At 55.9% G+C, this 114,814-nt stretch carries 105 protein-coding genes and 4 tRNA genes (1 of these 109 cut by a window edge); 38 read left to right on the top strand and 71 right to left on the bottom strand.

Going from position 1 to position 114,814, the window contains the following annotated elements:
• From OXR61_RS18505 to OXR61_RS18390, 24 genes are all read right to left on the bottom strand, one after another.
• Positions 1–460: the 5' end (the start) of a serine/threonine-protein kinase gene (locus OXR61_RS18505; RefSeq protein WP_021506799.1), read on the bottom strand. Its footprint begins 1,007 nt before the window's first position; 460 of the gene's 1,467 nt are visible here — the first part of the coding sequence; its start codon is at positions 458–460; its stop codon lies beyond the left edge, outside the window.
• Between the two features lie 29 nt (positions 461–489).
• Positions 490–3,099 (bottom strand): type VI secretion system ATPase TssH, encoded by a 2,610-nt coding sequence (gene tssH, locus OXR61_RS18500; protein ID WP_021506798.1) that lies wholly within the window; start codon positions 3,097–3,099, stop codon positions 490–492.
• Between the two features lie 54 nt (positions 3,100–3,153).
• Complete coding sequence (gene tssG, locus OXR61_RS18495; RefSeq protein WP_021506797.1) at positions 3,154–4,200, bottom strand: type VI secretion system baseplate subunit TssG; 1,047 nt, start codon at positions 4,198–4,200, stop codon at positions 3,154–3,156.
• Complete coding sequence (gene tssF, locus OXR61_RS18490; RefSeq protein WP_021506796.1) at positions 4,197–6,071, bottom strand: type VI secretion system baseplate subunit TssF; 1,875 nt, start codon at positions 6,069–6,071, stop codon at positions 4,197–4,199. Before tssF ends, tssG begins: the two co-directional genes overlap by 4 nt.
• A gap of 2 nt (positions 6,072–6,073) precedes the next feature.
• On the bottom strand, positions 6,074–6,649 hold the full coding sequence (gene tssE / locus OXR61_RS18485; RefSeq protein ID WP_021506795.1) for a type VI secretion system baseplate subunit TssE: 576 nt from the start codon (positions 6,647–6,649) through the stop codon (positions 6,074–6,076).
• Positions 6,639–7,463, bottom strand: coding sequence for a type VI secretion system accessory protein TagJ (locus OXR61_RS18480; RefSeq protein WP_021506794.1), 825 nt, complete (start codon positions 7,461–7,463; stop codon positions 6,639–6,641). Before OXR61_RS18480 ends, tssE begins: the two co-directional genes overlap by 11 nt.
• A gap of 16 nt (positions 7,464–7,479) precedes the next feature.
• The gene (locus tag OXR61_RS18475) at positions 7,480–8,457 is read right to left on the bottom strand and encodes a hypothetical protein (protein ID WP_021506793.1); all 978 of its coding nucleotides are present in this window, start codon (positions 8,455–8,457) and stop codon (positions 7,480–7,482) included.
• A gap of 10 nt (positions 8,458–8,467) precedes the next feature.
• A complete protein-coding gene (locus OXR61_RS18470) occupies positions 8,468–9,259 on the bottom strand; it encodes a protein phosphatase 2C domain-containing protein (protein WP_021506792.1) in 792 nt (263 codons plus the stop codon).
• Positions 9,256–11,076, bottom strand: a complete 1,821-nt coding sequence (tagH, locus tag OXR61_RS18465; protein WP_021506791.1) for a type VI secretion system-associated FHA domain protein TagH — start codon at positions 11,074–11,076, stop codon at positions 9,256–9,258. Before tagH ends, OXR61_RS18470 begins: the two co-directional genes overlap by 4 nt.
• Positions 11,077–11,911: 835 nt before the next feature.
• Positions 11,912–12,325 (bottom strand): hypothetical protein, encoded by a 414-nt coding sequence (locus tag OXR61_RS18460; protein WP_021506789.1) that lies wholly within the window; start codon positions 12,323–12,325, stop codon positions 11,912–11,914.
• The gene (locus tag OXR61_RS18455; RefSeq protein WP_021506788.1) at positions 12,322–13,314 is read right to left on the bottom strand and encodes a membrane protein; all 993 of its coding nucleotides are present in this window, start codon (positions 13,312–13,314) and stop codon (positions 12,322–12,324) included. The genes OXR61_RS18460 and OXR61_RS18455 overlap by 4 nt, the downstream gene beginning before the upstream one ends.
• Positions 13,315–13,463: 149 nt before the next feature.
• On the bottom strand, positions 13,464–13,946 hold the full coding sequence (locus OXR61_RS18450) for a type VI secretion system tube protein Hcp (protein WP_021313206.1): 483 nt from the start codon (positions 13,944–13,946) through the stop codon (positions 13,464–13,466).
• Between the two features lie 313 nt (positions 13,947–14,259).
• Positions 14,260–15,756, bottom strand: coding sequence for a type VI secretion system contractile sheath large subunit (gene tssC, locus OXR61_RS18445; protein ID WP_021506787.1), 1,497 nt, complete (start codon positions 15,754–15,756; stop codon positions 14,260–14,262).
• Between the two features lie 2 nt (positions 15,757–15,758).
• A complete protein-coding gene (gene tssB, locus OXR61_RS18440; protein ID WP_021506786.1) occupies positions 15,759–16,286 on the bottom strand; it encodes a type VI secretion system contractile sheath small subunit in 528 nt (175 codons plus the stop codon).
• Positions 16,287–16,365: 79 nt separating this feature from the next.
• Entirely contained in the window at positions 16,366–17,382 is a 1,017-nt protein-coding gene (gene tssA, locus OXR61_RS18435) for a type VI secretion system protein TssA (protein WP_021506785.1), read from the bottom strand.
• Positions 17,383–17,393: 11 nt separating this feature from the next.
• Positions 17,394–18,107, bottom strand: coding sequence for a type VI secretion system-associated protein TagF (gene tagF, locus OXR61_RS18430; RefSeq protein ID WP_021506784.1), 714 nt, complete (start codon positions 18,105–18,107; stop codon positions 17,394–17,396).
• Positions 18,108–18,121: 14 nt separating this feature from the next.
• Positions 18,122–21,751: a type VI secretion system membrane subunit TssM gene (gene tssM, locus OXR61_RS18425; RefSeq protein ID WP_267412515.1), complete on the bottom strand. Its 3,630-nt coding sequence runs from the start codon at positions 21,749–21,751 to the stop codon at positions 18,122–18,124.
• A gap of 3 nt (positions 21,752–21,754) precedes the next feature.
• A complete protein-coding gene (locus tag OXR61_RS18420) occupies positions 21,755–22,996 on the bottom strand; it encodes a DotU family type VI secretion system protein (protein WP_021506782.1) in 1,242 nt (413 codons plus the stop codon).
• Between the two features lie 19 nt (positions 22,997–23,015).
• Positions 23,016–24,356: a type VI secretion system baseplate subunit TssK gene (gene tssK / locus OXR61_RS18415; RefSeq protein ID WP_031279570.1), complete on the bottom strand. Its 1,341-nt coding sequence runs from the start codon at positions 24,354–24,356 to the stop codon at positions 23,016–23,018.
• 8 nt (positions 24,357–24,364) lie between these two features.
• Positions 24,365–24,862: a type VI secretion system lipoprotein TssJ gene (gene tssJ, locus OXR61_RS18410; protein ID WP_021506780.1), complete on the bottom strand. Its 498-nt coding sequence runs from the start codon at positions 24,860–24,862 to the stop codon at positions 24,365–24,367.
• Positions 24,863–24,884: 22 nt separating this feature from the next.
• Positions 24,885–25,481, bottom strand: coding sequence for an SH3 domain-containing protein (locus OXR61_RS18405; RefSeq protein WP_031279568.1), 597 nt, complete (start codon positions 25,479–25,481; stop codon positions 24,885–24,887).
• An 865-nt stretch (positions 25,482–26,346) separates the two neighbouring features.
• Complete coding sequence (yjjG, locus tag OXR61_RS18400) at positions 26,347–27,027, bottom strand: pyrimidine 5'-nucleotidase (protein WP_021506777.1); 681 nt, start codon at positions 27,025–27,027, stop codon at positions 26,347–26,349.
• Between the two features lie 20 nt (positions 27,028–27,047).
• The gene (rimI, locus tag OXR61_RS18395; RefSeq protein WP_021506776.1) at positions 27,048–27,488 is read right to left on the bottom strand and encodes a ribosomal protein S18-alanine N-acetyltransferase; all 441 of its coding nucleotides are present in this window, start codon (positions 27,486–27,488) and stop codon (positions 27,048–27,050) included.
• Entirely contained in the window at positions 27,460–27,870 is a 411-nt protein-coding gene (locus OXR61_RS18390; protein ID WP_031279565.1) for a DNA polymerase III subunit psi, read from the bottom strand. The genes rimI and OXR61_RS18390 overlap by 29 nt, the downstream gene beginning before the upstream one ends.
• Positions 27,871–27,976: 106 nt before the next feature.
• On the opposite strand from OXR61_RS18390, the gene rsmC reads away from it, so the two are divergent.
• From rsmC to OXR61_RS18370, 4 genes are all read left to right on the top strand, one after another.
• Positions 27,977–29,008 (top strand): 16S rRNA (guanine(1207)-N(2))-methyltransferase RsmC, encoded by a 1,032-nt coding sequence (gene rsmC / locus OXR61_RS18385; RefSeq protein WP_021506774.1) that lies wholly within the window; start codon positions 27,977–27,979, stop codon positions 29,006–29,008.
• A 144-nt stretch (positions 29,009–29,152) separates the two neighbouring features.
• A tRNA-Leu gene (locus OXR61_RS18380) sits at positions 29,153–29,239 on the top strand.
• Positions 29,240–29,270: 31 nt separating this feature from the next.
• A tRNA-Leu gene (locus OXR61_RS18375) sits at positions 29,271–29,357 on the top strand.
• Between the two features lie 28 nt (positions 29,358–29,385).
• Positions 29,386–29,472: transfer RNA gene (locus OXR61_RS18370), tRNA-Leu, on the top strand.
• 89 nt (positions 29,473–29,561) lie between these two features.
• On the opposite strand, the gene OXR61_RS18365 is transcribed toward OXR61_RS18370, so the two are convergent.
• Positions 29,562–29,846, bottom strand: a complete 285-nt coding sequence (locus tag OXR61_RS18365; protein WP_021506773.1) for a DUF1435 domain-containing protein — start codon at positions 29,844–29,846, stop codon at positions 29,562–29,564.
• A gap of 229 nt (positions 29,847–30,075) precedes the next feature.
• Between OXR61_RS18365 and OXR61_RS18360 the strand changes: the two genes are divergently transcribed.
• The 3 genes from OXR61_RS18360 to OXR61_RS18350 all read left to right on the top strand — a co-directional run bounded on the left by OXR61_RS18360 (position 30,076) and on the right by OXR61_RS18350 (position 32,669).
• Positions 30,076–31,170 (top strand): diguanylate cyclase, encoded by a 1,095-nt coding sequence (locus OXR61_RS18360; RefSeq protein WP_021506772.1) that lies wholly within the window; start codon positions 30,076–30,078, stop codon positions 31,168–31,170.
• A gap of 147 nt (positions 31,171–31,317) precedes the next feature.
• Positions 31,318–32,109: a siderophore-iron reductase FhuF gene (gene fhuF / locus OXR61_RS18355; protein ID WP_021506771.1), complete on the top strand. Its 792-nt coding sequence runs from the start codon at positions 31,318–31,320 to the stop codon at positions 32,107–32,109.
• Positions 32,110–32,204: 95 nt separating this feature from the next.
• Positions 32,205–32,669, top strand: coding sequence for a YbaK/EbsC family protein (locus OXR61_RS18350; protein WP_021506770.1), 465 nt, complete (start codon positions 32,205–32,207; stop codon positions 32,667–32,669).
• Here the strand turns inward: OXR61_RS18350 and OXR61_RS18345 are convergent.
• From OXR61_RS18345 to OXR61_RS18330, 4 genes are all read right to left on the bottom strand, one after another.
• Complete coding sequence (locus OXR61_RS18345; protein WP_021506769.1) at positions 32,666–33,886, bottom strand: MFS transporter; 1,221 nt, start codon at positions 33,884–33,886, stop codon at positions 32,666–32,668. The genes OXR61_RS18350 and OXR61_RS18345 overlap by 4 nt on opposite strands.
• Positions 33,887–34,115: 229 nt before the next feature.
• Positions 34,116–35,099: a nucleoside hydrolase gene (locus tag OXR61_RS18340; RefSeq protein WP_021506768.1), complete on the bottom strand. Its 984-nt coding sequence runs from the start codon at positions 35,097–35,099 to the stop codon at positions 34,116–34,118.
• Between the two features lie 12 nt (positions 35,100–35,111).
• Positions 35,112–36,134, bottom strand: a complete 1,023-nt coding sequence (locus OXR61_RS18335; RefSeq protein ID WP_031279563.1) for a LacI family DNA-binding transcriptional regulator — start codon at positions 36,132–36,134, stop codon at positions 35,112–35,114.
• 75 nt (positions 36,135–36,209) lie between these two features.
• Positions 36,210–37,598: an MFS transporter gene (locus OXR61_RS18330; RefSeq protein ID WP_021506766.1), complete on the bottom strand. Its 1,389-nt coding sequence runs from the start codon at positions 37,596–37,598 to the stop codon at positions 36,210–36,212.
• Between the two features lie 585 nt (positions 37,599–38,183).
• On the opposite strand from OXR61_RS18330, the gene OXR61_RS18325 reads away from it, so the two are divergent.
• On the top strand, positions 38,184–38,738 hold the full coding sequence (locus OXR61_RS18325; protein ID WP_021506764.1) for a histidine phosphatase family protein: 555 nt from the start codon (positions 38,184–38,186) through the stop codon (positions 38,736–38,738).
• Between the two features lie 15 nt (positions 38,739–38,753).
• Here OXR61_RS18325 and OXR61_RS18320 read toward each other — a convergent pair whose 3' ends face one another.
• A complete protein-coding gene (locus OXR61_RS18320) occupies positions 38,754–39,707 on the bottom strand; it encodes a WD40 repeat domain-containing protein (protein WP_267412514.1) in 954 nt (317 codons plus the stop codon).
• A 414-nt stretch (positions 39,708–40,121) separates the two neighbouring features.
• Here OXR61_RS18320 and OXR61_RS18315 point away from each other — a divergent pair, with 414 nt between their 5' ends.
• Positions 40,122–41,141, top strand: a complete 1,020-nt coding sequence (locus tag OXR61_RS18315; protein WP_021506762.1) for a capsular polysaccharide synthesis protein — start codon at positions 40,122–40,124, stop codon at positions 41,139–41,141.
• Here OXR61_RS18315 and OXR61_RS18310 read toward each other — a convergent pair.
• The gene (locus tag OXR61_RS18310; protein ID WP_021506761.1) at positions 41,115–42,038 is read right to left on the bottom strand and encodes a LysR family transcriptional regulator; all 924 of its coding nucleotides are present in this window, start codon (positions 42,036–42,038) and stop codon (positions 41,115–41,117) included. The two genes, OXR61_RS18315 and OXR61_RS18310, sit on opposite strands and share 27 nt — an antisense overlap.
• A gap of 120 nt (positions 42,039–42,158) precedes the next feature.
• On the opposite strand from OXR61_RS18310, the gene OXR61_RS18305 reads away from it, so the two are divergent.
• The 3 genes from OXR61_RS18305 (at position 42,159) to OXR61_RS18295 (ending at position 46,062) form a co-directional block, all read left to right on the top strand.
• Entirely contained in the window at positions 42,159–42,548 is a 390-nt protein-coding gene (locus OXR61_RS18305; RefSeq protein ID WP_021506760.1) for a tautomerase family protein, read from the top strand.
• A 210-nt stretch (positions 42,549–42,758) separates the two neighbouring features.
• Positions 42,759–45,059: a phosphatidylglycerol--membrane-oligosaccharide glycerophosphotransferase gene (gene opgB / locus OXR61_RS18300; RefSeq protein ID WP_031279560.1), complete on the top strand. Its 2,301-nt coding sequence runs from the start codon at positions 42,759–42,761 to the stop codon at positions 45,057–45,059.
• A 184-nt stretch (positions 45,060–45,243) separates the two neighbouring features.
• Positions 45,244–46,062, top strand: coding sequence for a hypothetical protein (locus OXR61_RS18295; protein ID WP_052022799.1), 819 nt, complete (start codon positions 45,244–45,246; stop codon positions 46,060–46,062).
• 25 nt (positions 46,063–46,087) lie between these two features.
• On the opposite strand, the gene OXR61_RS18290 is transcribed toward OXR61_RS18295, so the two are convergent.
• Complete coding sequence (locus OXR61_RS18290) at positions 46,088–46,798, bottom strand: GNAT family protein (RefSeq protein WP_021506757.1); 711 nt, start codon at positions 46,796–46,798, stop codon at positions 46,088–46,090.
• Positions 46,799–46,903: 105 nt separating this feature from the next.
• Between OXR61_RS18290 and OXR61_RS18285 the strand changes: the two genes are divergently transcribed.
• Positions 46,904–48,355, top strand: a complete 1,452-nt coding sequence (locus tag OXR61_RS18285; protein ID WP_021506756.1) for a PLP-dependent aminotransferase family protein — start codon at positions 46,904–46,906, stop codon at positions 48,353–48,355.
• Here OXR61_RS18285 and OXR61_RS18280 read toward each other — a convergent pair.
• The 4 genes from OXR61_RS18280 to OXR61_RS18265 all read right to left on the bottom strand — a co-directional run bounded on the left by OXR61_RS18280 (position 48,345) and on the right by OXR61_RS18265 (position 52,148).
• Positions 48,345–48,839 carry an RcnB family protein gene (locus tag OXR61_RS18280; RefSeq protein WP_031279558.1) on the bottom strand — a complete coding sequence of 165 codons (495 nt, stop codon included), beginning with the start codon at positions 48,837–48,839 and terminating at the stop codon, positions 48,345–48,347. The genes OXR61_RS18285 and OXR61_RS18280 overlap by 11 nt on opposite strands.
• Before the next feature lie 39 nt (positions 48,840–48,878).
• Positions 48,879–50,216, bottom strand: coding sequence for a serine hydrolase domain-containing protein (locus OXR61_RS18275; RefSeq protein WP_230857089.1), 1,338 nt, complete (start codon positions 50,214–50,216; stop codon positions 48,879–48,881).
• 111 nt (positions 50,217–50,327) lie between these two features.
• Positions 50,328–51,110: a MetQ/NlpA family ABC transporter substrate-binding protein gene (locus tag OXR61_RS18270; RefSeq protein ID WP_021506753.1), complete on the bottom strand. Its 783-nt coding sequence runs from the start codon at positions 51,108–51,110 to the stop codon at positions 50,328–50,330.
• An 18-nt stretch (positions 51,111–51,128) separates the two neighbouring features.
• Positions 51,129–52,148 carry an isopenicillin N synthase family oxygenase gene (locus OXR61_RS18265; RefSeq protein WP_031279556.1) on the bottom strand — a complete coding sequence of 340 codons (1,020 nt, stop codon included), beginning with the start codon at positions 52,146–52,148 and terminating at the stop codon, positions 51,129–51,131.
• A 206-nt stretch (positions 52,149–52,354) separates the two neighbouring features.
• Here OXR61_RS18265 and OXR61_RS18260 point away from each other — a divergent pair, with 206 nt between their 5' ends.
• Positions 52,355–53,038, top strand: a complete 684-nt coding sequence (locus OXR61_RS18260; RefSeq protein ID WP_021506751.1) for a YecA family protein — start codon at positions 52,355–52,357, stop codon at positions 53,036–53,038.
• 49 nt (positions 53,039–53,087) lie between these two features.
• Here the strand turns inward: OXR61_RS18260 and OXR61_RS18255 are convergent, their stop codons facing one another.
• Entirely contained in the window at positions 53,088–54,041 is a 954-nt protein-coding gene (locus tag OXR61_RS18255) for an alpha/beta hydrolase (protein WP_052022802.1), read from the bottom strand.
• 70 nt (positions 54,042–54,111) lie between these two features.
• A complete protein-coding gene (locus OXR61_RS18250) occupies positions 54,112–55,251 on the bottom strand; it encodes an MFS transporter (protein ID WP_230857090.1) in 1,140 nt (379 codons plus the stop codon).
• Between the two features lie 323 nt (positions 55,252–55,574).
• Between OXR61_RS18250 and OXR61_RS18245 the strand changes: the two genes are divergently transcribed.
• Positions 55,575–56,195: a TetR/AcrR family transcriptional regulator gene (locus tag OXR61_RS18245; RefSeq protein WP_021506748.1), complete on the top strand. Its 621-nt coding sequence runs from the start codon at positions 55,575–55,577 to the stop codon at positions 56,193–56,195.
• Between the two features lie 33 nt (positions 56,196–56,228).
• On the opposite strand, the gene OXR61_RS18240 is transcribed toward OXR61_RS18245, so the two are convergent.
• From OXR61_RS18240 to OXR61_RS18225, 4 genes are all read right to left on the bottom strand, one after another.
• Positions 56,229–57,275, bottom strand: coding sequence for a DUF1176 domain-containing protein (locus OXR61_RS18240; protein WP_031279553.1), 1,047 nt, complete (start codon positions 57,273–57,275; stop codon positions 56,229–56,231).
• 79 nt (positions 57,276–57,354) lie between these two features.
• Positions 57,355–58,533, bottom strand: a complete 1,179-nt coding sequence (locus OXR61_RS18235) for an arabinose transporter (RefSeq protein ID WP_021506746.1) — start codon at positions 58,531–58,533, stop codon at positions 57,355–57,357.
• 44 nt (positions 58,534–58,577) lie between these two features.
• A complete protein-coding gene (locus OXR61_RS18230) occupies positions 58,578–59,447 on the bottom strand; it encodes an SDR family oxidoreductase (RefSeq protein WP_021506745.1) in 870 nt (289 codons plus the stop codon).
• Positions 59,448–59,607: 160 nt separating this feature from the next.
• The gene (locus tag OXR61_RS18225) at positions 59,608–60,483 is read right to left on the bottom strand and encodes a LysR family transcriptional regulator (RefSeq protein WP_021506744.1); all 876 of its coding nucleotides are present in this window, start codon (positions 60,481–60,483) and stop codon (positions 59,608–59,610) included.
• A gap of 90 nt (positions 60,484–60,573) precedes the next feature.
• Here OXR61_RS18225 and OXR61_RS18220 point away from each other — a divergent pair, with 90 nt between their 5' ends.
• Positions 60,574–61,353, top strand: a complete 780-nt coding sequence (locus OXR61_RS18220) for an NAD(P)H-dependent oxidoreductase (protein ID WP_021506743.1) — start codon at positions 60,574–60,576, stop codon at positions 61,351–61,353.
• A 38-nt stretch (positions 61,354–61,391) separates the two neighbouring features.
• On the opposite strand, the gene OXR61_RS18215 is transcribed toward OXR61_RS18220, so the two are convergent.
• Positions 61,392–61,721, bottom strand: a complete 330-nt coding sequence (locus OXR61_RS18215; protein ID WP_031279551.1) for a DUF1493 family protein — start codon at positions 61,719–61,721, stop codon at positions 61,392–61,394.
• Between the two features lie 143 nt (positions 61,722–61,864).
• Positions 61,865–62,743: an AraC family transcriptional regulator gene (locus OXR61_RS18210; protein WP_021506741.1), complete on the bottom strand. Its 879-nt coding sequence runs from the start codon at positions 62,741–62,743 to the stop codon at positions 61,865–61,867.
• A gap of 186 nt (positions 62,744–62,929) precedes the next feature.
• On the opposite strand from OXR61_RS18210, the gene OXR61_RS18205 reads away from it, so the two are divergent.
• Both OXR61_RS18205 and OXR61_RS18200 read left to right on the top strand, forming a co-directional pair.
• A complete protein-coding gene (locus OXR61_RS18205; protein ID WP_021506740.1) occupies positions 62,930–63,703 on the top strand; it encodes a type IV toxin-antitoxin system AbiEi family antitoxin in 774 nt (257 codons plus the stop codon).
• Positions 63,696–64,613 (top strand): nucleotidyl transferase AbiEii/AbiGii toxin family protein, encoded by a 918-nt coding sequence (locus OXR61_RS18200; protein WP_021506739.1) that lies wholly within the window; start codon positions 63,696–63,698, stop codon positions 64,611–64,613. Before OXR61_RS18205 ends, OXR61_RS18200 begins: the two co-directional genes overlap by 8 nt.
• Positions 64,614–64,813: 200 nt before the next feature.
• Here the strand turns inward: OXR61_RS18200 and OXR61_RS18195 are convergent, their stop codons facing one another.
• From OXR61_RS18195 to hsdR, 6 genes are all read right to left on the bottom strand, one after another.
• A complete protein-coding gene (locus tag OXR61_RS18195) occupies positions 64,814–65,425 on the bottom strand; it encodes a hypothetical protein (protein WP_230857088.1) in 612 nt (203 codons plus the stop codon).
• 9 nt (positions 65,426–65,434) lie between these two features.
• A complete protein-coding gene (locus OXR61_RS18190) occupies positions 65,435–66,340 on the bottom strand; it encodes a DUF2235 domain-containing protein (protein ID WP_230857087.1) in 906 nt (301 codons plus the stop codon).
• Between the two features lie 138 nt (positions 66,341–66,478).
• Positions 66,479–66,811: an endoribonuclease SymE gene (symE, locus tag OXR61_RS18185; RefSeq protein WP_031279549.1), complete on the bottom strand. Its 333-nt coding sequence runs from the start codon at positions 66,809–66,811 to the stop codon at positions 66,479–66,481.
• A 235-nt stretch (positions 66,812–67,046) separates the two neighbouring features.
• A complete protein-coding gene (locus OXR61_RS18180) occupies positions 67,047–68,435 on the bottom strand; it encodes a restriction endonuclease subunit S (RefSeq protein ID WP_021506736.1) in 1,389 nt (462 codons plus the stop codon).
• Positions 68,432–70,021 carry an N-6 DNA methylase gene (locus tag OXR61_RS18175; RefSeq protein WP_021506735.1) on the bottom strand — a complete coding sequence of 530 codons (1,590 nt, stop codon included), beginning with the start codon at positions 70,019–70,021 and terminating at the stop codon, positions 68,432–68,434. The genes OXR61_RS18180 and OXR61_RS18175 overlap by 4 nt, the downstream gene beginning before the upstream one ends.
• 72 nt (positions 70,022–70,093) lie before the next feature.
• Entirely contained in the window at positions 70,094–73,606 is a 3,513-nt protein-coding gene (hsdR, locus tag OXR61_RS18170; protein WP_267412513.1) for a type I restriction-modification system endonuclease, read from the bottom strand.
• 499 nt (positions 73,607–74,105) lie between these two features.
• Between hsdR and OXR61_RS18165 the strand changes: the two genes are divergently transcribed.
• Positions 74,106–75,335, top strand: a complete 1,230-nt coding sequence (locus OXR61_RS18165) for a site-specific integrase (protein WP_267412512.1) — start codon at positions 74,106–74,108, stop codon at positions 75,333–75,335.
• 58 nt (positions 75,336–75,393) lie between these two features.
• On the opposite strand, the gene OXR61_RS18160 is transcribed toward OXR61_RS18165, so the two are convergent.
• The 12 genes from OXR61_RS18160 to OXR61_RS18105 all read right to left on the bottom strand — a co-directional run bounded on the left by OXR61_RS18160 (position 75,394) and on the right by OXR61_RS18105 (position 83,206).
• Positions 75,394–75,555 carry a hypothetical protein gene (locus tag OXR61_RS18160; protein WP_008925488.1) on the bottom strand — a complete coding sequence of 54 codons (162 nt, stop codon included), beginning with the start codon at positions 75,553–75,555 and terminating at the stop codon, positions 75,394–75,396.
• A gap of 3 nt (positions 75,556–75,558) precedes the next feature.
• Positions 75,559–77,457: a hypothetical protein gene (locus tag OXR61_RS18155; RefSeq protein ID WP_267412511.1), complete on the bottom strand. Its 1,899-nt coding sequence runs from the start codon at positions 77,455–77,457 to the stop codon at positions 75,559–75,561.
• Between the two features lie 331 nt (positions 77,458–77,788).
• Positions 77,789–78,844: a hypothetical protein gene (locus OXR61_RS18150; protein ID WP_267412510.1), complete on the bottom strand. Its 1,056-nt coding sequence runs from the start codon at positions 78,842–78,844 to the stop codon at positions 77,789–77,791.
• Positions 78,845–78,862: 18 nt separating this feature from the next.
• Positions 78,863–79,237, bottom strand: a complete 375-nt coding sequence (locus tag OXR61_RS18145) for a hypothetical protein (RefSeq protein ID WP_267412509.1) — start codon at positions 79,235–79,237, stop codon at positions 78,863–78,865.
• Between the two features lie 27 nt (positions 79,238–79,264).
• A complete protein-coding gene (locus OXR61_RS18140; protein ID WP_267412508.1) occupies positions 79,265–79,579 on the bottom strand; it encodes a hypothetical protein in 315 nt (104 codons plus the stop codon).
• Between the two features lie 541 nt (positions 79,580–80,120).
• Complete coding sequence (locus tag OXR61_RS18135) at positions 80,121–80,540, bottom strand: hypothetical protein (protein ID WP_267412507.1); 420 nt, start codon at positions 80,538–80,540, stop codon at positions 80,121–80,123.
• Entirely contained in the window at positions 80,524–80,898 is a 375-nt protein-coding gene (locus OXR61_RS18130) for a hypothetical protein (RefSeq protein ID WP_267412506.1), read from the bottom strand. The genes OXR61_RS18135 and OXR61_RS18130 overlap by 17 nt, the downstream gene beginning before the upstream one ends.
• A complete protein-coding gene (locus OXR61_RS18125; protein ID WP_267412505.1) occupies positions 80,891–81,394 on the bottom strand; it encodes a hypothetical protein in 504 nt (167 codons plus the stop codon). The genes OXR61_RS18130 and OXR61_RS18125 overlap by 8 nt, the downstream gene beginning before the upstream one ends.
• Positions 81,384–81,650 carry a hypothetical protein gene (locus OXR61_RS18120; RefSeq protein ID WP_267412504.1) on the bottom strand — a complete coding sequence of 89 codons (267 nt, stop codon included), beginning with the start codon at positions 81,648–81,650 and terminating at the stop codon, positions 81,384–81,386. Before OXR61_RS18120 ends, OXR61_RS18125 begins: the two co-directional genes overlap by 11 nt.
• A gap of 361 nt (positions 81,651–82,011) precedes the next feature.
• A complete protein-coding gene (locus OXR61_RS18115; RefSeq protein ID WP_267412503.1) occupies positions 82,012–82,317 on the bottom strand; it encodes a hypothetical protein in 306 nt (101 codons plus the stop codon).
• Positions 82,318–82,334: 17 nt separating this feature from the next.
• Positions 82,335–82,922, bottom strand: coding sequence for a helix-turn-helix domain-containing protein (locus OXR61_RS18110; protein WP_267412502.1), 588 nt, complete (start codon positions 82,920–82,922; stop codon positions 82,335–82,337).
• A 62-nt stretch (positions 82,923–82,984) separates the two neighbouring features.
• Complete coding sequence (locus OXR61_RS18105; protein WP_267412501.1) at positions 82,985–83,206, bottom strand: hypothetical protein; 222 nt, start codon at positions 83,204–83,206, stop codon at positions 82,985–82,987.
• A gap of 1,491 nt (positions 83,207–84,697) precedes the next feature.
• On the opposite strand from OXR61_RS18105, the gene OXR61_RS18100 reads away from it, so the two are divergent.
• From OXR61_RS18100 to OXR61_RS18080, 5 genes are all read left to right on the top strand, one after another.
• Entirely contained in the window at positions 84,698–85,054 is a 357-nt protein-coding gene (locus tag OXR61_RS18100) for a Rap1a/Tai family immunity protein (protein WP_267412500.1), read from the top strand.
• Between the two features lie 102 nt (positions 85,055–85,156).
• Positions 85,157–85,714, top strand: a complete 558-nt coding sequence (locus OXR61_RS18095) for a tyrosine-type recombinase/integrase (RefSeq protein ID WP_267412499.1) — start codon at positions 85,157–85,159, stop codon at positions 85,712–85,714.
• A gap of 145 nt (positions 85,715–85,859) precedes the next feature.
• Positions 85,860–86,240, top strand: coding sequence for a hypothetical protein (locus OXR61_RS18090; RefSeq protein ID WP_267412498.1), 381 nt, complete (start codon positions 85,860–85,862; stop codon positions 86,238–86,240).
• A 67-nt stretch (positions 86,241–86,307) separates the two neighbouring features.
• Positions 86,308–86,568 (top strand): hypothetical protein, encoded by a 261-nt coding sequence (locus OXR61_RS18085; protein WP_267412497.1) that lies wholly within the window; start codon positions 86,308–86,310, stop codon positions 86,566–86,568.
• 212 nt (positions 86,569–86,780) lie between these two features.
• Positions 86,781–86,987, top strand: coding sequence for a hypothetical protein (locus OXR61_RS18080; protein WP_008925479.1), 207 nt, complete (start codon positions 86,781–86,783; stop codon positions 86,985–86,987).
• Between the two features lie 63 nt (positions 86,988–87,050).
• Here OXR61_RS18080 and OXR61_RS18075 read toward each other — a convergent pair whose 3' ends face one another.
• Both OXR61_RS18075 and OXR61_RS18070 read right to left on the bottom strand, forming a co-directional pair.
• Positions 87,051–87,584, bottom strand: coding sequence for a hypothetical protein (locus OXR61_RS18075; RefSeq protein WP_267412496.1), 534 nt, complete (start codon positions 87,582–87,584; stop codon positions 87,051–87,053).
• Positions 87,585–88,071: 487 nt separating this feature from the next.
• Positions 88,072–88,156 (bottom strand) — tRNA-Leu (locus OXR61_RS18070).
• 249 nt (positions 88,157–88,405) lie between these two features.
• Between OXR61_RS18070 and OXR61_RS18065 the strand changes: the two genes are divergently transcribed.
• Complete coding sequence (locus OXR61_RS18065) at positions 88,406–88,921, top strand: DUF2501 domain-containing protein (RefSeq protein ID WP_021506733.1); 516 nt, start codon at positions 88,406–88,408, stop codon at positions 88,919–88,921.
• Positions 88,922–89,030: 109 nt separating this feature from the next.
• Here the strand turns inward: OXR61_RS18065 and OXR61_RS18060 are convergent, their stop codons facing one another.
• Positions 89,031–90,410, bottom strand: coding sequence for a PLP-dependent aminotransferase family protein (locus OXR61_RS18060; protein WP_021506732.1), 1,380 nt, complete (start codon positions 90,408–90,410; stop codon positions 89,031–89,033).
• 120 nt (positions 90,411–90,530) lie between these two features.
• Here OXR61_RS18060 and OXR61_RS18055 point away from each other — a divergent pair, with 120 nt between their 5' ends.
• From OXR61_RS18055 to OXR61_RS18035, 5 genes are all read left to right on the top strand, one after another.
• Positions 90,531–90,956, top strand: coding sequence for a GNAT family N-acetyltransferase (locus OXR61_RS18055; protein WP_021314487.1), 426 nt, complete (start codon positions 90,531–90,533; stop codon positions 90,954–90,956).
• 11 nt (positions 90,957–90,967) lie between these two features.
• Positions 90,968–91,573 (top strand): NAD(P)H-dependent oxidoreductase, encoded by a 606-nt coding sequence (locus OXR61_RS18050; RefSeq protein ID WP_021506731.1) that lies wholly within the window; start codon positions 90,968–90,970, stop codon positions 91,571–91,573.
• 12 nt (positions 91,574–91,585) lie between these two features.
• The gene (locus OXR61_RS18045) at positions 91,586–92,065 is read left to right on the top strand and encodes a carboxymuconolactone decarboxylase family protein (RefSeq protein WP_021506730.1); all 480 of its coding nucleotides are present in this window, start codon (positions 91,586–91,588) and stop codon (positions 92,063–92,065) included.
• A 95-nt stretch (positions 92,066–92,160) separates the two neighbouring features.
• On the top strand, positions 92,161–92,796 hold the full coding sequence (locus OXR61_RS18040) for a hypothetical protein (RefSeq protein ID WP_021506729.1): 636 nt from the start codon (positions 92,161–92,163) through the stop codon (positions 92,794–92,796).
• Between the two features lie 299 nt (positions 92,797–93,095).
• Complete coding sequence (locus OXR61_RS18035) at positions 93,096–93,773, top strand: MarC family NAAT transporter (protein WP_021506728.1); 678 nt, start codon at positions 93,096–93,098, stop codon at positions 93,771–93,773.
• 112 nt (positions 93,774–93,885) lie between these two features.
• Here the strand turns inward: OXR61_RS18035 and OXR61_RS18030 are convergent, their stop codons facing one another.
• Genes OXR61_RS18030 through OXR61_RS18020 form a run of 3 tightly spaced genes read right to left on the bottom strand, consistent with a single transcriptional unit; the run spans position 93,886 to position 97,674 of the window.
• Positions 93,886–95,136 carry a cytochrome c gene (locus OXR61_RS18030; protein ID WP_021506727.1) on the bottom strand — a complete coding sequence of 417 codons (1,251 nt, stop codon included), beginning with the start codon at positions 95,134–95,136 and terminating at the stop codon, positions 93,886–93,888.
• Positions 95,137–95,140: 4 nt separating this feature from the next.
• Positions 95,141–96,910, bottom strand: a complete 1,770-nt coding sequence (locus OXR61_RS18025; protein ID WP_021506726.1) for a GMC family oxidoreductase — start codon at positions 96,908–96,910, stop codon at positions 95,141–95,143.
• Positions 96,911–96,942: 32 nt separating this feature from the next.
• Positions 96,943–97,674: a gluconate 2-dehydrogenase subunit 3 family protein gene (locus tag OXR61_RS18020; RefSeq protein ID WP_031279537.1), complete on the bottom strand. Its 732-nt coding sequence runs from the start codon at positions 97,672–97,674 to the stop codon at positions 96,943–96,945.
• Positions 97,675–98,202: 528 nt separating this feature from the next.
• On the opposite strand from OXR61_RS18020, the gene OXR61_RS18015 reads away from it, so the two are divergent.
• The 3 genes from OXR61_RS18015 to OXR61_RS18005 all read left to right on the top strand — a co-directional run bounded on the left by OXR61_RS18015 (position 98,203) and on the right by OXR61_RS18005 (position 102,748).
• Positions 98,203–99,774 carry an ABC transporter substrate-binding protein gene (locus OXR61_RS18015; RefSeq protein WP_031279536.1) on the top strand — a complete coding sequence of 524 codons (1,572 nt, stop codon included), beginning with the start codon at positions 98,203–98,205 and terminating at the stop codon, positions 99,772–99,774.
• Positions 99,775–99,944: 170 nt separating this feature from the next.
• Entirely contained in the window at positions 99,945–101,447 is a 1,503-nt protein-coding gene (locus tag OXR61_RS18010; protein WP_021506723.1) for a helicase HerA-like C-terminal domain-containing protein, read from the top strand.
• A 23-nt stretch (positions 101,448–101,470) separates the two neighbouring features.
• Positions 101,471–102,748, top strand: a complete 1,278-nt coding sequence (locus OXR61_RS18005; protein ID WP_021506722.1) for a DUF445 domain-containing protein — start codon at positions 101,471–101,473, stop codon at positions 102,746–102,748.
• A 133-nt stretch (positions 102,749–102,881) separates the two neighbouring features.
• Here OXR61_RS18005 and lptG read toward each other — a convergent pair whose 3' ends face one another.
• Together lptG and lptF are read right to left on the bottom strand one after the other, a co-directional pair.
• Positions 102,882–103,958, bottom strand: coding sequence for an LPS export ABC transporter permease LptG (gene lptG / locus OXR61_RS18000; protein ID WP_021506721.1), 1,077 nt, complete (start codon positions 103,956–103,958; stop codon positions 102,882–102,884).
• The gene (gene lptF, locus OXR61_RS17995; RefSeq protein WP_031279533.1) at positions 103,958–105,058 is read right to left on the bottom strand and encodes an LPS export ABC transporter permease LptF; all 1,101 of its coding nucleotides are present in this window, start codon (positions 105,056–105,058) and stop codon (positions 103,958–103,960) included. The genes lptG and lptF overlap by 1 nt, the downstream gene beginning before the upstream one ends.
• Positions 105,059–105,325: 267 nt before the next feature.
• Here lptF and pepA point away from each other — a divergent pair, with 267 nt between their 5' ends.
• The 4 genes from pepA (at position 105,326) to OXR61_RS17975 (ending at position 110,988) form a co-directional block, all read left to right on the top strand.
• Complete coding sequence (pepA, locus tag OXR61_RS17990) at positions 105,326–106,837, top strand: leucyl aminopeptidase (protein WP_021506719.1); 1,512 nt, start codon at positions 105,326–105,328, stop codon at positions 106,835–106,837.
• Between the two features lie 261 nt (positions 106,838–107,098).
• Positions 107,099–107,557 carry a DNA polymerase III subunit chi gene (locus OXR61_RS17985; protein WP_021506718.1) on the top strand — a complete coding sequence of 153 codons (459 nt, stop codon included), beginning with the start codon at positions 107,099–107,101 and terminating at the stop codon, positions 107,555–107,557.
• A gap of 5 nt (positions 107,558–107,562) precedes the next feature.
• The gene (locus OXR61_RS17980) at positions 107,563–110,418 is read left to right on the top strand and encodes a valine--tRNA ligase (protein WP_021506717.1); all 2,856 of its coding nucleotides are present in this window, start codon (positions 107,563–107,565) and stop codon (positions 110,416–110,418) included.
• A gap of 66 nt (positions 110,419–110,484) precedes the next feature.
• Positions 110,485–110,988, top strand: a complete 504-nt coding sequence (locus OXR61_RS17975) for a GNAT family N-acetyltransferase (protein WP_031279531.1) — start codon at positions 110,485–110,487, stop codon at positions 110,986–110,988.
• A gap of 12 nt (positions 110,989–111,000) precedes the next feature.
• Here the strand turns inward: OXR61_RS17975 and OXR61_RS17970 are convergent, their stop codons facing one another.
• On the bottom strand, positions 111,001–112,431 hold the full coding sequence (locus OXR61_RS17970) for a PLP-dependent aminotransferase family protein (RefSeq protein WP_021506715.1): 1,431 nt from the start codon (positions 112,429–112,431) through the stop codon (positions 111,001–111,003).
• A gap of 207 nt (positions 112,432–112,638) precedes the next feature.
• Between OXR61_RS17970 and OXR61_RS17965 the strand changes: the two genes are divergently transcribed.
• A complete protein-coding gene (locus OXR61_RS17965; protein WP_021506714.1) occupies positions 112,639–114,726 on the top strand; it encodes an Ig-like domain-containing protein in 2,088 nt (695 codons plus the stop codon).
• The last annotated feature ends 88 nt before the right edge of the window (positions 114,727–114,814 follow it).

The raw sequence follows: 114,814 nt of genomic DNA, 5'->3' as shown, positions 1-114,814 counted from the left end.
TGATCGCACCCAGCAGCGGCGGCAGCAGGCGACGAATCCAGGCTTCATCCACCAGTTGCGGATTGCGCTCGCGCAGGTTCGATAAGGTGGTGCCGCTGTAAAACACCGTGCCCATGTAAGCGGTGTCGTTCTGCACCCAGAAACGCAGCACGTGCAGCAGATTTGGATGGTTGAAGCGGGCCAGCAGGCGCGCCTCCTGAATAAAGCTGTTCAGCCCGGCATGAAAGGTTTTGCTGAAGCGTTCGCTGCGCAGCACCAGATTCAGGTCATCGCTGCGCACCGCCAGCGAAGCCGGCATAAACTCTTTGATGGCGATATCACGCTCCAGCTGATGATCCCAGGCACGATAAACAATGCCAAAGCCGCCACCACCGATCACTTCTTTAATTTCAAACTCATTGAAACGGTAACCCACCGGCAGAGCGTTGGGTACGTTGAGGGGATTATCGTGTTCCGACATTTTCGAAAACTCTCTGATCACTAACGGCTTTAGACATCGAACTGGCAAACAAACTCGCCCTGCTCACAGCGTACCTGCACGCGACGATAGCGTTCATCGCGGGCGTGAGCGCTGAGCAGCATCTGGCTCATCTGCGGCAACAGGGTATTGGTAAGGATGGCGTCGACCATGCGGCCACCGGACTCCACTTCCGTGCAGCGCTGCACGATCTGGCTGATGACCGAATCGTCAATCTGCGCGCTGATGCCGTGGTTGTCGGCGAGACGCTGAACAATGCGGCCCAGCTGCAGCCGGACGATTTCCGCCAGCATCGCGTCGCTCAGCGGGTAATACGGCACCACCAGCAGACGACCCAGCAGCGCCGGCGGGAACACCTCCAGCAGCGGTTTGCGCAGCGCGGTGCTCAGCGCTTCCGGATCCGGCATCAGCTCCGGATCGGCACACATCGCACTGATCAGCTGCGTACCGACGTTGGAGGTCAGGATAATGATGGTGTTACGGAAGTCGATGTGGCGCCCTTCGCCATCCTCCATCCAGCCTTTATCGAACACCTGGAAGAACAGCTCGTGCACATCCGGATGCGCCTTCTCAATCTCATCCAGCAGCACCACGCTGTAGGGACGACGCCGCACCGCTTCGGTCAGCACGCCGCCTTCGCCATAGCCCACGTAGCCCGGCGGTGCGCCTTTCAGGGTGGAAACGGTGTGGGCTTCCTGAAACTCGCTCATGTTGATGGTGATGATGTTCTGCTCGCCGCCGTACAGCGACTCGGCCAGCGCCAGCGCGGTTTCGGTTTTGCCGACGCCGGAGGGACCGCACAGCATAAAGACGCCGACCGGTTTGTTCGGATTGTCGAGGCGCGCGCGTGAGGTGCGCACGCGTTTGGCGATCAGATCGAGACCGTGCCGCTGGCCAATCACGCGCTGGTTGAGCGTATCGGCGAGATTAAGCACCGCGTCGATTTCGTTTTTCACCATGCGCCCCAGCGGAATCCCGGTCCAGTCTGCCACCACGGCGGCCACCACGCTGGCATCCACGGCGGCAAACAGCAGCGGCGCTTCGCCCTGCACCTGCTGCAGCTGCTGTTGCGTTGCGTCCAGCTCATCGCGCAGCGCGGCTTCGCCCTCCGTCACGCAGCGCGCCCGCAGCGCAATCAGCTGATCGACCAGTTCACGCTCCTGCTGCCAGCGCTGCTGCAGCGCATCGCGCTCGGTTTCCAGCGTGGCGCGCTGCGCGGCAACCGCCTGCGAACGCGCCGCATCGCCCAGCCCGACTTTGCTTTCGCGCTCAATGATCTCCGCTTCAATCTCCAGCGCGGCCAGACGATGCAGGCAATCTTCCAGTGCCGCAGGCTGTGCGCCCTGGCTCACCGCCACGCGTGCGCAGGCGGTGTCCAGTAGCGCCACCGCTTTGTCCGGCAGCTGGCGCGCCGGAATGTAACGATGCGACAGCTTCACCGCCGCGCTGACTGCCTCATCCAGCAGCAGTACCTGATGGTGCTTCTCCAGCGCGCTGACGGTGCTGCGCAGCATCAGAATCGCTTTGGCTTCATCCGGCTCCTGCACCTGCACGGTCTGGAAACGACGCGTCAGTGCCGGATCTTTCTCAATGTACTTTTTGTATTCGGCCCAGGTGGTGGCACCGATGGTGCGCAGCTGGCCGCGCGCCAGCGCCGGTTTCAGCAGGTTGGCGGCATCGCCGGTGCCCTGCTGGCCGCCGGCACCGACCAGCGTGTGGATCTCGTCGACGAACAGCACAATCGGCGTCGGGCTGGACTGCACTTCATTAATCAGCGCCTGCAGGCGCGCTTCAAATTCGCCTTTCATGCCGGCACCGGCCTGCAGCATGCCGATATCCAGCAGCCACAGCTGCACATCGCGCAGCGGAGCCGGTACGTCGCCAGCGGCAATACGCAGCGCCAGGCCTTCAACCACCGCGGTTTTGCCAACGCCCGCCTCGCCGGTCAGCAGCGGGTTGTTCTGCCGGCGACGCATCAGAATATCCACCATCTGGCGGATCTCTTCATCACGGCCGGTGACCGGATCGATGCGTCCTTCGCGTGCGCGTGCGGTGAGATCCTGCGCGTACTGCGCCAGCGTGCTGGTGCTGGCTGCCGGTGCGGCACTCTCCGCGCCCGGCTGTGCCACCAGCGCCTGCTGTGCTTCTTTACTGCTGGCGAGCAGCGTGTCGAACTGCTCCAGCAGCGCATCAGCATTGATACGGCCAAACTGGCCGGAGATGCCTTTCAGCACGCTGGCGAGGTTGAAGGTTTTGAGCATGCCAATCAGCAGATGGCCGCCGCGAATGCGCGTCGCACCGTACTTCAGCGAGGCGTAGACCCAGGCGCGCTCGACGGCGCTGTCGATGTGTTCGGCGAGATCGGAAACCGCGCTCGCACCGCGCGGCAGGCGGTCGAGCGCCGCGACGATATCCCGCGTCAGCGCGTTTTCATCCAGTGAAAAATGGCTGATCACCCGCTGTAAGTCGCCATCCTGCTGCTGCATCAGCTGGTGCAGCCAGTGCACCAGCTCAACATAAGGATTACCGCGCAGTTTACAAAAGGCGGTGGCGCTTTCCAGCGAGGTAAATAACAGCGTATCCAGTTTGCCGAATAACACGGCACGGCTGATTTCTGACATATCGGGTCTCTTTAATGAAAGAAGCAGGCTGTGTAACAGGGAAAAGCGATTGGGCTAGCTTGCGGCTGCCTCAACCTCAAACATGAAATCTTCGCGATCCTGCGGCTGTGGCGCGTGTCCCAGCCAGCTGGTGTAGCCCAGCCGGGCATTGCCTCCCAGCGTGACGCTTTGCACCTCTTCCGCCGCCAGGATCAGGCTGAGGTCCCACTGCATCTCGATGCCGAGATAGTGACGCACCCAGTCGCGCACTTCGCGCGCGCCCGGCGCATCCGGCAGAAAGTGGGCATACTGCTGCGCGCTCAGCGGACCGAGCCGCAGGCGAAAACGGTGCTGCACATCGCGCACCGCCACACCGAGGAACGCCGATTCGCCCAGCCGCGGCATCTGGCGTCCGGCCCCCAGCCGCGCCTGATCGCGCGCGTCCAGCGTCAGCCACTGCGGCACGTTCTGTGCCAGCTGCACCGGTACGCCAAAGTAGTGACGCAGAATGCGTACCAGCCCTTCAGCGTCGTGACCGTGGCGGCTGAGATGGCCGACCAGCATCAGCCGCGCATGCAGGCTGAGCGAACTGGCCTGCTGCTGCGCCGGTAAACCGATGCCGGCCAGACAGGCAAGGTAATCGACAAAGCGGCGGTTATCGGCGCGATCCAGCGAGACGGCCGGCTGCGCATCGGCCCAGGCGCGATAAAACAGCAGCGTGGCGCGATGGTGAAAGATGTCGGCAAACGCCGCCAGGCTGTGATCCTGATGGTGCACGATGCGCTCGTGCACATATTCCGTCAGATGGGTCGGCAGCGGACCGTTGGGGCCAAACAGGCCAAAGCTGTAAATCGCCACGTCATGGCGCGCGTCCTCTGCGCGCGGCTGCACGCTGGCCAGCGTTGCCGGGGCAAACGCCAGCGACGGTTGCTGACCAATGCGCAGCGCTTCGAACTTCGGCAGCGGCGCGCGTCCCAGCGGATAGCGCTGGCCGCCCTGCGCATCCAGCCGGCGTAGCAGCTGAAACAGATCGTAGCGCCACGGTGCCGCCATCACTGCCTGCCAGAAATCGTCCGGCAGCCGCTGGGCGCGCTGCAGCAGAATGATCTGCGCCTCGCTCATAGCAGCGCCTTCCTGCCCATGCGCGGCGGCCAGTAGCCCACCTCGCCGCGCTGCTGGCTGTTGAGAGTGAATTCGGTAAAGCTATTCAGCGCCACCAGCCGGCTGCACACGCGTTCCAGCACGCTGCCGAGCAGCCACGGGCTGGCACCGGAAAACGCCTGTTCGTCGACCTCCAGCGTGATGCTGACGCCGCGCGCAAACACCACCGGGCCCGGTTCCGGCACCCGGCGATTGACCGCGCTAAGCTGGCAGTGGCGAATACCGTCAATCTGGCGCGCCACCGCCGCTTCGGCGAGATTAGCGTACAGACTCAGCAGCTGGCGCAGCGCGGCGGCGCCCTGGCCGTCGCTGCTGTCCATCAGGCTCAGGTAGTTCATCTGCAGGTGGCTGATCAGACGCCACGCGGAGAGCCCTTCGGCCAGCGCCGGACGCGGCGGCGTCGGGCCTTTACACAATTTCAGCTGACCGACCGGGATCGAATCCGGCATGACGAAATTGCCCTGCTCCTGCTGCAACAGCATCAGCGGCAGGTCGCGGCTGGTGCAGAGCACGTCTGCCGACAGGTAGCGCATGTCGTCGCGCCACGGCGTGTGATGCTCATCCACCAGCGACAAAAACACTTCCGAGCCGATATAGCCGGTGCGCGTGCCGTAACGCTGCGCCTGCTCAGACAGCGTGCGCTGCTCGCGGCGCAGCGAGAAATAGGCACCGTAATCGCCGTCGTCGCCGCTGAAGGTGCTCCAGAACGGGCGGAATAACTGCTCTTCGCGCTTGCCCTCAATGGTGGCGAACAACCGCTGCACCGAGTGCACTTCGTAGTCCAGCGGCCGGATGTTATCCACCACCAGATGATATTCGTGCTGGCTGTCGCTGACCTTCAGGCGCTCGGCCGTTTTGGGAAACAGGTTGATCACCGGCGTGCAGTGCAGCGCCAGATGGCTGCTGTCCACCACGCTTTCCAGCGCGCTGTCAGCCTTATCCAGCAGGATGATAATGTCGAATTCCTGCGCGTTATCGCAGCGGCGCAGAAACGGTGCCAGCTGGCTCAGGCTGATGAACTGGAAGCGCGCCGGAAAGGCAAAATACTCCTGCAGCAGCCGGTAGCCGTCGAAGTTACGCAGATCGTCCGGCAGCAGCGCCTGCTCAGGCGCAAAGCCTTCCTGCTGTAACGCTTCATCCGGCAGCACCTGGCGCAGCGGTTTCTGTTTGACCGATTGCAGCACGATGCCGACGCGGTGCTGCATCAGCAGCTCCAGCAGTTTCTGCGCCTGAATGTCCGGGCCGCTGAGATACAGCATTAAATCGGCGACATTCAGTTGGCTGAGCGACGAGATGCCTTCGCAGGCGATACGCACGCGCAGCGCGCTGGCGGCACCGCGACCGCTGAGCTTCAGTTCGCCCAGCGGCAGATCGCCCGGCACGCCGCCGAGTGAAACGTCGCTGATGCGCAGCGGATGCAGCGTGACATCGTGCGCCGTAGTGTAGCTGCAGGTTACGCCGCTTTTTTTCAGGTGCTGGCTCTCCATCATGGTGCCGCGCGGCACGTGGAAGCCATTGCTGATGTCGCCTTTGCGGCTGTCCGGCGTGAGCTGTGCAATCGCCATCGACGGCGTAGGTGACAGATAAGACGGCGCAATCATCTCCAGCAGCCGCTGTGAAAAGCGCGGGAACTCGGCGTCCATTTTGAGCTGCACGCGCGACGTGAGGAAAGCAAAGCCCTCCATCAGCCGCTCAACGTAAGGATCGGCGACTTCGATGCCGCGCATTCCCAGCCGCCCGGCGACTTTCGGATAGCGCGCAGCGAACTCCGCGCCCAGCTCACGCAGATAGGCCAGTTCGCGGTTGTAGTAGTCGAGCAGTTTGCTGTCCATGATTAACCTGCATCCAGTAGTTCAAAATGACCGCTTTCCAGATCAACCTGGGTGCGGAACAGAAACTCCAGCGGATAAGGCACGCACCACAGGCGGCCTTTGATCTCAATCGATAACACGTTGTGCAGGCTGAGCGACTTCAGATCGCTGACGCAGCGTACCTGCAGCCCCTGCGGCAGAATGCGCGGCTCAAAGTGCAGAATGGCATCGGTCATTTTGCGCTGCATATCCTGCCATTCGATGTCGGAGATGTTCTGTCCGGCCAGCGGCGCCACGCCAAAATTCCACACCGAGCGCTGCACTTCACCAAAGGCGCTGAGATCCTGCTGGGCTTCGTTGTTGATGGTGTTGAACAGCCACTGCAGATCGCGCAGCACGTGGCGGCGCAGCGTGCTGTGGGAAATCAGCGTGGTGTTGCTGGCTTCGCTCTGCTTGTCCGGCGCGTTGTCAGTCAGACGATCGAGTAACGAGGATTGCAGCTTGTCGCGCGCGGTTAGCGCATCGCGATTTTTACGCGCGCGGAAACCGCCATGCAGCTGGGCATAGCCGTCGTTGTGCGAGCTGTTATCACGGCTCATCGCTGCCGCCTGGCTGGAACGTCAGCTGCTGCAGCGTCAGCAGCGGATACTCGCCGCTGTCGCTCAGCCACAGCTTCTGGCCATGGCCGGTAAACTGGCTGTCATCGTGGCCCAGCGGCTGCCATTCCGTGACGCTGGCGCGCAGATAACGCTCATCCGCCCCCGGCAGCAGCGGATAGCGCACCGGGATCTGGCAAATCTGCTCGCTGCCATCCACCAGCTGCACGCGCGTATGGCGCCAGACCAAATCGGTCACGCTGGCGGGTGCCTGAAATTCCATCTCGCGGATCGCGGCGAACGGAATCCAGTAGTAGCGGCCGTTGGCAATGGCTTCGCACACCGGCCCGAAGCGGCTGTCGCCGTCCATCAGCCACGCGAAGTCTGCCGTCTGTTCCTGCTGCTGCAGCTGACCCGGATTGGCTTCGGCCTGCGCCAGCGCGGCGGCACGTTGCTCAGCCCCCTGCGCGAAGTCACCGCGGATGTCGGCGCTCAGCGCAGCCAGCAGGGTTTCACACCACGCCCACGCGCTGCCCGGCAGCTGCGGCTGCGCCGCGCCGCGCAGTACCGCTTCACGCTGCTGCTCACCGGCAATGGCCTGCTGCAGTAAGGTGACGGTCGGCTGCGCCTGGGGCGTCAGCGCCAGCCACGATTGCAGCTGGGTTTGCGCGCGCGTCCAGTTGCCCGCCAGGCACAGCAGCTGCACAAACGCCGCGCGCAGGTCGGCATTGGCCGGGCTGGCCTGAATCTGGCGGGTGATATCGGCGAGGTTATCGGCAAGTGAGGCTCTGGCCAGGCGCGATTGTAACGACTCCATGCAAGCTCCTTTTGCGTTAGTTGATGGTGCGGTAAACCGCGGCGGCGGGATCTTTCAGCTCCGGATGCAGCTGTTCTACCAGCTGGACTTTCAGCGGTGCGCTGGCGCTCAGCCACGGCGACCACACTTTGCGCACTTCCTGCAACCGTGCACGCAGCGCGCTCTCATCGGCGGCATCGCTGGCGGGCATCTGCACCACCACCTGATCCGGTGCCTGCCAGCCATTGAACTGGCTGCTGAACGGCAGCACCAGCCAGCTGTCTGGCGACTTCTCGTTGCTCAGCACCATGCGTTCGCTGTTGACGGTAGTGATGCTGAGCTCGGCGCTCTGCTGTTTGTTATTCAGGCCGGCAATCGGGAAGCCCTGCAGGAACGTCACCACCACGCTTTTCGCCGCACCGTTGCCCATCTGCGTCAGGCTGCTGCGGCCGCTCAGCCAGCCATCCTGACCGCAGCTCAGCCCCTGTTTGGACGGCACGAACAGCGCGCTGGTCTGCGCCGGATGCTGCCACCAGGTGCGGAAGTGACAGCCGTCGAGCAGGCTGAACTGCAGCCACGGCGTGGTATCGGCCTGCGGCGAGTTGAGCACCGGCGCGGCAGGTGCAGCCGTAGCGGTCTCTGGTTGCTGCACGGGCGCGGGCGGCGGCGTTACCACCGTTTGCCACTGCTGCGCTTTAGCAGCGCTGCCGCTGGCGATCGGGTTGCCGTCATCATCATTGAGCGCCCAGTTGAGCTGCTGCAGCGCTTTACACTGCGATGCCATCAGCCCGGCGACGCGCGGCAGAAAATCCTCCAGCGCCGCGACGTTTTTCGCGCCGTGGGTGACGATGCGCAGATCAACATTGCGCTTACACCAGCTCGCCAGCTGGTTATCTTTCACGTCATCAATCCAGACATCCAGTTTCTGTGCCGGGGACTGCACGATGCGATAGTTCTCAGCAAATGCGTGCGTGCTGAGCAGCAGCGCAGCCAGACCCAGTAATCCATGTTTCATGTTGGCGTTCTCAATCTCGAAGAGGGAAAAACTGCGCCGCTTCGGACAGCGAGTGCAGTAAGGTGGTGTCCTGCGGTGAGCCAATCCAGACGGCCAGCGCGCTGAAGTTATCCTGCTGACCGTTATCCGGCTGACCGTTGCGGATGATTTGCTGCATCAGCGTCAGCCACTCTTCCGGTGTATTGACCATGTGCAGCGACTGCTGCATCTGCTCCAGCGTCACGCCGTGCCAGAAGCCATCGGTGCACAGTAAAAAGGCGTCGCCGTCTTCTATTTCCACCACATCGCTGTAGCTGGCGTCGCGCTGCTCATCGCCCATGCCGAGGGCAAAATAGAGCAGGTTGCTGTTGATACCTTCGGTCTGGTGGCCGGCATCTTTCATCTGCTGCACCAGGCTATGGTCGGTAGTCACGTGATAGAGGTAGCCGCGGCGAAACAGATACAGCCGGCTGTCGCCCGCGTGCGCCCAGTAGGCCAGCTCGTAGTCACGGTCGACAAACAGGCTGACCAGCGTGGTGCCCATGCGGCTGTGCTCGCTGCTGGCTTTCTGCTGCTGGCGAATCGCGTGATTCGCGTGGTTGACGTAGTTGCGAATCGACTGCGCATCCAGGTGCGCATTACCGTCGAACGCTTCCATCAGGCTGCTGCGCGCGATGCGGGCGGCCACGTCGCCGCCGGGAAATCCTGCTACGCCGTCGCACACCACGAAGCAGGCTGAGCGTTCACCGATGACCTCACCGGTTTGATCCTGATTGCTGGCGCGGTCGCCCTGATTCGACGTGGAAGCAATGGTGATATTCATGCGTCATCCGTGTGGGTTTGTGAATCTTTGTACTGATTAACTTCCAGGTCGTAGGCATGCAGGAAAGCTTCGCCGAACAGGGTATGGAAATCGTCCTCAATCTCGCCCGCCGTCTCGCCGTAGCGCTCAACAAAATGCTCCCACAGCGCGGCTTTGCGGCTGCCAGGCAGGCCGAGGCGCGACAGCGATCCCGCCTGGCGTGCTTCCTCTTCCAGCTGATCCGGATTAAAGGATTGCAGCATCGAAGCGATAATGGCGCGGATCCCGGCGATCATGCCGAGCTGATGCGCCTGCAGATCGATCAGCGCATCACGCACCGCCTGACGCGGCGGCATGAAGCCCGGCATGCGGCTGCCAAACATCTGCATCAGCACGGTTTTGCCGGACGGCAGCAGTTTGAACGGGTTGTTGGCGTCATCGAGGATCACCGTCATATCCGCTTTGACGCCACGCTTAAGAATCGAGCGTGACGACAGCAGCGCAACGGTGCCCTGCGAGAACATGCTGAGCATCTGGCCAAACTGCAGCATCTGCTCGCGGTCGAACTGCGGCGTGGGCTGCAGATCGCGCAATCCCATGCCTTCCAGCAGTGCATCCAGCAGTTGGCCTTTCAGCGCGTCGCCGCTGTTGTGGCTGGCTGTCGCCTGGCTGGCGGGTGCCGCGTTCTGATGGCTGGAAGCCACCGGATCGATACGCAGCCGCCCTTTCGGCGTCGGCGACGGGACACGTTGCACCGCCTGCGGCGTGGGCAGCGTAATGCCGCCGTAATCCATCTGCGGCGCGACCGTCTCTGGCTGCTCCGCCTGCGGTTCGATCAGCGACGACGTGGCCTGGGTTTCGGTGTCATCAAACAGTGGCGAACTGCTGAGATCCGCCAGCCCGACCGGTGCCGTCTCCGGCGAGGGTTCACTGGGCGTTTCCGGCTGGGCGACGGGCTGCGGTTGAACCGTCTGTGCCGGCGCGATCTCCGGCTGCGCCAGCGGAACCGCATTGCCCATCATCAGGCCGAGCGGATCGTCGTGGTTGCGCACGTCGCTGCTGCTCTGGCTGCCAAACAGGCTGAGCGGATCGAGCTCGGTGGCACTCTCGACCTGCGGCTGCGCGGCGGCATTCTGCTGCGCCGACAGCGTGCTGGGGGTGCGATCGTCGAAGATACTTTCCTGCGCAAACAGCGCATCGCCTTCATCGAACAGGCTGGTGTTTTTCGGCTGCTGGCCAATATCCAGCGGCGCATCGTTCACCAGCTGAGCCAGCGGATCCTCCGGGTTGCGATCGAGGCTGGCCGGCGCGGTGAGCGGATTGGCCTCCGGCAGCACCTCGGCCGCTGCTTTGCGCTTCGACAGATCATCGGAGATCGAGAACTCTTTGGCGAGGCTGTCCCAGATCTCGCTGGGGATCGCGGCGGTGCTGGCATCCTTTTCCGCCGGTGGCGCATCAGCCATTACCGGCGCCTGCACCACCGGCTGCGGTGCCTGCGTGGCGGCCTGCGGCTGCTGCGCGCCGCTGAGATCGTTGACCAGCAACTGGTAATCATCGATGCCCAGCACGTCGCCATCCTGTAATTCCACCTGACGCCCGCGCTCCAGCGGGATGTCATTGAGCAGCACGCGCGTCACGTTGCCCCGGTTGGTGAGGCGGCATTCGCCAGCGGCGGTGATGTGCACAATCGCCTGCAGGCGAGAAATGGTGCGATCGTCATCCGGCAGCACCAGATTGTTGTCCACTCCGCGGCCAATGGTGCCGCCGGGCGGCATAAAGTCACAGCGGGTTTGCGGCGGCTGGTGGCCGGGTTTAGTCGTTATTATCGTAAAGCGCATAACGGGTTCCTGCGGTTAGCGGTTCGGCATCTATATTGCGCGGCTCTCGGGGAAAGACGCGGAATATAGGAAGCGGGTAATACGATGCTGTGTGCGATATAAGATGATTGAGGCTGTGCGTTAAAGCGCGATGCGTTGTGTCATATTTGCCATTTAGAATTTTCGTTGGCTTAGAAATGATTGCAATTTTGTAGCGTCACAATGTATTGCGCGATGAATCGCGCCGCTACAATATGTGCGTGGTGCTTTGTCAGTACACCGGTTCAAGACGATTAGCCGGGATGTAGCGACAACTGATTTATTCAATATAAACAATGAAAGCAGACATATATAATTCTGAAAACTTCATTCAGTATACTGAAGAAATCAGTGCATCCGCTTATAAATTAAAATAGTTACGGCACCTAAAAATAATAGCAGCGCACTGATTAAGTTTAGGTTATGCACTATGAGCAACCATTTTATCTTTTCAGATGGGAGATTTTGAACAAAATTATATGTTTCAGCACTAACCCGCTCATTTTTCTTATGATACATGGTCACACCTTTATAAAGCCGTGCGAAATATGAGACCTTGTTATGATGAAATAATGATGGAAAATGATTAGCAACCTGCGTGATAATATCGTTCTGCAGGTTAATACGCTGAAACTCACTCATTATAAAATCAAATTTCCGCTGATTACTCTTGAACAGGATAAATGCCCATACTTGCAAAATGCAACCCGAGCCTATCAAAGCAGCTGATATTGATAGTAATAGGTCCACAGTAGTTTTCCATAATCATGACTGTCCCAGCTTCAGGAGCTATGTCCATCACAGATGCTGCGACTGATTAACTATAATAGTGCCTCCAGATTATAAACCCCACGCCTCCGCCAATCATGAAAAAGGCAGTAACCAGATTTAAAGTATGCAGACGCAGCAACCAGTTTATTTTTTCTTTAGGCAGGGACTGAATGAAATCATAGGTTTCCTTGTTTACCCTTTCATTCCTTTTATGATAGAGCATGACACCTTTATAAAGATAAGCAAAATAAGCTATTTTAAGCGGATGAAAGGATGCGCTAAAGTAAGAGGAAATATTCGTCGTGATGTCTAGCTGAAGATTTCTCTGTCGAAATTCAGACAAAATAACTTCGAATTTCTTGATATTTCTTCTAAAAATCACATAGCCAGAAATTTGTAAAACGATCGATAAAAGAAAAGAAAATACAGATAGAAAAATTAAAGCATCAGGAAAATTCATAAAATTTTATCCATTGTAAATCCTGTCAGCCAACCACCTACCTCGCCAGCAACATATCCACCTACAGCAGCTCCAACCAGTGAACATGTAAGATAACCTATCGGTCCAGTACCTATTCCCAAAGCAACGCAAACAAACTGACCTGAGGCTGCACCAAATGTACCACCATAAACGCTTGCCATTGTACTCGCTGCAAATTTAGCGTATTCGGTTACGGCAACTTTAGCACACTCATTTTTCCGGTCCACCGTACAAGCCTGATAGACCTCATTCGTCGTATTTAAGGCACCAAATCCTACAGCTACCAACCCCCCGGCTTTCATAAACTTAGCTGCTTTCGCTGCACCATCTACGTAGGTTGAGTAGCCACGAATTGCTCCCACTCCAGCGGTTTGCCAGTCGTGCACAATGGATGAACTGGACAAATTCAATGCATGTTTAATTTTATCGTAGGGTCTCAAATTCAGAATCAATCGCGAAACGCGATTGAGCAGCTGTTCGAGTTCGCCAAACAGACGGCGACGCTCAATAAAAAACTGCTCACCAAATAGCGTGCCTGCCGTCAGGTACTGATTGCGATAGGCATTTTCAATTGCAGTAAGTTTATTTGCTATTTCTGAGAAGTATTTCTCGCCTGCATCACCGATCAGACCCGAAGCTTGATCCATATAATTGGTAATAGCAGCGATCGAAGCATAATGCCGGTTGAAAAAGTCAGCCTCATCCACGGATAGATGTGCCAGACTATTGTTGGTTGTCGCTTTTGCCGTTGCCAGGGCACTCATCGCCGCAGGATGATTGTTTCCTTCCGGATCAGCAACGATTAGGATTTGTCCCGGTTTAGCCCATGCGACATCAGCATTTAACTGCAAAAAGTAATTTGCCGCCGGCATGTTGCGCGTACCGTACAGCCACATCGCTTGCTCGGTGAGGCTTCCAGGGCGTTGCACTACACAAAATCCCGGTTCGATGGAAGTTTTACCTGTCATCACAATCTCCTTTTGCAGTTAAATATTTATTTAGTTAAAAGACAATCTTATTAACATCTCTTCTGTAAGTTGTATCCCGCTCAATTATATTTTCAGATAAGTATTCTGAAATATTTATAGCGGCCCCAAAGGGCCGCTTAATAAAGCAATTACGCTTCTTTATTTTCTTTGATGTTCCAGCCAGCGCTGCTTTCAGCGCCTTTACCACCTGAAGAGCTCTGCTCCCAGTATTGCTGCTTCACTTTGGCAGCCTGGAACGCGTAAGTCACGCTCAGGGTATCGCCATTAGCAGCACCGGTATAATCAACTTTTGACACCAGCACATCTTCCAGTGTGATACGTGCGTATTCAATCTGTGTGCCGCCTGCTTTGCATACGGACAGCTCTACTTTGCTGATATGCTTACCGCTGGCGCAATTTTTCAGGATTGCAGTGGTGGATTTGTCAATCAGTGCATTTACGCTCAGGTCAGCAAAATTTACTTTACCTGCACCACCGCCGCCGCCAACAGACATATTACCCGGCTGGTTAGCACCCCAGTTGAAAGAGGTAATATCAGTCCAGCCGGTGTGGTTGGAGTCTTTAGACTCGCCGGTCACACCATCAACTTTTAAAAACATATCAATAGCCATAATTATCTTCTCTTGCTTGATTTACGTTCTGCTTTGATAAAGCATCGTTATGGCAAACAGGAAAGCATGGGGCTGAATAAAACAGTCCATATTTTACCTCTGCCTCGTTTTCTGAATATCGCTACATGGTTTATTCAGAGAGTGTTTTTATTGTCCCACTGGATGGAGCAATAAAAAATAGTGAATCCTTTAGTTCCTCGATATTAATATCGAAACGTGGAGCCGGCTCGCAATAAGCGTTTTGCGTCTGCACGGTAACTGCAAAGCTTTGTGAGAATTCAGGCCGCCATACATGACGGCCTGATACAGTTAATCAATTCTCATTCGATTTGAGTGAAGGCAGTTTCGATACCAGACGCAGTGACACCGTCAGGCCTTCCAGCTGGTAGTGCGGACGGAGGAAGAATTTTGCGGCGTAGTAGCCCGGGTTATCTTCCTGCTCTTCCACGCTCACCTCGGCGGCAGCCAGCGGCTTGCGCGATTTGGTTTCCTGTGACGAGTTCGCCGGGTCACCGTCGACATAGCTCATCACCCAATCGTTCAGCCAGCGCTCCATTTCATCACGCTCGCGGAATGAACCGATCTTGTCGCGCACGATACACTTGAGGTAGTGCGCGAAGCGGCAGCAGGCAAACAGATACGGCAGGCGTGCAGCCAGACGTGCGTTGGCGGTTGCATCGGCATCATGGTATTCCGCAGGCTTTTGCAGCGACTGCGCACCAATAAAGGCAGCAAAGTCGGAGTTTTTGCGGTGCACCAGCGGCATAAAGCCGTTTTTCGCCAGCTCGGCTTCACGACGATCGCTGATGGCAATCTCCGTCGGGCACTTCATGTCTACGCCGCCGTCATCACTCGGGAAGGTGTGGCACGGCAGGTTTTCAACCGCACCGCCAGACTCGACGCCGCGAATCGCAGTGCACCAGCCGTACTCTTTGAACGAACGGTTGATGTTGGCTGCCATGGCGTAGGCGGCGTTGCTCCAGGTGTAGCCGTTGTGATTTGAGCCATCGGTCTGCTCTTCAAAATCAAAGCTATCCACCGGATTGGTGCGAATGCCATACGGCAGGCGCGCCAGGAAGCGCGGCATGACCAGGCCGAGATAACGGGCATCTTCCGATTCACGCAGGCTGCGCCAGGCGGCATATTCGGTGTTCTGGAAGATTTTGGTCAGATCGCGCGGGTTCGCCAGCTCCTGCCATGATTCCATCTGCATGACGGTTGGCGCGGTACCGGTGATGAACGGGCAGTGTGCCGCCGCGCTGATACGCGCCATTTCGCCCAGCAGCTCCACGTCCTGCGGGCTGTGATCGAAATAGTAATCGCCCACCAGGCAACCAAACGGTTCGCCACCGAACTGACCGTACTCCTGCTCATAAATCTTCTTAAACAGCGGACTCTGATCCCAGCCAGCGCCTTTAAAACGCTTCAGGCTGCGTCCCAGCTCCTGCTTGGAGATGCTCATGAAACGGATTTTCAGCATCTCGTCGGTTTCGGTGTTGTTCACCAGGTAGCTCAGACCGCGCCACGCGCTCTCCAGCTGCTGAAACTCTTCATGATGAATAATCTGGTTGATCTGCTGTGACAGCTTGTCGTCAATCTCAGCGATCAGCGCCTGAATGGTGCGATAGGTATCATTCGAGATGGTGACGGTGTTTTCCAGCGCCTGCTGCGCCAGCGTCTTCACAGCACTTTCGACGGCTGCACGCGCCTGATCGCTGGTTGGACGAAATTCTTTGTTCAGCAGGGCGCTGAGTTCATTCTCGCTGTAGTGCGAGGCGCCCTGTTGCTGCTGATGCGAAGACTGGGTCATGATTACTCCTCCTTACCTTCAGCGCTTTCATCCTGCTTCGGCAGATGGGTCAGCGCTTTCAACAGCGTTGGATCCTGCAGAATCTTACCGATCAGCTCTTCCGCACCGTTTTTGCCGTCCATGTAGGTCAGCAGATTCGAAAGCTGGGTACGCGCTTCCAGCAGGTTGCTCAGCGGTTCGACTTTGCGGGCAATCGCATCCGGTGAGAAATCGTCCATACTCTCAAAGGTCAGTTCGACGTTAAGCTTGCCTTCGCCGTTGAGCGTGTTATCCACCTGAAACGCCGCGCGCGGCTTCAGCGCTTTCATGCGCTCATCGAAGTTATCGATATCAATTTCCAGGAATTTACGCTCATCAAGGCTCGCCTGCGGCTCGAGTGGTTTACCGACCAGGTCCGCCATGACGCCCATCACAAACGGCAGCTGAATTTTGCGTTCCGCGCCATAAATTTCCACGTCATATTCAATCTGAACGCGAGGCGCGCGATTGCGGGCAATGAACTTCTGCCCACTGGATTTCGTTGGTGCCATGGTTTTCTCCATTAAGGGTGCGCGGGTAAAGTTTCGCAGGAGGCGCGCAGGTCTCGCTGCGTTGAGTTGTTACGCTCGCTTAGTCGCGGCGTCCAAAGATATTTTCCAGCTGATGCACGCCGTCTGGCGCCAGATCGCGGATGATGTCCATAAAATCGAGTTCAATCAGCCGCTGTACGCGGTCGATCATCAGCGGTGCCGGATGGCTGGGTTCGTGCTGAGCAAAGTAGTGCTTCACCTTCTCCAGCATCAGCTGCGCATCGGCGCGCGAACTGAGCTGCACGCTGCGCCAGTCAGCCGTGCGAACCGCTGCGGCGGGCGCGGCGACGCTCGGTTCTGGCGGCGGCTCTGTTACCACGGCCGGCTGCAGCGTGCTGAGGTCAGTGGCCTGACAGCGTTCGGCGATCATGGCGATCTGCCTGCGCAGCTGCGACAGCTCCGGTACCGCCGCTTCACCCAGCTGTTCGGTCAGGGTTTCGGTAATGGTTTGCAAACGCTCACTTATCTGTAGCACCGCTTCAATACCGGGCTGCTCGCCGCGCGCCAGCTCATCGGTCAGGCGCGGCAGACCGCCAGGATAGTCCGCGACTTCGGTCTTGCTGCCGTCGCACAGCGCTGCGGCATCGCGCAGCGTGATGCCATCCGAGGCGTAGCGCAGCAGCCAGCTCTGGCGTACTGCGCTGCTCAGCGCCGATTTATCGCCCAGCAGCGCCACCGCGTTGATGCGGTAAAACGGATCCTGTTCGCCGTACTCTTCCAGTCGCGGCCACAGCGGCTCCCAGTACAGCAGCAGCGCCTGCTCAATCAGCTTCAGCCCCTGCGCATAGCCCGGCAGCCCTTTCAGCTCGGTCCAGGCGTGAGTAAGCGCTAACATCACTCGCAGGTCTTTGCTGCGGCTGAGCAAGTCAATCGCCAGCTTTTCGACTTTATTCCAGTCCGCAGATTCAGCCGGGATAATGGTCTCGCCAAACTGCTGTTCGGCTTTACCGGTACTGGCCTGCTCCATCGCCTGGTAATCCGCGTGATACTCCAGGTTGTCGCCGCAGGGGTTATCACTGCTGACCGGCGCCAGCAGCGCGTCAATATTTATCGTCATAGCGGTTGGCCTCAGGATTCAAACATCGGAGGATAAAGTCCGTTTCGTCCGGGTTTTGCCCCGCCGGCCGGGTCGAACAGCAGTGAGAACAGCTGTGCGGTGAAATTGCCGCTGTGCACCTGAGTGTAAAGCGGGAAACCGTCGCTCTGGTTTGTCCACCAGAAGCTGGTGTAAAACTGCGGATCGAAGCTGTCACCCGGCAGTTTCCAGTTGAGCGTTGACGGCTCGCCGTCGCCAATCACCTGTAAAATGTCCGATTGTTCGCCGTCAGTTTGCGGCTGCTGGGGCTGCGGAATACTCAGCAGCGCCTGGTCGAGCTGCTCTGGCGTACCGCCGTTTTGCACCACGCGCAGCAGCATATTGCCGACCTGCTGATACCACTCGCCCGAGCGGGCCAGCAGCGCCGGTGACCACTCGGCAGGGGTAAAATGGCGCAGCGCGCACAGCGGATAGTTGCGGCCGACGCTGTCGCGGGCGGCAATCAGGCAGCCCATCTGGATCAGCTGACTGCCGAGCATTGGCGGCACGACAAAATTCCACACCGGCGCTTTGAGAAAGGCGCGCGACGGGGCGTTTTTACTCTCTTCACTGGTTTGCCAGTGATGCAGTCCGACCTGAAACCAGTTCGACCACTGCCGGTACAGCACATCGGGGAAGCGTCGCTTCACAAAGTCACCCGAGCTGGGCAATTTGCCGTACCAGCCGGGTGCTGCGTAATGAGTCATTATCAGGTCCTGTTTCAGGGGCAGCTAAAGCCGGGAAGCTGGAACGGGTTACGAATACTGCCAGGGGTGAACGACAACGTGACCTGATGGCCATCGACGTTAAAACTGGCCTCGCGGGTCAGGCCACCGACCGCGGTTAAGCGAGCGCGATCGAAGAAGCGGTTCAGCGCCCACGGACCGCTGGTCACCAGTGTTGAGGTGGTGCCGTTGGTCAGGCCAAGCTGCATGCGCACCTGACTGGTGCCGCCCGGTCCGGGCCAGCTCACCATCTGCACCGCCTGCGGGCCGTGGCTGTAACGCAGAATCTGGCCATCGACGTCGAGCGTCAGGTTGAGAATGTCGTTATCCATCTTCACCGTACGCAGCGTGACGCGGAACGACGGCGTGGTCGCCCCGTTAGCAAAGAAGGCATCACGAATCGACTGCGCCTGCTGGAACGGACGCAGCAGCGCCTCACCGCCCGGTAGCGTTTTGCCGTCGATACCTGGCGTGAAACGCCACGCCGTATTGGTGGTATCCACTTTGCTGGCCAGATTGTCGCGGAAGAAGCTGTCCATCAGCCCGCTGCCCGGCGCGAACATGCGCGCCAGATCGTCCGGCGTCACTTCGCTGCGCGCATTGCGCACCAGCGGATAACGGCCGGCAATCGCCTGGCGGCAGAAGCTGCCCACTTCCATGGTGATGCGCTTGCGCACGTTATCCATATCGCGGCGCTGTGCATCGCTGCTGGCGCCCACGGCCATGCTGGAAACCATATTCTGCAGCGAACCCGGTAAGCGACCGGCGCTGGCCTGCAGACGACTGATGGCATCGCCGGACGGCGGCGGCATGCCGCTGTTGGCGGCGTCCTGTACCGCCGTCAGATAGCGGTAGAGATCGTCGATCTGATGGAGAAAATCATCCACCGCCAGCACTTTACTGCCCTGCTGCAGCGGCTGTGCCAGCTCCAGCACAGGCGCGAAGTGCACCGCCACCGCCTGCTCCGGTGCCTGCTGGGCTGCGCCCTGGCCCGGCGCCGCGCTGGCTTTGGAGGAACTGAACAGCGCTTCTAAAGTGCGCGTGGCGCTGTTGCCCGTCGCCGGCTGTGCCTGGGCACTTTGCTCATCCGGCTGTGCACGGTTCAGCGTCAGCAGCTTACTGAGGTTAACCACCAGCTGGCGCAGCGGCGAGTGGTTGCCCGACAGCAGACGTGCGGTGTTGATGCGCTGCGACAAATCCGCGCTGCTGTTGAGCTGGATATCGCTGAGGAACTGCTCCCACTGGCGGATGTAATCCTGCACGTAGAGCTGGCGCACCGCGAGGTCGGTCTGCTGACTGTTCTCCGGCGACGCAACGCCGCCCAGCACCCAGACATCATCCTGAAACAGAGCCTGCGTGACCGGTGCGATTTGTTTATCAACGTGCTGCCAGTAACCGTCTGGCGTGAACAGGCCGGCCACGCCATCATTGACTGATTTGCCGCTTTTGCGTGAAAACACCAGCTCACTCTGCGGCCCGCCCAGCGCCGCGAGGGTGACCGGTTGCAGGCTGCCGTCACGCTGCAGCAGGCGCTTCAGACGTCCGTAGACGCGCTGCGACAGCGGCATTTGGTTAATCAGCGCCTGCTCGCGCTTTACCAGCGCATCATCCTTCGCGTACGGCGAGGACTGAATCTGTGTCTCCAGCAGCTGCTGCAGATGCCACGCCAGCTGTTTCACTTCCTGCTGCGTCACGTTTTGCGGCAGTTCGCGGCTAATATTCAGCATCAGCCAGGCATGCAGGAATTTGCCGTCATAATGTTTTGGCTGATACAGCATCTGGTAAGCTTTCAGCGCTTCGTAGCTGTAATCCGCATCGCTGCCGTTGTCGTTGCGCAGCCAGCGGGTGATGTTTTGCGCCACCTGCGGCAGCAGCAGCTGTTTCAGCGCTTTGTCATACAGGGTGCGCGTGGCGTCGCTGACTTCGGTACCGCGATACAGCCCCATACGGCGCGTCAGCGGGGGATCTTCCAGCGAGAAGTCGGCGCTTTTCGGCAGCTGCAGCAGCGTGTTGAGATACGGCACCAGCGCAAACAGATCGCCATTGCCCTGCCGTTCCAGCTGTTGTCCCAGCTGTTCCACCTGCGGCGTTTTACCCGCCATCTCCTGCAAATAGGCTTTGTTTTTACTGTAGCTGGTGAGCCACAGTGCTCCGGCAATCAGTACCAGCACCAGCAGCGCCAGATAGCCGGACCACAATCCGGCGCGATTGCGCAGCTCCCACCAGCGGTTACTGCCCGCCAGGCCCGACTCCTGGAAGATGACATTTTCCAGCACGCCTTTCAGGAAGAAGCTCTGGCCTTTGTTCGGCGGGATCGGTGACTCTTTGTCGACCTGGTCCCAGCTGCCGGACTCGCCGCTGCGCTGTCCCGGCAGATGCAGGGCGCGGCTCAGCTCGCCCATCACGCGGTCAAACGGCAGCCCTTCCTGAGTACCGCTGGCGAAATAGATACCACGCGGCGCGAACTGAGTTTCGAAATCAGAGCGGGCAAACAGCGTATCCAGCGCCTCCGCCAGCAGCGGACGCAGCGCGGCGAACTCCTGCGGAAACAGATAGCTCTCCGCCCGTGCCTGCGCATCGCTTTCCGCCAGCAGCGTATCGGCCAGACCGGCATCCAGACGCTGCTGCAGCAGTGAATACTCCTGCTGAAACTGACTGTTGAGCTCAAACTCTGCGGTCGACGCCTGCGCCCACGGGAAGGTAAAGCCCCAGATTTGCTCGCGCTGGGTTTTATCCAGCGCAGCGAAGTAGCTGCGGAAACCTTTGAGCAGGTCGGTTTTGGTGACCAGCACATAAACCGGGAAGCGAATGCCAAGGCGATCGTGCAGCTCCATCAGCCGCTGACGCAGTGCGATCGCCTGATTGCGCTGCGCTTCCGGCGATTGCGTCAGTAAATCGGAGACGCTGAGCGTAACAATCACGCCATTGACGGGCTGACGGCCGCGATATTTGCGCAGCAGGTCGAGAAAGTGATGCCACTCGCTGGCGTCGCGCTCCTGCTGACTCTCCTGGGTGGTATAGCGGCCAGCGGTATCCAGCAGCACCGCTTCGTTGGTGAACCACCAGTCGCAGTTGCGCGTGCCGCCGATGCCGCGCAGCGCCGCTTTGCCGAACTTGTCCGCCAGCGGGAACTGCAGCCCGGAGTTGACCAGCGCGGTGGTTTTACCGGCACCCGGTGCGCCAATGATCATGTACCACGGCAGCTGGTAGAGGTATTGATGGCTGAAGCGCTGCGCCCAGAAAGGCGCGCCCTTGCTGCTGGCGCGCTGGAAGTGCGCTTTTTTCAGCATGTCGGTGGCTTCGGAGAAACGGCTCGCCAGCACCTGTTCTTCATTGGTCAGGCGTTTGCGGTCCTGCTCCGGCGCATCGCTTTTGCTGGTTTCGAGGCTCGACATCAGTTTGTGGTTGAGCCAGAAGTTATACAGGCGCGGAATCGCCTGGCTCAGCCCCCACACCAGATAGAGCAGCGCAATACTGATAATGCGGTTCTGCTCTGGCTCCAGCGGCCGCGAGTCGACAATGGAAAACACCGGGCCAATCACCCAGATGATAAAGGAGAGCGCGGTAATGCCGACAAAACCCCAGGCGAGGCGGCTGGTCAGCACCGCAAAAAGCATATTCAGCATGGATTAGTTCCCTCTCGCCAGGCCGTTGAGTTCCGCTTGCGTCGCATCCGGCGCGACCAGCAGAGTAATTTCTACGCGACGGTTGCGGGCGCGATTCTCCGCGCTGGTGTTCGGCACCAGCGGATGGCTTTCGCCACGCCCTTCGGCTTTAACCCGCGACGGTTGTGCCAGCTGCTGCTGCAGCAGGGTTTGCACCGACTGCGCGCGCGCCAGCGAGAGTTCATAGTTGGAGGCGAAGCGGGCGCTGCGAATCGGCACGTTGTCGCTGTAGCCAATCACCAGAATCTTCCCGCTGACGTTATTCATCGCGGCGGCAATGCGCTGAATCACCGCATCGTAGCGGCCACGCACCTCGGTGGATGCCGAGGCGAACAGGCCATCGCCCTTGAGCGTGACCACGCTCTGGTCGGCTTCATCGCGCACCGCCACCAGGCCGGCATCAATTTCCGGCTTGAGGAACGCTTTCAGGTTCAGCGTGGCGGGCGGCGGCGGTGCCGGATTGCTGATTTTGACTTCCGGCAGCGCGGTCTGATAGATGCTGGCCAGCACCGGCGAGGTGTAATCGCCGAGACGCCAGTTCAGGACAATGTAGAACAGGCAGGCAGCAAAGCCGGCCACCGCCGCACAGGCCCACAGTGGAATCATCGGCCGCCACAGCTTGCGCAGCACCGGCTGATCGGTGGGATGCGGTGACAGCGCCGCCGGGTAACTGCCGCGCACGCTTTTGATCATCTGCAGCAGACGCTGTTTGATGGTTTCCAGCTGCGAACGCCCGTTATCCAGCACGCGGTAGCGCCCTTCAAAGCCGAGCAACAGGCAGAAATAGATCAGCTCCAGCAGCAGGATGTGCTGACGCGGATTTTGTGACAGCTTGGCCAGCAGCTGAAAGAACTTCTCACCGCCCCAGGTTTCATTGTGAAACGTCACCAGCAGGCCGTTGCTGGTCCACACGCCGCGGCTGCCCCACGGCGTCAGCGCCGCCGCTTCATCCAGCGCGGTGCACAGGCAGTAGCGCGCGCCGACGATCACTTCATAACTCAGCCCCGACTGCTGGCAGCTAAGCTCAAAGCGACGGATCTGATCGATCAGCTGCTGGCGCAGTCGCGCCGGATCGTCGTGCGAGACGGAGTGGCGAATCTGCGGGATCGCGTTAATCAGCGGATTCGCCGCGGCGACCAGCACATTCTGATGGCTGACATCCTGCTGTGTGACGTCACTGTTCGGTTTCTGTTGTTCCTGCATCATGCGGCGTGCTCAGTTTTGATTATTCTGACTGACTACGAATGGCCCAGAACTCCATGTTCAGGCCCGGAAACTCACCGGCCAGATGCAGCGCAAAGGCACCTGAGCGCTCCATCTCCTGCCACAGCTCGCTGTTCTTATCGAGCTCAAAATAGCTGTAGCCGGCATGCCACGGGATTTGCGGCGGCGCGCCCGGCATGGCTTTCAGCGCCAGTCCCGGCAGCTGCAGCTGCACCAGATCGCGGATTTTGGTGACGGGCGCGACTTTCATCTGCGCCGGGAAGTGGGTTTTCAGCGCCTCGGCTGGCACGCTGGCTTTGACCGCCAGCACAAAGCCAAACTCGCGCACCATGCTGCTTTCCGGCACCGTGGCCACGTTGAGGCCGTGCGAGCGCTGCGTCAGCGGCAGCTGGATGGCGCTCTCTTCCATCACCTGCGACAGTCCCTGGCGCAGCAGCAGCGTTAAGCGGGCAAAGCAGCTGTACAGATCGTCATGGTCATACAGCGGCAGCGCGTCCGGGGTGCGCGCCGGCATCCAGCTGCTCAATTCAGCGGCCAGCTGCAGCCAGTGACTGTAGAGCGTTTCTGGGTGCAGCAGCGGCAGATGCTGTAAGTGCGCGTGCAGGCCAAGCTGACGGTTGAGTAAGGTCAGCAGCATAAAATCGACCATGTCAGCACTGTTAAAACGGCCGGTACCCGGCGCGCGCTGGCTCAGCTGCTGGCTGCGCTGCTGAATCAGGCCGTGCAGGTCATTGAGCATGCTTTGCAGCGGCCGGCTGGCGTTGAGCGTCAGCATCGGCGGAATGTAATCGGTGTCGAGGCGTACGTGGTTATCGCTGCGTTTTTCAATCACCTGCGCCACGCCCATCGCCGTCCACTCCGCGGTGAGATCCTGTTCCAGCATCAGGCGCAGGCGCAATTTGCCGAACTGAACGGTGGCAGCGCCGACCGCCTGAGCGTTGTCATCTTCGACTTCGGCTTCCCACGCCAGATAGCGCGCCAGTGAATCCTGTGTCTCCTGAAACGCCACCGCTTCGCGCCCGTTGCGTCGGGCCGGGATCGCCAGCACCACTTTGCTGCGATCGACATTCGCCGGCAGATCCAGCGGGGCCGGACCGTGCTGTGGCTGGCTGAAAGAGAAGAAGGTGCCGTCAGGCAGACATCCGCTGGCGGCACTCAGCGCCAGTTTTCCCTGGCGCAGCAGCGCTTCATCAAATTCGAGATCAAAAAAACCCCAGGTGTAGGCGCGCTGCGACTGCCCCCACTCGCGCAGGGTGCTGTGTAGAAAATTTTCCGACTGCTGGAAATGGTGAGGGCGCAGGAACATCCCCTCGGTCCAGACAACCTTTTCGGCTCGGTTCATAGGCATCCTTACTGCTTAACCACGCGCAGGCCGTTGATATCCGCCACGACGCGGGCATTCAACTCACCATCGTTATTTTTCCAGAACTGCCAGAATGCGCTGTCGTCGCCATCCGGGAAGGGCAGCGCGAGGCGCCAGACTTTACCGTCCAGCGCCTGATATTCGGCCATGATGCCGATGAAGCGCGCTTCCGGCAGGCTTTTCGCGCTGAGGGTTTTACTCAGCTGACCTGACATCAGGAAGAACTGCTGATTGTTGAGCAGCGTGCTGCCCAACGCGGTGGCGGGCTGGTTCTGCAGGGAGTAGAAATCAGCGGACATGAATTCCGCATCGGAGGTCAGCAACATCACCCGGACTTTGAGCGGCGCACCCGCGTTGATCTGCGGATGCGCCTGAAAGTCGAGATTGTAGCGTGCAACCGGCGCCGGACTGTTGCTGCTGCAGGCGGCCAGCAGGCAAGCCAGCAGCAGTAATCCGGCGCGGCGGAGAGAAATCATCGTCATCATTCAGCCCTCCCTGCTTACCGTGTTAGTTGATGATCCAGGTGCCGCTGTTGCTGTTCTGGCACGCTTTGCTGTCGCCATCCACCGCGACGCAGGTCTTTTTCTTGCTGCTGGCGCGGGCGCGACGCTTCGGCTGGTCCGCTTTGATGGTCTGCTCATACAGCGCGCTTTTCACCACCGCGCGGAACGGGACATAACCGATCAGCTGTACCGCAGGCTGAGCCGCCGGCTGCTGCGCTTTTTTGTCATCGGCCGGTGCAGTCTCAGGCTGCGCTTCGTCTGCGGCCTGCGCCGACTCGCCAAGTGCCAGCCAGTTGTTTTCAACCTGGCCAATCACGGTGTAGGTTTCACCGCTTTTCAGCGTATCCACCACTTTGCCGCCGAAGCTCGGGCGGGTCATGATCGAAGCCGGATAGAGCGCGCGATAAGCCTCGTTCACCGGGCTGAACTGTGCCGGCGGCTGGACGGCATAACGGTGCGACAGCGTGACGCCGTCAACGGTGCTACTGACAATAGTGTCGTCTGTCATCTTTGGCGGTGCTTTACAGCCAGCCACTGCGAAAACAAACATCAGGCCCAACGCCATACGGAGATTCACCATTTTCTTCATGTTTAGTTCCATTAACGCCTAAAAAGTGGCCAGAGGCCGGTTAAGAGCAAAATGAACCGTGCACACGGCGGGAGCCGGCGTCGATTCAGTACCAGTTAAAAATTTGACCCTTTAATGAGTGTGGCTAACGCATCGCGCCAGCGAGGCAAAAATTGATCAGTCTGAATTAAGTATTAAAAATGCAACATTAGTGACAGGGATGATGTCGGAAGAATTCTGATCGTTTCACAAACGATCAGCAACATGATCAATTTTTGCTAAGCGAAGGGGTCGGCCACAGCCAAACCTCGGTTTCTCTTATGCCATCCCTGGTATAAAAACTATCACGTTCAATGAATCTGGTTAATCGGTAACGATTAAGAGGATAACAGCAACAACTTACGGCATTCGCTGACAGTAGTGCTATTTATTGAGATATATCAACAACATATAAAAGACTGGAAACATCATAGCTACCGCACGAGCCAGGTAAAACCTGCCCGTGAGCATGCAATCACAATCCATTTGTTAATGTCTGACGGAAGTTTACAGAAGCCTGACAAAATTTCAACGCGCCGCTAGCAGAGGAAATTAGTTCAGTAAAGGTTAACAAATATTTTTAATGCAAATTTGCGTCACTTTTGCCCGTAAACCTAAGACTATTCTTAGCAATCCATTAAAACTGTGAAAGATTGTAAATGAAAGATGAAAATTTGCTCGCGCGATCATTAAAAATTGTCATAAAAAAAATGGCGCTGAGCGGCACGCATTTTGTCTGCGCGCGATAAAACCCAGGCAGGCGATAAAAAAGGGGTGATAAAGACAAACTGGCAGTGAAAAAAACCAGCCAGGTGGACCAGGCTAGTTTAATTCGCTAAAATAGTGGGTATCGGGATTGTTAAGCAGTCAGAATAGATTGCAGCTCAGGCAAGGTTTTCACCTGCCAGGTGGGCGTGATGTGCGCCGGCAGCGGACGCGTGCCGTGATCGATCCAGCAGGTTTTCACGCCGGCATTCATACCACCGAGAATATCCGATTCCGGCGTGTCGCCGACCATTAATACCCGGCGGCGATCGGGATTGCCCAGCAGCTGCAGCGTATGGTCAAAAATCGCCGCGTCCGGCTTGGGTACGCCCACCTGTTCGGAGATCACCAGCGCGTCAAAGTAGTCACGGAAACCGGTGCGTTCAAGGCGCGCCTGCTGCAGCGCCGTAAAACCGTTGGTGATGATGGCGATTTTTACCTTGCCCTTGAGCGTATCCAGCAGGCGGGCTGCGCCATCCAGCGGCAGGCAGATCTCGGCCATCGCATTAAGAAAGTCGCTGTTAAGCACTTCCGGTGCCACGCGCAGTTTTTCGCCCCACAGCGTGAAGCGGCGCGTCTGAAGCTGTAACGCTGAAATGGTGCCGTTCTGGTAATCGACCCACAGCGGTTTGTTGACGGCCTGATAATCAGCGTAATCCTGATCGCTGAAGTGCACGTCGTAGCTGGCAAACATGCGTTGCAGGCCGGCGAAGGCGTCAAAGTGGAAAAGTGTGTCATCCGCATCGAACAGGATGCAGTCCCAGTCGTTTAACATAGTGCCCCTTTTGAATAACATCAGAGCGTGAGCGCCATGATGATGGCATCCTCGCGCCCGCTGGCGGTGGGATAGTAGTTTGGCCGCACGCTGACCTGATGAAAATCCAGCTGCTGATACAGCGCAATGGCGGGCTGATTGGAGGCGCGTACCTCCAGCCACAGCGTCATTACCGCACGCTGCTCCAGTTCGGTAATCAGCTGCTGTAGCAGCTGACGCGCATAGCCGCGGCGCTGGAACGCGGGATCGACCGCGATGTTGAACAGCGACGCTTCATCCAGCACCACCTGGGTGATGGCGAAGCCGGCCAGCTGGCCGTCCGCGTGCAGGCAAAGATTGACGTAACGTTCGCCCTGATTGCTGGCAAAGGTCTGCTCGCTCCACGGAAACGCATGCGCGCGGCGCTCGATCTCCAGCAGCCGCGGCTGTAAATCAGGGGTGATGAAAGAGATGGCTGTCATGGTTACACATCTGTTGCCACAGCGCGCGTTTGGCCGCGCCGCTGCTGATTAATTCATTGAAAACGGCGCTGGTGAACGTGATGCCGTTAAAAGGATGATCGCTGGTCACGCCCAGCAGCCAGCCGGCACAGTCGACCTGCTCCGGCAGCATCGGCAGCTGTTCTGGCGTCAGCGTCATTACCTGCCCCGGCTGAATGCTCAGCGTCCGCAGTACGTCACGCACCAGCGGCTCCTGCAGATCCGGCGCCTGCTCAGCGACCAGCACCAGCCGCGTGTCCGGCGTTAGCGTGACGGCAATTTCGCCTTGCAGCACGCGCGGACGTCGCAGCTGATACTGCGTAATCCCCATTTGCTGTAGAAGCCAGTCGCGCCTTGTGCTCATGCTGTTACCTGTAATCCTGCCAGAATGCGACGCTATGCTAGCAAACCCATCGAACATGCGCCAACAAAGCACTATAATCGCCGCTCTGATTTAACAGGAGCGTTCCATGTCTGCTTTTACCCCGGCCAGCGAAGTGATTCTGCGCCACAGTGATGAATTTACCGCCCGCCACGTACTGTTCGCCGGCGACCTGCAGGATGACCTGCCCGCCCAGCTGGAGACCGCGTCGAGCCGCGTGCACACTCAACAGTACCATCACTGGCAGAACCTCAGCCGTCGCCTCGGTGAACGGGCAGTGTACGGGCTGGTGGCCGGTGCGGCCGACGTAGCCGGTTGCGACACGCTGGTCTATTTCTGGCCGAAGAACAAACCGGAAGCGCAGTTCCAGCTGCAAAACCTGCTGTCGCTGCTGCCGCTGGGCTGCGATATTTTTGTCGTCGGTGAAAACCGCAGCGGCGTGCGCAGCGCCGAAGGCATGCTGGAGAACTGGGCGACGCTGGAGAAGATCGACAGCGCGCGCCGCTGCGGGCTGTATCACGGCCAGCTGACGCAGCAGGCCAGCTTTGACGCCAGCGCGTTCGGCAATCGCTATCAGCTGGACGATCTCACCATTCATACCCTGCCGGGCGTGTTCAGCCGCGACGGGCTGGATATCGGCAGCGATCTGCTGCTTTCCACGCTGACGCCGCACACCAAAGGCAAAGTGCTGGATATCGGCTGTGGCAGTGGCGTATTAGCCGCCGCGCTGGCGCAGCATTCGCCGAAAGTCCGGCTGTGGCTGTGCGATGTGCACGCCGCCGCCATCGAGGCGAGTAAAGCCACGCTGGCCGCTAACGGCCTGGAAGGCGAAGTGTTTGCCAGTAACGTGTTCTCAGACGTCAGCGGCCGTTTTGATCTGATCATCTCTAACCCGCCGTTCCATGACGGGCTGCAAACCAGCCTTGATGCCGCCCACACGCTGATTCGCGGTGCGGTGAAGCATCTCAACAGCGGCGGCGAGCTGCGCATCGTGGCCAACGCCTTCCTGCCTTATCCGCAGGTGCTGGATGAAACCTTCGGTAACCATGAAGTGCTGTCGCAGACCGGCCGCTTCAAAGTGTATCGCGCCGTATATGGCCGCGGCGCGAAAGCGCGCTAAGCGTAGTAAAATCCGCGATGCGACGGGGAAAACGTTGCTTTTTGCAGCAGTCGTTTCACCGTCGCAAAATATGTGTTGACGCAATGAGTAAAATCTCTAAAATGCGCCTCCGTGGTTAGCAATACTGTAATGTATTGCAGGTAGGCGAAGGTGGCGGAATTGGTAGACGCGCTAGCTTCAGGTGTTAGTGTCCTTACGGACGTGAGGGTTCAAGTCCCTCTCTTCGCACCAATAATCACAGAGTTTATATCGCGTGCACTGCGCGAAGGTGGCGGAATTGGTAGACGCGCTAGCTTCAGGTGTTAGTGTTCTTACGGACGTGAGGGTTCAAGTCCCTCTCTTCGCACCATGCGGTGGTATAAACAGACAACTACGATGCGAAGGTGGCGGAATTGGTAGACGCGCTAGCTTCAGGTGTTAGTGTTCTTACGGACGTGAGGGTTCAAGTCCCTCTCTTCGCACCAACGTTGTCACACTTGTTCTGCAGTACATCCCCATTGATTGTTACCGCTGCTATCACGCCTTTGCGTGATATTGTCGTTTCTGCTCGCCGTTAAATGACGTGAAAATTCACCGAGATAGCCGCCAGACCGCCCGCCAGCGCCAGGCAGGAAGGCAGCAGCAGATAATGACGCAGACGATGGTGGAACAGCATCATCACGGTGAGTAGCAGCGCGACGATCATCACTAAGCGCCACTGGCTGAAACTCGGCTCCCACAGTGCAAACACCGGCATGGCCGCACAGGGCAGCAATACGCCCCAGCCGCTATCCAGACGTTTTCCCATCACCCAGCTTACGCCCCACAAGCCGCAGGCGGCCATCATCGCCATGATCATCGCGCAACCCTTCAAATGATAAATATTCCCATTATCATATGACAATATTTCTCATCTTGCAGCGAATTTTTTGCCCTGCCCGCGCCGGATGACAGAATTACTGGAAAATGATAGATTGCCGCCGATAACTATTTTGATAACACAGCAAAAACGTGCTCACTATCCGCGTTGTGGGATTATTTCCTGCGGGTAGCGCTTTGATATTTCAGGGCTGTCACGAGTAATAATAATGAAATTACAATCTTATGATGAGTTGAAACACAGCAAGTATCGGCTGTCGCTGATGCTATTTTTGTTTTTGAATGTCGCCGTTTCGCTTTTTTGTCTGCTGCCGTTTTTCGGCACGGATAATCCCATCAATTCGCTGCCGGTAACACTGGTGGCGGGCTTTAGCACCACGCTGCTGGCGCTATGTTTAATCGCGCCAAATCTAAAATTCCCGTTATTAAATCCTGTCGCATTGCTATTAGGCGCGCTGTGGGCCTGGCATATCAATCATCGTTACCATCTGGTGTTTTATTTTGACGGTAGCTTTTTAATAATCAGTCTGCTGAGCGTATTTTTTATCAGCGCGATTGCCCTGAGTGATTATTTGCTTGCGTTCTGTTTACATATTACGCCACCGGTATTAACCGTACTGTTACTGGACGATGGTCAGCATTTAATGACCATTCTGTTCACCATTACGCTGCCGCTGATCGGCTTCTCGCTGCACCACTTGATGCGCCGCCGCTTCGACACCTTCACCCTGCGGCTGGTGCGTCAGCTGTATGAGGAGAAGCAAAGTTTCAGCGACCTGAGCATGCTCGATCCGCTCACCGGCCTGTATAACCGGCGCGGGCTGAAGAACCGGCTGGATACCATCATGGAAAATCATGCCGGCAGCCACTTTGTGCTGCTGCTGGATATCGATCACTTCAAGGCCTACAACGATAACTACGGTCATGCCATGGGCGATCAGGCGCTGGCGCGGGTGTCGGTTGCCATTCGCGATGCGGTGCGCTCGCGCGATGTGGTGACGCGCTACGGCGGCGAAGAGTTTCTGGTGCTGATGACCAATGTTAACGCCTCGATTGCCATGAAGCTGGCCGAACGCATCCGTCAGTACGTGGTTGATCTCGAAATTCCCCACCGCTTCAATGATAAAGTCTCGACCCACGTGACCATCAGCGCCGGTATCGCGCCGATTTTCGCAGAAGACTTCGACCAGGCGGTGGCCAACGCCGACCGCGCGCTGTATGTGGCGAAGAATCAGGGACGTAACACCATTCTGGCGTGGGAGGATTTACCGAAGCTTGCGCCGGTAAGCAGCGATCTGGTGTAAGCGGTGCGGCGACAACGCCGCGCCCGCTCCGGGGGATTTCACGCAAAATGCGCGGTGGCCAGGCAGTGGGCGCTGCTGGCATCTTGCTCAGTGAATCGGGAACGATTATCATTTGTTTTTCGCTTCCCGTTTTCACTCAGGAGCCGCATGGCCATCATCACGCGTCAGGATCATCGCTTTAGCGCGCATCCGCTGATCTTTATGCAGAGCGATCGCAGCTTAGCCAGCGCGCTGGAAGATCTGATGTGCGACCAGCGCAGCTACATGCGGGAAAACGTGAAGCTGGGCCAGCCGGCCCCCGCAGGAACCCTGACGCTGGCCGAATGGTCCACGCCGTTTCACTATCGCCGCCTGACGCAGCGCTACAGCGACTATCTCTATCGCCACCATCCCGATGTTCCGCAGGAAGCCAAACCGCTGCAGTCGCTGTGGGCCCAGTGGTATTTTGGCCTGCTGCTGCCGCCATTAATGCTGGCGTTGCTGCAGGAGCCGCGCGCGCTCGACTGCTCGCCGCAGCGTATCCACGTTGAGTTCCACGAAAACGGCCATCCCTGCGCCTTCTGGATTGATGTGCAGGAGGATGAGGATGCGCGCTATCTCAATCCGCAGCAGCGTATCGAACGCCTGATTCAGCACAGCCTGATCCCCGCCGTCAACGGCATGGCGCAGCACGGTGACATCAACGCGCGGCTAATCTGGAACAACTTAGGCTTCTCGTTTTACTGGTTCCTTGGCGAACTGCAGCAGCTGCCTGCGGCCACCCGGCATCAACTGGAACAGGCGCTGTTTTTCAGCAAATCCCTGTCCGACGGCAGTGATAATCCGCTGTATCGCACCATGATCCCGCGTAACGGCGCGATGGAACGCCGCAGCTGCTGCCAGCGCTATCGCATTCCGGACGTCGAACGCTGCGGTAACTGCACGTTAAATGCCGTGTAAGCGCGGCGTATTCTGTTACAGATTCTCCGTTTCTCCCGTTTACAGCTTTCCCGCCTTATGGCAGCTTTTACGCTCTGTTTTTACCGGAGAAAAAAATGAGCCTGGAGTCGGTACGGCACTTCTTTGCCGAACACGCACCGGATATCGACATCATCGAGATGCCGGAAAGCACTGCCACCGTAGAACTGGCCGCACGCGTACATGGCGTGGCGCCGGGGCAAATCGCCAAAACCCTGTCGCTGAAAGTGAAAGAGAGCGTGGTGCTGATTGTCACACGCGGCGACGCCCGGCTGGATAACCGCAAGCTGAAGGCAGCGCTCGGGGCAAAAGCGCGCATGCTGAGCGTGGATGAAGTGGTGAACTGGACCGGCCATCCGGTCGGCGGCGTGTGCCCGTTCGGGCTGGAAAATCCGCTGACCGTCTATTGCGATGTGTCGCTGCGCAGTTTCGATGAAGTGTTACCTGCGGCCGGTTCGATTCACAGCGCGGTGCGCATTTCGCCGCAGCGCATGGCTGAACTCACCGCGGCGAAATGGATTGACGTCTGCGAGGCGCGTTAACGCGTCTCTTTCGCCACCGCCCCGGATATTTCGATGCCGCGCGTCTCGCGGCCAAACGCCACGAACACGCAAATTAGTACCGCCACCGTGCCGGCGACAATCGCCATGCCCAGCCCGTAGTTACCGCCGTGGGCTTCGGCGATGCGTGACTGCAGCGTGGCGTTGACCGAAGCAATTAAATTCCCCAGCTGGTAAACGAAGCCCGGCAGTACCGCACGCGCATTGGCCGGCACCAGCTCGGTCAGGTAGGTCGGTACCACGCCCCATGCGCCCTGCACCATAAACTGCATCAGGAACGCGCCGATACCAATCGCCCAGGAACCGCTGGAGAATGCCCACAGCGGCAGCACCGGCAGCGCCAGAAACGACGCCAGCATAATGGCTTTTTTACGCCCGATACGCTCGGACAGCGAGCCGAACGTAATGCCGCCGAGCATCGCCGCGATGTTATAGCCGATGGCGATAATACTCACCGTGTGGGCGTCAAACTGGTGCTGCACTTTCAGGAACGTCGGGTAGAGATCCTGCGTGCCGTGGCTGAAGAAGTTAAAACAGGCCATCAGCAGCACCATGTAAATACAGATTTTCCAGTGCTGGCGGATGATGGGCAGCAGCGCGTGATTCTCTTTACGCTCGCGCGCCGCCAGCCATACCGGCGATTCCGGCACTTTAAAATAGATAAACGGCAGCAGCAGAATCGGCAACGCGCCAATCAGGAACATGCCACGCCAGCCCACCTGTTCGAAGAACAGGCCAAACACTATCGACGCCAGCAGATAGCCGCACGGATAACCGGCCTGGAAGATGCCGGACATCAGGCCGCGCGAACGGTCGGGAATGGTTTCCATCGCCAGCGAAGAGGCCACGCCCCAGATACCGCCCATCGCCACGCCGTAAATCACGCGGAAGGTCAGGAAGGCAGCAAAGTTGGGCGACCATGCCGACAGCAACTCAAACAGCGAAAACAGCACAATGTTGAGCATCAGGATCGGCCGGCGGCCATATTTTTCCGCCAGCCGGCCAAAGATCAATGCGCCTACCGGCCGTACGGCCAGCGTCAGCATAATGGCAATGGAAACATCGGAGACGCTGGTGTTGAAGTAGCGCGCAAGATCGCTGAGCACAAACACCAGAATAAAGAAGTCGAACGCATCCAGCGTCCAGCTGGCGAAACTGGCGAAAGCCACGTTGCGCTGGGTCGCAGTCCAGTTAAACATAAGGGTATCCTGTCTGATTGCTTCCGGCTCGCGGCCAGATTTTTATTGGAACGTTATCCAGCGAATGGTTGCACTGGTTATTATTGTGTTAACCATTTGTATATAGCATGTCAGAAAGGCGCCGCGCGGCGGGGAATTGTCAGCGAGTGATTCGCGATGTAAGGAAGCGTGTCGGCAGGAAAGCGGCGCGCGTTACTCCGGCCGGGAGACCGCGCGCCGCAGCAAAATCTCAGCGTTTCAAACCGTTGAACGTCTGCTCAATCACTTCCAGCAGCAGCGGATTGTTTACGTTCTGCATCACATGCACCAGCGCGCCCGCGTCCGCCGGCACGCCAACGTCCAGCCGCAGCGGCGTGCGGTAGCGCCAGGTCTTGCCGCGCGTGGCACCGGGACGCAGCTCGATATCGACGTGATAATCCACGCCGTCCGCCACGCGCTGGTTGAGCAGCCAGGCAATGACCAGCGCATCGTGGATCCAGCAGCCCGGCAGATGGCGGGTGCGGATGGAGTAATCAATCCACGGTCGCAGCGTTTCGCGCACAAACTGCGGCAGTGGATGATCGCAGGCGGTCAGGCGCGTCAGATCCTGATGGGTCAGCAGCGTCTGCGTGGTGGCATCCATCGGCACCAGCGTGATGGTGGCGCCGCTGTGCAGCACCTGATGCGCCGCTTCCGGATCGAGGCCAAAATTGGTGTCTTTGATGTAGTCATCCAGCGCGAACACGCCGCCCATGATGACGATCTCCGCTACGGAATCCGCCATCTGCGGATAGCGCTGCAGCGCCTGCGCCACATTGGTCAGCGGGCCGATCGCCACCAGCGTAAACTCGCCGGGATTGTCACAAATCAGCTGGCCCATCACGCCCGCCGCATCGTTGCCGTCCGCTGCCACCGTCTGCGGCTGACGCACACCGCGCCACAGTTCGCCCAGCGCCGGGTCGGCGACGTTATCCAGCCGCGCGCGCCACGGCGCCGGATCTTCGCGCAGCGCCTGCAGCGCGCCCTGCACTACCGGAATGTTCAGTCCGAGCCGCTGCAGCAGATCTTTAGCCACCCGCGCTCCCACCGCGCTCGGCGTGTTGCCGCTCACGGTGGTGATCAGCTCAACGGCCAGCGCGCGTGACGCCAGCGCTAAGGCCAGCGCCAGCCCGTCATCGGTGTTAGCGCCAGCAATACCATTCCCCGGATCACAATCAATAATTAGTCTTTTCATAATGTTATATATTTATTTTTGTTGAGGATGCGGGCAGCCACAGGACTCACCGATTTCCAGATGGTGAGGAAATTCGGCCAGCTGCGCCTCGCCATGACCGTTTTTCAGCATGGCGATGGCGCTGCGTGCCATTTCGCGCAGCGGCTGGCGCACGGTGGTGAGCGTGGGCACATGAAAGGCCGATTGCTCGGTACCGTTGAAACACACCAGCGCGACATCTTGCGGCACACGCAGACCGTGTTCGGACAGCGCGCGGATACAGCCAATCGCCTGCCCTTCGTTACTGGTAAACAGCGCGCGCGGCACCCGGCCGCTGGCAATCATGCGCTGCCCGGCGTCGTAACCGCCCTGGCGCGAATAGCCGGCCGGAAAAATCAGCGCTTCATCTACCGTCAGCCCGTGCTGCGCCATGGCATCGCGCCAGCCCTGAATACGATCCTGCGCGTTAAGCATCTCACGCGGACCGCTGATCATGCCGACCTGCTGATAGCCGTGGCTGAGCAGATGCGCCGTGACCTGACGCGCCGCTTCACGTTCGTTCACGCACAGCATGCTGACGCCGGGGCGCGGTTCGATGCGGTCCAGCATCACCAGCGGCGTTCCGCTCGCCTGGATGACATCAATATAGGGATGGCGATCGACGCTGGTGTAAAACAGGCCATCCACCTGACGATTCAGCAAACCCTGAATCAGCTCCAGCTCGCGCTGGCGATCGTCGCCGGCATCGCCCAGCAGCATTACGTGGCCGTGGTTCAGCGACTCCTGCAGCAGCACGTGCGCCATTGAGGCGACAAACGGGTTTGCGATATTCGGCACGATCAGGCCAAAGGTTTTGGTACTGCCGGAGGCCAGTGCGCGCGCCACCGCATTCGGGCGATAGCCGGTTTGCTGGATGGCGGCCAGCACGCGCTGACGCGTGGCTTCGGCCACCGGACGCGGTCCGTTGTTGATCACATAGCTGACCACCGCCACCGAGGTTCCGGCGGCTTTGGCGACGTCACTGCGTGTCACATTTCCGGTTGGGGATTTCGCCAATATTGCCTCTGCGTTAATGCCGCTGGCCGGGAGTACCGGCCAGCGTAATCAAAGAATGTTGCACGATCCTGCGCGTCAGATAGCATCCTCCGGCAGATTCAGATCGCGTCCGCGCGTTTCCGGTGCCACAAAGGTGGTGAGGAAACCGATGGTCGCCATGGCCGAGAAGTACACGGCAATCGGCCACCAGTGGCCGGTAAACGACAGCAGCGCCGCCGCCACCAGCGGTGCGGTGCCTCCTGAAAGAATAGACCCCAGCTCTTTGGCAACCGCCATTTTGGTGTAACGGTGTTTAACGCCAAACATCTCTACGCCCCATGCCGCCTGCACGCCAAAGATGCCCAGCGACGCCAGCGCCATCCCCACCACAATCACCGGAATCACGATGGCCGGCTCGCGGCTGTCCATCAGGCTAAAGGCGGGCCAGGCGTAAACCATCAGTAACAGGCAGAAGCCGCGATAGGTGATGCGTCGGCCAAAGCGGTCCGACAGCCAGCCGGCAAACGGGATGATCAGGAAACCGAGCAGCGAGGCGATGAATACCGCGGTGGTCGGCACCGATTTGTCCAGCATCAGCACTTTGGCGACGTAGCCGACGATAAAGCCCTGTGCCAGATAGGACGGGCCGTTCTCACCGATGCGCAGCCCCACCATGGTCCAGAAGGCGCGGCTGCGCTGCCAGAAGCTGCGGCTGTCGGGTTGCGTCGCGCTTTGCGCCAGCGTTTCATGGCGCTGCGCCTGCAGTTCCGCCTGCTGACGCTCAAACACCGGCGTTTCACGCAGATGACGGCGAATCCACAGCGCGACCGCAGCAATCAGCACGCTGCTGAGGAACGGAATACGCCAGCCCCAGTCGAGCAGCGTGGCTTTATCCATCTGAATCACCGCCAGCCACACCAGCGACGCAATCAGCGTGCCGCTGTTGGAACCAAGCGCAATCACCGACGACACCAGGCCACGGCGCTCAACCGGCGCGTATTCACCCAGCATCACCGTGCCGCCCGAGAGCTCAGCGCCGGCGCCCAGCCCCTGCGTGAAACGCAGCAGCACCAGGCAGGCCGGCGCCCACAGACCAATCGTTGCATAGGAAGGAATCAGGCCGATCAGCGTGGTCGAAGCGCCCATCAGAATGATGGTGCTGATCATCACTACCTTGCGGCCCTTGCGATCGCCAATCCAGCCAAACAGCAGCGCCCCGATCGGGCGTGCAATAAAGCCGACCGACCAGGTGGCAAAGCTGGAGAGCAGCGCCATTGCCGGGGTGGCTTCGGGAAAGAACACATCGCCAAAAATGATGCCGGCAGCGAGGCCATACAGGGCGAAATCCGCGTATTCCATCGCGGTGCCCAGCCAGCAGGAGAAGGTGGCGCGCCAGAAATCTTTGCGCCCGGAGGTGGTTTCCAGCCGCGCATCGGCGGCGGAAGCGGGTGAACCTTGTTGCGTAACGGAGTGATGTACCGTCATAACCATTTCCCTGAAAGAGGTGAAAACAGTAAACGCCCATCCGTGGGTCGGTTCCCTGGCAACAAGCGGAACTCCCCGGTGGCGACGTTCAGTAGGCAAACCTGGATGAAAGGTCAGTAAAGAATTCCCTGGTGTTGGAATTCATCTATTTGCCTGATTTCGCCGATGTTTTTTTCATCGATCGCATTAGCACGGCAAATGTAACTGGGTCATCTCAAGGCCAACTTCGTCTCTGGCACCGTGAGTTGTCACTGTGAAGACAGTCTATCTACGCGCGTAGATAAATCAAGTGACCAACAGGAAAATAATTAACTTATCTTCACAATGGTGCAGGAGAAAAAGATAAAAACGGCGTTAATTCATGACATTACATTACAGCCAGCGTCATTAAAAAATCCACGCACGCTGCGTGATTAACGACTATTGCTTATCATTGGCAAAAACGGCGACCAAACTTTCACCGCGCCGTTTTCGCACATTTCAGTTAAGTTTTGATGACACCCGGGCATTATTCTTAAAACCGCCCGGGCCGCGCGAAATCCTGCGCGCCTGCAGTAGACTGGATGACCTTCACTCAGGAGCATTATGACCATTATCCTCATGCGACACGGCAAGCCAGACCATCCGGTAAGCGGGCGCTTTACGGCGCGGGCGCTGGCGGACTGGTGTGAAGGCTACGACCAGGCGGTGATTTGTGATGCGCCGCCGCCGCGCAGTATGGCGATTGCGCGCATGGCCAGCGTGATTGCCTGCAGCCCGTTGCCGCGCGCGCGTTCGTCGCTGGCGCGGCTTGGCCTGCAGGCGCAGGACGTGGATGAGGTGTTCAGTGAAGTGGCGATGCCGCTACTGCCGTTTGCGCGCCTGCATCTGCCGCTGACGCTGTGGCTGGCACTGCTGCGCCTGCTGTGGCTGTGCGGTTACGCCGGACGCGTGGAATCAGTGCAGCATGCCCGGCAGCGCGCGCAGCGGGCGGCAGACAAACTGATTGCCCTGTCGCAACAGGGCACGGTGCTGCTGGTGGGCCACGGTATTATGAACAAACTGATTGCGCGCCAACTGCGCAAGCGCGGCTGGCAGGCAGAAAAACACGCCAGCAGCCGCCACTGGAGCAGCGCTATTTATCACCGGCCGTTTATTTGATGGCGGCCGTCGCACTCAGGACGACAGCTGAAAGTAGCTCAGGACTTCGCATCCGGTGCCAGCCTGCGGCGTGGCGATGACCTTCATCTGCGTCAGGTCGATCAGGCTAAGCGAACCGTCACCCTGATTAGCGATCAGCAGGCTGCGGTTATCGGCGCTAAAACAGCCATCCATCGGCTGATTGCCGACCGCAACGTCACCCAATGGATTAAGCAAGTCGTCAAACAGCGTCACCACTCCTTCCCCGTCGCCAATTGCCACCAGCCGCTCACCGCTGGCACTGAAGCGCACCACCTGGCATGGCTGCTGATGGCCGGGCAACGTAATGCGCTGGCGGATACGATGGCTCTGACGATCCACCACGTACAGCAGCGGCGCGTCTGCCGCGCTGGCCACCAGATAGGGGTGCTTTGGCGAGGCGGCAATGCCGGCAATCGGTCCTGGCAGCAGGATGTTATCAATGATGCGCCCTTCCGCCTCGCACAGATCCACCACCGTGATGCTGGCGTCCTCTTCGTTTTCAGTAAACAGCTTGCGGCCGCTGGGCGACAGCGTCAGCCGGTGCGCGTTGTGCGACGGCAGCCGGATGGTTTTCTCCAGCGTGTCGCTGTGCGGATCGATCACCGCCACCGCGGCACTGTGTTCACAGCATAGATACACTTTGCCATCGCGCCCCAGCTGGCCGCTGTGCGGCGCCTTGAGCGGTGACAGATCGATAAAGCCGCGAATCTGCCGCCGGCGCAAATCGATAATCGCCACCTTGTGCCCCGGATGCGGATTGTCGCCGTGGACGCCATCACCGTAGATCGGCACATACGCCTTCTCCAGCGCGGGCAGCATCACTAGCTCATGCGGTCGCGGCGGTAAGGCATTCAGCTCCTGCTCAACGGCGAAGCTGTCGGGATTGAGAAACAGCACGCGGTTGCCCTGCTTATCAACCGCCAGTAACCCACGCTTGTGTGGCTGCATAGTGCCTCCTTTTTTTCGTTGCCTGCTCTAAGCGTAGCTAACCTGCCTTCGCGTTGGGCAAGCGGCGGCGAGGCCAGAGGAAAATACAGCGCGGTTAACGGACCGCCGATCGCGCATTTTTATTCCGCGCCGCGGCCTGCGCCTGCAGAGGGTTATTTTATTAGGAATAGTCTTAATCGATAAAAATAAAAAACGCCGTCCCTCATCATTTTATTGATACCTCTTTTTATCCATCGCGGATCCCGGCGTTTCCGGTAAATCTGAAAGCGAAAAAAATTCGTAGCCTTGCCGCTGCGGATCGATTATTAAGCAAGGGTAGTCTTTTTACACACAGCCGTCAGGACACATAAGCGCGCTCAAGCCGCCAGCATCAGGGAATCCTTGCTCCCCATAATCACAATAATCAGGTGCATCATGACAAAAAAACGTCTCCAGCCAGCCCTTACGCTCTGGCAACACTGGCAGAGAATCGCCTTTACCGGCCAGACATTACTGCAGAAAAAACAGCATACTGCGCTCTGCGCGCCGGAATATGATCCCAGCGAAGAGGACAATATCGTGTTGCTTTCGGGTGAGAAAGCTCTGCCAGAAATACCCAAAAAAATCTGGATGTACTGGGACAATGAATATTTACCGAAATCGATGGCGTTAAATATCCAGCAGCTGCGTCAGGATAATCCCGACCATCAGGTGTATGTATTAAACCGTTTAACGCTTAAAGAAGTCCTGCCGGATTTTATTTTTACCTCGACACAATTAAGCGAGCAGCAAAAAAGTGAAGTCATTCGCCTCGAATTATTATTACGCTACGGCGGCATTGCGATTGACTGCAGCACGCTGTTATTTGAAGACCTGAGCTGGGTGCACCGTGCGCATCAGGAACGCCGCATGGATGTGATTGGCTATTACCGTGAAATTGCCACCGTCAACTATCTGGCACCGGTGATTGAAAACTGGTTTCTCGCCGCTGCGCCCAACAATCCTTTTATTCGCGAGTGGCAAAAACAGTACGCGCCGATCAAACATCTGGGGGCGCACAACTATTTTAATGAGCTGGCAAAGCGCGATGATTTTGCCCTGCTGACGCAGAAAATCGCCGAGCCGGCACAGCAGCTGGGTTCGCTGGCGCAGCAGGCGGCGATGCGCGAACATCGCCGCGTGAACCTGTATCTGCGTAAATGCGAGGCCAACGCGTATTACTATCAGCGGCTGAGCAACTGGCAAAGTGACGCCTTTGCGCACACGGTGCTATTCCATCAGCGCCCGCATACGCCGCCGCCGGTGATCAAGCTGAGCGGCATTGAGCAGCTGCATCTCGACTTCAATCTGCGTCTCGGTAACTATAACCGTCGCAGCCTGCTGGGGGCGATGATGCAGCCCACAGCACCGCTCAGCGCGCCGCTGGCCTCACCCATCAACAAAGCGCGTGCGTAGCCAGTGGATAAAGGTGGTGACGGCACGCGGTACCTGCGCTGCGTAAGGCCGCACCACCCACAGGCGGTCGGCAAAGGCATCGACCGCCTGCCACTCCGGCAGCACCTGCTGCAGCGTGCCGCTGGCCAGCGCCGCGCTGGCGCTGAAGTCCGGCAGCATGGCAATGCCCAACCCCTGCAGCGCAGCGTCACGAATCGACTCGCTGTTATTAGTGGCGAAATTACCCTGAATCTTCACCTGCACCGTTTCGCTGTCATCGCTGTGCAGACGAAAGCGCCACTGCGGCGACTCCAGCCCGCGCGGATAATAGAGGCAGTTATGCTGCTGCAGCGCCTGCGGCGTATCTGGCGTGCCGTGACGGGTCAGATAATCCGGCGCGGCCACCAGCAGCGTGCGCGTTTCACACAGCGGCAGCGCGACGTGCGTTTCCGGCAGCTGCTGGCTGTGGCGAATGGCAAGATCGAATCCTTCGCTGCCCAGCGACACCAGCCGATCGCTGACGTTGAGCTGCAACCGCACCTGCGGATAGTCGCGCAGAAAGTCGCCGATAATCGGCACCAGCTGCTGCCGGGCAAACGCTACCGGCGCGCTGATGCGCACCAGGCCGCGCACCGGCCCGGCTTCGTCACGCACGCTAAAGAAGCTCTGCGCGATGCGCGCAAACGGCTCGCGCAGGTCGTCCACCAGCTTTTCACCGGCCGACGTCAGCCGCACGCTGCGCGTGGTGCGCTGCACCAGCGCCACGCCCGCCATCTGCTCCAGTTCTTTGATTTTCTGGCTCATCGCCGCTTTACTGACATCCAGGCGTTCAGCCGCGCGGGTAAAACTGCCCTGTTCCGCCAGTACCGTCAGCCAGTGCAAATGCACCCAGAGTGCATCGGTTTTAATTTCTTTCATCAGGATTGTTCAAAATAATAAATAATCATTTTAATCAGCGCGCTTTTTCTTTCCGGCAGCAAGCGGCAGCATAGCGTTTCATCCTACTCTTTCCGCGTGGGCAAAAACGAGGATTTATTGATGCCGTTACTGACTTTTGATGTTATTCAGGGCCGTTCTGAAGCAGAGATTCGCACCTTACTCGACGCCGCGCATCGCGCAGTACTCACGGCATTTAAGGTTCCGGCGCGCGATCGTTACCAGATTGTTCATGAAAACAAGCGTTATCAGATGGTCTTTCAGGATACCGGGCTGGGCTTTGCGCGCAGCGACAATCTGGTGATGGTGCGCGTGTACACCAGCCCAAGAAGTGAAGAACAGAAAACGCACTTCATGGCAGAGTTAGCGCGCGAGCTGCGGGAAAATTGTGGCGTGCAGGGCAACGATCTGATGATCAGTTTTATCACCAACAGCAAAGGTGACTGGAGCTTTGCCGACGGCGAAGCGCAGTATCTCACCGGTAAGCTGTAACACCCGCGCCCGCCCTGGCTGGCAGCAGCGCGCCGGTTGCTGCCAGACTAAATCAGACTCCGCCTAAACCCGCCTTAAACGATTCGCAATGCATCGCACAAATCTGGTTGGATGTGTTGCAGCCCTGTGACAGCCAATATAGATTGACGCAAAACCCCCGCAGAGGGCCGCAGACGCAGGTAACGCGTTCTTTTTACTTAATGTGAGGATCTGCCGTTGGAGTTGCTTTCAATAGTGCTCTTTTTGGCTGCGATCGCAGTCTATTCGTATAAAGCCGGGCGAAATAAATTCTGGTTTATCCTGATCTTGCTGCTGCTCACCCTGTTCATCGTGCTCAACGCCACGCTGTATGCCAGCAACTATTTTACCGGCGATGGCATCAACGATGCGGTGCTCTACACCCTGACCAACAGCCTGACCGGCGCGGGCGTGAGCAAATATGTGGTACCGGCGCTTGGCTTGATCATCGGCCTGTTTTTACTGTTCTGTTTTCTCTCCTGGGTGCTGCGCCGGCATAAACGTCCGCATCATCTCGGCTGGAGCCTGCTGGCGATCGCCTGTGCTGCCGGCTCGGTGCAAACCACGCCGGCGTTTCGCCAGGTGAAAGAGCTGATCGCTTCTCACGCGCGCCAGGCTGACTCGGATTTCGAAACCTATTACAAAACGCCGAATAAGCAGATTAACGCGCCGAAGCTCAACCTGGTGTATATCTACGGCGAAAGCCTTGAGCGCACCTACTTCGATCAACAGGCTTTTCCTGGCCTGGCACCGGAGCTGAGCCGCGAAAAAGATCACAGCATTGACTTCAGCAACACCGAGCAACTGCCCGGCACCGATTACACCATCGCCGGCATGGTGGCGTCGCAGTGCGGTATTCCGCTGTTTGCGCCGTTCGACGGCAACGCCTCGGCTTCGCTTTCCAGCTTCTATCCGCAAAATATCTGCCTCGGCGATATCCTCAAACACTCCGGCTATGAGAACTGGTTTATTCAGGGCGCAGACCTGCGCTTTGCCGGCAAAGACACTTTTTTGCTGTCACACGGTTTTGACGCCGCCAACATGTACGGCTCGCAGGAGCTGAAGAGCCGCGTCGCCGACCCCAGCTACCGTAACAACTGGGGCTTTTACGACGATACGGTGATGGATGAAGTGTTTGAAAAGTATGAGGAGCTGTCGCGTCAGCAGAAACGCTTTGCGCTGTTTACGCTCACCGTGGACACTCACCATCCGGACGGCTTTATTTCGCGCAGCTGTCAGCGCAAAAGTTACAGCTATGATGGCAAACCCAACCAGTCGTTTAGCGCGGTGGCCTGTTCCCAGGAGCACGTGGCGCGCCTGATTGCCCGTATCAAAGCCTCGCCGTGGTTTAAAAACACCGTGATTGTGGTGAGTTCCGATCATCTGGCAATGAATAACACGGCGCATCAGTATCTGATCAAGCAGCCGCGCCGCGATCTGTTTATGGTGATCCGTGGCGATCAGCCGCAGGCCGAGGTGCTGGACGGCAAGCGCAGCACGCTGGATAACGGCGCCACGGTGCTGGATATTCTCGGCGGGGATAACGCGATTGGTCTTGGCCGCAGCGGGCTGTCTTCGGCCTCGCTCTCCAGCCAGTTCGATGACATGGCGAAGAAGGTCACGGCGTGGAAAGCCGATATCATTCAGCTGTGGAATTTCCCCAGCCAGATGAAGACGTTCACCATCGACCAGCCCAAAAATACCTTTAGCTTCTCGGGCGCGACGTTCAGGCTGCCGATCCTGTTCCGCGTATCCGATCATCAGGTAGAGCCGCTGCCGGAAGGCGAATACGCCGCGCCGCTGCGCTTCCAGCTGGCCGATTTTGCCGCCAGCGATAAGTTTGTCTGGGTCGATCGCTGCTTCAAAATGGGCCGGCTGTGGCAGCCGGCGCTGGCGCTGTCGACCGATCTCTGTCTGGCGATGGGCCAGACCGGCGGACAACCCACGGTGACGCGCATCGACCAGCCGGTGTGGCAGGGCAAAGCGCAGTTCCCGCAGGTGAAGGTCAGCGCGGCGACCTATCAGCTCAACGAGCAGCAAATGCGCATTGAGGACAATGCCATTCGCTACCAGGCGGACAGCTTCCTGCTGACCGTGCCGGGCGCGCCGGCCAGCGTGAAGCGCTTTAGCGGTATTTCGCGGCCGGAAAGCTGGGGGCGCTGGTCGAACGCCAACCTCGCGCCGGAGGTGAACATTGAATATGTCGATCCGCTGCCGGCGCGTTTTGACGTAGTGATCACCGCACGCGCCTATGGGGCTAACGCCCATCGACCGATTCCGGTGCGCGTCGGCGAGCAAGTGCAGCAGCTCAATCTGGGTGACGCGTTCTCCACGCAGACGCTGCATTTCACCAACCCCGACGCCAGCCGCAACCTGATCATCACGCCGCCAGAACCACAGCTGTCTAATCTCGGCAACATTACCGGTCAGGATCCACGCAAACTCGGTATCGGCATGGCGGAGATAAAAATAATTCCGCAGCCCGAAAAGTGATAAAAATGCGTGCCAGACCAGGGCCTGCCAGCGTGCAGGCCCTTTTTATTGCCGCTTAGCGTTACTCATTGTACGAATTGATATTTTTCGAGACGTCGCGCAAAATCCACATCATCACATGGTGCAACTATCACCACCTGGATAACCTTGCAGGCAACAGGAAAGGCGACCAGGAGCAACAGGGATGATACCGACGATGATGAACACCCATAAGGCATTCAAAGCGCTGCAGCAGGCGGGCGTGGCCGATCACCAGGCCGAAGTGATGGTCGACATTTTTGCCGAAATGCAGCAGGAAAACAGCCTGACCAAGACGTACCTTTCGCAGGCCATGGAAGGCGTGATGCGGGCAAATCACGCCACCGCGCAGCGTGTCGATAAACTGGCACAGAGCCTCAGGCATTTTGAAAATGAGGTCCGCCATACGTTTAAAGCCATTGAGCTGCGGTTTGACAACGTCGATGAGCAATTCCGGAAAATTGATCAACGCTTTGAACAAATCGATCAACGCTTCGAAAAGGTGGATGCGCAATTCAGATCAATCGATAAACGCTTTGAAAAAGTGGATGCGCAATTCAGAACAATCGATCAACGTTTTGAACAAATCGATGAACAATTCAGGAAAATTGATCAACGCTTTGAAAAGATGGATGAGCAATTCAGGAAAATCGATCAACGCTTTGAACAAATCGATGAGCAATTCAGGAAAATCGATCAACGCTTTGAACAAATCGATGAGCAATTCAGGAAAATCGATCAGCGTTTTGAACAAATCGATGAGCGATTCAGGCAAATTGATAAACGCTTTGAAAAGATGGATGAGCAATTCAGGCAAATTGATAAACGCTTTGAAAAAGTGGATGAGCGCCTGCTGGATCTCGACCATCGCATGCAGCTCGGTTTCAATGAGCTCAAACGCGATAATCTCTGGCATCGGCGGCTGATGATGGCGATGGCCAGCGCCTTTGTGTTGTCAGCCGCCAAATATATTTTTGCCGGTTAGCCGGGTAGCCAGCCCGGCACGCGCGTCAGGCCTGACGTAATGTCTCCAGCCTGGCGCGTTGTTGCCCACGGGCGTCGAAATTGTCTGCCGCCAGCCAGCGCTCAAAGCCCAGCTTCACCTGCGGCCATTCGCTGTCGATGATAGAGAACCAGGCGGTATCCCGGCTGCGATTTTTATACACCACCACCTGACGAAACGTGCCTTCATAACGGAAGCCCAGCCGCAGTGCGGCGTTGTACGACGGCTGGTTACAGCTGTCGCATTTCCACTCGTAGCGACGATAGCCGAGTTGTTCGAAGGCGTAACGCATCAGCAGATAGTGGGCTTCGGTGGCCATGCGGGTTTGCTTCAGCAGCGGAGAGAACACCACAAAGCCGACCTCCATCACGCCGTGCTGCGGTTCAATGCGCATCAGCGCCAGCGAGCCGACCGCCCGCCCGCTTTGCCGGTCAATAACCGCGAAGTGCAGGTAATCCGGACTCTGCTGGCACTGCTGCGCAAACGCCAGATAAGACGCTTCATCGTCAAAGCGCCCGACCGGCAGCCAGGTCCAGTCGCGGTCATCTTCCGCCAGCGCATAAGCCGCATACAGCTCGCGACCGTGACGTGCGGCATCCAGCGGCTCCAGCCGGCAATATTGTCCGGTGAAAATCTGCCCCTGCGGCAGCGGGCGCGGCTGCCACGCCTCCAGCGCCGGGCCGATGGGTTGTCCATAACGATTGGTCTGCGATGACATACGGCGATTCCTTCTGTGTGAGAGTGACAGCGTGCAGCGTGCCACTTTGCTGGTTCAGGAAAAAGCGCCACAATGTGATAAATCGATAGATCCACGGAGGCGCCGATGCGCACACTGAACCGGCATTCGCTGCTGCTGGCACCGCTAGAGGCCGACGGCAGCCTGACACTGCAACAGCAGCTGTATCAGCGGCTGCGCCAGGCGATACTGAATGGTCAGCTGGCGGCGGGCACGCGCCTGCCGGCGACCCGCCAGCTGGCGGCTGAACTGCAGGTGTCGCGCAATACGGTGATCGCCGTCTGGTCACAGCTGCAGGCGGAAGGATTTATCCTCAGCGACCGTCAGGGAAGCCGCGTCAGCCGGCTGGCGCACACGCCACTGCCCGCGCAGGCGTCCGACGACAGCACCGACTGGCCGGTTTCCGCGCGCGCTGCCGGGTTGCACTCGCTGCATCGCCTCTCCAGCCAGGAGCTGGCGCTGCGCCCGAGCACGCCGGCGCTGGCGCATTTCCCGCTGGCGCAGTGGCGTCGCGCGCTCAATCAAACCGCGCAGCAGGCACAGCTGCTGGGCTACGGCGATCCGCTGGGTGAGCTGGCGCTGCGTGAGGCACTGGCGCAGCATCTGGCGCTGGCGCGCGGCGTGCGCTGTGCGCCGCAGCAGATTGTGATTACCGAAGGCGCGCAGCAGGCGCTGACGCTGTGCGTCGCGCTGCTCACCAATCGTGGCGACACCGGCTGGGTGGAGGAGCCGGGCTATCGCGGCGCCAAAGCAGCGATGCGCCTCGGCGATCTGCAGATCGAGCCGATTGCGGTGGATGCGCAGGGACTGGCACCGACAGCGCAGGACTGGCAGCAGCGCCCGCCGCGGCTGATTTACACCACGCCGACGCATCAGTATCCCACCGGCGCGATCATGAGTGCCGCGCGCCGGCTGGCGCTGCTGGCGGCGGCACAGCGGCATCAGGCGTGGATTATCGAAGATGATTACGACAGCGATTTTCGCTACAGCGGCGAGCCCATCGCCGCGATGCAGGGCATGGCGCAGCCGACGCCGGTAATTTACATCGGCTCCTTCAGCAAAACCCTGTTTCCGGCGCTGCGCATCGGCTACATGGTGCTGCCCGCCCCGCTGCTGCCGCGGCTGCGGCCGGCCTTGCATGAGCTGTTACGCGGCGGTAACCGGCCGGAACAGCAGGCGCTGGCGCTGTTTTTACGCAGCGGGGATTTCAATCGCCACCTGAGCAAAATGCGCCGTCTGTATCGTCAGCGGCAGGCCACACTGCGGGCTGCGCTACAGGATACGTTTGGTACTCAGGTGCCGCTGCTGGGCGGTGAGTGCGGTATGCATCTGGTGTTGCCGCTGGCGGATACGGTGGATGATGTGGCGCTGACGGCGCAGCTGTTTCGCCATGGCTATGCGCCTGGCGCGCTGTCCGGCTTTTATCTGGGCGGGCAAAAACAGCAGGGACTGGTGCTGGGATACGGTAATACCAGCACCAGTCAGATAATGGCAGGCGTGGCGCAGTTAGCGCGCCTGCTGCCGGGCATTAACCCTTGAAGAAAATGTCGCCGGATTTGCCCATCACGATCTTGCCGCTGTCGTCGGTGATCAGGATGTAGTTGGCGTTGATGTAAGCCCAGTGCGTGCCTTCCTGCGGTGCAGGCAGGTGGCGCGGCTGCCACTCAACGATGGTGTACTGCTTTTTACGGTACTCATCCGGCACGACGTCACCGACTTTATACTCTTTGTAATCGATGATGATGGTGTGCAGATCGTAATTATTGGCGGCGGATGGCGCTTCACCCGGACCGTTTTGTGACGGGCGAATCGGCGCGACATCGCCACTGGATTCTGCCGGTTCACTGCTGGCGGGCGCATCGCTGGTGGCCGCTGGCGCTGAGGCGTCCGGTGCGGTTTGCTGCACCTGCGGCGGCATCGGTACGCTATCGGTTTGCTCACCTTCTGCCAGCGCTGCTGGCGTCAGGCTTAAAGCGCCCAGAAAAATTCCTGCTGAAAGAAGGGTGACGTGTGTCCTGCGCATTGGTGATTTCCACTCTGGTTAATTATTTAACTGTCCCATTTACTGACAAGCGCCACGTGCGGAAGGTTCCCGCGCCGCGCTTTGCGCGTCAAATTTCGCTCCACAGCATACCTCAGGCGGCGCGCTTTGCTGAGCAGCAAAATTGCAAGCAACCGTGTTCAGCACCCGGCGATCTTTACGCGCCAAATCACGCAGCAGCGCAATGCCGAGATAGTTGCTCCAGTTGAAGGCATTTTGCAGCACCACGATGGCATTGCCGTGGGCGCGATCGTAGCCAATAAAGCTGGCATAACCGCCAATATACCCCACCTGATAAGTGATCTGCTGCTGACCATAAGTATCGGTTACCCAGGCGATATTCTGCGCCTGGTTGCCATGCTGCTCATAAGGATAATTGACCTGCGCCAGCGCCTGACTGAGCGCGCCCTGTGCATCGCTGTGCAGATGCGCATCGAGGTAGCGAATCAGATCGCGCGCATTGCTGTACAGGCTGGCGGCCGCCACCATATTGCCCCGAAAGGCCCAGTCCGGCGTCAGCTGACCACGCGCGATCAGTTTCGGCTGATCGCCGGCGTGGCCCAGCGCGCGCCACGGATAGCCGCGCAGGGTTTGCGGATGGAAGCTGCTGCTGGTCATGCCGAGCGGACCAAACAGCTGATGCTGCGCCAGCGTTTCAATGTCCTGATGCAGGCGATGCTGCAGAATATAGCCCAGCAGCGCATAGCCGAGATTGGAGTACTGCGCCGCCGGGTGCGCGGGGGCGCTGAAATCGGCCAGATAACTCAGCACGGCATCGCTATCCAGATTGCCGTAAAAATTTTCGCCGCTGCGCAGGTAAGCCATAAATTTCAGGAACATCGGCAGATCCATATCCTGACGCGGCAGCCCCGAGGTGTGCGTGACCAGCTGCAGCAGCGTGATGCGTTTTGCATCCTCACTCAGCGGCACGCCGCGCGGCAGCAGCGTGGCCAGCGTGTCGTTCCAGTGCAGCTCGCCGCGATCCACCAGCCCGATAATGACCTCTGCGGTAACGCCTTTGCTCAGCGAGCCCAGCGCAAACAACGTATCCGGCGTGATGGGATAACGCTGGCGCGCATCGGTGACGCCATAACTGTAAAACTGCGGCGCGCCGCGCTGGTGAATGATGGCGATGCTAATGCCCGTCACCTGCTTTTGCTGCATGTAGTGGCGCACAATGTCATCGACGTTTTCATGGAAGGAGGCGTGGGAAAGATAGACGCGATCGCCCACCGGCGCGGACGTTTGCGACAGCGTGCCGCAGCCGCTGAGCAGCAGACACAGGGCTGACAGCCGCAGGTGCAACCAGGCGCGAGAAAGCGTCAGCCGCTGAAGTCTGACGAAGCGGGAAGTAGCCATCAATTGATAAGTTATTTTTTATGTTATGCAGCAGGTGCCACTGGTGTTGGTGGCGAAATATACCACAGAACAGCGGGTGCGCCACCTGTCAGCCGCAGGTGGCGCCGGGCATTATTGATTAACCGGGATAACCGATCCTTTGTAGTGCTGGTTGATAAATTCAGCAGTTTGCTTTGATTCGAGATCTTTCGCTAACGCGAGAATGCGCGGGTCGCTGGCCAGCTTTGGCGTGGTGACCAGCACGTTGGCATACGGATTATCCTTTGCCTGTTCCAGCGCCAGCGCGTCTTTTGACGGCACCAGCCCGGCCTGCAGGGCATAGTTACCGTTAATAATCGCCAGCTGCGCATCATCCAGCGCGCGCGGCAGCTGCGGCGCTTCAACTTCAATAATCTTCAGCTGGTGCGGGTTGTTACTGATGTCCGCCGTGGTCACCAGCGTACTGGCGCTGCGGCTTTTCAGCGTAATCAGGCCGTTGGCCTGCAGCAGATAGAGCGCGCGGCTCAGGTTAGTGACATTGTTGGGCACCGCCACCTGCGCGCCATCCGGCAGATCTTTCAGTGATTTTACTTTGTGCGAATAAATCCCGAGTGGCTCGATATGCACGGTCGCCACCACGGCAAATTTTTCGCCCAGCGCTTTTTCCTGATCGCGCAGATAAGGCACATGCTGGAAATAGTTGGCATCGACGTCGCCACGCGCCAGCAGCTCGTTGGCATTTAAATTGCCGTTAAGCTCGATGACCTTCAGGTCGAGCTGTTTGTCGGTTTGTTTGATGTAGTTGAGAATCTCACTGTGCGGCACCGGATCGGCGGCCACGCGCAGTGCCGCGGCGGACGCCACGCTGCTGAACAGGGCCATCAGGGCCAGTGACGCTATCATCGTTTTCTGCATGGGCTTTCCTTACGTTTCTTATGATTTCACTGTGCTTAATGCATCAGCGTAATAGCGCTGCGCCACATCGCGATGGGAACGCAGACGCCCTTTGAGGTAGTTCCAGCCCACTTCACGCAGCAGCGGATTGTCAGGATCGCTGGTCGGGCCGTGGGCTTCTGCCGCCAGCTGCGGCGGCAACTGATACAGTGGTACTTCGGCATCCAGCTGCGCACCGAGGAAAAAAGCGATCGACACGCGTTCACGATTAGCCGGCGGCGACACCACGCGGTGCACGGTGGCGCGCAGATACCCATTGCTGGCAATCTCCAGCAGTTCGCCGATGTTGACCACAAACGCGCCCGGCTTGGGCAGCGCATCCACCCAGTGACCGGGTGACACTTCCACCTGCAAACCGGGCTGATCGTCCTGCAGCAAAAAGGTGAGGAAGCCGGAGTCTTTGTGCGCGCCGACGCCCTGCTGGCTGGCTTCTGCCGCCTGGCCGGGATAACGAATCAGCTTGATGTGCTCATTGGGCTGGGTGCCATACAGCGCGTCGAACGCATCCGGCGGCAGCGCCAGCGCTTTAGCAAAGGCCCGCAGCAGGCGCAGCGCGATGGCGGTCATCGCCTGCTGCCAGGCGTGCATCACCGGACGCAATTGCGGTAACGCCTCCGGCCATAAGTTGGGGCCCTGCAGCCGTTTCCACGCCGGATCGCCCGGCTGCAGCGTCAGCGCCGCGCGTTCGGCACCGATATCAAACTGTTCACGCTGATCGCGCTGGTCGCGGGTGTATTCCACGCCGGCATTGTTGTAGCCGCGAAAATGCGGCGAGTGGATCATCGCCACGCGCTGCTTCTCCGCCTGCGGCAGGGCAAAAAACGCCCGCGTGATACTCTGCACGTTGTGCAGCAGTTGCGGGTTGATGCCGTGATTGACCAGATAGAAGAAACCGACGTCACGAGCGGTCTCCCGCAGCTGCGCCAGGTAAGCTGCCTGCTCTGCGTCCGGTAATTCCAGCAGGGCCAGATCCAGTACTGGCAGGGTATCCGCCATGATGTTGTCTCCTCGCTATCGGTAAATCCTGCGTTTACGCTGACATTCGCCGCCGTTTCCCGCCAATACTGTTGCGCGATAAGTTATGGCGATTCCTTTTTAGGCGCACTTCGGCTATCGATATGCAAAAAGCGGTAAATCAGGCGCGCTGCCGCTATAATCGCGCCCAGCAATTTTTGCCCACCAATGCACACCGCAGGAGACGCCGGATGAATCAGGGTCCGTTAACCGAAAAAGAGCTGAACTGGCTTGATGACATGCTGGAAAAATATGGCAACGAACACTCCGTGGTGGACACCGCCGAACTGGACGGCATGCTGACCGCCCTGCTCTCCGGCCCGAACGACATCGAACTGAGCGAATGGCTGGTGGCGATCTGGGGCGGTGAGAAGAAGATTCCTCAGTGGGCGAACGCGCGCGAAATGGACCGCTTCATGGCGCTGACTTTCCAGCACTTCAACGACATTGCCGAGCGGCTGGCGGAGTACCCGGAGCAGTTCGATCCGCTGTTCGGCGAGCAGGAGATGGAAGGCCAGCTGTTTACCGTGGTGGAAGACTGGTGCTACGGCTATATGCGTGGCGTGGCGCTGGATGCGGACTGGGCGCAGTTGCCGGCGGCACAGCAACCGGCGCTGCAGGCGATTGCGCTGCACGGCAGTGAAGAGCAGCTGGCGCAGCGTGAAGCCTTTACCCCGGACGCGTTTGAGTCCAGCATCGAGGCGATTCGCCCGGCGGCGCTGGAACTGCACGAGTACTGGCAGGAACAGCGCATGGCGCAGCCCGATCCGGCCCCGCAGCTGCCGCATTTTGCCGGTGAAAAAAACGGCCGCAATGATCCCTGTCCGTGCGGCAGCGGCAAAAAGTTTAAGCAGTGCTGCCTAAATAAAGCCTGAGACGCTCACGTCAACGCAGGCCAGCGCTAAAACTGGCCTGCGCACCGCGTTAATTCCCGGACGCGAGAAACGCCATCACCGCCGCATTCAGCGGCGCAGGGCACTCTTCAGGTAACCAGTGACCGCAGCCAGGTAACACTTTGCCGGTGACCTGCGAAGCGTAGCGGCTGACCACCTGCTGCTCATAGGCACCCAGTCCGCCGTGACCGCCACCGCCAATCGCCAGCATCGGCACAGCAATTTTCTCGCGGGAGAGCACTTTATTGTCCGCCACTCCCTGATTCAACACCCGGTAATATTCAAAGGCGGCATTCAGGCTGTGCGGTTTTGCATAGGATTTGCTGTAAAGATCGAGCAGCGCCGGGGTGAACACCGCTTTGTTGGCGGCATGTTCTTTGATGAAATGCTCAAAGAACAGGCGCTCTTTACCGGCGATCAGCTGCTCAGCGAGCTGTCCCTGCGCCGCAAAGAAGCTGAAGTGCCACACCAGGGATTCGCCTTCAGGCGTAAAGGCCGGGAACTGATAGATGCTTTCATCCGGGATCGGCGCTTCCATAAAGATGGCGCGGCGGATGCTGTCCTGATGTTTCACCAGCAGCGGATAGGTATTCCAGATGCCAATGTCGTGCGCCACCAGGTCGAACTTTTTGCCGCCAGCGAACTGTTGTGCCAGCTGATAAAGCAGCGGCGCGACGTCGGTGGCGCGATACGAATGCGGCACGTCAGACTGCCCCAGCCCCGGCAGATCCACCGCCACGACGGTGTGGTTTTTTGCCAGTTCCGGCATCAGCTGGTGCCACTCGTACCACGTCTGTCCGAAACCGTGCACCAGATATACCAGCGGTCCGCTGCCGCCCTTCACATAATGCAGGCGCACGCCATCCACAGTTTGATAGCTGCTGGTGAAACCGGCGGGCAGCGGGAATTCATCCGCGGCGGTCCCGGCGGCGGAAAACAGCGCGGCCGAGGCAAGCAGCAGGGTTAACAGTAATTTTTTGAACACGTGATTGATCTCCACTTTGTCATAATGCCATTTAAAACAGGGGGTTAAATTTTTAAGTCAGCCCGGCAGGTCAGTGACTTTGTACGCGCTGGTGCCGCGCGCCGGCCTGGAAACCGTGCTGACGCGCCTGCAGTGCGATGAGGAAGCCAATCGCCAGCAGCAACAGCAGCGCCAGCGGGAAAGACGCCACGCCCCAGTGGGTAAGCAACACGCCACCGGCCAGACCGCCGCCGGCAATCGCGCTGTTCCACACCACCACGTTCATCGACAGCGCCACATCCGCGCCCTCGCCCGCCGCATCCGCCAGTGCCGTTTGCAGCAGCGTGGCCGCCCCGCCAAACGTCAGCCCCCACAGCGCCACGCCGACATAAACCAGCAGCGGCAAGCGCGCCAGCCAGATGAACAGCAGCGAGACCAGCGCAAACAGCGCCAGACTGCCGAGCACGGCGACGCGCAGGTGGTGATCGACGAGGCGACCGGCCAGGCCGATAGCCGCCAGCGCCGCGATGCCAAACACCAGCAGCACGCTGTCCACCTGCCCGGCGAGACCCGCCTGGGTAACGAACGGCGCAATGTAGGTGTAGAGAATGTTGTGCGCCGTCATCCACGCCAGCACCACGCCCAGCACCGGGCGCACGCCTGGCGTCATGAACACCGTGCGCAGCGGCAGACGCTGATCGCTGCTTTGTCCCGGATAGTCAGGCACCCGCAGCAGCACCCAGCCGATCAGCAGCAGCGTCAGCGCTGACATGATGCCGAACGCCGTGCGCCAGCCCACCGCCGTGCCCAGCCAGGTGCCGACGGGAACGCCCAGCGCCAGCGCAATCGGTGTGCCGACCATCGCCACGGCGAGCGCTTTGCCCTGCTGATGGACCGGCACCATGCGCCGCGCATAGCCGGCCAGCAGGCTCCAGGCGAGTCCCGCCGCTGCGCCGGCGAAAAAGCGCGCCACCAGCGTCAGTGCGAAGTGGGTCGAAAACGTGGTGATGGAGTTGAAAATCAGAAAACCGACAATAGCCAGTAACAGCACGTTACGGCGGCGCCAGCCCTGAGTGGCGATGGTCAGTGGAATCGCCGCCAGCAGCGAGCCAAGCGCATAAACGGTTACGGTCTGCCCGGCCAGCGCGGTGGAAATGCCAAGGCCCGCCGCCATCTGCGGCAGCAGTCCAGCCGGTAAGGTTTCGGTGATGATGCAGATAAAACCGGTCATGGCCAGCGCCAGCAGCGCGCCCAGCGGTAGCGGCCGGGTTTTATCCGCGGCGGTATTCAAAGTCGTCACAATCAGCGTTCCCGATGTCATCAGCGTGCAGGTGAGGCGCGCGCCTGTCGTTGAAATTATATGTACCGATCAGTATATAAATTGGCGAAGTGCGATAACCCGTTACGGCTTAAGAACAAACTACCGCGGATGCGCTATCCGCCGCCCGCCGACACAAATATATACTGATTGATACATTAGTTGACGCGCGAGACCGTTGTCAACGACTTATGTATCGATTAGTATTTAAGCATTGAGCTTAACGGAGCACTGAGATGGCCACTATGGGACGGCCGCGTACGTTCGATCGTGATGCGGCCATTGAACAGGCGATGAAGATTTTCTGGCAGCACGGTTATGAGTCGACATCGTTAACGCAGCTGAAGGCGGGAATTGCCGGCGGTATTTCCGCACCGAGCTTTTACGCGGCCTTTGGCTCGAAGCAGGCGCTGTTTCAGGAGTGTGTGCAGCGCTATCTGTCGACTTACGCGCAGGTGGTGGAGCCGCTGTGGGATAACAGCCTGCCGCCCCGTACCGCAATGGAGACCGCGCTGCGGCGCTCTGCCAGCATGCAGTGTGAGTCCGGCCATCCGCTGGGTTGTATGGTCGGCCTGGGCGTGATGAGTGCGCCTTCCGCCGAACACGCGGATGTCACCCAGCCGCTGGCGCGCTCACGCGCCCGCACGCTGGCAGGCATGACGGCCTGCGTGCAACGCGGCATCGACAGCGGCGAACTGCGCGCCGACACCGATGCCGCCGCCCTCGCCATCGCCCTCGACGCTTTTCTGCTGGGCGTGTCGGTGCTGGTGCGCGATGGCGTCAACGGCGCGCAGATCGATACCGCCATCGCCCACGTCATGGCCGTCTGGGACGCGGCAAAATCCGTGACGGATTAAGCGCCCAAGCCGCCTGGCGACGCACGCTGAACATTACCCCGCCGGTTTGACTTCGGTGACCAGCGTTGGCAGTTGCCATGCGCCGCCGGCGCGGATGGCACGACACATGCCGGTGGTGGCCTCGCTGCTCTGCACAAACTGGCGGCCATTCCACACCCATGCAGCGGTGCTCCAGCAGTCACCAATGCCGCGCCCTTTCTGCGCTTCGCTGATCACGCCGTCGTGATAATCAGATCCGGAATCGGTGATCAGCTGCGGCGTGCCCTGCAGCGCGTTATCCAGCAGCCAGAAACCATAGCCTTCGTTGTAAGCCCCGCGCCAGCACAGCGCGGCAATCAGCACGTGCTGCGCATCCACCGGCGTCAGCGTAGGCGGTTCTGCGCCCTCTTCTGGCTGATCGTCGGACGGCGCGAGATTGTCACAGCTGTCGTCGTCAGTCAGCGAGGCAATCAGCTTTGGCTTGACCTGTGCCAGTTCATCTGGCGTCAGCGGGCGCGGCGCGGCTTTCAGCACGTGGACCTGCTGAATCACCGGCATCGCCACTGCCGCCGGCACGCCGGCTTCCGGCTGGTTGCCTTTACGCACCAGCGCGCCCGGCGTGTTCAGCCGTCCCTGCGCCTCATCCATTTTTAACAGCGTGGCAAAGGCCCCGTTGCCGGAGAGCTCAAACGGCTCGGCCGCACCGCGAAACTCCACTCTGGCGCTGCCTTTGATGGCGGCGATCAGCGCCTGGGTCTGCGCGTCGCTCAACGTCCACTCATCGTTCTCCGCTTTGCTGACCTCGCCCAGTGCACGATCGTCAATCCACAGCGCCAGCGCATTTACCTGCTGCGCATCATCGTCGCCGGTATCGGCCAGCACCACGCGCCCGTGCGTCAGGCTGTCTGGCCCGCCGGCGCGCGTCAGCAGCACCGATCCGCCCGCGCCTTCTTCGGCGCTGTAGCCGGCGGCGCGGCAGGTCAGCGTATTATCACAAGCCAACTCCCAGTCTTTATGGCTAAACGAGACGCCTTCGTCGGCCCACAACGGCGTGCTCAGGCTGGCGAACAGCGTCAGCGCCAGCAGCAATCGGCTTTTCATGCCATCTCTCCCTAATGGTAAAGGTGGCTAGTGTGATGATTTTTGCGGCGCGGGAGAAGTGAATTTTTTGCGGCGGGTCTTATTCCATCGCTGCCTGTGGTTGTGGCTGACGCGCCATCAGGCTCAGCGCCACCAGCATCGCCAGCGCCACGGCAATTGCGCCAGCGAGATACACCGAAGCCACGCCGCGGTGGGCGGCCAGCGCGCCCGCCAGCGGACTGGTGACTGCCAGCGCGATATCGAGAAACGCCACGTAAGCCCCCATCGCCAGGCTGCGGGTGTGCGGCGGCGCACGCCGCACCGCTTCCACGCCGAACGCCGGAAAGGCCAGCGAATAGCCAAAACCGGTCAGCGCCGCGCCGAGATAAACCAGCGTCGCGCTATCCGCGCCCCAAATCAGCAGCTGACCGCAGGTTTCAATCAGCACGCATACCAGCGCGACACGCGCGCCGCCCAGCTTATCCGGCAGATGGGCAAAGAACAGACGCGCCGCGATAAACGCCACGCCAAACGCGGTGAACGCCAGCGACGCGTTGCCCCAGGCCCTGGCCGCAAACAGCAGCGCGATAAATGCGGTGATCATGCCAAAACCGACGCTGGCGAGCGCCAGACCCAGTCCCGGCCGCCACACCGCGCCCATGACTTTGTAGAACGGCGTGCGTTTGGTCGAGGTCGGCGCGACGGCGCGCACCTGGGTGATAAACATCAGCGGCAGCAGCGGTACCACGATGATCGCCATGGCGATGCCGGTGAAGTGCCAGCCGTGATAAATCGCCACGCCCAGCGGCGCACCCAGCGCCCAGGCGCCGTAAATCGCGATACCGATCCACGCCATCACTTTACCGGCATTGGCCGGTCCCACCAGCCCGAGTCCCCAGCCGAGCGCGCCAGTGGCCAGCAGGCTCTCGCCCAGCGCCAGCACCACACGCCCCAGCAGCAGAATGGCCACCGAGCTGGCAGGCCGATCAATGAACAGCAGCGAAATCAGATAGATCACGCCGGAACTCGCCACCACTAACAGCCCGGTCAGCACCGCGCGTTTCGCGCCGCGCATATCGGCGAAGTTGCCCGCCCACGAACGCGTCAGCAGCGATGCGATAAACTGCGCGCCGATGACCGTGCCGATCGCCAGCGTATCCATGCCGAGGTTCTGCTGCAGATGCAGCGGCAGCACCGGCAGCTGCATCCCCATGGTGAGAAAAGCGATAAACACCGCCAGCGTCACCGGCAGCAAGGTGATAAATACATTATTTTTCATCGATATAATCCAGAAAAACTGCCGCGCGCAGCGGCAGCGTGATATCAGAGATGGGTGTAATAGGCAGGCGTATCGAGCTCGCTCAGCAGGTCCGGGCGGGTTGCAGACCAGTCCAGCAGCGTGCGCGTGCGCTGGCTGGAGACCGCCATGTTGCCCGCCGCCATGTTGGCGAACCAGCCAAAATGAGCCCGGTCGCGCTCGCCGCTGGGTAATCCGAGCTGGCGACCAATCGTCTCCGCGATTGCGCGGAACGGCACCGCCTCATCGGCCACCGCGTGATAAACGCGTTCGGTGACGCCCTGCTCCAGCGCCAGCCGATAGACGCGCGCCGCATCGCGACGGTGCACGCCGGACCAGCAGTTTTCACCGCTGCCGCACCAGGCGGAAATCCCGCTCTCACGCGCCAGCCGCACCAGAATCGGCACAAAACCGTGGTCGCCGAGGCCATGTACCGACGGCGCCAGCCGCACTGTCGCCACGTGCACGCCACGCTGCGACAGCGCCTGCGCCGCCGCTTCGGACTGACGCGGTGACACCGGCTGCGGCTGATCCAGTTCCGTCGCCCCGCGCGCCATACCGGACAGGCCGGACGTCACCAGCAGCATGCGATCCGATCCGGCAATCGCCTCGCCGAGCAGCTCGATCACCTGACGGTCCTGCTCGCAGTTCTGCACGAAGCGCGAGAAATCGTGGTTAAAGGCGGTGTGAATGATGGCGTCCGCAGAACGCGCGGCGTCACGCAGCACGTCAGCATCCTCCAGCGAACCGCGAATAACCTGTGCGCCAGTGACGGCCAGCGCCACGGCTTTTTCCGCCGAACGCGCCAGCCCTGTTACCTGATGGCCTGCCGCGATCAATTCTTCCACTACCGCTGAACCCACCCAGCCGGTGGCCCCGGTGACAAATATCTGCATGGTCTTCTCCCCTGCACGTTAAAACGCGAGTGTTTCGTCGTGTTGATATGATGCGTGCTGTGGAGCGGTGGCGCTAATCGCATCAGCAATGCAGGAGCAAGCCTTGACGGATAAGGCCTGAGGGCTTGAAGACCGCGACTTATTCGGCGAGAGTTCAGGTTTACAGCGCCGCCACAATCTGCTGGCGCAGCCATTGCTGGGCGGGATCGCGATGCAGGCGCTCGTGCCATAGCATCAGGATGTCAAACCCTTCAATCTCCAGCGGCGGTGCAAGCACGCGGAGCTGTGGCGCGTTTCGCACCAGGCGCTCCGGCAGCACGGCGACCAAATCACTGCTGGCCAGCGTGTCGAGCATAAACAGGAAATGCGGCACCGAGAGCGCGACGCGGCGCGTGCGGCCGAGCCTGGCCAGCGCGCGATCGGTGGCTGCACTGAAGCCGCCGCCATCTGGCGAAACCATCACAAACTCCAGCTGGCAAAAGCGATCCAGCGTCAGGGGCTGCTGCAGCTGCGGATGATCGCGCCGGCCGGCCAGCACGTAGCGCTCGCTGAACAAGCGGCGCTGATGCAGCGTCGGCGGCGCGTTATCGCCGGTGTGAAACACTATATCCAGCTCGCCCTTCTCCAGTTGCTGCGCCACCTGTGGCGGATTGAGCGCGAATACCGCCATGCGGCTGCGCGGTGCCGCTTCACGAATGAGTTTCAGCGCCGATGACATGTAATCGGTAGCGGCAATGCACCAGGTGAGCTCCGCGCGTGCCGGATCGAATGCTGCTGGCGGTGCCACCGCGCGCTCCAGCGCTTCCAGCGCCAGACGCAGCGGCTCGCGCAGGGCCTCGGCGCGGGCGGTAGGCAACATGCCGCGCGGACCGGGCAACAGCAGCGGATCGTCAAACAGCACCCGCAGGCGCGCCAGCTGGGCGCTCACCGACGGCTGCGACAGATTGAGGCGCTGCGCCGCGCGCGTCACGTTCTGCTCCACCAGCAGCACGTCTAAGGTTTGCAGCAGATTCAAATCCAGCGAGTGCATATTCATGCCAGCTATACCTGAGATATCAGTAATTGATTTCTACTATAGCCAGCGCTGGCTTAACCTGCAGCGGTTTTCATCTCACAGGATACCGCCATGAATGTTTTGATTGTGTATGCCCATCCGGAACCGCGCTCGCTGAACGGATCGCTGAAAGACTTTGCCGTGAATCATCTGCAGCAGGCGGGCCATCAGGTGCAGGTTTCAGATCTGTACGCCATGCAGTGGAAAGCGCCGCTGGATGCCGCCGATACGCTGGCGCCCCCGGTGGGCGCGCATTTTGATGCCACGCTGGATTCGCGTTTCGCCTACGACCACCAGTTGCAGGCAGCGGACATTGCCGCCGAGCAGGAGAAGCTGCACTGGGCCGACACGGTGATTTTTCAGTTTCCGCTGTGGTGGTTTTCGATGCCAGCAATCATGAAAGGCTGGTTTGACCGCGTGTATGCCAACGGTTTTGCCTATGGAGTCGGCGAGCATAACGATCATCACTGGGGCGATCGCTACGGCGAAGGCACCCTCGCCGGCAAGCGCGCCATGCTGGTGGTGACCACCGGCGGCTGGGAGTCGCACTACGCGCCGCGCGGCATCAACGGCCCGATTGAGGATCTGCTGTTTCCGATCCAGCACGGCATGCTGTTTTATCCCGGCTTCAGCGTGTTGCCACCGCTGGTGTTGTATCGCGTGCAGAAGTCGGCGCAGGAACGCTTTGCCAGTTGGTGCGCCGCGCTGGCGCAGCGGCTGGATCGCTTAGCGCAGGATCAACCGATTGCCTTCCGTCGCCAGAACGGCGGTGAATATGCGATTCCGGCGCTGACGCTGCGCGAGGATCTTGCGGAAGGTGAGCGCGGATTTGGCGTGCACGTGGCGCGCTGAGCCGCAGGCCGCCAAACCCGCAGCGGCGCGCTGCCGTATTATTCAAACAACCAGCGCCCCGCCTGCGCCGACGCAATCAGCATGCCCAGCGTGAAATCCGGCACCACCGGCACTTCACGCTTGTTGAACGGGTTAAGGATTTGCGCCAGCGACGGTTCGTCCGGGTAGTAAGTTTCAATAGCGAAATTCGCGCGATCGACCGCGAACTCGCTGAAAAACTCCTCCATCAGCGCGGCGGCTTCGTCGCGCTCGAAGTTGAGATCGGTGTCGATATCAATCTGCGGCGTGAGCGTTTTCTGCTTGAACAGATACACGCCGTCATAGCGCCGCACCAGTTCATAGATACGCTGTTCGAGTTGCTCTGTCATCGTCGCCTCTTCGCCTGTGCTGATTGGATCGCAGGGCATTTTGCCATGCCTTGCCGCGAGGCAGGAGGAAAAAAATGCCAGCCGTGAATACGTATCGCAATCCTGCATAAAAATCCCAGTAGCCATTGCTACCGGGACCCTTATCACTTAAGCGGCAGATAAATATCCGTCAGCAATTCGTGTTCCGCCACTTCATGCACGAAGTTGTGATAGTGGAAGAACAGCGGGAAATCGCGCAGCTCTTCGCCGCTGGCCGGCAGCCATTCGCTGTAGAGCGATCGCGCCAGTTCGGTCAACGCGCTGTGCGAGCCGTGATGACGCAGCACCGCGCAGCGTCCGCCGGGAATGGTGCTGTTGACGACGCCAAAGGCGTTGTCTTCGTTAACCGGCGCCGTCACCGAACCGCAAAGGTGATAATGAAAATCCCCGGCTGGCGTGCTGGCCGGATCGTGCGGCGCGACGCCGAACGTCTGGCTGCTGCGCACCGGCGATGCGCCGCTGCTTTTGCGCCAGGCAATAAACTGCGCCGCCGTTTCGTTGATGCGCTGCGGATCGCCGTGATGCGTGAGCATCGCCACCGGCGTGGTGGGAAACATTTTAATCTCGACTGACATACTCTCTCTCCGATTGACGGGTGGCTGAGGCATGCGCTGATGCCAGGTCATCCACACCGGCTGCTGACGAAACTCACTCGGCGTCACGTCAAATACCTGCTTAAAGGCGCGACTGAATGATTCGGCATGCTGAAAACCGGCATCGAGCGCAATCTCAATGATTTTCTCGTGCGGATTGAATGCCAGCCGGTACGACGCCCGTTTGAGCCGCATCAACTGGATGTAACGCCCCGGCGGCATGCCGCACCAGGCGCTGAACTGGCGGTGAAAGTGGTACGGCGAAAAGTGCGCCACTTCACTCAGTTGCTCCAGCAGCAGCGCTTCATCAAGATGGCGTTCGATGTAGTCGAACACCTTGTCAAAGCGCTTGCGGTAGGTCTCGCGGTGATCGTTTTTGTTTACTGGCATAGCATCCTCTCTGGGGAATGAGTATGCCCTTGTGGCTGGGAGTGGGCCTGATGGATCTTGCGGAGTTTTGAGGGAAAGTCTTTATTTTTTGTTGACGATGCTTAAGTTGCGATCAACACCGTACATTGACTTTTTACTCGCAGGGCGGTTTACTTTTTTAATCATAGTCACACCATTAGTGAATGTATGACCTCAAAAATAAACTGGCTGTTGCAGAACACCGCTCCAGGAAGCCTGGTTTTACAAAACTGGCTAACCCGAAACAACATATCGCCTTCACTGGCATTTAAATACGCGCAAAATGGCTGGCTGAAAAAACTGCGTGCTGGTGTTTATGTCCGCGCTGGCCGGGAACCTGACTGGAGCGATGCGCTATGGTGTCTGCAGAACCAGCTTGAAGCATCGGTCTATCTGGCTGGACTGAGTAGCCTCTCCTGGCAGGGACGATCCCATTACCTGCAGCTTAAACAGAGCCAATGCTGGATTAGTGTTGAAAATAAAACCATATTGCCCAAATGGTTTAAGGAATTTCCCCATGTTGAGTGGCTTACGTTATCGGCCTTAAAACTTCCTCAATTGGATGAGAAGTTCCGAACCCAGCTTGAGATCAAAGGGAAAAAAATAACTGCAAGCGTGCCAGAACTGGCCGCCTACGAGCTATTAAGCGCGGTGCCTAAAGAAATCTCATTTGAGCACGCTGCCGAGCTTTTTCAGGGGCTGGTCAATCTCAACCCACGTAAAGTGGAGAACCTTCTCACGCTCAGCCAGTCTGTGCGAACCAAGCGCTTGTATCTGTTTTTCGCCAGCTTCTATGAACATGCATGGTTCAAACGTGTGGATACCAGCAAAATCGACCTGGGATCGGGCAACCGACAAATCGTTGTTAATGGCAAACTGGACACGCAATACCAGATTACTGTGCCCGAAAATTTTATTAAGAAGGGAATAAGCCATGGATAAAACCTCACCTTACTACCGCCAGGTCGCGTTACTGGTACGGGCATTACCCTATGTCGCTAACGAGACCTGTTTTGCGCTGAAAGGTGGAACTGCGATCAATTTATTCATCCGTGATTTTCCCCGATTATCCGTTGATATCGATCTGGCTTATATCGCACGGGAAAGCAGAGAGGTTGCGTTACCCAACGTGCGGGAAGCGCTTGCCCGCATCACTGCCGAGCTGGAAGCGCAAGCCGGGATCAGCGCAGTGCTGCAAACCAATAACCCCGATGAGATGCGCATTATTGTCACCACGAATGAAGCGCAAATTAAAATTGAAGTTTCACCCGTTGCCCGTGGAACATTGTATCCACCGCAAGAACGCGATGTCGTGGAAGCAGTGGAGGAAGAATTTGGTTTTGCCGCGATCCCGGTTGTCTCGTTGCCTGACTTATACGGTGGCAAGCTATGTGCTGCGTTAGATCGCCAGCATCCCAGAGATTTTTACGACGTTAAAATGCTCCTTGATACCCAGGGAATCGACCGGGCGATTTTCAATGGCTTTATTACTTATTTGCTTAGCCATAAGCGTCCATTGTCCGAAGTGCTTAGCCCGCGCTGGAAGGATATTACCGCGCCCTTTCAAAATGAATTCAGCGGCATGACCTTTGAGGATGTCTCACTGGAAGCGCTGAGAGAGGTTCCGGAAAGCATGCTCAGGGCGCTGAAGGCGCATTTTACTCAGCAGGACTTCGATTTCCTGATGTCATTCAAACGCGGCGAGCCTGACTGGAATTTAGCACCAGAAACCCACATTCAAAATTTGCCAGCCGTTCAATGGAAGCTCAGCAACATCGTAAAAATGTCGGAGGAAAAGCGCGCGCAATCACTGGGTAAACTGGAAAAGGTCATGACTGAATGGCTAAGTTAGTTTATTAAAATTGCTATAGTGAAACTGATAGTGAAACTATCTGAGTTTTTATAAACCAGAGAAGCCCTTTCGGGGCCAAATACCTTCTTGAAATTAAAATATAAAATCGGTGTTGGCCTCACTAGAGATCAGGCTTGTTGAAACCTGCTGCCGCGGACTCCAGACTTCCATTCAAATTAATCATGCTCTCTCGCTGCTTTTTAGTTGGGGTTCAAAATCATAGCCCTGATAGGCGAGCGGAACGTGCCATCCAACTGTTTAACACAATTTTGATGTGGAGCTTTAGAAACAGCTTCTGAGCTAACTGTCATAGGAGTTAATTCGATAAGCCGATTATCTACCCAAGTAGCCATGTAACTGTCTGGCGGTGATTCCAAAAAGCCAAAAGCAATTTTAGAGCCTTCGAATTTTATACGCCTGGTAACTTTCGGTTTAAGAAGTAAACTATTTTCACTTTTCCCCATAGTTAATTTAAAACGGAGCCGTATAGCATTGCCTTCAGGTGATAGTGTTAATGATTCTGGTTTTATGTTATTCGATACACTGACAGGTACAATACCTTCTATTGATTTTCGTAATGTGATAGTTGCTAGCGACGTCTCAGACTGAGCGACATACATTCCCGCCATGCGCCTGAAATTGGCTACCCACATCTCATTCAGGCGGAGAGCGATATTTTTACGCTGTATAATTGTCAGCGGCTTAGTCTCTTTAATAACTGCAGGCCGATCAACAACCATCACAGTGTTTGGATTCTGACTACCAAATAAAATATCCAGCCCTCCTCGTGAATCATGTTTCCCTGCTAACAATGGATCATCCTAGTTTTCCCAACAATTTGTCTGAGCCAGGCCCATCATGTATAAAAACTGCTCAGTTAATGTAATATATAAATCCCCAATACCTTTAGAGTATGAAGCGCCTATATCAGAGTGAGATCCAGGCAAATAGATAGTATTAATACGATTTGTAGGGAAAAACTGCACACCTCGAAGTAACGGTGTTTTATCCTCATCAATAGTTGGAATAAAAAGCCAGTTTCTGGCCTCGTCTATTGCAACAAAGTGCACAAGATAATCAACGTCCTGAGGTATGTTCAGAATAAGGCGATCTTGCTGACCTGTTGCTACGGTATCGTAGAGCAGCGCATAAAATCGTGGACTATTAATATCCGAATTGAAATACTGGCCCCAATGATTACTGACTATATTAATAAAGTGCCTGGCAGTTGCCGCTCCCCGACTGAATCCGGTAACAAAAACACGAATATCAGTTTCAGGATTTTGCTTTAGCCAAATCCTGGCTTGAGCATAGAATTTTTTTTCCGCATCTGCTGCAATTGCCATACTACTTCTACCAGTAGCAGCGTCGAAATAATCGATACTACTGCCCTGCATTCCAGCTCCGGGATAGTAAATATCAGCTTGTATAAGCTCTGCTATCCTGGCAACAAGAGTCCCCCGCTCACCAGATGGTATCCTGGCATGATCGTTGAGCGTCCCATCAAAAGCAACTTTGTATATTCTCACAGGTCGATTTCCAATGGGGGCAGTGATCAATGGCGCGTCTAAGACTGTAGACGTAATCTTATGGATTTCTTCATAATCTGTCACTTTTACAGGTATAGAGCGGCTACCCGAAACTAATTCCGTACAAGCACTTAAAAAACCACTCATCAAAATACATACAAGAATAGTGCACAGTTGACGAACCCAATTTCCAGCCATCTTTCCCTCGCATGCCGTTCTAATATCACTGCCAATGATGCTAAAGTTTCCGAAGCTTACACATATTACTTAGAATAGCTCTGTACTGACCTCTGAAAGTTAACCGCTCCCGATGCGATGCCGGGAGCGGTTTATCATTCAGACGACTTTCTGTTTACCGACAATGACCCGAATAAATTCCTGCACCTGCTTTTGTTTCCGCGCCGACAGTTTGCACACCTGGCGCAGCGACTGCATCAATTCGCTCTCTTCATGCCGGGCGGTGAGCACAATGCAGCCTTTCATTACCTTCACTTCAACCGCCGTACCACTGGCAAAACCAGCCTCTTCCAGCCATTGTCCTTTCATAGTGATGGCAGGAGTCCGACGATAATCCGGATAGCGGCTCGCATAGCCAACGGTTATTTGGCGATTATTTGCCGCGAGGACTTCTGGTTCAGCAGGTTGTGCAATAGAATGCGTGTCAGTCATGATTACTATTCCTTCTAAATAGTAGTTGTGATTAGCGGCGCGGGTGTGTTGGCGCACATCCGCACCGCGCTAAATACCTGTATATATCATCAGGAAAGAGAGGAAAAGTCCAGCTTAAAACAGCCTTGAATAAGGTATTTATAAAATCATTTGAATATAACGCGTAAGTTTTAGCTGGCAGAAAATAATAATAAGCGCACCAGTAAGGTGCGCAATAAAATAAGGCTCAGGATTTTTAACGCGTGGCTTTTTTACCTGTACTGGCCGCACGCTGGGCTTTAATTTTTTCCAGTAATGCAGCAGCGCTGTTTTCACCGCTGATTAGTTCCGGGTTTTCTGCCCGCCACTGGGCGGTGAGTTCACCACGGAACGCTTTCGCCAGGATGGATTGAGTGAGGTTGTTAACGCGGGCCAGCGCGTTATTGACCTGTTTTTCAATGGTGTCTGCGTATGAGAAGAGTTGTTCGACACGGCGGACAATTTCGTGCTGTTCCGAGAGAGGAGGGACTGGTACTGGGATCTCACTCAAACCTTTCTGATTTATTTTCGGGAGTACGGTTCGGCTTTCTGCGTTCGATACCCAATCGGTAAAGGTTGTGGTTAGCATCCAGCGGAAAAGAAAATAAGTATCTATTTTGCTATTAATCGGATACATGTCAGCACTACACAGACCGTCAAAACTCGCAATAGCCACTTTACATAAATATGGTCGGATTTTAGAGTAAATTATTTGACCTTTGTAAAACTCATGCTTAGCGCTTGTTACACCATCTTCGGATATTGTCTGATAACCAAATACTTTACCAGTCCATGATTCAATATGATTTGGAGCTATATGAGTAGTATTAGGAAAATGAAGCGGTGATTTTAAGTTTGATGCAATTTCTGCAATCTGATCGAAACGCAGCCATTGCCAAATTTTAGGGATTTTTGGTAACTCAGCATTTCGAAAATATTTTATATTATCAAAGTTTTCAGAAAATTTTGGCACATTTAAATTTACACTTCGCCACTCTTCAGTTAATTTTCCGTTCATCGCTGCAGCTAATACAGCCTGACGAAAACGTTTCAGAATTTTTGGGATTTGTTCAAGACGTGCTTTGGTGCTGTCTACCTGCTCCACCAGCGTATCGAGTTTTTCAGCGATGATTTTTTGTTCGGCAAGTGGTGGAAGATCCATTGCAAGCGAATCTAATACCTCTAGCCGAATCCCTTTAACAGTTGTTCCCGTTCCTAAACTTTCAATTAGTTGAGCCTGTGCTCGGTACCAATGTAGGAAAAAATTACGCTCTATACCGTTGGCTAGAAATAATGCTTTTAAATCTTGATTTATTGCTGAATCAAAAGATGCAGTTACAACTTTGCCTAAACTCATACGGGTAGCTATGATTGGTATGCCCGCCGGTATAATGTTGGTACTACTGTTTTTAACTGCATCTGGAGTAATGTGATCGACAGTATCTATAAGGGTATGTTTATTCATATCCTTGACACTCATCCACGGAATATCACCCCGGTAATATTCGGGAATCGCTTTACTGGGCGTTCCCCCTCCTACAATTTTTAACAGGGTATCACCGAGTTTGCACGGTACCCACCCCTCCGGCAATTTCCCCTCACTCATTCCTTCACCTCACCAAACGCTTCCTGCAGCAACTGACGCTGCGCATCGGCTTCATCGCTCGCCCCCAGTTCACGCATCAGCGCATCCAGTTCACCCAGCGCCTGCACCAGTTCGCCCATGGCTTCTGCCGCTAAAATATCCGGCTCCGGCAGGCTGTCGGCATCAATGCTGTCTTTATCTTTCAGCCAGGCGATATCCAGTGAATCGGATTTCGCCGTGCGGATCCACTCGCGACTGAATTTGCGCCAGCGGCTGGTCGCCAGATGCTGATCGGTGTTTTTGTTCTCTTCGCTGTCGGCTACTTCCGTCTCTTCTGCGTTAAAGCTCCACTCACCTTCACTACGCGGGCTTAAGCCGTGCGGGTCTTCACCATACACGCGCTCAAACGGTTGTAAATGCTCGTCGGTAAACGGCGTGCGTTTACCAAAGCTCGGCATATTGGTTCGCAGATCGTACACCCACACGTCATCGGTGCAGTTCTTATCCTGAGTCGGCTTCGTCACGGTGCCTTTGGTGAAGAACAGCACGTTGGTCTTCACGCCCTGAGCGTAAAAAATACCGGTTGGCAGGCGCAGAATAGTATGTAGATGGCACTTGTCCATCAGGTCGCGACGAATGTCGGTCCCTTTGCCGCCTTCGAATAACACGTTATCCGGCACCACCACCGCCGCACGGCCGCCAGGGAGCAGAGTTTCAACGATATGCTGCATAAAGCAGAGCTGTTTATTGCTGGTCGGGTGAACGAAGGTACGGGTAATGTTGGTGCCTGCTGCGCTGCCAAACGGAGGGTTGGTCGCAACCACATGCGCCATCGGCAAGGTTTCACCATCGCTACCCAACGTATTACCCAGGCGGATCGCGCCACCGTGGTCGAGATTGCCTTCGATGTCGTGCAACAGGCAATTCATCAGCGCCAGACGACGGGTGCCCGGCACCAGTTCCAGGCCAACAAAGGCACGATGGATCTGGAAATCCTGAGTATCGTTATCCAGGTCATCGAGATCATTAGTCTGCGACTTCACATAACGGTCGGCTTCAATCAGAAAGCCCGCCGTCCCGGCTGCAGGATCCTGTACCACTTCACGCGGCTGCGGTTTCAGCAGGTGGATAATGGTTTTGATCAGCGGACGCGGGGTGAAGTACTGACCGGCACCTGACTTGGTTTCGTTGGCGTTTTTCTGCAACAGCCCTTCGTACATATCCCCGAAGTCATCGCGGGATTTGCCGTGCGTGCCGTTGTACCAGTCCAGCGCGTCCATATAGCTGACCAGTTCAGTCAGCTGTTTAGGGTGCTCAATGGTGGTGCTGACATTATGGAATATCGCCTGCACCAGTTTTTGACTGTCTGCTCCCAGATGCACCAGCAGATTCCGGTAGAACTGCATCTGATCCTGGCCGATGCGGGATTTCAGATCATCCCAGCGATAGCCTTCCGGCAGGTAGTCCGCTTCCTGACCGGTCTCTTTACACATTTTCAGAAACAGCAGCGAGGCGAGTTCGTTAACGTAGTTTTGATAGGAGACGCCGCCGTCGCGCAGGTTGTCACAGAGCTTCCACAGCTTCGCGACCAGATCGTTATTGTTCATTGCGTATTCCGTAAATAAACAGCGGCCCTGTTCAGGGCCGCAGAAGAAGACATTGCCGGGGATGATAACGCGTTAAGCAGGCTCGTCCCAGATGTAATCGCTGAACTTATCGAGCAGGTTGTCGAGGTCATCGTCGAACGTTTTTTGCAGCATCGCCTTTCCGCCACGCCGATGGAAATTGCCCGTTTTGAAAACGTCGTCGTCAAGCACCACCTTCTCTTTCAGCGCCGTAGCTAAACGGTCGAGCCAGGTGACCTGCTCGCTGCTCCAGTCATTTTCGCCTTTGATGCGCTCCAGCGCATGATCGACACGATCATCAAACGGCTTCAGCGCATCACCCACCGCCGCACGGCGGATATGGCCAATCAGCCGGGCTGCGATATCTTCGTTGCGCGTCTCTTTCCACGCTTTGCGCAGGGAAGATTCCTCAAAGTGCTGGCGATCAAACCACTCCTGCAATTCGACCAGTCCTTTACGGGTAAGGTCGCGCGGACGATTGATCACCGCCTGTAAGGCTGGCTGCGCATTCGGTGAACGTTGCACCAGCGAATCAAAGGCTTCAAGGAAATCCTGCGGCGTGTCGTACTCACCATAGAGCGACTTAACGCTTACCACTTCATCGTCAATATCGAGGAAGATTGGCGCATCATTCAGGCTATTGATATCGGCTTTCAGCTTCTCAAGACGGGCAATGAAGCCTGGCAGTTTATTGAAGACTTCGGCACTCCAGTGCGCTCCTTTATCCCGCAAACGCGAAGCGAAACCGTTAAAATTAACGCCCGCTGCGTCCTGACAGAGCTCATCAAGACGACGCACCTGCTTATCTACGGTTTCGCTGCGGTCACGGTTAAACGTGGCCAGGCCGATAATACGCTGGAGCTTAGCAATCAGCTGTTCATGGCTGTGCTCGGCAAAGCTGCGACCATCCGCCTCCATGGTTTTGTAAGTCTCGGAGTCGGTGATTTCATTGACCAGCGTTTGCAGTTCGACCTGAGGACGGACAACTACCGGGCGCATGGTATCGACACTCTCCAGCGAGCTATAAATATCGACACAGTCAAAAATCTTAAAGCTGGTTTTAGCCACCGCCGGACACAGACGCGTCGCACGGCCTTTCATTTGCTCATACAGAATGCGGCTGCGTACCTTACGCAGGAAAACGATGTTACAAATCGACGGGATATCCACGCCGGTGGTCAGCAGATCGACGGTGACGACGATATTCGGCAGCCGCTCTTTGTTAAAGCGGGTGATCATGGTCTGCACTTTACGCGCGTCTTTATCGGCATCACCGGTAATCTTGATGATCGCGTCGTGTTCCAGCTGCGGATACTTTTTCTTAAACGCGGCACGTAGCTCTTCCACCACCATATCGGCATGGGCGTTAGTGACGCAGAATACCAGCGTTTTTTGCAGCCCGGTCGGATCGAGATACTCAGTCAGTTCATTACAGACGGCGCGGTTAAACGCGGGAATAATCAGCTTGCGGTTAAAGTCGGCGACCTCAAAATCCTGCTCGTCTTCCAGGGTATCGTTAATCACTTCACCCTGCGAACTAATACGCTCTACCTGCTCACCCTGAGCAAGATAAACGCCATCCTGCGCGTTGCGGGTCGTGATCTGAATCGGCGGATCCTGATCGATCAGATAACCGTCGGTCACCGCAGTACGATAGGTGTAGCGGTAAACCGGATCGCCGAAAATCTGCACCGTATGCAGCGCAGGCGTCGCGGTTAGTGCAACCTTCACTGCATCAAAGTGATCGAGAATACGGCGATAGGCTGAGACGTAATCCAACTGGCTGCGGAATTGCAGTTCACCTTCGGTCTGCTCTTTATCAAGAATGTAACCGCGATGTGCTTCATCCACCACGATACAGTCGTAACGACCAACCGGCATGGGTTCGTCAGATTGCAGGGTGCGTTTAACCAGCGACTGAACCGTAGCAACGTGAATTTTAGTGCTGTCTTCCGGGAATTTATCCGTCAGCCCTTTAATATCGAAAATGCTATTAAAGGTGTCGCCATTAATACGCGTATCGTCAAACGCGCCCAGCGCCTGCTCACCCAGAGAACGTCGATCAACCAGGAAGAGAATGCGCTTAAAACGCTGAGACTGGATTAGGCGGAACATCAGAGCTATCGCGGTACGGGTTTTACCGGTACCGGTCGCCATCGCCAGCAGGATCTCCTGCTGCCCATTGACGATGGCATTTTCTACCGCCCGCACAGCATCTTCCTGGTAGTAGCGCAGTCCCAGTTCGCTCATCCCTGAATTATCAGCAAACCACTGATTTTGTCTCTGCGGATCGCTGCCGAGCATGTCCAGCAGCTCTTCCGGGCGATGCCACTCCGGCAAGGCTTTTGACATGTTGGTGGTGTAGCGGACGTCACGATACCAGATGCCGCTTTTGGTCTTCATCGCCGCGCGATATTCACGCCCGTTGGTGGAGTAGCAGAAGGGAATTTTAAAGCGCTGTTCGCCGCTGGTATCCTGCCAGCTGATTTCATAGAGCGGTACCGCTTCGTGCACATCTTCTGCCGCGTACTCTTCCAGCAACGTATCGCGTAAGAACGCATTATCGAAGTATTTACTGTAGCGATAGGACTCATTGAGCTTAGTGGGAACGTCGATGTTCTTACGCTTCGCTTCTACTACTGCGATAGGCTTAAGACCAACAAATAAAACGTAGTCCGCAAACCCCTGCTTGCCCGTTTCATCTTTACCGGTTGGCCATTCAGCAATAGCTTTGTTGACTCCCGGCTCCGGGCGCGCGCCTTCAGAGAAGCGCAACGCTTTGCTATCGGCCTGCCAGCCTGCTTTACGCAGCTGTGCATCAATCAGGAAGCGACTCTCTTCTTCACTCAGATCGAGTGTACGCTTGATGGCCTGATCGGTGATTTCATTCTGGTATGCCTTACGTTCCTGTTCAGTCTGCTTCGCCAGTTCTGCATTTTTCTCAGCTAACTGGGCTTCCAGCGCCGCAAGCCTTGCTTGTGTTTGCGCTTCAGTTTCCTGCTGCTTACCTTCCAGAATAGCGATATAGCCGTTCAGGCTTATCAGCTTCTGCTGCTGTAATGCCAGCTCAGACTGACTCTGCGCTTTTTCGCGTGACTGCTGCTCCAGCTGTTGTTTCAGCGTCAGCACCTCCTGGTAGTAGAGGTTTTCGCCACGTTCAGGCAACGCAAAAACAGGCACTGCGAAATCATAATTTTTCGTGACCAGACGGTAATACCAGACACCCAGACGGAAGCCGAGCCGAAGGCACATCTGGGCATCATCAAGATCGTTATGGTATTCATGCACCGCCTGGTTACCTACACGGCGCAATTTGTGGAATACAGAAAGAATAGTGTCATCAACAAAGGCAATTTTGCCTAACTCGCGGAGGAGATCATGTTGATTCTCGCAGGAAGGGACGCCCAGTAGCAGGCCAAGGTGTTTAGCCGTCGCCTCACCAAACATACGCATTTTAACCAGCGTGGTGTTGGGATCATCCGGATAATTGTTTTCCGCCGCACAGGCGATGGCATAAGTGAAATCGTTGACGCCCTTCAGGAACTCAAAATTAGATTTATTCATCATTAAGTTTTGATCTGTCGCTGTGCAGCCTATCCATATATTTATGGCCTATAAGCTTTTATCTTAGCTTCCTGCATCTTCACGGGCAACGAACAACGTCACATCAACTAATTAATTCTTAAGGATTCGTTGATTTTGATGTGCCGTACTAAGCACAAAAGCCCTAAACTTTTTCAGCAAAGACATTTTGATCGGCCGCAATGTCAGATAAAAAGATCATTAAACCGATTTAACTCAAACCAGATCGATTTAAGCCAAGAGAAAAATCAAAAAAACCTTGCAGCTACTGAATTTCAGGCACAAAAAAAGCCGCTCGTAAGCGACTTAAGTTGCATCAGATGGTGCCGAAGGCCGGAATCGAACCGGCACGCCTCGCGGCGGTGGTCGCTTATCCAGCAAGCTGATCTAAGCTATTGAATCAACAGCTACAATTTCGCCACTTCGACAATCTACACAAGCAATTCTACCGTGTAAAAGCACCTGCAAAATAACTGGGGTTTATATGCAGGTCAAGAAAGATCGTTATCTCGTCTTAGATTTATGCGGAAACTACTATGTAAGGATCACCATCCCTGCATATATGCGTCATCTGTTTGAACAGAAGCGCTATTTCGTAAAGAGCACAGGAACAAGTGACATAAGGCAAGCAAGGCTATTCAGAGACGCTATAGCCGTTGAATGGGCACGTTTACGGGAACAGGTTAAACCTAAAGAAGCCAGCAAGATTGAAAAGGCTATTGAAGAGCTAAAATCAGCCAGTATAAGTGCATTTGAAATGCCGATGCAGCAATTCAGTAGTGTGCAATCTGGCGGTGTCCCTACCCTACTTATGATGCGTGACATCTACATTTTGAAATTCAGTGAGAAGAGAAAGCTCACTACCCTATCGAAAACCAATAAAGCGGTTGAAGTGCTGTTATTGCACCTCAAAAAACGTGATGTGAAGTTGAAGGATGTGAACAGAACAACAGTAACAGCCTGGATAGATAGCCTTAAGGAAGATAAGGCCGCACAGACAATACAAAACTACATTAGCTCCCTTGCTCAGATTTGGGATCTGGCTAGGAACCGGTATCACGATGCACCACAGGATAACCCCTGGCGTGGTCACGCTTTGGAGGCAAAAAGCAGTAAGGTGAGTTATCAACCGTTCACAGTGTCAGAGTTAGCAAAAGTATTTGCTGCATTGGAAGGTGACGAAGAGATGCAAGCAGTTACATTAATTGGGATGTATAGCGGGATGCGACTCAATGAGATCTGTTCACTGAAATCAGAAAGTATCAAGACAATCGAGGGTGTATTGTGTTTTGAAATCAAGGAGGGGAAAACGAAATCAGCAGCAAGGATTGTCCCTGTGCATAGTCAATTAAAGGGGTTGGTTATTAGGCTGCAACAAAAGCCTTATGACGGCTTCCTTTTATACCGTGCATCAATCACAGACCGTGCAGACGGCAAGCGCTCTACGTGGCACACACAACGATTTACCAGGGCTAAGCGTAAGGCTTTGGGAGAAAATGGAAATGAATATAAAGTTTTCCATTCGTTAAGGGGAATGTTTATAAGCCAGTTGGATAGAGAAAAAATACCTGAAGACCGTATCGCTTTGCTTGCAGGACACGAGCGCGGCAATACGGAAAGTTTTAAAACATATTCGAAAAACTCCGCTTCGCCTGCTGAGTTATCAGAATATATTGAGAAAGTCGCTTTCGAAATAAAATCAGGCGATAACTGATAGATTTATCGGCGCGAGAGCATAAGAAGAACGTTCTGCGCCTTAGCCTTAGCCTTATTCATAGAAATACTGCTGCTAACACCTTGAAGATATCCCCTATTGAAAGCTGTTGGCTTGCTGGCAATGTGGATTCATACCAGACAAAAAGCACAGCGATAATGCACCAGGCAAAAGCCAGCTTACTCTCTGGCTCTTCTTCTTTCTTGTTACGTTGAAACATCGATCACCATCCAGCATATGAAGATTGTAGAGCTTGCGTCTGGCGCTGCTGTCCTGCTTCAAAGATTGCAGTAACGTTAGTGTTAATAACTCGGCTAAACTCACTATCATTAACGCCTGTTTCACTCCTAACGATAATGTCAGGAATGTTAACAATAACAGGCGGTGCAGACTGATAACCTACAGGCTGTGACATAGCCCCTTTAGGACTAAATGCGCTGATCATCTGTTGAGCGCTGCTATCAAGCTGGTTAGGCTTTTCACCCAGGACAGGGGCGAACATATTCGATGTGTTCTGTGCTGCTTCCTGAGATCTACCGCTAAAGCCTTTGATCCAGTTCCAGAGTGCATCTCCTGACGCATTAGCGTTAGCCATTGCAGCCGGATCAGCGCCAGCAATACCAGTATTAGGGTTAACAGGTGCAGGCTTGAAGCTGAGAGCGTTAGACACATCCTTGCGCTGTTCTGGCGTCACTTCGTTGCGATGGAAGAGATTAGACAGGCTTTCTTTTGTCTCTCGAATACTCTTAACCAGGCTTCCCAATTGAGTGATGAAATCGCCCACTTGTTGCCCCATCCACTTAGCAGCGGGAAGCAGATCGTGTAATGCTTCTTTCAACTGGTCACTACTGCCTACAGCATCCAATACACCGTTGCTAAACTCGTTGCTAAGCCCTTGTGAAGCCTGATCGAGTACAGCGCTAAACCGCGTAGCCTTCTCTGTGTTGTTGGCTGTCTCGTCTGTGAGGTTGGCCCCTGCATACGTCATCTGTTTAATAACGTCTACAAGCCCCTGTCCGTTGTTCTTAAGCGCTGGCAACAGGTATGTAAGCTGATCACCTAAACTTTCGATCAGGTTGGCTGTCTGTGCATCTGATAGCCCTTTCTGCTGTCCTGCATTCACTGTAGCTTGAATAAAATCAAGCGGGTTTTGCTGAAAGCTTTTGATCGTGTCTTTATCCCAGCCAAATTGGTTGGCAATATCGCCCACGGCCCCGCCGCCGCTCCATTCCCCTTGTTTATTCAGTGTGGCATTGTTTACGAAGTCACCGATCTTTTCCCTGGTATCTTTAATCTGATCGCCTGATTTCTCGTTGTTGGCGTCAAGGAAGCCAGCGGCTTTCTGTGCCTGAGTCATCGCTAGCAGACTGTTGGCATTGATCCCAAGAGATTTAGCAGTGTTGATTACTTCGCGGTTTGCTTCTGTCGTGTCGCGCACTGTATCGATTGCTTTGCTTAAGCCCAGCCCCACAGCACCCACACCCAAAGCACCTACGCCAGCAGCGCCCAAACCGCCTAACAAGCCCTCTGAAAGGCTCCCTTTCTTCACGAAGTCTCTAGCGGCTCCACCTGCGACACCTCCGGCAAATCCGTGACCGCCTCCAGCACCGCCAGCACCAGCGCCGCCGCCTTCCGCTTTACGTCTCTGTGCAGCAGCACGGCGCAACAGTGTGATCTGTTCCCTGATCTCTAAGTTGGTACGTGCAACGCTCTGGCGTCCGTGTTCCAGTTCCCGAGCCTGTCGGTGAATCTCACGACTCACATTGTTCTCTTCGTCTGCTGTGCGTCCTACAATGCCGTTAAGCTGTAGAAGCGCTGAGCGGCGTTTTAAGTCGGCTTGTTCTGCACGTCTTGCCCCTGCAAGGGCTTCCCTGTCTGCGGCCTTCTGTGCGCGTTCTGCGGCTTTCTGGTCGCTAAGTTGCTTACGTGCATTCTGTGCCTTCACTCGGGCTAGCTCACGCTCTGCTTTCTTCTGACTGTCATTAAACTTTTTAGCAGGTGCCTGGCGCACTTTGACAGATTCAGAATATTTCTTTAGTTGCTCAATAGATTTCTTTGCATCATTAAAAGACTTTCTATCAACTTTAAAATCTACAACGTTCGTTAGCTTCTGAACATTCATCCTAACGATTCCCCTTTAATATTTAAATGTAGTTTACATAATCGCTTTGATTATTTGCTTTGGTTGTCTACAGCTTTCTTTAGCGCTGCATCCAGTGATAATCCGTCTCTGTGAATGTAAGATTTAACTGTGCTGTATTTCACATCAAGTAGCTTACACATCCAGCTAACATTAATAGCGCTTTCGTGTTTGTTTAAATCAACTTCAATATGTGTTCCGGCACTCTTTAGGATCATTTGCATTATTAATTCACTCTCTCTTTATAAATAACAAAAGGGACGAAGCCTTTAAGCCCCGCCCCTTATGGCTTAGACCCTAAGATCTAAAGATGTTATATTTCGCCTGTAACGCCACCATAAACGATTGCTTGCGGCTGCTGGACAACAGGCAGGATGCTAACCTCTGTATGCACACCAGGGAAGCCCCAGCGCTGATCATAGGTGAGATAGCTACCGATTCCGTTATCATCTAATACGTGGCTTTCCATATGGCGTACAGCCTTCCCTACGTGCAGATCAAACAGCGATGCACCAATCAGGCGAGGAACAGCAACAAAGCCGTCTTTGTCTGCCAGGTATTTTTCATACTGAGGCAAGCCGCCGATATCCAAGAACACAACACCATTCAATTCCCATTTACGGGCCTTATTCAGGTTAGGTGCGATCTGTGTCAGTGGGTTGGCATCGTTGTTAAACGCCATAGTAAACTGTACGAAGTCTTTAATAGACTTGTGACGCTTGAAGGCTTTAGCAGACTTACCAGCACACAGCACGATCATAGATTCGCGGTAGCTTTCCAGACCTAACAGCTTAGTACCCATAATGCGGCTAATGTCGTCCAGTTGTTCGAAGATATCAACACCGGAAGTATTATCAACATTCAGAGTGAAGCGCGTGCGCTCTTGCTCGAACTCTGCGAAGAAGTCTAGATCCTTCTGTCCCGCATATGTAGAACGGGCTACACCAGTCATTACAGCCTGTGCTAAACGATCTTCAACAAAGTTGGTTGCCATTACAAGCTGGCGATCAGAATATGCCTGTAGCTGAGCCACGGCCTGATCAGTGCGGTCAAAGATACCGAAACGGAGTTGTGTCTCCAGGTCTTTGCTGCTCACGTCATTGGTGATTGCTGAGTGAATCAGTTGATAGTTGTACGCCTGCCATTTTTTAGACGGGGCTGAGTTCCAATCGCTTTGGGCGTATGGCATTGTCTCAGTACTAATAAAGTTTACGCCGTCTGCTTCCTGACGCTCGATCAGAATTTCGTTGCTTGCGTGGCGCTGAGTTTGGAATAGATTGCTGTCTAGCAGAATCTTATTCTGTACGTTTGGCACTTCAAAGGTGTTAGCGATAGAAACATTACTACCGAAAATTTCACGTAGATACATTATTATATTCCTTATTGATTAGGTAGTAGGTAGAGCAAATTCAGCCCACGATGCGAAACGGTATTTATCAGCGGCCATAGCTGCGATAATTACACTACGATCAGCACCTTCACCAAATACCAGAGCCTGGTCTTTAAGAATGGTATGCTCTTTAGCTGCAATAACGACAAATCGATCACCAGCGAAAGCAGGTTCAACAATAACGCCAGCAATAGATGTTTCTGCATCTGCAATCAGTGAGCCATTAGCGGCGATAACACTACCAACAACCAGATCAGCGCTAAGCGCTTCCGGTAGTTCCAGCTTGCGATCCTGTAGTACGCCGTCACCTGAATAGGCCACGACTGCGTGACGAAAGTCTACGCTTTTAAAAATACGACCAAAACGAGCCATAATTATTTTTCCTTAAGTTTAAATAGTTCAGACACGATATTTAATACCATTCACCAAATCTTGTAATGTTGGTTTAGGTGTTGCTGTATCTGATTTAGTGATTGTTGCTTCGAGCTTAGATTTTCGTGCCTGAATAACAATATTGTTTGCTTCTTCCAGGTCATCCACAAACAAAGTTACTGGAACTTTTTCACCTGTAAGAAACTCGGAAGCTTTTTTAACTTCCAGTGCAGTAGAGTTTGAGTGTTTAGCAATAAACTCTAAGTCACACTTATTAAATCCTGTGACGTTACAAGATTTTAATATACGTTGTTTCGCGTCTGGCGCGTTGAGTAATACCATTTGATTTTATACCTTGTGGGATGCGTATTATTTTACGCAGATAGATATAAAAAAAGTCCCCTCGGGTTAATCAGACCGTCAACAGGGATACTTTTGTATATAATTTAAAAGGATATCTAATAAGCTACATTTAGAGTTTCTCACGTTCTAACGTGTCTTAATTTTAAGTGCTTCTCAGCACTATTAACGGACGCTAATCAGCTAATGCTTTTAGAATGTAATATTCTTTAAAAAATCTACTCTCTAGGAAGAGTAGATAAACGTTTAAGGAGAAACGTAGATATGTCAGGACAAAACCCAATGATAGATTTTTGAAAGAATACTAAGACTAGAAAAGAAAAAGGGGGGAGAACCACGCCCCCACAATTTCTAACCACTGTCCAATAAGGAAAAGACAAACCACAGGGCAGGATCGGTGAACCGTGGTCTATCTAACTTCGTAGCCGTAAGTGCTTGAAGTAGAGGAAAGAACACTAATCTCCCCCCATACCTTTATAATACAACATCTTTAGATCTTTGTCAATAGTTTTTGCGTATTATTTTACGCAAATTCATCAACTTCTTTGATCCCTTCTTCCTCTGCTACCAGACGGGCTAAATCAAACTGGTGGTACACCTGATCATCAATAATGCTGGCTTCTGAGTTGAGCCATTCGAGCTGGTCATTTAGCAAGGCTTTAAGCGTTTCCGCTTCACCGTCACGCAATGCAAAGTCTTTGCTGTCTGCGGTGGCCGCGATAAACCGCACAATCGCTGTAAGCTTGTCTGAGGCGGTTTTTAGCAGTGCTGCCACTTCTGCTAGGCTTTTCTGTGAAAGCGTGTCAGAGAAGCGTAGAGACGCTTCAATGATTGGCATATAGTGGGCGTCTTCAAATTCCCACACAAGGGAACGGAAGTAAGTGAAAGCGCCTGAATGCTCTGTAGTTGGATCGATACGTTCGTTATTAGTGGATTTTGTCATCTAACATTTCCTCGTCTGTTACTTGTCTGTAGTTAAAATAATTCCATTCTTCGTAATCATCAGCCGATAGGAAGCCTAAAGCTTCCCATTTATGCGGCTCAATTCCGTTAGGTTTAGTTGTCTTGGTCTTGCGGGGTTTGTAGTAAACCCCTTTCACAGAGGTGATATCTGAAACAGCTTTATATTCTTCCTGTGAAAGAGGCTTGCTATCTTCTTCTATTACTACCATCGCATAACCAGATGGTAAACTTCTAATTTCCTTTGCTAGTCTTCTTTTCTGCTTATATTTCATAACAGAAAGATCTAATCTAGTTTCGTCCTTAGTTGGTAATTGATTATTGTTATAGGGTTTAGCCACGTCTTAAATCCCAATGTCTATTTTTATTATAAAGTCCCTGCAATCCATCAACGCTATTACAGTTATCTTTCACTCGGTGAATTTCACTGCGATCCACACCGCCGATCAGGACGTTATCGGATGCCTTAGCTTGCATAGGACAGCCAATCACCTGCATCTGTCCGTAGAAATACGCATCGTGTAATCTCTGCCAGGGGTTATCAGCATAAATATCGCTGTCGTTGAATTTCGTGCTTACTTCTACCTGTCCGACTCGCTCCGTTCGCTCAATAGCGCCACCTGTAGCGGCGGCTATGTCGATGTTCCAGCGTGCTGCCAGGTATTGAAGGGCGGATAGAATAGAGTTGTATAGGATAAGGCAACGTTTGTTATTCTGTTGCCCGATACTCTCAAAGTACTGGTTGATGATTTCTAATAGTTGCTCGTCTGTAATCTGTGTGGCATCTGCATAGATTGAGCGTCTAACAAATCCTAGTAACTGTGTATCAACTAACATAATAAGTATTCACCTCTCCGCTTTCGTTAAATAGGTTTCCAAAGTAATCCGGTAGAATGTTGCTTAGCTCTTTAAGAAGCATAAGGCGATCATAATCAAACTTGCTACCGCTGCTAACGTTCTTGAATAAGTCGGAGTATTTAAGGGCAAATCCGAATAACGCGCTTTCGTATGTTCCAAGGTTTCCAGATTCCTTAATCCGTTTCATTTCCAGTGCTGCTAGTAAGCAGTCGTAATGCTGTTCTTTATTGGTCATCGGTGTATCTCGTTTGGTAGTAGTAGGCTGCTTCGCCTTTAGTGTGTACAAATGAAGTGTATAGGATTCCATTTTCCTTATGGTTATACATAAGGAAATCACCTGGAATGTATTTTGTTTTGTGTACGTCTTTAGTTAACAGTCTATAATGTCGCTTTCTTGCTTGGGATTTAGTTATTAGCAAATCGGCGTCTCTCTCAGAAAGTTACCGTGATTAGGAGTTTTCAAGATAGTGCGCACTGTGTCTGGTGTATGATCAAAGAATAATTCACATTGTTCTAAGTCTTCGCCTAATTTCTCGGCATACTCTATAAAATCCTGTTCGTGTTTATCTTCGGTATACTTAATAAAAAACTTTCTATCAGTCGTAATCATTGCTTACCTCAAATAATGTAAATCCCTGGTTTGCTTTAGCGTAAGCTGGAAGGCTACCGCGTGGAATATGCTGGATTGCTCCAAAGTTTCTAAGCTTCTTTAATACGCCGTATGTATAAGCTTGCGTTGCATCGTGGCACTCTAGGTAATCTTTTACAGTAAACTCAAAATACCCCAGCGCGTTATCCAGTGATCTGGCGCGTTCTGTGTGGTTCTTAATGAATCTGTATAGTTCTGCTTGCTTAGGTGCAAGAATAATATGAGTGCTTAACTTGTCGTTCCTTAAAATCAATATCGTTACTCCTTATATTAAAATGGCTCTTCGCACTCTTGTTTAGTGTAGGTGCGTAGTGGTGTTTTATTATTGGCGATCCGGCGCTTGGCTTCTTCTAATGCATCATTCTGGCTTGATGAAGTGCGAAGCGGCGTTATAGCCTCACCTAGATGTAAAGATCTTACAGAGGCTTTATAACCGTGCATCAGTTCGGGGATAATGTCATCATCATCGCTGTAATCAATCGTAGGAGCTTCTGCGGCTGGCGCTGATGTTTGTACGTCTTGCACCTGTTCAGGCTCTTGCGTGGCTTCCTGTTGTCTCTGAGACGGTAACGGCAATGCTTCGTATAAGTGGCTGTTACCAGGGCGCTCTATAATAGACAGGAGGCCCATATTTACCAGGTTCTTAACTTCCCTTCGGATCACCTGTTCTGATCCTAGATTGAGTGTCTTAGACATTCCACCCATAGAAGGAAACGCCTGTTTATTGTTATTCTTAAATCCTGCGATGTAAGAATAAATGATCTTAGCGTTAGTGCTGATACTGTGAGATTGTCCGTTATGTTCGATCTCGTTTAGTCCTAAGATTTCGTAGCTTAGTTGAATATGTAAAACTGTCATTGTGATATATTCCGTTGTATAGGTAAATTTGCCTCTCCTCCTTGCGCATTACCTTCCTGTTATTATGCGTTAGCTTCTACGAGCTTTTTGGCACGATACAGGTTTACACCGTGACGAATCATTTTAGCGTATTCTACATTACCGCGCTGATTTGCAATCTTAGCAGTGCGGAGAATTTTCTTTGCTTCTGCTTCTGGTTCTCTCGCGTTAGAGATAAGAATGAATACGTGGTTACTGTCGATATATTTACGAGGCTTCCCGCCTTGAGTTAAACGTGTTGGCATTGGTCGGATGCTCCTTATTTTAGAAATAGAAAAGCACCGTCCAGCTACTTAGCTGACAGTGCATTGTAAAGTGTTTGTGTAAGTTGATAATTTCATTGTATCCCATAAGGGACACATTGTCAATACGTTTTTAAATCTTTTTTCAGGTGGACAATGTACCACAACTTAGCCCCTGAGTGCAAGCACTTTAGGTAATTATCTACAACGCTCTGTAATCGATTCTAAGCGCCTCTGACACACACTGAACAATTCACCCACTAACAACCCTTTAAGCGTCTCTGTGTGTCTCCTGTAAGTTATATGCAATAAGATCTTGTGCCGTGGAGTACTCCACCTTACAGGCGGCACATATTCCCCTGTAAAAAGCCTGCACTCACCAGACAGAGACAGACATACAAACTTTAGTTTGTTGTGGGTTGATGGTTGATATAGAGCAGGTTTGAACGTGTGAGCGTAGCGTGACAGGTTCTTACCTCACGGTGCATAGCTTCGCTATTGCCGCAGGCATTGCACGTATCAGATTGATCAGGAGTGTTTCAGCGGGTAGCTGAATAGATAGAACAACAGCCAACGGTAACAACCGCAGGCCCATTAGTTGACCTGGTACGCGCCAGCGTAAGATCATTAGGCGGGAGACGCCTATAAAACATAATAAAGATCTATTCTTATATATTAATCTTATATTTATTCTTATCGTCTATCACCCGTAATAGGGGTGGGCTATTACCGGTAATAGGGGTAGCCCTATCATACGTAATAGGGGTAGCATTAACACTAATCATTTTGCCCCACTGAAAGACACCTAAAACACCACTAAAACACCTGCTTTGTTATTCACTCAGTATTTTATCAATATATTGTCTATATTCACTCAATAACAAGCATTACTCTTGCCCCAATACTTGCCCAGGTGAATCACCTTACGTCTGACATAATTACACTGGATTGCAGGAAGCCGCACACAGCAAGGCTTAAGGCCAATCTATGAAAGTAGAATGAAAGTACTTTGCCCCACAATGTAGAGATTTACATAACAATGCTGAACGAGTTTTCGAAAGTTAATTTTTACCTGAAAAAAACCCTATTTTCAGCCTGGGTTGTGACCAATTCGTTATAGTTTCACAAGGACACTATTAATCACCTGACGTCACTACTATCACCCCTCCAGATAGGTGCAATTCTCTACTTAACACAATGTAGATTGTGTTAACTAGGCTCAACAAACCCAGCAATAGCAAGGCTTCCCGCTTGTTACGTGCAATGGGCCTACCTCACTAACCAACTTATGCAAGGTTTATGCAGTTTTTATGCATTTCTTCGGCAAAAATAATTTCAATTGAAATAATAATGTTATGATATTTGATCAGCTTGAAACGTCAGATCAGGGGGCGGGGAAAATTCGCGGTTAGGCAGTGAAGTAGAATAAATGTGGATCTATAATCCTGAAATCAAGATTTAGTCGTTCAGTTCATCAACAAATCAGGTAAGCCTATGCGGTCGAATTATGCTTGTAAGCTTTTTGCAGTTCTTAGTTTAACGATTTACTCTACACATTCTTTTGCTGCAATTGACGGTAAAAATTTATACCAACTGGCTGACGATTATAAAGAATTTTCTACTAAGCATAAAATGTCCAGCACTTCCGCAGGCACCTTTATCGGCTATGTTACAGGTATTGCAACCATACTAAACATTCAAGGTAAAATCTGCATCAGCGGAGATGTATCTACCGGAAAAGTAGTTGATAGTGTTCAAAACTACATCCAAGACAACCCCCAATTTAAAAGTATAAGCGAAGGTTCTATAGTTGTGATGCTCGCACTAAGTGAAACATACAAATGTAAGTAACCCTAAAACAACCCACTTAAAAACCACAAAAAAAAGATCTTTACATCTATCTTAAGCCAATGTAGCCTCCCACTTAACAAATCAACTCGGGAGTAAATAAGAATGAAAGCAGCAGCGATTTTAGAAGTGAGTGAGACAAAGGCAATCATTGAGGAACTGGAACAGCAAGGAAACGATTTAGTAGCTGACGTGTGCCGTGTTATGGCCGTGTGTTTGCTCCGCGTGACGGATGCAATCAATCTACGTTACAGCGACTTTGAGCGCGGTACGTTGAAGATCGTAGAGCAGAAGACAGGGAAGAAAAAAGAGATTGAAAACCTACCAGCCTCAATCCTGGCTATGGTGGCTAATCGTCGTGCGGCCTACCCCAAAGACACGTTTATCTTTGCTGGCAAGGGCAACCGCTGCAAAAAGGACACGCCAGTAAGCCGCGTATACGTCTCAACGTCGATCAAGAAGGTGGCAACAAAGTTAGATATTGAAGGAACAATCAGCGCTCACAGCTTCCGCAAGTATGGCGCTACACAGGTGCTAGATAAAACAAGAGACTTAGCACAGGTTAGCGATCTTCTGAATCACACTAACTTCCAGAGTACCAAAGCTTATCTAAAGCTAAGTGCTAAAAGTGCAGGCATTGCAGTGTCACACATTGAAATCTAAGGGGTTTACATAAGAGAAGTTGCAATAACGCTAGAAATATCTGGAGATACCCTCCAAACAACAATGAGGATGATAACTGCATTACTTGTTGTTTTGATTGTAAAAGTAAACCAAACTATAAACTTAGAAATGAAAAGGGTATTAGATGAAAGTTAAGATTATTGCGTCTTTGGCTGTTTTTGGTTCTCTGTTGCTTTCTGGCTGTGTAACTCGTTATGTGCAAGTGCCAGCGCCTGTAGCGGCTCCGGCGGCTCCAGCTCCAGCTCCAGCTTCTACAGTGAGCATCGTTAACGTGTCTGTGTGCAAGTTTATGGCTACGTATGACGGCGATACATACTCAACATTGCCAGCCGTAATGCTAGTGACTTTCTCAGACGGCGATCAGTGGGTGAAGTTGCCTAATGGTAGTAACTTCCGTGTGTGGGATAAAGGGCCGCTGAAAGGTGATCACACAATGGCTTATTACATCCGTTCAAAGTTGAAGAACGGCGGCACGGCAGTGGGCAGCGCGAACCACTGCAAGTAACAAGAACGGGGTTATCTTACGATTTCCCTTTTCAGATAAGATCTTAAGATCTATTGAGGCTTGAGTTATGAAGAATTGCGCGCTTCATACGTTTTATGGCGGGTTAATGGGGCTGAGTGTAACGGGCTGTGCGGTGTTGGTGTTCCTTCTCGGGGCGCTGTTCGCCATCGATGCCAACGCCTACCAACAGAAGACATTACAGCTTGTAGATGAGTTTGAAACAGACAACAAAAGGATATGTTTTTATGAAGATGCTCAACGCTCGGAAACAGTCGAAAAGAAACTATCGCAACAGTGTGCTGCGGTCTTGGTTGTCGCAGTTGATTAGGAATATGTGGGCTAAGCGGATAACCGCTGTGCTCCTGGTGGTACAGTTCATCGCATTTATTGTGCTTATAAGAGCTTAAGAAGGCCCACACTCAATGAATTAATGCTTTCATTGAAAGCTGTGAGACTATGTTTTCAATAGATTTTGAAGGGCTGGCATAGTGCTGGCCTTTTTTGTATCCTTCTCTCTAAACATCTTTGGAGGGTAAGCCAATGACACAGAAGAAAGAGTACTATCACCCGCTTACAGCAGACGAATTAGCAAAGGCTAAGCTGTTCAAGATCAGCGCTGAGATTGATTTAGAGCTATACAGGACGTTTAAAGCGGAGTGTGGCGCTAGGGGCTTAAAGATGAAGGAAGAAATAGCCAAGGCTATCGCCAATCACCTTAAGCTTTTAAAAAAGGCTAACAAGGAATAGTTAAATAAAAGCTATTTTTAGACAATGGAAGCCATTAAACCCTAATGCTATCCACTCGCCTAATCATACTAACAGCCTGCTCATAGCAGCCTTGGCAGTATCGGCCCCATACTTTGTCAAGTCTGATGGGCCTACATAGTTAACATATGAAGGTAAACTTTCTCTGAAATATTTATGGGCTATAGAAGCAGATGCAATAGCAGTGTCAAATTCAGGGGTATATCCATTAGCAAAATGTTCTGAGTTGAAATGAGCAATAACATTGCTCCTGAATTTAAGCATCTCTTTCCAATATAAATTGAATTCCTTCGCAGTAATACCTAGTTCTGAAAACAATACTTCCCGCAAATGAGCGTGATCCTCAACAATATTTTTCCAGTGAGTACCCTCAGCATCAGAGCCAAAAACCTTACACCAATTTATACAGGCATCACCGAGCAAAGCATTACAGATAGTTCTGTACGGATGGAGATCACCAGTGTAGGAATCTAAGTCATCTAGATGTTTATATATGGCAAAAAAGACGTGGATTGACCGGGAAAATATTGCTAGACACATCATACTGTTTTCTAAGGCTTTAACTTTAACTTCGTCCATATTATGAGACCAATTACATATCCATTGATTGAATTTTAGGCATAGTACAACAAAAGCCCCGTTGGTGGTAATAGCAACAAGCGGAGCGAAGCGACTTCATCAATTGTCCAGAATGATCACACCTTATCAGGATAACCGTGTACCGTTAGGAGCGTGGCTGAGACGCTGGCAGAGCCGGATCTGTAGCTACCGGGGCATATACCACCATAGACCTGTTTACGCAGCCATAAGGCCGCACATCGGGCTTAAATGCGTGTGATCAATCGTGTCTTGGTATAAGGTTTAGAGATGCTGGCACATCTTCCGGCTTCAAAGGAAACAGCAGTACAAGGTTGAGCCTGGAAACTACTTGCCACAGCGTGATAACATACCAAAGCCATTAACAAACGCAGTGGCTTTTATACGGGAAAGAGTTTAGACAATTTCTAGGAGCAAGAAAGATAGAGTAAACATCCTATCTGCTTGATTTTCCTAAGAAAAGTGTAAATGGTGCCGAAGGCCGGACTCGAACCGGCACGTATTTCTACGGTTGATTTTGAATCAACTGCGTCTACCGATTTCGCCACTTCGGCACTGAAGAGGATGCGGAAAACGTGGGCGATTATACCGTTACGCGCTTGCGGCGCAACCGGAATCGATGGGGATGTGCGCTAAGCGTCGAAAAAAGCAGCGCTGCCAAAAACGGTGCGCAAAACCCCGGCAATCGCCTCCGGAACACTCCCAAACTCGCGCGCGGCGGCCACTTCTCCGGAACTTTCTGCCGCCACATGCCTCTTAACCACAACTGACGCAGTCAGACGTGTAAGCACAACGAGGTTGAGATGAAAAAAGCAACACAACGGTTAGTTTGGGGATGGGGTATCGCGGCGGCACTGGTTGCCGGTAGCGCATCGGCGGCGAGCTGGCAGGATCAGCTGAGCAGCGCCGCATCGCAGCTGTCGCAGCAGAACAGCGGCAACACCGCCACCAGCAACACGCAGAACGGCGGACTGTCGCTCTCTTCGCTCAGCGGCCTGCTGAACGGCGGCGATAAAGCGGTGAGCGCCAACAGCATGACCAACGCCGCCGGCGTGATGGAATATTGCGTGCAGCACAACGTGGTGGATAACAACGTGAAGTCAGTGAAGGATCAGGTGCTGAGTAAGCTGGGCCTGAGCAGCACCACCGCGCAGCAGCAGAAAACCGATTACCAGCAGGGGCTGCAGGGCCTGCTGAACACCGGCAACGGCCAGCAGCTGAATCTGCAGAGCCTGAGCAACTCGCCGATGGGTGAGAAGCTGAAAACCAAAGCCTGCGATGTAGTGCTGAAGCAGGGCAAAAAATACATCGGCATGTGATCCCTTCGCGCGGGTTCAGAGGCCGCCTTCCTGCCGTCTGAATCGCCACTCACCTTATGCCAGACGGCGCGGGCTGTCCCCCGCGCCCTCTTCTCTCGCCACGTAGCCGCTAAGCGCTCAATAACGTCCGTGTCGCATCTGCCACGCGCGCCAGCAGCGCCCTCGCCTGTTCAAACGACTGAATATTGGTGTAGCCAATCACCAGGCCATAGCGCTTTTGCGTCTGCGCGTACCAGCCCGACAGCGGCCGCACGTATAGCGCCTGCTGCGCCCACAGCGTCGCCAGCGCCACGTCCTGCGTGCCGCGCCGCAGAAAGGCCACGATGTGCATGCCGCCGTCGGTCAGCTCAAAGGTAAACAGCCCCGGAAAGCAGGCTTCGATGGCCTCCAGCATCATGCGGCGGCGCTGCTGATACAGGATGCGCATCTTTTTGATGTGGCGATAAAAATGCCCTTCGCTGAGGAACTGCGCGAGGATTTTCTGCGGCAGCAGCGGCAGGCCGGTTTCCAGAATCTCGCCCAGCTCGCCGAACTGCGCCAGCGTGTGCTGCGGCATCACCAGATAGCCGATGCGCATCGCCGGCATCATGGTTTTGCTGAAGGTGCCGGTGTAGATCACCCGGTCGTGCACATCCAGGCTTTTCAGCGCCGGAATCACCTTACGCGTGTAGTGAAATTCGCCGTCGTAATCATCCTCAATAATCCAGCTGTCATGCTGCTGCGCCCACGCCAGCAGTTGATGCTTGCGCGGCAGCGACAGGCTGACCGCCAGCGGGCTCTGGTGCGTTGGCGTCACCACCGCAAAGCGCGCGTCGGCGTGATAGCGCAGCAGATAATCCACGTCGACGCCCTGCCCATCCACCGGCACATAGTGCAGGTTGGGCGCGATGCGCTTCAGCAGCTGTTGGCCAAAGAAGTAGCCGGGATCTTCGAACAGCACTTTGTCGTCCGGCTGCGCCAGCACCGCCAGAATCAGCCGCAGGTTGGCGCGGTAGCCGCTGGTGATGAAGATCTGCTCCGGCTGGCAGTTGAGGCCGCGCGAAATGTTCAGGTAGCTGGCGATGGCCGCCCGCAGCGGCGCATACCCCATCACCGGCGGTATCATCATCTCGTTCGGCCGCAGGCTGCGCGCCGCTTTCGCCGACATCAGCCGCCACTTCTTGTGCGGAAACTCGTCCAGCGCCGGGATGCCGAGCCGCAGCTCGCCTTTGCCCTCGGTCACCGGCAGCAGCGCGGGCGTCGTCGCCGGTGCGCGCGGTGGCGTGGCTGCGCTCGCCAGCTTCAGCTGCGGATTAACGCGCGTGCCCTTCGCGCCCTGGCTGACAAAATAGCCTTCGCCGATGAGGATTTCATAGGCGGCCTCCACCGTTTTACGCGCCACCTGCAGCTCGCCCGCCAGCATGCGGATCGCCGGTACGCGGTCGCCCGGCCGGAGCTGTCCGGCAAGGATCTGCTGCCGGAAGCGCTGGTAAATCTCTTTGTAACCCACGCGTCACTCCTTTCTCAGCCACGGCGCTATGTCCTACCTGTTTTCACGCGTAATGGCCCTGTTCGCTCAGACATAGCAGTTTAAGATGCAGGCATTCCCCCCGCAATACGGATGACAGCCATGAAGATTGTGCATTACGCCACCGCAGAACAACTCGCGCGCTGCTACCCGCTGATGCGTGCGCTGCGCGGGCGGCTGGCGGATGAGGCGCAGTTTATCGCCCAGGCGCAGCGTCAGCAGGCGCAGGGTTATCGCCTCGCCGGTATCGAACATCAGGGACAGCCAGCGGTGCTGGCCGGTTATCGCCTGCTGGAGAATTTTATCCACGGCAGCTTCTGCTACGTCGATGACCTGGTGAGCGATCCCGCGCTGCGCGGTCAGGGCTTCGGCGCCGCGCTGCTCGACGGCTTAGCGGTGCTGGCGCGTGAGTACGGCTGCAGCCGCATGGTGCTGGATACCGCAATCAGTAACACCCGGGCGCAGGCGTTTTATCAGCGCTGCGGCTATCAGGCGCTCGGCCTGCATTTTTATCGCTCTATCGTATGAGGAACCACTGCATGAATGTGCTGCACATTAAAGTCAGCCCGGATCTGGCGGGATCGGCGTCGCGCATCGTCTCGGCGCGTCTGATCGAAAAGCTGCGCAGTCGCCATCACGATCTGCACGAGACGGTGCTGGATCTGGCGCAACAGCCGCTGCCGCATCTCGATGCCTTCACCATCAGGGCTTTTTTTACCCCACCGGAGGCGCGTGATGAAGCGCAGTGTAACGCCATTCGCACCTCGGAACGGCTGGTGGATCAGCTGTTTGCCTGCGACACCCTGGTTATCTCATCGCCGATGTGGAACCTCGGGCTGCCGTCGGTGCTGAAAGCCTGGTTCGATCATATTACCCGCGCCGGCCGCACCTTCGCCTTTACCCCCGAAGGCACCAAAGTCGGGCTGGTGAGCGGCAAAAAAGTTTACTGCGTGATGGCCAGCGGCAGCGTGTTTGCCCACGGGCCCTTTATGCAGGATGACCAGTTCACGCCGTACGTGCGCGCGGCGCTGGCGTACATCGGCATCAGCGATGTGCAGTTTATCCGCGTCGACGGCACGCACGACCCGCTCAGCCGTGCCCGCGCGTTACCCGAAGCACTCGAAACCATTGAACGTCTGTTCTGACGGAGGAAAATCATGACTCAACGCGTTAACCATTTCAAAACCACCCCGGCGCTGGCCAAAGCGATGTCGGATTTGTCGAATAGCGTCGCCAGCGCGTCGCTGGAGAAGTCGCTCAGGCATCTGGTGGATATCCGCGCCTCGCAGCTCAACCACTGCGCGTTCTGCCTTGACATGCACATCAAGCAGGCGGCGATTGACGGCGAGCATGAGCTGCGGCTGCACCATGTGGCGATCTGGCGCGAATCGCCGCTGTTCAGCGCGCGCGAGAAAACCGCCTTTGCCCTGACCGAAGCGCTGACGCGCATTGGCGAGCACGGCGTTGACGAGGCGCTGTACGGTGAGCTGCGCGCGCACTTCTCCGAGGTGGAGATCAGCGAGCTGACCTTTAAGATCGCGGTGATCAATACCTGGAACCGGCTGATGATCCTGTCGCAGATGGCACCCGGCGCGCTCGACAGCGCTTACGGGCTGGATCGTGCTGATTTGCGGTAATTTTTATCGCCAGTGGCTGCGGCTGCTGGCGATAGCATGTTTTTCTGCGCGCCCTGACGCTATAGTGAGGTTTTGCACCACACAGGACACCGCGCATGAAAGGCATCAACATTGCGATTTACTTCGATCCCGACCTGATTCGCATCTGCGTTCACCAGCCGGATGACAGCTACCTCAGCCAGACGTTTCATTACGCCGACAGCGTGATTGAGGAGATTTATCAGTGGCTGGAGCAGTTCACGCCGGGTCGCACCCACATTTGCCTGATTGAGCACGACACCGCCGATATCCTCGCCGATGAGCTGGTGGACAACGGTTATCACGTACATCAGGTGAGCCAGCATGCGCTGCTTAGCTGGTTCGCCAGTGAACCGCCCGCCACGCCGGACGGCTCGCCGGTGCGCGCGCTGCTGCGCTATCTGGAGAATGAGAAGCCGGCAGAGTATCAGTCACGCACGCCGCAGATTGAAGCGCTGATGGAGTTGCTGGATGAGCTGGACGATCTGGAAGGCGTAGAGAGCGAGGAAGATGAGGATAACCTGCCGGATAACGTGCTGCGCCTGATGAAGCAGAAGAAAATCAGCGCCAGCGACGCCGCCCAGCGCCTGTTGCCAGACGTGAATGAACGCATTCGCGAGCATTTGATTCATTACCCCGAGCTGATGACGCCGGATCTGCTGGAAGATTTTTTCCCCGAGCTGCTGGAAGCGATGGAAACGCCGAAGCATTGATGCTGTCCAGGTGCGCATAAATGCGCACCCTACGAAAAAAATCGGTGCACAGGATACTGTAGGGTCGCCATTCATGGCGACCGTTGTGCTGGCAGCTGCGCGCATAAATGCGCACCCTACGAAAAAATCGGTGCACAGGATACTGTAGGGTCGCCATTCATGGCGACCGTTGCGCTGGCAGCTGCGCGCATAAATGCGCACCCTACGAAAAAAACGGTGCACAGGATACTGTAGGGTCGCCATTCATGGCGACCGTTGCGCTGGCAGCTGCGCGCCTGATATTAACCAGGGAATAAATCATGCTGGAACTGTTCAAAGCCATTGGGCTCGGCCTGGTGGTGATTTTGCCGCTTGCTAACCCGTTAACCACCGTGGCGCTGTTTCTCGGCCTCGCGGGTGACATGAACTTTCAGGAACGCAATCGCCAGGCGCTGCAGGCGTCGATCTACGTGTTCCTGATTATGATGGTCGCCTGGTACGCCGGTAACGCGGTGCTGCACACCTTTGGCATCTCGATTCCCGGCCTGCGCATGGCCGGCGGGCTGATTGTCGCCTTTATCGGCTTTCGCATGCTGTTTCCCGCCAAACCGGTCGGGCATTCGGTGGAGGCCAAACACAAGCTGGATGAACTCGACGCCAGCGACGATCCGCGCGAAACGGTGAATATCGCCTTTGTGCCGCTGGCAATGCCGAGCACCGCCGGACCGGGCACCATAGCGATGATCATCAGTTCAGCCTCGACGGTGAAAGCCGGCGTCGATTTCCCCGCGTGGGTGGTGGCCATCGCGCCGGTGCTGACGTTCCTGGCGGTGGCAGTGATTTTATGGATTTCGCTGCGCAGCTCCGGCGCCATCATGAAGCTGGTCGGCAAAGGCGGCATCGAAGCGATTTCGCGCCTGATGGGGTTTTTACTGGTGTGTATGGGCGTGCAGTTTGTCATCAACGGCGTGCTGGAAGTGGCGCACACCTTTCATTAAACAATAAAAAATCGCACCGTACGCTAGCGGTGCGATTCATCGCGCAATGCCCGCCATCTCGCGACGCCGGGCATTGCCATCAGGACAGCGCGCCAGTTCGCGCCGCTACGTTTTAGTGCAGCGTTTTCCGCACATCCGCCACCTGTTCTTTCGTCACTGCCGGCGCGTGGTTGCTCCAGCCCTGACGAATAAAGGTGGCCAGCTGCGCCACTTCATCATCGGTCAGACGATACGCAAACGGCGGCATCGCCAGCGTCGACGGTGCTTTCTCCGTTGAGGGCTGCTGCGCACCGGCCAGAATGGTGTGAATCAACCCGCTGGGGTCCTGCGCATTAACGATAGTGGCCTGATCCAGCTCCGGGAAGATCCCCGGCGCGCCTTTGCCGGTGACAAAGTGACAGGCACCGCAGTTGTCGAGATACAGACGCTCGCCTTCGGACAGATTCTTCGCCGCTGTCAGCTTCGCTTCGGTCTTCTGCTGCGCCTGCACGTCGTACGCCTGCAGCGGTGGATTGCCGCCGAGGAACTTGAGGTAAGCGGCAATCGCTTGCAGATCGGCATCCGTCATGTGCGAGCTGGAGTGCTCCACCACCGACGTCATCTCGCCGCCCACCGCGGCTTTATCGTTACGTCCGGTTTGCAGATAATCGACAATCTCCTGCTCGCTCCAGCGTGGCACACCGCGCAGCGACGGCACCTCCCAGTTATTCAGGCTGCCGCCGGCGAGGAAGCGATCGTCGCTGCTGTCCAGCGCCTTCTCGTTCATGCCGATGCCGCGCGGCGTGTGGCAGCTGCCGCAGTGGCCGAGGCTTTCCACGATGTAAGCACCGCGATTAACCTCCGCTGACGCGCCGCCAATCGGCTGGAACGGTTTGTCCGAAGTAAACGCCCAGTTCCAGAAACGCATGCCCCAGCGCTGGCTGAACGGGAAGCTCAGCTTTGTTTCCGGCGGCTGTTCGCTGTCCGGCTTCACGCCCTGCATGAAATAGACGTACAGCGCGTGCAGGTCTTCATCGCTGATTTTGGCGTAATCCGGGTACGGCATCGCCGGGTAGAGGCGCGATCCGTCCGGCAGCACGCCTTTGCGCACCGCATCCGAGAACTGCTGCTCGCTGTAGTTGCCGATGCCGTGCTGTTTATCCGGCGTGATGTTGGTGGAGTAAATGGTGCCGAGGTTCGACTCAATCGCCAGTCCGCCGGCGTAATCCGCTTTGCCCGCCACGGTATGGCACGCCATACAGTCGCCGAGGCGCGCCAGATACTCGCCCTTTTTAATCAGTGATGCGTCATCTGCTGCCTGCGCCTGCACCGCACAGCTGCCCAGCAGCACCGCGTGAGCGATTAACAATGATTTTAATTTCATGTGCTTATGCCTGTACCAGTGGGCCGGGATTCTGCAAATAGTGCTCTTTGATAGCCTGCGCCGCCATCAGGGTAATCGCGCCGATGGTGTCGGTCGGGTTCGCCTGGAAGTTCTGCGGGAAGGCGTTACCGCCCGGCACAAACACGTTGTGCACATCCCAGCTTTGCAGGTACTTGTTCAGCGCCGAGGTTTTCGGGTTGTCGCCCATCACCGCGCCGCCCACGTTGTGGGTAGAGACGTATTTGGTCAGGTCAAAGTCAGCGCCCATCGGCAGGAAACTCATGCTCATGCTGTCCGGATTCAGCTCTTTGGCGATGTCGCCAACGATGCCTTTCAGGTGCTGCTGCAGCTTGAGCTCGTTCTGTTTCCAGTTAAAGGTCATGCGCAGCAGCGGCTGACCGCGATGGTCGGTGTAGTGCGGATCCAGATCCAGATAGATATCGCGGTACGACTGGCAGGTGGTGGTAATACTGATCTTCATCGAATGGTTGTACCACTGCTCCAGCCCCTCTTTGTACCCCATGCCCCAGCTCGGTGTGCCTTTCGGCAGCGCAGTGCCAATCGGCGTACCGGTCGCCTGCGAACTGTGGATTTTGGCGCCGCCGAGGAAGCCGAGTCCCGGACCGTCGAAGTTGCCAGGCGAGATGTCGTTAAACATCTGACCGGTCGCGCCAGCGGTGGCGAAGGCGTTGAAGTTCTTGTCTTTGAAGAACAGCGTGGCGCCGCCGTTGGAGAGAAACGCATAGTTACGCCCGACGACACCCTCTTCGGTGATCGGGTTGTAGGGCTTACCGATGCCGGACAGCAGCATCAGGCGCACGTTGTACAGCTGGAAGCTGGAGAGCACCACAATCTTCGCCGGCTGGAACACTTCGTTGCCATCAGCGTCGAAATAGAGCACGCCTTTCGCGGTTTTGCCGTCGTCGTGCAGTACCACTTTGTACACTTCCGCATGCACTTCATAGGAGAAGTTCGGCATGCGCTTCAGCGCGTCCATCACCGCCGTCTGCGGCGAGGCTTTTGAGTAGTTCAGGCAAGGATATTTCGAGCAGTAGCCACAGTAGTTGCAGGGAGCGATTTGGTTGCCGTACGGGTTTTTCCACGCGCGCGAGACGCAGGCTGACGGGTTCGGGAACGGATGATAGCCCAGCTTCTTTGCTGCCTCTTTGAACATCACGTTATTCAGCGTATCGTCCAGCGCCGGTAGCGGATACGGCTCAGAACGCGGGCCTTCAAACGGATCGCCACCTTCCAGAATTTGCCCGCGCAGATTGCCAGTGGTGCCAGACTGGCCGCAAATCAGCTCAAATTTGTAGAAATACGGCTCGATCTCATCCCAGGTGAACGGGAAGTCCATCACGCGCATGTCATCCTGCAGGATGCCGGGCTTATAGGCCTGATCGACGTAGGTTTTCAGTTTGATATCGGTGGGCGTGGGGCGAATCAGTACCGCCGTCCAGTGCATGCCCGCGCCGCCGACGCCGGTACCCGGAGCAAATGCGCCCCATTTGCGGGTTGGCAGCGCCGTCTGGTCCATGTTGTAACGCACGGTGACCGCCACTTCTTTTGGCGTGGCGAACACTTTGTTGCGCACGTTATAGGCGTACTCATCGGCCGGTTTCGGGTAAGCGAAATCCGGGTAGTCGCGCTCGCCACCGCGCTCAAGGGCGCGCACGTCCAGTCCGGCCATTGCCAGTTCAATACTCATCAGCGAGCCGGCCCAGCCGAGGCCGCACACCACGACGTCGACTTCTTTCTTTGTAATCTGTGCCATGTTTTTCTGTCTCACATACCAAATACGGGGATTCAGGCGCGTTCGCCCATCAGGCTGACCGGTCCGAGCGGATACGGCACGTTATGCTGCTTCACCCACTCGGTGAAGCTGGCGCGTGCCCCCGGGAAGCCGATGGCGATCCAGGCTTTCATGCCTTTGTTGCCGCCGTACATCGGGTCAGCGAGGTAGCCGTGTTTGGTATCGGAAAGCAGCTGGCTGAAGAACTGCGAGGCTTTCAGGTTCGGTTCGCCCAGCGCGGCGAAGTCGATACCGTCGTTTTTATTCACTTTGGTCAGCACCGCGTCTTTCTCAGCCAGCGTCAGCTGCGAGAACGCTTTGTGGTAGGTGCTTTGCGTCCACTGCTCCACCAGTTTGATGCCGGTGCGATACATCTGCTGCGGCGTGAACGGGATCTGATAGCCCATGGTGGCGGGCGCGTGCACGTCAAACGGCCCCTGCAGGTAGATCTCTGCGCCGAACTCCGGGCTGTGCAACTGCTGGTCAATGAAGATTGGCACATTGGTTTCCAGCGCACCCGGCGCTTTGCCGTTGCCACCGGCGGGGATCAGGCGATCGGTCGCGGCCAGAATAAATTGCCACTCCTCAGCGCTAAAAAAGATCGGTTTATAGTCGGCAAGGTCCGGTGCTGCCATTTCCGCAGCCTGGGCTGCAGTCAGTCCTTTTAAAACCAGGTCGCTTAATGGCAAAGCCAGCAACGACCCAAGTAAAAACTTACGTCTGGTGGTCGGTTTTTCTAAAAGCATGGCGCGACGACTCTCACTTGCTAAGAAAGGGAATTATTTTTGTTAATAGATTTATAAATCGGCAAACAAGCTGGCAATCTTATGGATACAGATATTTCAGGATGTAAGCATTAAATTAGAAATGTGTTTTGATGAGAAACCATCAACCTGACGAAAAGTTGCCAGGCGCTGTGGACGCGCTTTCGCAGCGGGAATTGCGCTTTTAACCGTACAAATGCCAGGAGATTAGCGCCAGAGACTGGGCAAATGACTGAAACAAATCGGCGTGAGAAATAGTCGCTCAGCTTAATTAATCAGAAAAAATCATACTTCCATACCAGAGCTTATGCTTATCAATAACCGCTTATTGGCTGAATGCGCAACGTCTGAGCGGTTTATTTCCTGAATATGACAGCGCGCACACAAAATAATCGATTAGTTAATTGCCGGTATTAATTGTTATTTCCGGCACAGCTCAGAACAAACCGGCATTTAGCCAGCAGCGCGACAGCGATAAAGTCGTCGCATCAATTACTCAGGATAATCATGATGCGAGCACTCTTATTGTTCTTCACCTTATTCAGCAGCGCCTTTGCCCTGCAGGCCGCCACGCCAAAAGACACGCTGGTGGTGGCCGTGCCGCTCGACGGCATTATCAGCTTCGACCCGGCAGAAAGTTTTGAGACCGTCAGTAACAGCGTGCAGCGCAACATTTATCAGACGCTGGTAGAGGCCGATCGCGATGCGCCTCAAAAACTCGCGCCGCTGCTCGCCACCTCATGGCAGCCCGGCAGCACGCCGCACAGCCTGGTGTTCAATCTGAAACCGGATGCGCATTTCGTCAGCGGTAACCCGGTGACCGCGCAGGACGTGGTGTTTTCGCTGACGCGCGCGGTACAGCTCAATAAAGCCCCGTCGTTTATTCTCGCTGAGTTTGGCTGGAAGGCGGACAACATCGCCAGCCAGCTGCGGGTTGTGAACGATCATCAGCTGGAGATTCAGTGGCCAGCGCAGATTGGTCAGGATCTGGCGCTGCGCCTGTTAACCGCGCCGGTGGCCTCGGTGGTGGACAGCAAAACCGTGCAGCAGCACATCACCGCCAACGACAGCGGCAACGGCTGGCTGCACACTCACTCCGCGGGCAGCGGCGCATTCAGCATCCAGCAATATGTGCCGCAGCAGGCTCTGGTGCTGAGCGCAAATCCGCACGCCAGCCCGCAGCCGCAGCTGAAACGCATCCTGCTAAAAGGCGTGGCCGATGCCGGTGCACGCCGCCTGCTGATTCAGCAGGGCGATGTCGATGTGGCATACCAGTTGGGCCCGGACCAGATCGATGCGCTGAAAAACGACCAGCAGTTGCGCATTGAGGCCTTCCCGTCGAGCCTGGTCTATTACCTGGCATTTAATACGCAAAACAAAGCGCAGCCGGCGCTGGGTAACCCGGCGCTGTGGCAGGCGGCGCGCTGGCTGGTGGATTACAACGCCATTTCACGCGATCTGCTGAAAGGCCAGTACCGTATTCACCAGAGCTTCCTGCCGCAGGGCTTTGATGGCGCGCTGGAGAATCAGCCGTTCCATTACGATGTGGCCAAAGCCAAAGCGATCCTCGCGCAGGGCGGTATCAGGCCCGGCAGCAAATTCTCGCTGACGGTGATCAACCAGCCGCCGTACATCGACGTGGCGCAGGCGCTGCAGGCCAGCTTTGCCAAAGCCGACGTGCAGATTGAGCTGCAGCCAGTGGCGGAATCGGAACTGTGGGGCAAAATGCGCGGACGTGATTTCCAGTCGATCTTTATTTACTGGGGTGCCGACTATGTGGATCCGAATACCAACGCCAGCGCCTTTGCCTATAACGTGCCGGGCGGCTCTAAAACGCTGGCGTGGCGCGTCGGCTGGGAGATTCCTGAGCTGAGTGCGCAGACGCGCACCGCAGCCGGTGAGAGCGACGCCAGCCAGCGCCGCGCGCTGTATACCGCGCTGCAACAGCGCGTACAGCAGGATTCGCCGTTCGTGGTGATGCTGCAGGGCGCGCAGCAGGTGGCGGTGCGCAATAACGTCAGCCACGTGCAGCAGGGCATCGGCGTGAGCCTGCTGTTTTTCGATGCGGTAGAGAAGAGGTAGGTAGCTGCGCGCTGCCCCTCATTCCAGCCTTCTCCCGCCTGCGGGAGAAGGGCCGATCGCGCGGGCAGCAAACGGAACTCCCCTTATTTTTCACCCAAATATCCCTCTCTCTCCCGCGCACCGCTTGCTATTCTTTGAGTCATTACGCAATGCCGGAGAGCGCAAACATCATGACTACCCCACTGCTGATCGCCCAGACGCCTGACCTTCAACTGCATCTGCTGCCCGCCATGGCTAACCGTCACGGACTGATAACCGGCGCGACCGGCACCGGTAAAACCGTGACGCTGCAAAAGCTGGCAGAATCCTTCTCCGCCATCGGCGTGCCGGTGTTTATGGCCGATGTCAAAGGCGATCTTTCCGGCATTGCGGCCGCAGGCGACGGCTCGGAAAAGCTGCTGGCGCGGCTGGCGAAGATTGGCGTCACCGACTGGCAGGCGCAGAAAAATCCGGTGATGCTGTGGGATATCTTCGGCCAGCAGGGCCATCCGGTGCGCGCAACGGTGTCCGATCTCGGCCCGCTGCTGCTGGCGCGGCTACTCAGCCTCAACGAGGTGCAGTCCGGCGTGCTGCAAATTATCTTCCGTATCGCCGACGATCAGGGCCTGCTGCTGCTGGACTTCAAAGATTTGCGCGCCATGACGCAATATATCGGTGATAACGCCAAAGCATTTCAGACGCAGTACGGCAATATCAGCAGCGCCTCGGTGGGCGCCATTCAGCGCGGCCTGCTGGCGCTGGAGCAGCAAGGGGCTGAACACTTCTTTGGCGAGCCAATGCTGGATATCCGTGACTGGATGCGCTGCGACGCTGATGGCAAAGGCTTCATCAATATCCTGGCAGCGGAAAAGCTTTATCAGCAGCCGAAACTCTACGCCACCAGCCTGCTGTGGCTGCTGGCGGAACTGTATGAACAGCTGCCGGAAGCCGGCGATCTGGACAAACCAAAGATGGTGTTCTTCTTTGACGAAGCGCATCTGCTGTTTAACGACGCGCCGCCGGTGCTGCTGGAGAAAGTGGAACAGGTAATTCGCCTGATTCGCTCGAAAGGCGTTGGCGTGTACTTTGTCACGCAGAATCCGGCGGACATTCCGGATAATGTGCTCGGTCAGCTGGGTAACCGCGTGCAGCATGCGCTGCGTGCCTTCACGCCGAAAGACCAGAAAGCGGTGAAAAGCGCCGCCGAAACCATGCGCGCCAACCCGGCGTTTAATACCGTGGAGGCGATTCAGGCGCTGGGCACCGGCGAGGCGTTGATCTCTTTCCTCGATGAGAAAGGCAGTCCGTCGATGGTGCAGCGCGCCATGGTGATCGCGCCGGGCTCGCGCATGGGGCCGGCCACTCCTGATGAACGCAACAGCCTGATCAACCATTCGCCGCTGTACGGTAAATACGACAGTGCCGTCGATCGCGAATCGGCGTTCGAAATGTTACAGCAAGGCTTACAGGCCGCGCCGCAGCAGGCCGATGCGCCGCCCAGCAAAGGCAATAGCGTGGCGGTGGATGACGGCATTCTGGGTGGGCTGAAAGAGATTCTGTTTGGCAGCACCGGGCCGCGCGGCGGCAAGCGCGACGGCGTAGTGCAGAGCGTGGCGAAAAGCGCGGCGCGCCAGGTGACCAATCAGATCATCCGCGGCGTACTGGGCAGTCTGCTCGGTGGACGCCGCCGTTAATCGCCCTCTGCTATGATCGTGATATGGATAAATATCAACAATTAAAACGGAGCAAGCGTCTGGCCCTGTCGCTGCTGCTGATTGCCGCCGCGACCTTTGTCGTGACGCTGTTTCTGCCGCCCACGTTCTGGGTGCTGGGGCTGAAGGCGATTGCCGAAGCGGCGATGGTCGGTGCGCTGGCCGACTGGTTTGCGGTGGTGGCGCTGTTTCGTCGCGTGCCGGTACCGTTCATCTCGCGCCATACGGCAATCATTCCACGCAACAAAGATCGCATCGGCGAGAATCTTGGCCGCTTCGTGCAGGAGAAGTTTCTCGATACCGATTCGCTGCTGGCACTGATTCGCCGCCACGATCCGTCACAGCTGCTGGCGCAGTGGCTCAATACGCCGGGCAACGCCGATCGCATTGGTCGCCATCTGCTGCAGGTGATGCGCGGTTTCCTCGATCTTACTGACGATCAGCGTATTCAGCGCTTTTTGCGCCGCGCGGTGCATCGCGCACTGGATAAGGTCGATCTGACCCAGTCCAGCGCGCTGCTGCTGGACAGCCTGACCAAAAACAATCGCCACCAGGAGCTGCTGGACGCTGCTGTGCAACAACTGCTGCGTCTGCTGCACAAACCCGGCACGCGCGAGTTTATCGCGCTGCAGATTGTGCGCTGGCTGAAACGCGAACATCCGATCAAAGCCAAAGTGCTGCCGACCGAATGGCTGGGCGAACACAGCGCCGAGCTGGTCGCCAACGCGGTGGATTCGATTCTGGATGAAGTGGCGCGCGACCAGGGCCACGAATTCCGCCTCGGTTTTAACCGTGCGGTACAGCGCCTGATAGAGCGACTGAAAAGCGATCCGGAGATGGCCGAACGGGCTGAGACCATCAAATACTGGCTGAAAGAGGATGAGTCGTTTAACCGTTATATCGGCGAGCTGTGGCAGGACCTGCGCCGCTGGCTGAAGAGCGACCTCAATAGTGACGATTCGCGCGTGCAGGAGCGGGTGCGGCTGGCGGCGCTGTGGCTGGGCGAAACGCTGGCCGCCGATGAAGCACTGCGTACCTCAATGAATCAGCATCTGGAGGACGCTGCGCGTAGCGTTGCGCCGGAGTTTGCGGCGTTTCTCACCCGCCATATCAGCGATACGGTGAAAAGCTGGGATGCGCGCGAAATGTCGCAACAGATTGAGCTGAACATTGGTCGTGATTTGCAGTTTATCCGCATCAACGGCACGCTGGTGGGCGGTACCATTGGCCTGGTGCTGTTTTTGCTGTCGCAGCTGCCGGGTTGGCTGCAGACGTTGCGCTAACGGTGCGGGCATCGACCTGGTTACCATGAATAAAAAGGTCGCCATGTATAAAAAAGGTCGCCATGAATGGCGACCCTACGGTAACGGTGCGGGAATGACAGGGGCGTCCTGAATCGCGCCCCTGCAACCCTCACTACCGCCGTTTCAGCAACAGGTACAAACTGATGGCGAAGAACGCGCCGCTTGGCAGAATCGCGCCCAGCACCGGCGGTAAACCGTACACCAGACTCAGTGGCCCGAAGATCTGATCCAGCACGTAGAACAGGAAGCCAAAGCTAATGCCGGTGACCACGCGCACGCCCATCGATACGCTACGCAGCGGACCAAAGATAAACGACAGCGCCATCAGCATCATCACCGCCACCGACAGCGGCTGGAAGATTTTGCCCCACATATTCAGCAGATAGCGCCCGGATTCCTGGCCGCTCTGTTTGAGATATTTGCTGTAGTTATACAGACCGCTGATCGACAGCGCGTCCGGGTCCAGCGCCACCACGCCCAGCTTGTCTGGCGTCAGATTGGTTTTCCATTCACCGCTCAGGCTCTGTGAACCGGTAATCTGCTTCGGATCTTTCAGGTCCGACTCATCCACCTGCGACAGCTCCCACAGTTTACGATCTTTATTCCAGACCGCGGTGGCGGCATAGCGCACGCTCAGCAGACGCCGCTGGTCAGTAAAGCGATAGATACTGACGCCGTCGATCTCGTTGTCGCCTTTAATGCGCTCAATGTAGATAAAATCGTTGCCGTCTTTCGCCCACAGGCCGTTTTGCGTCGAAACCAGCGAGCCGCCGTACAGCTGCTGCGCCCGGTAGTTACGCGCCATCTGCTCGCCCTGCGGGGCGACAAACTCGCCCACCGCCATGGTCAGCAGCACCAGCGGAATCGCGGTTTTCATTACCGCCAGCGCCACCTGCAGACGGGTAAAGCCGGAGGCCTGCATCACCACCAGTTCGCTGCGCTGCGCCAGCGTGCCCAGCCCCAGCAGCGCGCCCAGCAGCGCCGCCATCGGGAAGAAGATCTCGATATCTTTCGGCACGCTGAGCAGCGTATAGTAACCGGCATCCAGCGCGGTATACGCGCCCTGCCCGGTTTTACGCAGCTGATCGACGAACTTAATGATGCCCGACAGCGACACCAGCATGAACAACGTCATCATGATGGTGTTAAAGATAGTTTTGCCGATATAGCGGTCAAGGACCTTAAACATCACACGGATCCTCCACGGCTAAAGCGCGCGCGGAAACGGCGCATCGGCACGGTATCCCATACGTTAAGCGCCACCGCCAGCGCCAGATACGCCAGGTTGACCACCCACATCCAGATCGCCGGATCAAACCGGCCTTTCGCCGCGTTGGAGCGCAGCGAGCTCTGCAGCAGGAAGAAGATCAGGTAGAGCAGCATTGCCGGCAGCATCGACAGCACGCGGCCCTGGCGCGGGTTAACCACGCTGAGCGGCACCACCATCAGCGCCATCACCAGCACAGCGAACACCAGCGTCAGACGCCAGTGCAGCTCCGCCTGGAACTGCGGCGTTTTGGTTTTTATCAGCGTGCTGATATCGGCCTGATCGGCATCGTTAGGATCGAGCACCGCCTCTTTATACCCCACCAGCGCCTGATAATTGACGAAGTCGGTAATACGGAAGTCACGCAGCAGCGCCGTGCCTTCAAAGCGCGTGCCTTTGTCCAGCGTCACGGTCTGCGAGCCATCTTTGTGCTGCTCCATGTGACCGCTGTCGGCCAGCACCACCGAAGGCCGTGCATTGCCCTTCGGTCGCAGCTGCGCCAGGAACACGCTGCCGAATTTGTTGCCCTTCACGTCTTCGACGAACAGCACGGTATTACCGTCGCTGGAGGTCTGGAATTGCCCCGCCGCCAGCGCCGCCGCTCCCGGGTTGGCTTTGGCATTTTGTGTCACTTCATCCTGATAGCGCGAGGACCACGGGCCAAGCCAGATCACGTTGACCGCCGCCACCAGCGAGGTGAACAGCATCAGGATCATCGCCGCTTTAATCAGGACGCCTTTACCCAGCCCGCAGGCGTGCATCACCGTAATTTCACTTTCGGTGTACAGCCGCCCAAGGGTCATTAAAATCGCCAGAAACAAGCTTAGGGGCAGGATAAGTTGTGCCATTTCAGGCACGCCAAGTCCTAACAATGTCAGAACCAGATTTGTTGGGATTTCGCCATCCACCGCCGCACCCAAAATCCTGACTAACTTCTGGCAAAAGAAGATAAGTAGCAGGATGAACAGGATAGCCAGCTGGCTTTTGAGCGTTTCCCGAACCAGATATCTAATGATGATCACGCTTAGTACGCCTGTGAAAACTTGTCTTTTTGCAGGAAAATCGCTAGTTTCAACGCTTATCAGCCATTTTTCTTCATCAATGGCCGTCATGGTAGCTAAAATAGTATGACGAACGCGTTAGGGTGGTGAAAAAACAACACATTGTCACCCCACTCATTATGGCCGCCGGCGTTAAATTGTCATGGCGTCGCAACAAATTAATGGGTTACGAACGCGCTACATTCTAACGACAGCTAAGGCCGTTGTCTTTAAGATTCAGGAGAGTGCATGGAGTTCAGTGTAAAAAGCGGTAGCCCGGAAAAACAGCGCAGCGCCTGCATTGTGGTTGGCGTTTTCGAACCGCGTCGTCTGTCACCGATTGCCGAGCAGCTGGATAAGATCAGCGATGGCTACATCAGCGCGCTGCTGCGCCGCGGTGAGCTGGAGGGCAAAGTGGGCCAGACGCTGCTGCTGCACCATGTGCCAAATATCCTGTCCGAACGTATCCTGCTGATCGGCTGTGGTAAAGAGCGTGAGCTGGATGAGCGCCAGTACAAACAGGTGATTCAGAAAACCATCAATACCCTGAACGACACAGGTTCAATGGAAGCGGTGTGCTTCCTGACCGAACTGCACGTTAAAGGGCGCAATACCTACTGGAAAGTGCGCCAGGCGGTAGAAACCTCTAAAGAGGCGCTGTACAACTTCGACCAGCTGAAAAGCAACAAAGTTGAGCCGCGCCGTCCGCTGCGCAAGCTGGTGTTCAACGTGCCGACCCGCCGTGAGCTGACCAGCGGTGAGCGCGCTATTCAGCACGGTCTGGCCGTTGCCGCCGGCGTCAAAGCGGCGAAAGACCTGAGCAATATGCCGCCGAATATTTGTAACGCCGCGTATCTGGCGTCGCAGGCACGTCAGCTGGCCGATGCGTACAGCAAAAACGTTACCACCCGCGTGATTGGCGAACAGCAGATGAAAGAGCTGGGCATGAACGCCTATCTGGCGGTCGGTGCCGGTTCGCACAATGAGTCGCTGATGTCGGTGATTGAGTACAAAGGCAGCAGCGACGCCGATGCGCGCCCTATCGTGCTGGTAGGTAAAGGGCTGACCTTTGACTCCGGCGGCATCTCCATCAAGCCTGCCGAGGCGATGGATGAGATGAAATATGACATGTGCGGCGCGGCGTCGGTGTACGGCGTGATGCGCATGGTGGCGGAGCTGAATCTGCCGCTGAACGTGGTCGGCGTGCTGGTGGGCTGTGAAAACATGCCGGACGGACGCGCGATGCGTCCGGGCGACGTGCTGACCACTATGTCTGGCCAGACGGTTGAAGTGCTGAATACCGATGCCGAGGGCCGCCTGGTGCTGTGCGATGCGCTGACCTACGTCGAGCGCTTCGATCCGGAAGTGGTGATTGACGTCGCTACCCTGACCGGCGCCTGCGTGATCGCGCTGGGCCATCACGTCAGCGGGTTGATGTCGAACCACAATCCGCTGGCGCACGAGCTGATCAGCGCGTCAGAGCAGTCGGGCGACCGCGCGTGGCGTCTGCCGATGGCCGATGAGTATCAGGAGCAGCTGGAATCCAACTTTGCCGATATGGCCAACATCGGTGGCCGGCCGGGCGGCGCAATTACCGCCGCCTGCTTCCTGGCACGCTTTGCGCGCAAGTTTAACTGGGCGCACCTGGATATCGCCGGCACCGCCTGGCGCTCCGGTAAAGCCAAAGGCGCGACCGGCCGTCCGGTGCCACTGCTGTCGCAGTTCCTGCTGAACCGCGCTGGCCTGAACGGCGACGATTAAGAGCCGGGGCGAATGCTGCAACGGTACGTATGAATGCGTTTGACGCCGTGCGGCCATTGGAACGGTGCGCATGAATGCGCACCCTACGGGTGTGATGATACGTATCACTGCGCACCCTACGGTGTAGGGTTGCCGTTCACGGCGACCTGATTATCAGCCGCACGGTTTGTAAGGTCGCCATTGATGGCGACCTTATTATTGGACGCCGCAATCTTACTGTCGCACAATGCGCCCCACTGTCATTGATGGAAATAACCTGCCATGAAAAACGCCACCTTCTTCGTCATGGAGTCTGAAAGCGCCAGCGACGGCTTAAGCGCCATCGAAGCGCTGGTGTGCGATTTGGCCGCCAGCCGCTGGCGAGACGGTAAGCGCATCCTGATTGCCTGCGAAGATGAACAGCAGGCCAATCGGCTGGATGAAGCACTGTGGCAGCGTCCGGCCAACGCCTTTGTGCCGCACAACCTGGCCGGCGAAGGCCCGCGCTACGGCGCGCCGGTTGAGCTGGCCTGGCCGCAGCGACGCGGCAGTGCGCCGCGCGATCTGCTGATCAGCCTGCTGCCGCAGTTTGCAGATTTTGCTACCGGTTTCCATGAAGTGATAGACTTCGTACCTTATGAAGAATCCCTGAAACAACTGGCGCGTGACCGCTATAAAGCGTATCGCAGCGTTGGTTTCCAATTGAATACGGCGACGCCACCCCCGCCGCAAACGACATAGCAGATATGGAAAAGACATATAACCCGCAAGATATCGAGCAGCCGCTCTACGAGCACTGGGAACAGCAGGGCTACTTCAAACCGAATGGCGATACCAGCCAGGAAAGCTTTTGCATCATGATCCCGCCGCCGAACGTCACCGGTAGCTTGCATATGGGTCACGCCTTCCAGCAAACCATCATGGATACCATGATCCGCTACCAGCGCATGCAGGGTAAAAACACCCTGTGGCAGGCAGGTACGGACCACGCCGGTATCGCCACCCAGATGGTGGTTGAGCGCAAGATCGCCGCTGAAGAGGGCAAAACGCGTCAGGATTACGGTCGTGACGCCTTTATCGAAAAAATCTGGCAGTGGAAGGCTGAATCCGGCGGCACCATCACCCGTCAGATGCGTCGCCTTGGCAACTCGGTTGACTGGGAGCGCGAGCGCTTCACCATGGATGAAGGCCTGTCCAACGCGGTGAAAGAAGTCTTCGTCCGTCTGTACAAAGAAAACCTGATTTACCGTGGCAAGCGCCTGGTGAACTGGGACCCGAAACTGCGCACGGCGATCTCTGATCTCGAAGTGGAAAACCGCGAGAGCAAAGGCTCAATGTGGCACATTCGCTATCCGCTGGCGGACGGCGTGAAAACTGCCGAAGGCAAAGATTACCTGGTGGTGGCCACCACCCGTCCGGAAACCCTGCTGGGCGATACCGGCGTGGCGGTCAACCCGGAAGATCCGCGTTATAAAGATCTGATCGGCAAAGAAGTGATCCTGCCGCTGGTGAACCGTCGTATTCCGATCGTCGGCGACGAACACGCCGATATGGAGAAAGGCACCGGCTGCGTGAAGATCACCCCGGCGCACGACTTCAACGACTACGAAGTGGGCCGTCGTCACAAGCTGCCGATGATCAACATCCTGACCTTTGATGGCGACATCCGCGAGCGTGCGGAAGTGTTCGACACCAACGGTGAAGTCAGCGATGCCTGTTCCGATGAAATTCCGCCGCAGTTCCAGAAGATGGAGCGTTTTGCCGCGCGTAAAGCGATTGTTGCGGCGGTTGACGAGCTCGGCCTGCTCGACGAAATCAAACCACACGATCTGACGGTGCCGTACGGCGACCGCGGCGGCGTGGTGATCGAGCCGATGCTGACCGATCAGTGGTACGTGCGCACGGCCCCGCTGGCGAAAGTCGCGGTGGAAGCGGTAGAAAACGGCGACATTCAGTTTGTGCCGAAGCAGTACGAAAACATGTACTTCTCGTGGATGCGCGACATCCAGGACTGGTGCATCTCGCGTCAGCTGTGGTGGGGTCACCGCATTCCGGCCTGGTACGACAACAACGGTAACGTCTATGTCGGACGCAGCGAAGAAGAAGTGCGTCAGGAAAACAATCTGGCCGCCGACGTGACGCTGCGCCAGGATGACGACGTGCTTGATACCTGGTTCTCTTCCGGCCTGTGGACATTCTCTACGCTGGGCTGGCCGGAGAATACCGAAGCGCTGCGCACCTTCCATCCTACCAGCGTGCTGGTGAGCGGCTTCGACATCATCTTCTTCTGGATTGCGCGCATGATCATGCTGACCATGCACTTCATCAAAGATGAGAACGGCAAGCCGCAGGTTCCGTTTAAAACCGTCTACATGACTGGTTTGATCCGCGATGAAGAAGGCCAGAAGATGTCCAAGTCGAAAGGCAACGTCATCGATCCGCTGGATATGGTGGACGGCATTTCGCTGGAAGATCTGCTGGAGAAACGCACCGGTAACATGATGCAGCCGCAGCTGGCTGAGAAGATTCGCAAACGCACCGAGAAGCAGTTCCCGGACGGTATCGTGCCTTCCGGCACCGATGCGCTGCGCTTCACCCTCGCCGCGCTGGCGTCCACCGGTCGTGACATCAACTGGGATATGAAGCGCCTGGAAGGCTACCGCAACTTCTGTAACAAGCTGTGGAACGCCAGCCGCTTCGTGCTGATGAACACCGAAGATCAGGATTGCGGCCAGAACGGCGGCGAGCTGAAGCTGTCACTGGCGGATCGCTGGATCCTGACGGAATTCAACAGCACCGTGAAAGCGTACCGTGAAGCGCTGGATAGCTATCGCTTTGATATCGCTGCCAACATTCTGTACGACTTCACCTGGAACCAGTTCTGTGACTGGTATCTGGAGCTGACCAAGCCGGTGATGAACAGCGGCAGCGAAGCGGAGCTGCGCGGCACGCGCAACACGCTGGTGACGGTGCTGGAAGCGTTGCTGCGCCTGGCGCATCCGATCATCCCGTTCATTACCGAGACCATCTGGCAGCGCGTGAAAGTGCTGAAGAGCATCGATCACGATACCATCATGCTGCAGCCGTTCCCGCAGTATGACGCGGCGAAGGAAGACGCGGAAGCGAAGGCCGATATCGAGTGGATGAAGCAGGCGATTGTGGCGGTGCGTAATATCCGTGCCGAAATGAACATCGCGCCAAGCAAGCCGCTCGACGTGCTGCTGCGCGACTGCTCGCCGGCGGCGCAGCGTCGTGTTGAAGAGAACCGCAACTTCCTGTCGCGCCTGGCGCGTCTGGAGAGCCTGACCATTCTGCCAGCCGGCGAGAAAGGTCCGGTCTCGGTGACCAAGATTGTTGATGGCGCAGAGCTGCTGATCCCGATGGCAGATCTGGTCAACAAGGAAGCCGAGCTGGAGCGTCTGGCAAAAGAGCTGGTGAAGCTGGATGTCGAGATCGAGAAGATTCAGACCAAACTGGCTAACGAAGGCTTTGTATCGCGCGCACCGGAAGCGGTGGTGGCGAAAGAGCGCGAGCGCGTAGCCGAGCTGGAGCAATCAAAAGCAAAACTGATTGAACAGCAGGGCGTGATTGCGGCATTGTAAGCGCTTCAGTCCTGACGCTTAATCGAAGCCGGGCACTGCCCGGCTTTTTTCTATCGGAAGATTATGATGACCACCGCCACGCCACTTAACCTGCAGGTGCGCCCGATTGTCGCCGCCGATAATCCGCGGATTGCGCAGGTGATCCGCGATGTCTCCGCCGAGTTTGGCCTGACGGCGGATAAAGGTTATACCGTGTCCGACCCGCAGCTCGATCGGTTGTTTGAGCTGTACAGTGCAGCGGACAGCGCTTACTGGATCGTGGAGCATGAGGGTCAGGTGGTCGGCGGCGGCGGCGTGGCACCGCTCGCCTGCAGCACACCGGATATCTGTGAGTTGCAGAAGATGTATTTCCTGCCGTCGGTGCGCGGGCTGGGTTTAGCGCGCGAACTGGCGCTGCGCGCAATGGATTTTGCCCGCCAGCGCGGGTTCCGGCGCTGCTACCTTGAGACCACCGGCAGCCTGACGCGCGCCATTAAGCTCTATCAGTCGCTGGGCTTTGAACAGATTGAGGACGCGATGGGCTGTACCGGCCACGTGGATTGCGAAGTGAGAATGCTGCGGGTGTTGTGAGGGAAAAACCACTCACTTCTCTACCGCAACGCCCTGCGCCAGCTGACCAATTAACGCTCCCAGCGTCTCCACCGCCGCCTCGGCGCGTGCATCCCATGGCCAGGCGGTGTTGAAGCGGAAGCAGTGGCTGAAACTCTCGCTGCTGGAAAACAGCTGGCCCGGCGCAATACTGATGCCCTGCTGCAGCGCCAGATGATACAGCTGCGTGGCGTTAATCTGCTCCGGCAAGGTAATCCACAAAAAGTAGCCTCCGGGCGTATCGCTGATGTGCGCCTCGGCGGGCAGCACGCGGCGCAGCGCCTGCTGTGCCAGCTGTTTGCGCTTCGCCAGCGTCTGACGCAGCTTTTTCAGATGCGTATCGTAGCTGCGGGTGCTGAGAAAATCCGCCAGCGCCAGCTGCATCGGCGCGCTGGTCGAGAGCGTACTCATCATCTGAATGCGCTGCACGCGCTGCGCATAGCGCCCCGCCGCGACCCAGCCCACGCGAAATCCCGCCACCAGATTTTTCGAAAAGCTGCCGCAGTGCAGCACGTAACCCTCGCGGTCGAACGCTCTGGCCGGCAACGGCTTATCGTGGCCGTGATACAGGTCGCTGTAGACGTCGTCCTCTATCATCGCCACCTGATAACGCGTCAGCAGTGCCACCAGCTGCTGTTTGCGCCCGGCGCTGAGGGTAAAGCCGAGCGGATTCTGCCGGTTGGTCATCAGCCAGCAGGCTTTCACCGGCCAGCGCTGCAGCGCCTGCTCCAGCTCATCCAGATCGATGCCCTGCTCCACATCGCTGGCGATAGCAATCGCGTTCAGCTTAAGCCGTTCAATCGCCTGCAACGCGCCATAGAAGGAAGGGTTCTCAATCACCACCCAGTCGCCCGGTTCGGTCACCGCCTGCAGGCTGAGGTTCAGCGCTTCCATCGCACCGTTAGTAATGACGATGTCATCCGGCGACAGCGTAATGCCCTGCTGCGCATAACGCTGGGCGAGGATTTTTCGCAGCGCTTCATTACCGGGCGGCAGATTATTCAGGGCATCGGTGGGTTTAAGATTGTGCGAGACCTTCACCAGCGAGCGCATCAGCTGGCGCTGGGGAAACAGTTCCGGATCGGGGAAAGCAGAACCAAACGGCATGATGGCCGGATCGCGCGTCGCCTGCAGCACGTCAAACACGAAGCTGTTGGTATCGGCCTGATCGGTTTTAGCGATTGCCTGGGTTGGCAAACGCGGACGGCTCTCCGCCGCGCGCGGTGCCACGTAATAGCCCGACTGCGGCTTCGACACAATCCAGCCCTGGCTCTCCAGCACTTCGTAAGCGTGCATCACCGTCATCAGGCTTAACCCGCTCTGCTCCGCCTGCTGGCGCAGCGACGGCAGCTTTTCACCCGGCGGCCAGATGCGTGCTTCGATTTGCGTACGTAGCTGATCTACCAGCTGCTGGTATTTGGCCATGGCTCCATTCCCTGCGACCTGCGTGCGCGCCAGTATAGCCTGCCAGCCATTGCTGCGGCTAAAAATCCGTGTCCTTTTCCCCGCGCGCCGCCAGTTTTCCTTCAAGACCGTTCTCGTTGGGAGAATTATCCGATCAACTAATAATCGCCGCCTGTCGTTTGATTTGGACAGTTTCACCAGGACGTTAATTATTAAGCAGGAATAATCATGAGCACAGCACTCACCAACGCAAAACAACTCTGGACCACCGATCCGCAACGCACCTTTAGCGGCTCCGCGCCATCAGAAGCCGGCGGCATCATGGAAATTGTGATGGACAGTACCGTCTATACCGTCTCCATTGCCGCTAATGGCAGCTGGAGCTGGCAGCCGCCGTTTCCGCTGGCTGAAGGCCCGCACAACCTTTCCGTGCGTACCATTGACCGCGCCGGCAACGTCGGTGCGCCATCGCTGTTTATCGTAAACGTCGACCTTACCGCACCGGACCAGCCGCTGATTATTGGTGCAGGAGATGATTTCGGCGATAAAACCGGTCTGGTCAGCTCCGGCCAGCAGACCGATGATCGTACGCCAACCCTGAAAGGCGTGGCCGAGCCGGACAGCATCGTTCGCCTGTACAACAAGCAGGACCAGCTGATTGGCAGTGTTAAAGCCAGCAGCAATGGCTACTGGGAAATTACCCCAACGCTGGCTGACGGTGAGCATTCGTTGTATGTGACGGCTACCGATGGGCGTGGCTACGAGAGCGAGGCGTCAAATAAATTTATTCTTAACATTGCCGATGAGTACCGAGCTCCAGATAAAGTTGAAATTATTCAGGCTGTGGATGATGCAGGTAATTCAAAAGGGGAGCTTAAATCTGGCGATGTGACCGACGATACAACTCCAATATTACGCGGTACCGGAATACCCGGCGCGATTATTGAGATTCAGTACCGCACATCTGGTGGGAATTGGAAAGCAGCGGGTAACGCCACAGTTGACGCCAACGGTCAATGGCAGATTGAATCTCCACAGTTAGAAAGCAATATAACCATATCCTATCAAGCGCGCGAGATTAATAGTATCGAACACGGTGAATGGTCTGAAGTTTTCACGTTAAACATTCAACCTGAAGTACCGGTAATTGTGGGTGCACTTGATGATTTATCCCCCTCTGGCGGTCTGATACAACACGGTGGTTTTACAGATGATTTAACGCCGATATTGAAAGGTACGGGTTCACCGGGACAAATTATTACTATTGAGTATGGCCAGTTTGGTGATCCATGGATAGCAGGCGGCACAGCGGTTGTAGATAAAGATGGTAACTGGTCATGGCAATCGCCAAAACTGAAAGAACAGACAGGCTGGGAGTTTCGCGCCAGTAACGCAAATCAACCTGGCACAACAAAATGGAGTAATACTCTTTCAATTAACGTAACAGCGTCCGGAAAAGAATCACCAGGCTATTTATGGGATTTTAATGATGGAACATTGCAAGGATGGAAAGCTGCGGGTAGTTATAGCCAATCAGGAGAGCTGACAGTAAAAAAATGGAGTGGCAACGCAACAAATCAGTTGGGTAGTATGACGAATGGTATCCACAACGAATACAATGGAGAAGTCGCTTACCGTACTATCATTGTGGAAAAAGGGAAAACTTATGAGGTTTCTTTTGATGCCCTTCAACATACATCAGGAGGTAATTACAAATCAAAACTGGGAATGAGCATTGATGGAAAATCGGTCATTCCGGAAACACTTCAAAAAACAAGCTGGACACATTACACAGGCTATTACACGGCAACCGAAACAACAAAAGTCAAGGTGGCTATTACCAATGGTACCGCGAGTACAAATGGTAACGATTTCGCGATAGACAACATCGGCATTAAACCTGTCGAAGAAAAAACAGACAATCACCTTGCCGATATGAAAACCAGTAACGAGGTAATTAGCTTGGGTGATGAACAAAGTAGTTTCGATTTAGCTAACCTGCTGACTGAAAAAGGGTCAGTTAATACCAGTAACATGTCTGACAAAATCGATAACGATTTGCTGGTCGATGTAAAAACTATTCTTCAGCATGGCGAGATGAATTTATTTATAGAAAACGGTAATACCCAGATGAAAGTCAATGGTGATATCGGGGATGTCGTTAAGCTAAAAGATCTAATGCCCGATTCACAAGATAGCGTTAGCTGGATACAACAAAATGGTAACGTCACCCTTGCTGGCATTCATTACAGCGTCTATAACCACGGCGATGCTGAGCTACTGGTGCAGGAAGGGGTGAAAGTCGAGCTCGTGTAAGTTTTTTCTCCTTCTTTTTAGGTGAGTTTGAGGTAAAAGCCGTGGCAGGGATGCTGCGGCTTTTTTTGTTGGGTTGGGTGCGGTCTGG

The sequence above is a fragment of the Pantoea sp. GM_Pan_4 genome (genome assembly GCF_026541005.1).
GTDB lineage: Bacteria > Pseudomonadota > Gammaproteobacteria > Enterobacterales > Enterobacteriaceae > Pantoea > Pantoea dispersa.
The sequence above is the reverse complement of the archived record's forward strand: the minus strand, read 5'-3'. Positions and strand labels throughout refer to the sequence as shown.

What these genes read in the sequence shown, in the direction of transcription:
- OXR61_RS18220 (WP_021506743.1), top strand. Translation starts at nt 60,574, where the DNA reads ATGAATGTTTTGATTGTGTATGCCCATCCGGAACCGCGCTCGCTGAAC.
- OXR61_RS18020 (WP_031279537.1), bottom strand. Translation starts at nt 97,674, where the DNA reads ATGCTTTTAGAAAAACCGACCACCAGACGTAAGTTTTTACTTGGGTCG.
- OXR61_RS18315 (WP_021506762.1), top strand. Translation starts at nt 40,122, where the DNA reads ATGACAAAAAAACGTCTCCAGCCAGCCCTTACGCTCTGGCAACACTGG.
- OXR61_RS18250 (WP_230857090.1), bottom strand. Translation starts at nt 55,251, where the DNA reads ATGACCGGTTTTATCTGCATCATCACCGAAACCTTACCGGCTGGACTG.
- pepA (WP_021506719.1), top strand. Translation starts at nt 105,326, where the DNA reads ATGGAGTTCAGTGTAAAAAGCGGTAGCCCGGAAAAACAGCGCAGCGCC.
- tssH (WP_021506798.1), bottom strand. Translation starts at nt 3,099, where the DNA reads ATGTCAGAAATCAGCCGTGCCGTGTTATTCGGCAAACTGGATACGCTG.
- hsdR (WP_267412513.1), bottom strand. Translation starts at nt 73,606, where the DNA reads ATGATGAATAAATCTAATTTTGAGTTCCTGAAGGGCGTCAACGATTTC.
- OXR61_RS18200 (WP_021506739.1), top strand. Translation starts at nt 63,696, where the DNA reads ATGGATAAAACCTCACCTTACTACCGCCAGGTCGCGTTACTGGTACGG.
- OXR61_RS18005 (WP_021506722.1), top strand. Translation starts at nt 101,471, where the DNA reads ATGGATAAATATCAACAATTAAAACGGAGCAAGCGTCTGGCCCTGTCG.
- OXR61_RS18145 (WP_267412509.1), bottom strand. Translation starts at nt 79,237, where the DNA reads ATGGCTCGTTTTGGTCGTATTTTTAAAAGCGTAGACTTTCGTCACGCA.
- OXR61_RS17980 (WP_021506717.1), top strand. Translation starts at nt 107,563, where the DNA reads ATGGAAAAGACATATAACCCGCAAGATATCGAGCAGCCGCTCTACGAG.
- OXR61_RS18340 (WP_021506768.1), bottom strand. Translation starts at nt 35,099, where the DNA reads ATGAAAAGACTAATTATTGATTGTGATCCGGGGAATGGTATTGCTGGC.
- OXR61_RS18025 (WP_021506726.1), bottom strand. Translation starts at nt 96,910, where the DNA reads ATGGCACAGATTACAAAGAAAGAAGTCGACGTCGTGGTGTGCGGCCTC.
- OXR61_RS18095 (WP_267412499.1), top strand. Translation starts at nt 85,157, where the DNA reads ATGAAAGCAGCAGCGATTTTAGAAGTGAGTGAGACAAAGGCAATCATT.
- OXR61_RS18460 (WP_021506789.1), bottom strand. Translation starts at nt 12,325, where the DNA reads ATGAATTTTCCTGATGCTTTAATTTTTCTATCTGTATTTTCTTTTCTT.
- OXR61_RS18110 (WP_267412502.1), bottom strand. Translation starts at nt 82,922, where the DNA reads ATGACAGTTTTACATATTCAACTAAGCTACGAAATCTTAGGACTAAAC.
- OXR61_RS18260 (WP_021506751.1), top strand. Translation starts at nt 52,355, where the DNA reads ATGAATCAGGGTCCGTTAACCGAAAAAGAGCTGAACTGGCTTGATGAC.
- OXR61_RS18285 (WP_021506756.1), top strand. Translation starts at nt 46,904, where the DNA reads ATGCGCACACTGAACCGGCATTCGCTGCTGCTGGCACCGCTAGAGGCC.
- tssC (WP_021506787.1), bottom strand. Translation starts at nt 15,756, where the DNA reads ATGACCCAGTCTTCGCATCAGCAGCAACAGGGCGCCTCGCACTACAGC.
- OXR61_RS18230 (WP_021506745.1), bottom strand. Translation starts at nt 59,447, where the DNA reads ATGCAGATATTTGTCACCGGGGCCACCGGCTGGGTGGGTTCAGCGGTA.
- tagF (WP_021506784.1), bottom strand. Translation starts at nt 18,107, where the DNA reads ATGACTCATTACGCAGCACCCGGCTGGTACGGCAAATTGCCCAGCTCG.
- OXR61_RS17970 (WP_021506715.1), bottom strand. Translation starts at nt 112,431, where the DNA reads ATGGCCAAATACCAGCAGCTGGTAGATCAGCTACGTACGCAAATCGAA.
- OXR61_RS18245 (WP_021506748.1), top strand. Translation starts at nt 55,575, where the DNA reads ATGGCCACTATGGGACGGCCGCGTACGTTCGATCGTGATGCGGCCATT.
- tssG (WP_021506797.1), bottom strand. Translation starts at nt 4,200, where the DNA reads ATGAGCGAGGCGCAGATCATTCTGCTGCAGCGCGCCCAGCGGCTGCCG.
- tagH (WP_021506791.1), bottom strand. Translation starts at nt 11,076, where the DNA reads ATGCGCTTTACGATAATAACGACTAAACCCGGCCACCAGCCGCCGCAA.
- rsmC (WP_021506774.1), top strand. Translation starts at nt 27,977, where the DNA reads ATGTCTGCTTTTACCCCGGCCAGCGAAGTGATTCTGCGCCACAGTGAT.
- OXR61_RS18065 (WP_021506733.1), top strand. Translation starts at nt 88,406, where the DNA reads ATGAAAAAAGCAACACAACGGTTAGTTTGGGGATGGGGTATCGCGGCG.
- OXR61_RS18125 (WP_267412505.1), bottom strand. Translation starts at nt 81,394, where the DNA reads ATGTTAGTTGATACACAGTTACTAGGATTTGTTAGACGCTCAATCTAT.
- tssA (WP_021506785.1), bottom strand. Translation starts at nt 17,382, where the DNA reads ATGACGATAAATATTGACGCGCTGCTGGCGCCGGTCAGCAGTGATAAC.
- OXR61_RS18075 (WP_267412496.1), bottom strand. Translation starts at nt 87,584, where the DNA reads ATGGACGAAGTTAAAGTTAAAGCCTTAGAAAACAGTATGATGTGTCTA.
- OXR61_RS18320 (WP_267412514.1), bottom strand. Translation starts at nt 39,707, where the DNA reads ATGCAGCCACACAAGCGTGGGTTACTGGCGGTTGATAAGCAGGGCAAC.
- OXR61_RS18010 (WP_021506723.1), top strand. Translation starts at nt 99,945, where the DNA reads ATGACTACCCCACTGCTGATCGCCCAGACGCCTGACCTTCAACTGCAT.
- OXR61_RS18325 (WP_021506764.1), top strand. Translation starts at nt 38,184, where the DNA reads ATGACCATTATCCTCATGCGACACGGCAAGCCAGACCATCCGGTAAGC.
- OXR61_RS18480 (WP_021506794.1), bottom strand. Translation starts at nt 7,463, where the DNA reads ATGGAGTCGTTACAATCGCGCCTGGCCAGAGCCTCACTTGCCGATAAC.
- OXR61_RS18305 (WP_021506760.1), top strand. Translation starts at nt 42,159, where the DNA reads ATGCCGTTACTGACTTTTGATGTTATTCAGGGCCGTTCTGAAGCAGAG.
- OXR61_RS18365 (WP_021506773.1), bottom strand. Translation starts at nt 29,846, where the DNA reads ATGATCATGGCGATGATGGCCGCCTGCGGCTTGTGGGGCGTAAGCTGG.
- OXR61_RS18450 (WP_021313206.1), bottom strand. Translation starts at nt 13,946, where the DNA reads ATGGCTATTGATATGTTTTTAAAAGTTGATGGTGTGACCGGCGAGTCT.
- OXR61_RS18420 (WP_021506782.1), bottom strand. Translation starts at nt 22,996, where the DNA reads ATGATGCAGGAACAACAGAAACCGAACAGTGACGTCACACAGCAGGAT.
- OXR61_RS18155 (WP_267412511.1), bottom strand. Translation starts at nt 77,457, where the DNA reads ATGAATGTTCAGAAGCTAACGAACGTTGTAGATTTTAAAGTTGATAGA.
- tssM (WP_267412515.1), bottom strand. Translation starts at nt 21,751, where the DNA reads ATGCTGAATATGCTTTTTGCGGTGCTGACCAGCCGCCTCGCCTGGGGT.
- tssE (WP_021506795.1), bottom strand. Translation starts at nt 6,649, where the DNA reads ATGAGCCGTGATAACAGCTCGCACAACGACGGCTATGCCCAGCTGCAT.
- OXR61_RS18030 (WP_021506727.1), bottom strand. Translation starts at nt 95,136, where the DNA reads ATGAAATTAAAATCATTGTTAATCGCTCACGCGGTGCTGCTGGGCAGC.
- OXR61_RS17985 (WP_021506718.1), top strand. Translation starts at nt 107,099, where the DNA reads ATGAAAAACGCCACCTTCTTCGTCATGGAGTCTGAAAGCGCCAGCGAC.
- OXR61_RS18140 (WP_267412508.1), bottom strand. Translation starts at nt 79,579, where the DNA reads ATGGTATTACTCAACGCGCCAGACGCGAAACAACGTATATTAAAATCT.
- fhuF (WP_021506771.1), top strand. Translation starts at nt 31,318, where the DNA reads ATGGCCATCATCACGCGTCAGGATCATCGCTTTAGCGCGCATCCGCTG.
- OXR61_RS18150 (WP_267412510.1), bottom strand. Translation starts at nt 78,844, where the DNA reads ATGTATCTACGTGAAATTTTCGGTAGTAATGTTTCTATCGCTAACACC.
- OXR61_RS18190 (WP_230857087.1), bottom strand. Translation starts at nt 66,340, where the DNA reads ATGGCTGGAAATTGGGTTCGTCAACTGTGCACTATTCTTGTATGTATT.
- OXR61_RS18225 (WP_021506744.1), bottom strand. Translation starts at nt 60,483, where the DNA reads ATGAATATGCACTCGCTGGATTTGAATCTGCTGCAAACCTTAGACGTG.
- OXR61_RS18045 (WP_021506730.1), top strand. Translation starts at nt 91,586, where the DNA reads ATGACTCAACGCGTTAACCATTTCAAAACCACCCCGGCGCTGGCCAAA.
- OXR61_RS18035 (WP_021506728.1), top strand. Translation starts at nt 93,096, where the DNA reads ATGCTGGAACTGTTCAAAGCCATTGGGCTCGGCCTGGTGGTGATTTTG.
- OXR61_RS18345 (WP_021506769.1), bottom strand. Translation starts at nt 33,886, where the DNA reads ATGTTTAACTGGACTGCGACCCAGCGCAACGTGGCTTTCGCCAGTTTC.
- OXR61_RS18175 (WP_021506735.1), bottom strand. Translation starts at nt 70,021, where the DNA reads ATGAACAATAACGATCTGGTCGCGAAGCTGTGGAAGCTCTGTGACAAC.
- OXR61_RS18390 (WP_031279565.1), bottom strand. Translation starts at nt 27,870, where the DNA reads ATGAGCACAAGGCGCGACTGGCTTCTACAGCAAATGGGGATTACGCAG.
- OXR61_RS18215 (WP_031279551.1), bottom strand. Translation starts at nt 61,721, where the DNA reads ATGACAGAGCAACTCGAACAGCGTATCTATGAACTGGTGCGGCGCTAT.
- OXR61_RS18330 (WP_021506766.1), bottom strand. Translation starts at nt 37,598, where the DNA reads ATGACGGTACATCACTCCGTTACGCAACAAGGTTCACCCGCTTCCGCC.
- OXR61_RS18295 (WP_052022799.1), top strand. Translation starts at nt 45,244, where the DNA reads ATGATACCGACGATGATGAACACCCATAAGGCATTCAAAGCGCTGCAG.
- OXR61_RS18235 (WP_021506746.1), bottom strand. Translation starts at nt 58,533, where the DNA reads ATGAAAAATAATGTATTTATCACCTTGCTGCCGGTGACGCTGGCGGTG.
- OXR61_RS18360 (WP_021506772.1), top strand. Translation starts at nt 30,076, where the DNA reads ATGAAATTACAATCTTATGATGAGTTGAAACACAGCAAGTATCGGCTG.
- OXR61_RS18455 (WP_021506788.1), bottom strand. Translation starts at nt 13,314, where the DNA reads ATGACAGGTAAAACTTCCATCGAACCGGGATTTTGTGTAGTGCAACGC.
- OXR61_RS18210 (WP_021506741.1), bottom strand. Translation starts at nt 62,743, where the DNA reads ATGCCAGTAAACAAAAACGATCACCGCGAGACCTACCGCAAGCGCTTT.
- OXR61_RS17975 (WP_031279531.1), top strand. Translation starts at nt 110,485, where the DNA reads ATGACCACCGCCACGCCACTTAACCTGCAGGTGCGCCCGATTGTCGCC.
- OXR61_RS17965 (WP_021506714.1), top strand. Translation starts at nt 112,639, where the DNA reads ATGAGCACAGCACTCACCAACGCAAAACAACTCTGGACCACCGATCCG.
- OXR61_RS18080 (WP_008925479.1), top strand. Translation starts at nt 86,781, where the DNA reads ATGACACAGAAGAAAGAGTACTATCACCCGCTTACAGCAGACGAATTA.
- tssB (WP_021506786.1), bottom strand. Translation starts at nt 16,286, where the DNA reads ATGGCACCAACGAAATCCAGTGGGCAGAAGTTCATTGCCCGCAATCGC.
- symE (WP_031279549.1), bottom strand. Translation starts at nt 66,811, where the DNA reads ATGACTGACACGCATTCTATTGCACAACCTGCTGAACCAGAAGTCCTC.
- OXR61_RS18240 (WP_031279553.1), bottom strand. Translation starts at nt 57,275, where the DNA reads ATGAAAAGCCGATTGCTGCTGGCGCTGACGCTGTTCGCCAGCCTGAGC.
- OXR61_RS18290 (WP_021506757.1), bottom strand. Translation starts at nt 46,798, where the DNA reads ATGTCATCGCAGACCAATCGTTATGGACAACCCATCGGCCCGGCGCTG.
- tssJ (WP_021506780.1), bottom strand. Translation starts at nt 24,862, where the DNA reads ATGATGACGATGATTTCTCTCCGCCGCGCCGGATTACTGCTGCTGGCT.
- OXR61_RS18205 (WP_021506740.1), top strand. Translation starts at nt 62,930, where the DNA reads ATGACCTCAAAAATAAACTGGCTGTTGCAGAACACCGCTCCAGGAAGC.
- OXR61_RS18100 (WP_267412500.1), top strand. Translation starts at nt 84,698, where the DNA reads ATGCGGTCGAATTATGCTTGTAAGCTTTTTGCAGTTCTTAGTTTAACG.
- OXR61_RS18275 (WP_230857089.1), bottom strand. Translation starts at nt 50,216, where the DNA reads ATGGCTACTTCCCGCTTCGTCAGACTTCAGCGGCTGACGCTTTCTCGC.
- lptG (WP_021506721.1), bottom strand. Translation starts at nt 103,958, where the DNA reads ATGTTTAAGGTCCTTGACCGCTATATCGGCAAAACTATCTTTAACACC.
- OXR61_RS18405 (WP_031279568.1), bottom strand. Translation starts at nt 25,481, where the DNA reads ATGGAACTAAACATGAAGAAAATGGTGAATCTCCGTATGGCGTTGGGC.
- OXR61_RS18280 (WP_031279558.1), bottom strand. Translation starts at nt 48,839, where the DNA reads ATGCGCAGGACACACGTCACCCTTCTTTCAGCAGGAATTTTTCTGGGC.
- OXR61_RS18160 (WP_008925488.1), bottom strand. Translation starts at nt 75,555, where the DNA reads ATGTTTCAACGTAACAAGAAAGAAGAAGAGCCAGAGAGTAAGCTGGCT.
- OXR61_RS18310 (WP_021506761.1), bottom strand. Translation starts at nt 42,038, where the DNA reads ATGAAAGAAATTAAAACCGATGCACTCTGGGTGCATTTGCACTGGCTG.
- OXR61_RS18050 (WP_021506731.1), top strand. Translation starts at nt 90,968, where the DNA reads ATGAATGTGCTGCACATTAAAGTCAGCCCGGATCTGGCGGGATCGGCG.
- OXR61_RS18090 (WP_267412498.1), top strand. Translation starts at nt 85,860, where the DNA reads ATGAAAGTTAAGATTATTGCGTCTTTGGCTGTTTTTGGTTCTCTGTTG.
- OXR61_RS18105 (WP_267412501.1), bottom strand. Translation starts at nt 83,206, where the DNA reads ATGCCAACACGTTTAACTCAAGGCGGGAAGCCTCGTAAATATATCGAC.
- OXR61_RS18350 (WP_021506770.1), top strand. Translation starts at nt 32,205, where the DNA reads ATGAGCCTGGAGTCGGTACGGCACTTCTTTGCCGAACACGCACCGGAT.
- OXR61_RS18040 (WP_021506729.1), top strand. Translation starts at nt 92,161, where the DNA reads ATGAAAGGCATCAACATTGCGATTTACTTCGATCCCGACCTGATTCGC.
- OXR61_RS18085 (WP_267412497.1), top strand. Translation starts at nt 86,308, where the DNA reads ATGAAGAATTGCGCGCTTCATACGTTTTATGGCGGGTTAATGGGGCTG.
- tssF (WP_021506796.1), bottom strand. Translation starts at nt 6,071, where the DNA reads ATGGACAGCAAACTGCTCGACTACTACAACCGCGAACTGGCCTATCTG.
- OXR61_RS18475 (WP_021506793.1), bottom strand. Translation starts at nt 8,457, where the DNA reads ATGAAACATGGATTACTGGGTCTGGCTGCGCTGCTGCTCAGCACGCAC.
- OXR61_RS18055 (WP_021314487.1), top strand. Translation starts at nt 90,531, where the DNA reads ATGAAGATTGTGCATTACGCCACCGCAGAACAACTCGCGCGCTGCTAC.
- yjjG (WP_021506777.1), bottom strand. Translation starts at nt 27,027, where the DNA reads ATGTTAAACGACTGGGACTGCATCCTGTTCGATGCGGATGACACACTT.
- OXR61_RS18270 (WP_021506753.1), bottom strand. Translation starts at nt 51,110, where the DNA reads ATGCAGAAAACGATGATAGCGTCACTGGCCCTGATGGCCCTGTTCAGC.
- OXR61_RS18135 (WP_267412507.1), bottom strand. Translation starts at nt 80,540, where the DNA reads ATGACAAAATCCACTAATAACGAACGTATCGATCCAACTACAGAGCAT.
- tssK (WP_031279570.1), bottom strand. Translation starts at nt 24,356, where the DNA reads ATGAACCGAGCCGAAAAGGTTGTCTGGACCGAGGGGATGTTCCTGCGC.
- rimI (WP_021506776.1), bottom strand. Translation starts at nt 27,488, where the DNA reads ATGACAGCCATCTCTTTCATCACCCCTGATTTACAGCCGCGGCTGCTG.
- OXR61_RS18015 (WP_031279536.1), top strand. Translation starts at nt 98,203, where the DNA reads ATGCGAGCACTCTTATTGTTCTTCACCTTATTCAGCAGCGCCTTTGCC.
- OXR61_RS18165 (WP_267412512.1), top strand. Translation starts at nt 74,106, where the DNA reads ATGCAGGTCAAGAAAGATCGTTATCTCGTCTTAGATTTATGCGGAAAC.
- OXR61_RS18470 (WP_021506792.1), bottom strand. Translation starts at nt 9,259, where the DNA reads ATGAATATCACCATTGCTTCCACGTCGAATCAGGGCGACCGCGCCAGC.
- OXR61_RS18120 (WP_267412504.1), bottom strand. Translation starts at nt 81,650, where the DNA reads ATGACCAATAAAGAACAGCATTACGACTGCTTACTAGCAGCACTGGAA.
- OXR61_RS18180 (WP_021506736.1), bottom strand. Translation starts at nt 68,435, where the DNA reads ATGAGTGAGGGGAAATTGCCGGAGGGGTGGGTACCGTGCAAACTCGGT.